The 115343-nt window shown below is 65.1% G+C and carries 102 protein-coding genes, 1 pseudogene and 1 riboswitch (2 of these 104 cut by a window edge); of the genes and pseudogenes, 82 read left to right on the forward strand and 21 right to left on the reverse strand.

Going from position 1 to position 115343, the window contains the following annotated elements; genetic code table 11:
* Together rpoB and rpoC are read left to right on the forward strand one after the other, a co-directional pair.
* A protein-coding gene (gene rpoB / locus RMP10_RS17985) for a DNA-directed RNA polymerase subunit beta (RefSeq protein WP_310571595.1) crosses the window boundary here: on the forward strand, window positions 1–3687 show its 3' portion. It extends 873 nt beyond the left edge of the window; 3687 of the gene's 4560 nt are visible here — the last part of the coding sequence; the start codon falls outside the window, past its left edge; the stop codon is at window positions 3685–3687.
* 2 nt (window positions 3688–3689) lie between these two features.
* Window positions 3690–8021, forward strand: coding sequence for a DNA-directed RNA polymerase subunit beta' (rpoC, locus tag RMP10_RS17990; protein ID WP_310571524.1), 4332 nt, complete (start codon window positions 3690–3692; stop codon window positions 8019–8021).
* A gap of 166 nt (window positions 8022–8187) precedes the next feature.
* On the opposite strand, the gene RMP10_RS17995 is transcribed toward rpoC, so the two are convergent.
* Both RMP10_RS17995 and RMP10_RS18000 read right to left on the reverse strand, forming a co-directional pair.
* On the reverse strand, window positions 8188–8556 hold the full coding sequence (locus RMP10_RS17995; protein ID WP_310571525.1) for a four helix bundle protein: 369 nt from the start codon (window positions 8554–8556) through the stop codon (window positions 8188–8190).
* 174 nt (window positions 8557–8730) lie between these two features.
* Complete coding sequence (locus RMP10_RS18000; protein WP_310571526.1) at window positions 8731–10653, reverse strand: serine/threonine-protein kinase; 1923 nt, start codon at window positions 10651–10653, stop codon at window positions 8731–8733.
* Between the two features lie 173 nt (window positions 10654–10826).
* On the opposite strand from RMP10_RS18000, the gene RMP10_RS18005 reads away from it, so the two are divergent.
* The 34 genes from RMP10_RS18005 to map all read left to right on the forward strand — a co-directional run bounded on the left by RMP10_RS18005 (window position 10827) and on the right by map (window position 36049).
* Window positions 10827–11447, forward strand: a complete 621-nt coding sequence (locus RMP10_RS18005; RefSeq protein WP_310571527.1) for a hypothetical protein — start codon at window positions 10827–10829, stop codon at window positions 11445–11447.
* Between the two features lie 175 nt (window positions 11448–11622).
* A complete protein-coding gene (gene rpsL / locus RMP10_RS18010) occupies window positions 11623–12039 on the forward strand; it encodes a 30S ribosomal protein S12 (RefSeq protein ID WP_171225350.1) in 417 nt (138 codons plus the stop codon).
* On the forward strand, window positions 12036–12506 hold the full coding sequence (rpsG, locus tag RMP10_RS18015) for a 30S ribosomal protein S7 (protein ID WP_309669974.1): 471 nt from the start codon (window positions 12036–12038) through the stop codon (window positions 12504–12506). The genes rpsL and rpsG overlap by 4 nt, the downstream gene beginning before the upstream one ends.
* Window positions 12507–12710: 204 nt before the next feature.
* Window positions 12711–12800: riboswitch (cyclic di-GMP riboswitch) on the forward strand.
* A 37-nt stretch (window positions 12801–12837) separates the two neighbouring features.
* Window positions 12838–13623, forward strand: coding sequence for a hypothetical protein (locus RMP10_RS18020; RefSeq protein ID WP_310571528.1), 786 nt, complete (start codon window positions 12838–12840; stop codon window positions 13621–13623).
* Window positions 13624–13938: 315 nt separating this feature from the next.
* Window positions 13939–15219, forward strand: coding sequence for a hypothetical protein (locus RMP10_RS18025; protein WP_310571529.1), 1281 nt, complete (start codon window positions 13939–13941; stop codon window positions 15217–15219).
* On the forward strand, window positions 15216–16760 hold the full coding sequence (locus tag RMP10_RS18030; RefSeq protein WP_309669971.1) for a glycosyltransferase: 1545 nt from the start codon (window positions 15216–15218) through the stop codon (window positions 16758–16760). The genes RMP10_RS18025 and RMP10_RS18030 overlap by 4 nt, the downstream gene beginning before the upstream one ends.
* A complete protein-coding gene (gene wecB / locus RMP10_RS18035) occupies window positions 16757–17959 on the forward strand; it encodes a UDP-N-acetylglucosamine 2-epimerase (non-hydrolyzing) (RefSeq protein WP_310571530.1) in 1203 nt (400 codons plus the stop codon). The genes RMP10_RS18030 and wecB overlap by 4 nt, the downstream gene beginning before the upstream one ends.
* A 243-nt stretch (window positions 17960–18202) precedes the next feature.
* A complete protein-coding gene (locus RMP10_RS18040) occupies window positions 18203–19069 on the forward strand; it encodes a PEP-CTERM sorting domain-containing protein (RefSeq protein ID WP_310571531.1) in 867 nt (288 codons plus the stop codon).
* Between the two features lie 579 nt (window positions 19070–19648).
* Complete coding sequence (gene fusA, locus RMP10_RS18045; protein WP_310571532.1) at window positions 19649–21769, forward strand: elongation factor G; 2121 nt, start codon at window positions 19649–19651, stop codon at window positions 21767–21769.
* Window positions 21770–21811: 42 nt separating this feature from the next.
* Window positions 21812–23011: an elongation factor Tu gene (gene tuf, locus RMP10_RS18050; protein WP_309671962.1), complete on the forward strand. Its 1200-nt coding sequence runs from the start codon at window positions 21812–21814 to the stop codon at window positions 23009–23011.
* A gap of 79 nt (window positions 23012–23090) precedes the next feature.
* Entirely contained in the window at window positions 23091–23399 is a 309-nt protein-coding gene (rpsJ, locus tag RMP10_RS18055) for a 30S ribosomal protein S10 (RefSeq protein WP_012682361.1), read from the forward strand.
* A 120-nt stretch (window positions 23400–23519) separates the two neighbouring features.
* Complete coding sequence (gene rplC / locus RMP10_RS18060; RefSeq protein WP_171225341.1) at window positions 23520–24203, forward strand: 50S ribosomal protein L3; 684 nt, start codon at window positions 23520–23522, stop codon at window positions 24201–24203.
* Between the two features lie 2 nt (window positions 24204–24205).
* Window positions 24206–24847 (forward strand): 50S ribosomal protein L4, encoded by a 642-nt coding sequence (gene rplD / locus RMP10_RS18065; protein ID WP_309671963.1) that lies wholly within the window; start codon window positions 24206–24208, stop codon window positions 24845–24847.
* A gap of 3 nt (window positions 24848–24850) precedes the next feature.
* Window positions 24851–25138: a 50S ribosomal protein L23 gene (locus tag RMP10_RS18070; RefSeq protein WP_171225339.1), complete on the forward strand. Its 288-nt coding sequence runs from the start codon at window positions 24851–24853 to the stop codon at window positions 25136–25138.
* A 5-nt stretch (window positions 25139–25143) separates the two neighbouring features.
* Window positions 25144–25974 carry a 50S ribosomal protein L2 gene (rplB, locus tag RMP10_RS18075; protein WP_309671964.1) on the forward strand — a complete coding sequence of 277 codons (831 nt, stop codon included), beginning with the start codon at window positions 25144–25146 and terminating at the stop codon, window positions 25972–25974.
* 24 nt (window positions 25975–25998) lie between these two features.
* Window positions 25999–26298, forward strand: coding sequence for a 30S ribosomal protein S19 (rpsS, locus tag RMP10_RS18080; protein ID WP_310571533.1), 300 nt, complete (start codon window positions 25999–26001; stop codon window positions 26296–26298).
* Between the two features lie 3 nt (window positions 26299–26301).
* Window positions 26302–26679, forward strand: a complete 378-nt coding sequence (gene rplV / locus RMP10_RS18085; protein ID WP_171225336.1) for a 50S ribosomal protein L22 — start codon at window positions 26302–26304, stop codon at window positions 26677–26679.
* Window positions 26679–27338 carry a 30S ribosomal protein S3 gene (gene rpsC, locus RMP10_RS18090; RefSeq protein ID WP_171225335.1) on the forward strand — a complete coding sequence of 220 codons (660 nt, stop codon included), beginning with the start codon at window positions 26679–26681 and terminating at the stop codon, window positions 27336–27338. Before rplV ends, rpsC begins: the two co-directional genes overlap by 1 nt.
* A gap of 11 nt (window positions 27339–27349) precedes the next feature.
* On the forward strand, window positions 27350–27772 hold the full coding sequence (gene rplP, locus RMP10_RS18095) for a 50S ribosomal protein L16 (protein WP_171225334.1): 423 nt from the start codon (window positions 27350–27352) through the stop codon (window positions 27770–27772).
* Entirely contained in the window at window positions 27769–27972 is a 204-nt protein-coding gene (rpmC, locus tag RMP10_RS18100) for a 50S ribosomal protein L29 (RefSeq protein WP_309672956.1), read from the forward strand. Before rplP ends, rpmC begins: the two co-directional genes overlap by 4 nt.
* A 14-nt stretch (window positions 27973–27986) precedes the next feature.
* Complete coding sequence (rpsQ, locus tag RMP10_RS18105) at window positions 27987–28283, forward strand: 30S ribosomal protein S17 (protein WP_345785825.1); 297 nt, start codon at window positions 27987–27989, stop codon at window positions 28281–28283.
* Window positions 28284–28296: 13 nt separating this feature from the next.
* Window positions 28297–28665: a 50S ribosomal protein L14 gene (rplN, locus tag RMP10_RS18110; RefSeq protein WP_310571534.1), complete on the forward strand. Its 369-nt coding sequence runs from the start codon at window positions 28297–28299 to the stop codon at window positions 28663–28665.
* An 85-nt stretch (window positions 28666–28750) separates the two neighbouring features.
* Window positions 28751–29071: a 50S ribosomal protein L24 gene (gene rplX, locus RMP10_RS18115; RefSeq protein ID WP_171227626.1), complete on the forward strand. Its 321-nt coding sequence runs from the start codon at window positions 28751–28753 to the stop codon at window positions 29069–29071.
* A gap of 233 nt (window positions 29072–29304) precedes the next feature.
* Window positions 29305–29892, forward strand: a complete 588-nt coding sequence (rplE, locus tag RMP10_RS18120; protein ID WP_309672959.1) for a 50S ribosomal protein L5 — start codon at window positions 29305–29307, stop codon at window positions 29890–29892.
* Between the two features lie 15 nt (window positions 29893–29907).
* Window positions 29908–30213 (forward strand): 30S ribosomal protein S14, encoded by a 306-nt coding sequence (rpsN, locus tag RMP10_RS18125; RefSeq protein ID WP_310571535.1) that lies wholly within the window; start codon window positions 29908–29910, stop codon window positions 30211–30213.
* A gap of 157 nt (window positions 30214–30370) precedes the next feature.
* The gene (rpsH, locus tag RMP10_RS18130) at window positions 30371–30772 is read left to right on the forward strand and encodes a 30S ribosomal protein S8 (RefSeq protein WP_309669631.1); all 402 of its coding nucleotides are present in this window, start codon (window positions 30371–30373) and stop codon (window positions 30770–30772) included.
* Between the two features lie 12 nt (window positions 30773–30784).
* Window positions 30785–31324, forward strand: coding sequence for a 50S ribosomal protein L6 (rplF, locus tag RMP10_RS18135; RefSeq protein ID WP_310571536.1), 540 nt, complete (start codon window positions 30785–30787; stop codon window positions 31322–31324).
* Entirely contained in the window at window positions 31324–31680 is a 357-nt protein-coding gene (gene rplR / locus RMP10_RS18140) for a 50S ribosomal protein L18 (RefSeq protein WP_171225328.1), read from the forward strand. Before rplF ends, rplR begins: the two co-directional genes overlap by 1 nt.
* 2 nt (window positions 31681–31682) lie before the next feature.
* Entirely contained in the window at window positions 31683–32513 is an 831-nt protein-coding gene (gene rpsE / locus RMP10_RS23460) for a 30S ribosomal protein S5 (protein WP_206044683.1), read from the forward strand.
* Window positions 32514–32596: 83 nt separating this feature from the next.
* Complete coding sequence (rpmD, locus tag RMP10_RS18150) at window positions 32597–32767, forward strand: 50S ribosomal protein L30 (protein ID WP_269141406.1); 171 nt, start codon at window positions 32597–32599, stop codon at window positions 32765–32767.
* A gap of 39 nt (window positions 32768–32806) precedes the next feature.
* On the forward strand, window positions 32807–33253 hold the full coding sequence (rplO, locus tag RMP10_RS18155; RefSeq protein ID WP_310571596.1) for a 50S ribosomal protein L15: 447 nt from the start codon (window positions 32807–32809) through the stop codon (window positions 33251–33253).
* 17 nt (window positions 33254–33270) lie between these two features.
* Entirely contained in the window at window positions 33271–34617 is a 1347-nt protein-coding gene (gene secY / locus RMP10_RS18160; RefSeq protein ID WP_309672761.1) for a preprotein translocase subunit SecY, read from the forward strand.
* 8 nt (window positions 34618–34625) lie between these two features.
* Entirely contained in the window at window positions 34626–35267 is a 642-nt protein-coding gene (locus tag RMP10_RS18165; RefSeq protein WP_310571537.1) for an adenylate kinase, read from the forward strand.
* Window positions 35267–36049, forward strand: a complete 783-nt coding sequence (map, locus tag RMP10_RS18170) for a type I methionyl aminopeptidase (RefSeq protein WP_310571538.1) — start codon at window positions 35267–35269, stop codon at window positions 36047–36049. Before RMP10_RS18165 ends, map begins: the two co-directional genes overlap by 1 nt.
* On the opposite strand, the gene RMP10_RS18175 is transcribed toward map, so the two are convergent.
* Genes RMP10_RS18175 through RMP10_RS18185 form a run of 3 tightly spaced genes read right to left on the reverse strand, consistent with a single transcriptional unit; the run spans window position 36050 to window position 38816 of the window.
* Window positions 36050–36445: a hypothetical protein gene (locus tag RMP10_RS18175; protein WP_310571539.1), complete on the reverse strand. Its 396-nt coding sequence runs from the start codon at window positions 36443–36445 to the stop codon at window positions 36050–36052.
* The gene (gene ftcD, locus RMP10_RS18180) at window positions 36442–37971 is read right to left on the reverse strand and encodes a glutamate formimidoyltransferase (protein WP_310571540.1); all 1530 of its coding nucleotides are present in this window, start codon (window positions 37969–37971) and stop codon (window positions 36442–36444) included. Before ftcD ends, RMP10_RS18175 begins: the two co-directional genes overlap by 4 nt.
* Before the next feature lie 2 nt (window positions 37972–37973).
* Entirely contained in the window at window positions 37974–38816 is an 843-nt protein-coding gene (locus RMP10_RS18185) for an inositol monophosphatase family protein (protein WP_310571541.1), read from the reverse strand.
* Window positions 38817–38866: 50 nt separating this feature from the next.
* On the opposite strand from RMP10_RS18185, the gene trpS reads away from it, so the two are divergent.
* From trpS to RMP10_RS18225, 8 genes are all read left to right on the forward strand, one after another.
* Window positions 38867–39874 (forward strand): tryptophan--tRNA ligase, encoded by a 1008-nt coding sequence (trpS, locus tag RMP10_RS18190; protein WP_310571542.1) that lies wholly within the window; start codon window positions 38867–38869, stop codon window positions 39872–39874.
* Window positions 39871–40929, forward strand: a complete 1059-nt coding sequence (locus tag RMP10_RS18195; RefSeq protein WP_310571543.1) for a D-2-hydroxyacid dehydrogenase — start codon at window positions 39871–39873, stop codon at window positions 40927–40929. Before trpS ends, RMP10_RS18195 begins: the two co-directional genes overlap by 4 nt.
* Window positions 40930–40971: 42 nt before the next feature.
* A complete protein-coding gene (locus RMP10_RS18200) occupies window positions 40972–42282 on the forward strand; it encodes a PilT/PilU family type 4a pilus ATPase (protein ID WP_309672769.1) in 1311 nt (436 codons plus the stop codon).
* A gap of 49 nt (window positions 42283–42331) precedes the next feature.
* Window positions 42332–43231 carry a dihydrodipicolinate synthase family protein gene (locus RMP10_RS18205; RefSeq protein WP_310571544.1) on the forward strand — a complete coding sequence of 300 codons (900 nt, stop codon included), beginning with the start codon at window positions 42332–42334 and terminating at the stop codon, window positions 43229–43231.
* Between the two features lie 7 nt (window positions 43232–43238).
* Window positions 43239–43742, forward strand: a complete 504-nt coding sequence (locus tag RMP10_RS18210; protein ID WP_309672771.1) for a DUF456 domain-containing protein — start codon at window positions 43239–43241, stop codon at window positions 43740–43742.
* Window positions 43743–43819: 77 nt separating this feature from the next.
* Window positions 43820–45115 (forward strand): adenylosuccinate synthase, encoded by a 1296-nt coding sequence (locus RMP10_RS18215; protein ID WP_309672772.1) that lies wholly within the window; start codon window positions 43820–43822, stop codon window positions 45113–45115.
* Entirely contained in the window at window positions 45112–46140 is a 1029-nt protein-coding gene (locus RMP10_RS18220) for a YpdA family putative bacillithiol disulfide reductase (RefSeq protein WP_310571545.1), read from the forward strand. Before RMP10_RS18215 ends, RMP10_RS18220 begins: the two co-directional genes overlap by 4 nt.
* 19 nt (window positions 46141–46159) lie before the next feature.
* Window positions 46160–47506, forward strand: a complete 1347-nt coding sequence (locus tag RMP10_RS18225) for a glycine--tRNA ligase (RefSeq protein ID WP_310571546.1) — start codon at window positions 46160–46162, stop codon at window positions 47504–47506.
* Between the two features lie 120 nt (window positions 47507–47626).
* Here the strand turns inward: RMP10_RS18225 and RMP10_RS18230 are convergent, their stop codons facing one another.
* A complete protein-coding gene (locus tag RMP10_RS18230) occupies window positions 47627–48040 on the reverse strand; it encodes a GxxExxY protein (RefSeq protein ID WP_310571547.1) in 414 nt (137 codons plus the stop codon).
* 127 nt (window positions 48041–48167) lie between these two features.
* Here RMP10_RS18230 and RMP10_RS18235 point away from each other — a divergent pair, with 127 nt between their 5' ends.
* Window positions 48168–51356, forward strand: a complete 3189-nt coding sequence (locus RMP10_RS18235) for a glycosyl hydrolase (RefSeq protein WP_310571548.1) — start codon at window positions 48168–48170, stop codon at window positions 51354–51356.
* Window positions 51353–51787, forward strand: coding sequence for a hypothetical protein (locus tag RMP10_RS18240; protein ID WP_310571549.1), 435 nt, complete (start codon window positions 51353–51355; stop codon window positions 51785–51787). The genes RMP10_RS18235 and RMP10_RS18240 overlap by 4 nt, the downstream gene beginning before the upstream one ends.
* Before the next feature lie 7 nt (window positions 51788–51794).
* On the opposite strand, the gene RMP10_RS18245 is transcribed toward RMP10_RS18240, so the two are convergent.
* The 3 genes from RMP10_RS18245 to RMP10_RS18255 all read right to left on the reverse strand — a co-directional run bounded on the left by RMP10_RS18245 (window position 51795) and on the right by RMP10_RS18255 (window position 56216).
* Window positions 51795–52070, reverse strand: a complete 276-nt coding sequence (locus tag RMP10_RS18245; RefSeq protein ID WP_310571550.1) for a hypothetical protein — start codon at window positions 52068–52070, stop codon at window positions 51795–51797.
* Between the two features lie 163 nt (window positions 52071–52233).
* Window positions 52234–55083 (reverse strand): TonB-dependent receptor, encoded by a 2850-nt coding sequence (locus RMP10_RS18250; RefSeq protein ID WP_310571551.1) that lies wholly within the window; start codon window positions 55081–55083, stop codon window positions 52234–52236.
* A 5-nt stretch (window positions 55084–55088) separates the two neighbouring features.
* The gene (locus tag RMP10_RS18255) at window positions 55089–56216 is read right to left on the reverse strand and encodes a phytase (protein ID WP_345785827.1); all 1128 of its coding nucleotides are present in this window, start codon (window positions 56214–56216) and stop codon (window positions 55089–55091) included.
* A 131-nt stretch (window positions 56217–56347) separates the two neighbouring features.
* On the opposite strand from RMP10_RS18255, the gene RMP10_RS18260 reads away from it, so the two are divergent.
* The 16 genes from RMP10_RS18260 (at window position 56348) to RMP10_RS18335 (ending at window position 74050) form a co-directional block, all read left to right on the forward strand.
* Entirely contained in the window at window positions 56348–57058 is a 711-nt protein-coding gene (locus RMP10_RS18260; protein ID WP_309672780.1) for an SDR family oxidoreductase, read from the forward strand.
* A gap of 1 nt (window position 57059) precedes the next feature.
* On the forward strand, window positions 57060–58316 hold the full coding sequence (locus RMP10_RS18265) for a GAF domain-containing protein (RefSeq protein ID WP_310571553.1): 1257 nt from the start codon (window positions 57060–57062) through the stop codon (window positions 58314–58316).
* A 49-nt stretch (window positions 58317–58365) separates the two neighbouring features.
* Window positions 58366–58707, forward strand: a complete 342-nt coding sequence (locus RMP10_RS18270) for a hypothetical protein (RefSeq protein ID WP_310571554.1) — start codon at window positions 58366–58368, stop codon at window positions 58705–58707.
* Window positions 58704–59042: a hypothetical protein gene (locus tag RMP10_RS18275; protein WP_309672783.1), complete on the forward strand. Its 339-nt coding sequence runs from the start codon at window positions 58704–58706 to the stop codon at window positions 59040–59042. Before RMP10_RS18270 ends, RMP10_RS18275 begins: the two co-directional genes overlap by 4 nt.
* A complete protein-coding gene (locus RMP10_RS18280) occupies window positions 59039–60037 on the forward strand; it encodes a MoxR family ATPase (protein ID WP_310571555.1) in 999 nt (332 codons plus the stop codon). The genes RMP10_RS18275 and RMP10_RS18280 overlap by 4 nt, the downstream gene beginning before the upstream one ends.
* 26 nt (window positions 60038–60063) lie before the next feature.
* Window positions 60064–60927, forward strand: a complete 864-nt coding sequence (locus tag RMP10_RS18285) for a DUF58 domain-containing protein (protein ID WP_310571556.1) — start codon at window positions 60064–60066, stop codon at window positions 60925–60927.
* A complete protein-coding gene (locus tag RMP10_RS18290) occupies window positions 60924–62234 on the forward strand; it encodes a BatA domain-containing protein (RefSeq protein ID WP_310571557.1) in 1311 nt (436 codons plus the stop codon). The genes RMP10_RS18285 and RMP10_RS18290 overlap by 4 nt, the downstream gene beginning before the upstream one ends.
* On the forward strand, window positions 62231–64417 hold the full coding sequence (locus tag RMP10_RS18295; protein ID WP_310571558.1) for a DUF4175 family protein: 2187 nt from the start codon (window positions 62231–62233) through the stop codon (window positions 64415–64417). The genes RMP10_RS18290 and RMP10_RS18295 overlap by 4 nt, the downstream gene beginning before the upstream one ends.
* The gene (locus tag RMP10_RS18300) at window positions 64414–65043 is read left to right on the forward strand and encodes a DUF4159 domain-containing protein (protein ID WP_310571559.1); all 630 of its coding nucleotides are present in this window, start codon (window positions 64414–64416) and stop codon (window positions 65041–65043) included. The genes RMP10_RS18295 and RMP10_RS18300 overlap by 4 nt, the downstream gene beginning before the upstream one ends.
* Window positions 65040–66449: a hypothetical protein gene (locus RMP10_RS18305; protein WP_310571560.1), complete on the forward strand. Its 1410-nt coding sequence runs from the start codon at window positions 65040–65042 to the stop codon at window positions 66447–66449. The genes RMP10_RS18300 and RMP10_RS18305 overlap by 4 nt, the downstream gene beginning before the upstream one ends.
* 25 nt (window positions 66450–66474) lie before the next feature.
* The gene (locus RMP10_RS18310; protein ID WP_310571561.1) at window positions 66475–67407 is read left to right on the forward strand and encodes a histone deacetylase; all 933 of its coding nucleotides are present in this window, start codon (window positions 66475–66477) and stop codon (window positions 67405–67407) included.
* Window positions 67408–67437: 30 nt separating this feature from the next.
* On the forward strand, window positions 67438–68463 hold the full coding sequence (corA, locus tag RMP10_RS18315) for a magnesium/cobalt transporter CorA (protein ID WP_309672791.1): 1026 nt from the start codon (window positions 67438–67440) through the stop codon (window positions 68461–68463).
* A 126-nt stretch (window positions 68464–68589) separates the two neighbouring features.
* Window positions 68590–69510 (forward strand): serine/threonine-protein kinase, encoded by a 921-nt coding sequence (locus RMP10_RS18320; protein WP_309672792.1) that lies wholly within the window; start codon window positions 68590–68592, stop codon window positions 69508–69510.
* Between the two features lie 26 nt (window positions 69511–69536).
* Window positions 69537–70559: a dipeptide epimerase gene (locus tag RMP10_RS18325; protein WP_309672793.1), complete on the forward strand. Its 1023-nt coding sequence runs from the start codon at window positions 69537–69539 to the stop codon at window positions 70557–70559.
* A 32-nt stretch (window positions 70560–70591) separates the two neighbouring features.
* Entirely contained in the window at window positions 70592–72841 is a 2250-nt protein-coding gene (gene priA / locus RMP10_RS18330; protein ID WP_310571562.1) for a primosomal protein N', read from the forward strand.
* A 42-nt stretch (window positions 72842–72883) separates the two neighbouring features.
* Window positions 72884–74050 carry an aminotransferase class I/II-fold pyridoxal phosphate-dependent enzyme gene (locus RMP10_RS18335; protein ID WP_310571563.1) on the forward strand — a complete coding sequence of 389 codons (1167 nt, stop codon included), beginning with the start codon at window positions 72884–72886 and terminating at the stop codon, window positions 74048–74050.
* 34 nt (window positions 74051–74084) lie between these two features.
* Here the strand turns inward: RMP10_RS18335 and RMP10_RS18340 are convergent, their stop codons facing one another.
* Window positions 74085–74672 carry a YceI family protein gene (locus RMP10_RS18340; RefSeq protein WP_310571564.1) on the reverse strand — a complete coding sequence of 196 codons (588 nt, stop codon included), beginning with the start codon at window positions 74670–74672 and terminating at the stop codon, window positions 74085–74087.
* A gap of 161 nt (window positions 74673–74833) precedes the next feature.
* Between RMP10_RS18340 and RMP10_RS18345 the strand changes: the two genes are divergently transcribed.
* The 4 genes from RMP10_RS18345 to RMP10_RS18360 are packed head-to-tail and all read left to right on the forward strand — an operon-like array spanning window position 74834 to window position 77957.
* Window positions 74834–75991 carry a hypothetical protein gene (locus RMP10_RS18345; protein WP_310571565.1) on the forward strand — a complete coding sequence of 386 codons (1158 nt, stop codon included), beginning with the start codon at window positions 74834–74836 and terminating at the stop codon, window positions 75989–75991.
* Window positions 75992–75999: 8 nt separating this feature from the next.
* Window positions 76000–76713 carry a hypothetical protein gene (locus RMP10_RS18350; protein ID WP_310571566.1) on the forward strand — a complete coding sequence of 238 codons (714 nt, stop codon included), beginning with the start codon at window positions 76000–76002 and terminating at the stop codon, window positions 76711–76713.
* Window positions 76714–76735: 22 nt separating this feature from the next.
* Window positions 76736–77242 (forward strand): transcriptional repressor, encoded by a 507-nt coding sequence (locus RMP10_RS18355; protein ID WP_310571567.1) that lies wholly within the window; start codon window positions 76736–76738, stop codon window positions 77240–77242.
* Window positions 77232–77957: a cytochrome c biogenesis protein CcdA gene (locus RMP10_RS18360; protein ID WP_171225288.1), complete on the forward strand. Its 726-nt coding sequence runs from the start codon at window positions 77232–77234 to the stop codon at window positions 77955–77957. The genes RMP10_RS18355 and RMP10_RS18360 overlap by 11 nt, the downstream gene beginning before the upstream one ends.
* 19 nt (window positions 77958–77976) lie before the next feature.
* Here RMP10_RS18360 and RMP10_RS18365 read toward each other — a convergent pair whose 3' ends face one another.
* A complete protein-coding gene (locus tag RMP10_RS18365) occupies window positions 77977–79860 on the reverse strand; it encodes an ABC transporter ATP-binding protein (RefSeq protein ID WP_310571568.1) in 1884 nt (627 codons plus the stop codon).
* An 87-nt stretch (window positions 79861–79947) separates the two neighbouring features.
* On the opposite strand from RMP10_RS18365, the gene RMP10_RS18370 reads away from it, so the two are divergent.
* Complete coding sequence (locus tag RMP10_RS18370) at window positions 79948–80799, forward strand: hypothetical protein (RefSeq protein WP_310571569.1); 852 nt, start codon at window positions 79948–79950, stop codon at window positions 80797–80799.
* Window positions 80800–81045: 246 nt separating this feature from the next.
* Here RMP10_RS18370 and ggt read toward each other — a convergent pair whose 3' ends face one another.
* Together ggt and RMP10_RS18380 are read right to left on the reverse strand one after the other, a co-directional pair.
* Window positions 81046–82806: a gamma-glutamyltransferase gene (ggt, locus tag RMP10_RS18375; protein WP_310571570.1), complete on the reverse strand. Its 1761-nt coding sequence runs from the start codon at window positions 82804–82806 to the stop codon at window positions 81046–81048.
* Window positions 82807–82841: 35 nt separating this feature from the next.
* The gene (locus RMP10_RS18380) at window positions 82842–83648 is read right to left on the reverse strand and encodes a hypothetical protein (protein ID WP_310571571.1); all 807 of its coding nucleotides are present in this window, start codon (window positions 83646–83648) and stop codon (window positions 82842–82844) included.
* Between the two features lie 146 nt (window positions 83649–83794).
* Between RMP10_RS18380 and murQ the strand changes: the two genes are divergently transcribed.
* Genes murQ through RMP10_RS18395 form a run of 3 tightly spaced genes read left to right on the forward strand, consistent with a single transcriptional unit; the run spans window position 83795 to window position 87384 of the window.
* Window positions 83795–84718, forward strand: coding sequence for an N-acetylmuramic acid 6-phosphate etherase (gene murQ / locus RMP10_RS18385; RefSeq protein WP_310571572.1), 924 nt, complete (start codon window positions 83795–83797; stop codon window positions 84716–84718).
* Window positions 84715–85896 carry an anhydro-N-acetylmuramic acid kinase gene (locus tag RMP10_RS18390; RefSeq protein WP_310571573.1) on the forward strand — a complete coding sequence of 394 codons (1182 nt, stop codon included), beginning with the start codon at window positions 84715–84717 and terminating at the stop codon, window positions 85894–85896. Before murQ ends, RMP10_RS18390 begins: the two co-directional genes overlap by 4 nt.
* Window positions 85897–85902: 6 nt before the next feature.
* Entirely contained in the window at window positions 85903–87384 is a 1482-nt protein-coding gene (locus tag RMP10_RS18395; RefSeq protein ID WP_310571574.1) for a glycoside hydrolase family 3 N-terminal domain-containing protein, read from the forward strand.
* Between the two features lie 8 nt (window positions 87385–87392).
* Here the strand turns inward: RMP10_RS18395 and RMP10_RS18400 are convergent, their stop codons facing one another.
* Window positions 87393–88529 (reverse strand): protein phosphatase 2C domain-containing protein, encoded by a 1137-nt coding sequence (locus RMP10_RS18400; protein ID WP_309672029.1) that lies wholly within the window; start codon window positions 88527–88529, stop codon window positions 87393–87395.
* A gap of 357 nt (window positions 88530–88886) precedes the next feature.
* On the opposite strand from RMP10_RS18400, the gene RMP10_RS18405 reads away from it, so the two are divergent.
* The 4 genes from RMP10_RS18405 to RMP10_RS18420 all read left to right on the forward strand — a co-directional run bounded on the left by RMP10_RS18405 (window position 88887) and on the right by RMP10_RS18420 (window position 98626).
* The gene (locus RMP10_RS18405) at window positions 88887–90809 is read left to right on the forward strand and encodes an N-acetylmuramoyl-L-alanine amidase (protein WP_310571575.1); all 1923 of its coding nucleotides are present in this window, start codon (window positions 88887–88889) and stop codon (window positions 90807–90809) included.
* Window positions 90806–93823 (forward strand): hypothetical protein, encoded by a 3018-nt coding sequence (locus RMP10_RS18410; protein ID WP_310571576.1) that lies wholly within the window; start codon window positions 90806–90808, stop codon window positions 93821–93823. Before RMP10_RS18405 ends, RMP10_RS18410 begins: the two co-directional genes overlap by 4 nt.
* Before the next feature lie 166 nt (window positions 93824–93989).
* On the forward strand, window positions 93990–94481 hold the full coding sequence (locus RMP10_RS18415) for a gamma carbonic anhydrase family protein (RefSeq protein ID WP_310571577.1): 492 nt from the start codon (window positions 93990–93992) through the stop codon (window positions 94479–94481).
* 470 nt (window positions 94482–94951) lie between these two features.
* Complete coding sequence (locus tag RMP10_RS18420; protein WP_310571578.1) at window positions 94952–98626, forward strand: LAGLIDADG family homing endonuclease; 3675 nt, start codon at window positions 94952–94954, stop codon at window positions 98624–98626.
* Between the two features lie 165 nt (window positions 98627–98791).
* Here RMP10_RS18420 and RMP10_RS23465 read toward each other — a convergent pair.
* Window positions 98792–99022 (reverse strand): annotated as a pseudogene (locus RMP10_RS23465) (hypothetical protein); the annotation flags it as partial.
* A gap of 425 nt (window positions 99023–99447) precedes the next feature.
* On the opposite strand from RMP10_RS23465, the gene RMP10_RS18425 reads away from it, so the two are divergent.
* Complete coding sequence (locus tag RMP10_RS18425) at window positions 99448–100995, forward strand: trypsin-like serine protease (protein ID WP_310571579.1); 1548 nt, start codon at window positions 99448–99450, stop codon at window positions 100993–100995.
* Window positions 100996–101352: 357 nt separating this feature from the next.
* Here the strand turns inward: RMP10_RS18425 and RMP10_RS18430 are convergent, their stop codons facing one another.
* On the reverse strand, window positions 101353–102381 hold the full coding sequence (locus tag RMP10_RS18430; RefSeq protein WP_309670203.1) for a hypothetical protein: 1029 nt from the start codon (window positions 102379–102381) through the stop codon (window positions 101353–101355).
* A gap of 156 nt (window positions 102382–102537) precedes the next feature.
* Here RMP10_RS18430 and RMP10_RS18435 point away from each other — a divergent pair, with 156 nt between their 5' ends.
* The 4 genes from RMP10_RS18435 (at window position 102538) to RMP10_RS18450 (ending at window position 105840) form a co-directional block, all read left to right on the forward strand.
* Window positions 102538–104043 carry an ATP-binding protein gene (locus RMP10_RS18435; protein ID WP_310571580.1) on the forward strand — a complete coding sequence of 502 codons (1506 nt, stop codon included), beginning with the start codon at window positions 102538–102540 and terminating at the stop codon, window positions 104041–104043.
* Window positions 104044–104109: 66 nt separating this feature from the next.
* Complete coding sequence (locus RMP10_RS18440) at window positions 104110–104742, forward strand: hypothetical protein (RefSeq protein ID WP_310571581.1); 633 nt, start codon at window positions 104110–104112, stop codon at window positions 104740–104742.
* Window positions 104743–104758: 16 nt separating this feature from the next.
* Window positions 104759–105316 (forward strand): NADPH-dependent FMN reductase, encoded by a 558-nt coding sequence (locus tag RMP10_RS18445; protein WP_310571582.1) that lies wholly within the window; start codon window positions 104759–104761, stop codon window positions 105314–105316.
* A complete protein-coding gene (locus RMP10_RS18450; protein WP_310571583.1) occupies window positions 105313–105840 on the forward strand; it encodes a DinB family protein in 528 nt (175 codons plus the stop codon). The genes RMP10_RS18445 and RMP10_RS18450 overlap by 4 nt, the downstream gene beginning before the upstream one ends.
* Before the next feature lie 6 nt (window positions 105841–105846).
* On the opposite strand, the gene RMP10_RS18455 is transcribed toward RMP10_RS18450, so the two are convergent.
* Both RMP10_RS18455 and RMP10_RS18460 read right to left on the reverse strand, forming a co-directional pair.
* Window positions 105847–106431: a DUF1415 domain-containing protein gene (locus RMP10_RS18455; RefSeq protein ID WP_310571584.1), complete on the reverse strand. Its 585-nt coding sequence runs from the start codon at window positions 106429–106431 to the stop codon at window positions 105847–105849.
* Window positions 106432–107028, reverse strand: a complete 597-nt coding sequence (locus RMP10_RS18460; RefSeq protein ID WP_310571585.1) for a DUF4142 domain-containing protein — start codon at window positions 107026–107028, stop codon at window positions 106432–106434.
* A gap of 273 nt (window positions 107029–107301) precedes the next feature.
* Between RMP10_RS18460 and RMP10_RS18465 the strand changes: the two genes are divergently transcribed.
* Entirely contained in the window at window positions 107302–107778 is a 477-nt protein-coding gene (locus RMP10_RS18465; protein WP_310571586.1) for a DUF6265 family protein, read from the forward strand.
* A gap of 6 nt (window positions 107779–107784) precedes the next feature.
* Here RMP10_RS18465 and RMP10_RS18470 read toward each other — a convergent pair whose 3' ends face one another.
* The 3 genes from RMP10_RS18470 to RMP10_RS18480 all read right to left on the reverse strand — a co-directional run bounded on the left by RMP10_RS18470 (window position 107785) and on the right by RMP10_RS18480 (window position 112216).
* The gene (locus tag RMP10_RS18470; RefSeq protein WP_310571587.1) at window positions 107785–108066 is read right to left on the reverse strand and encodes a VF530 family protein; all 282 of its coding nucleotides are present in this window, start codon (window positions 108064–108066) and stop codon (window positions 107785–107787) included.
* 422 nt (window positions 108067–108488) lie between these two features.
* A complete protein-coding gene (locus tag RMP10_RS18475) occupies window positions 108489–111623 on the reverse strand; it encodes a serine/threonine-protein kinase (protein ID WP_310571588.1) in 3135 nt (1044 codons plus the stop codon).
* Window positions 111620–112216 carry an ECF-type sigma factor gene (locus tag RMP10_RS18480; protein ID WP_310571589.1) on the reverse strand — a complete coding sequence of 199 codons (597 nt, stop codon included), beginning with the start codon at window positions 112214–112216 and terminating at the stop codon, window positions 111620–111622. Before RMP10_RS18480 ends, RMP10_RS18475 begins: the two co-directional genes overlap by 4 nt.
* A gap of 201 nt (window positions 112217–112417) precedes the next feature.
* On the opposite strand from RMP10_RS18480, the gene RMP10_RS18485 reads away from it, so the two are divergent.
* Together RMP10_RS18485 and RMP10_RS18490 are read left to right on the forward strand one after the other, a co-directional pair.
* The gene (locus RMP10_RS18485) at window positions 112418–113215 is read left to right on the forward strand and encodes a spondin domain-containing protein (RefSeq protein WP_310571590.1); all 798 of its coding nucleotides are present in this window, start codon (window positions 112418–112420) and stop codon (window positions 113213–113215) included.
* A gap of 86 nt (window positions 113216–113301) precedes the next feature.
* Window positions 113302–115343: the 5' portion of an EAL domain-containing protein gene (locus RMP10_RS18490; RefSeq protein ID WP_310571591.1), read on the forward strand. It continues 151 nt past the right edge of the window; the window shows 2042 of its 2193 coding nt (coding positions 1–2042); it begins with the start codon at window positions 113302–113304; its stop codon lies beyond the right edge, outside the window.

Genomic DNA, 115343 nt, shown 5'->3' on the forward strand with positions numbered 1-115343 from the left:
CGCCTCGTGCGGCAGGGTCTCGACAAGGTCAAGGTCTTCGCGTCGTACACGCAGATCGACCTGCGCGACGAACAGGACGCGATCGACCGCGGCGAGCGCGAAGTGCGCCGCACGCTGGCGCGCGACGTCGTCGATGCCGACACCGGTGAGGTCGTGGCCGAAAAGGGCGCGGTTCTCGTCGATGCCGTCATCAAGCGTATTCGCAAGGCCGACCTTACCAAGGTGCAGGTCTTCGTTGCCTCCGGCCGTGCCGAGTCGACGTTGATCAAGAACACCCTGGCGAAGGATCCGACGAAGCACGAGGAGGAAGCGCTCAAGCAGATCTATGCGCTCCTCCGACCGGGCGACGCGCCCAACCGCGAGACGGCCAAGCAGGCGCTCGAGCGTCTGTTCTTCTCGCCCAAGCGCTACGACCTCGGTCGTGTCGGTCGCTACAAGATCAACCAACGTCTGCGTCTCAACACGTCGATGTCGACCACCGTCCTCACGAAGGAAGACTTCGTGGAGATCATGCGCCAGCTCGTGGAACTCCACGAAGGCCGCGGCGATGTGGACGATATCGATCAGCTGGGCAACCGTCGTATCCGCTCGGTGGGTGAGTTGATCGCCAATCAGTTCTCCGTCGGTCTTTCGCGCATGGCGCGACTGGTCAAGGAGCGCATGTCGATCAACACCGATCCCGAGAAGATCTCGCTCGACGATCTCGTGAATGCGCGTACCGTGTCCGCCGTCATTCAGGCGTTCTTCGGCTCGTCGCAGCTCTCGCAGTTCATGGACCAGACCAATCCGCTCGCCGAACTGACGCACAAGCGTCGCTTGTCGGCGCTCGGACCTGGCGGCCTCACGCGCGAGCGTGCCGGCTTCGAAGTGCGAGACGTGCACTACTCGCAGTACGGCCGCATGTGCCCCATCGAAACGCCGGAAGGCCCGAACATCGGCCTGATCACGTCGCTGGCCTGCTACGCCCGCGTGAACGATCTCGGCTTCATCGAGACCCCGTACCGCATCGTGAAGGACAGCCGGGTGACCGGCGAAATCGTGTGGCTCGACGCGAACCGCGAAGAAGACGCGATCATCGCGCAGGCCAATTCGAAGCTCAATCCCGACGGGACGTTCGTCGATGATCTCGTGCTGTCGCGTAAGCGTGGTGACCTCCCGCTCACGCCGCCGGCCGACATCGATTACATGGACGTGGCGCCGGAACAGCTCGTGTCGATCGCCGCCGCGCTCATTCCGTTCCTCGAGCACGACGACGCCAACCGCGCGCTGATGGGCTCGAACATGCAGCGTCAGGCGGTACCGCTCCTGAACCCGCGCACGCCGTTCGTTGGCACTGGCCTCGAAGCGACGGTGGCCGTCGACTCGGGTGCCGTCATCATCGCGCGTCGTCCGGGTATCGTGACCAGCGTGACGGCCGACGAAATCATCGTCGATGCCGGCCTGATCGAGGGCGCGGTCGATTCCGATCGTCCGCTCGCGCGTCTCGGCCATCTCGACCGCTACAAGCTCAAGAAGTACTGGCGCACCAACCAGGACACCGCCATCAACCAGCGCCCGCTCGTGCGTATGGGGAAGACGGTGGCAAAGGGTGAGGTGCTGGCCGACGGTGCCGCCACGGAAATGGGGCAGCTCGCGCTTGGCGCGAACGTCACGGTGGCGTTCATGCCCTGGTACGGCCACAACTTCGAAGACGCCATCGTGCTCTCCGAGCGCCTGGTGAAGTTCGACGTGTTCTCGTCGATTCACATCCAGGAACTCGAACTGCACGTCCGCGACACGAAGCGTGGTCAGGAAGAAATCACGCGCGAAATTCCGAACGTCGCCGAAGAGTCGCTGGTCGACCTCGACGAGCGTGGCATCGTGCGTATCGGTGCTCAGGTGAAGCCAGGTGACATCCTCGTCGGCAAGATTACTCCGAAGGGTGAAACCGAGCTCTCGCCCGAAGAGAAGCTCCTCACCGCGATCTTCGGCGAAAAGGCCAAGGACGTGAAGGACAGCTCGCTCAAGGTGCCGCCCGGTATGGAAGGCGTGGTCATCGACGTGAAGATCTTCTCGCGCGTCGAAGACCAGGTCGTGGAAAAGGATCGTGGTGAGCGCATCGGTGAAGTGCGTCGTCTCGAGGGCGAGGAGAAGATCCGCGTCAACGAAGTGCGCGACATGGAACTGGCCGCGCTGCTGGACGGCGAGACCATCTCGCTGGCCCTCAAGGCCGGCACGGTGGAAGAGGCGATCGCCGCCGGCACCACCCTCACGAAGGACACCCTGAGCGGCTTGCGTTTCGCGACGCTCGACCTCAAGACGTTCCGCGTCGAGAGCAAGAAGGCCAACGATCGCGTGCGCGAAATCATCGATGCCGCGAACGAAGAGAAGGCCCGTATCGAAGAGCGCGCCGAAGAGCGCATCGACCGCATTCTGCAGCCCGATGAGCTCCCGCCTGGCGTGATCCAGCTGGTCAAGGTGTATCTGGCCGAGAAGCGTAAGATCTCGGTCGGCGACAAGATGGCCGGACGTCACGGGAACAAGGGTATCGTGGCCCGCATCGTCCCCGAAGAAGACATGCCGTTTATGCCGAACGGCCGTCCGGTGGACATCGTGCTCAACCCGCTCGGCGTGCCGTCGCGCATGAACGTCGGACAGATTCTCGAAACCCACCTTGGGTGGGCCGCGAAGCTGCTCAACTTCTACGCCAAGACGCCGGTATTCGAAGGCGCGAACGAGCGCGAAATCGGCTTGCTGATGAAGCTCGCTGGTCTCCGCTGGGCGCGTGAAACGCTCGAACTCGGCGCGTCGTCGTTCGACGCCACGCCGCAGGATGTGCGTCACTTGCTGTCCGACATCAAGCCGGATCGTCGTCTGCCGGATAAGGTCGAGTTGCTGGGCGATGCCAACCTGAACGACTTGTCGATGAAGGTCATGTCGGCCGAAACGAAGGCGCTGTTCAGCCGCGTGAAGGAGTTCGTGACGCAGGGTGCCCGCACCGTCGCCGAGCGCGAGCTCGACGGCGTGCGTGCGTCGCTGGCGATCCACCAGACGGCCGAGGGAGAGGCGGATGCCGATCTCAAGGCGGGTATCGCGTCGCTCGAGGCCGAAGCGGCCATGAGCCCGGTGGAGACGCTCCTGCGCATCGGCCAGCCAGCGCTTGCGGCCGTGCTTGCCGGCAAGGATGTCGATGTCGATGCGGCGGGCTCGGAGCTCATCCGCCTGGCGGGCCTCACGCCCACGGGTAAGGTGCGTCTGCGAGACGGTCGTACCGGCGAAACGTTCAACGCGCCGGTCACGGTCGGCGAGATCTACGTGCTGAAGCTCAGCCACCTGGTCGACGACAAGATCCACGCGCGCTCGATCGGACCGTACTCGCTCGTCACGCAGCAGCCGCTGGCGGGTAAGGCGCAGTTCGGTGGACAGCGCTTCGGAGAAATGGAAGTGTGGGCGCTCGAGGCCTATGGCGCGGCGCACACGCTGCAGGAAATCCTCACGGTCAAGTCCGACGACGTGAACGGCCGGAGCCGTGTCTACGAGGCGATTGTGAAGGGTCAGAACCTGCCGGAGCCGGGTATCCCGGAATCGTTCAACGTGCTGGTGAAGGAACTGCAGGCGTTGGGTATCAAGGTCACGCTCGGCGCCAGCGATGGCTCCGGTCATGAGTTGATCGACGCCGGCGGCAACGGTAACGGCGGGGAGGAATAACCATGATCGACTTCCGCAGCTCGCGCGAAGCCCGCGCGTCCGCGTTCGACTATATGTCGGTCCGAATCGCCTCACCCGAGGAGATCCGTGGACCGAAGGACCCGAAGGAGCGCGAACGGCTGGAAATGGCCGGTTTGCGCACCTGGTGGTCGTGGGGCGAAGTCACCAAGCCCGAAACCATCAACTACCGCTCGTTCAAGCCCGAGAAGGACGGCTTGTTCTGCGAGCGCATTTTCGGTCCGGTCAAGGACTGGGAATGCCATTGCGGGAAGTACAAGCGCATCCGCTATCGCGGCGTGATCTGTGACCGCTGCGGCGTGGAAGTCACGCTCAGCAAGGTCCGGCGCGAGCGCATGGGTCATATCGAATTGGCCGTGCCGGTCGCGCACATCTGGTTCTTCAAGACCCTGCCGTCCCCGATGGGCAACCTGCTCGACGTCACCCTCCGTGACCTCGAGAAGGTGATCTACTATTCCAACTACATCGTCATCGATCCGGGCTCGCAGGAAGTGCGTGAGCGCCAGCTGCTCGACGAAGACGAGTACCTGACGCTACGCCAGAAGGCCAAGGCCGACGGCGATGCGGCGTTCCAGTGCGACATCGGTGCGCCGGCCGTGCGTGAATTGCTCAAGCGTCTCGACGTCGATACGACGGCCGAGGAGCTGCGCGCGTCCGTCGTCGGTGAGACGTCGCAGCATCGCAAGAAGCAGATGCTCAAGCGCCTGAAGATCGTCGACGCGTTCCGCACCAGCGGCGAGGGTGGAGAAATCCGCAACCGTCCGGAGTGGATGATCCTCGACGTGATTCCGGTAATCCCGCCCGACCTGCGGCCGCTCGTGCCGCTCGACGGTGGTCGCTTCGCCACGTCCGACCTGAACGATCTGTATCGTCGTGTCATCAACCGTAACAACCGTCTTCAGAAGCTGATCTCGCATCGCGCGCCGGAAGTCATCCTGCGCAACGAAAAGCGTATGCTTCAGGAAGCGGTGGACGCGTTGTTCGACAACGGCCGTCGCTCCAAGGCCATTCGTGGCCGTGGCAAGCGTCCGCTCAAGTCGCTGTCCGACATGCTCAAGGGCAAGCAGGGCCGGTTCCGTCAGAACCTGCTCGGCAAGCGCGTGGACTACTCGGGCCGTTCGGTCATCGTCGTGGGTCCGGAGCTCAAGCTGCACCAGTGCGGCTTGCCCAAGGCCATGGCGCTCGAACTCTTCAAGCCGTTCATCATCCACAAGCTGGTGGAGAGCGGTGAAGCCGAAACCGTGAAGCGCGCCAAGAAGATCGTCGAGCGTGAGAACGCGATGGTCTTCGAAGTGCTCGAAGGCATCATCAAGGATCACCCGGTGCTGCTCAATCGCGCGCCGACGCTCCACCGTCTGGGTATCCAGGCGTTCGAGCCGGTGCTCGTGGAAGGCAAGGCCATTCGTATTCACCCGCTCGTCTGCGCGGCGTTCAACGCCGACTTCGACGGTGACCAGATGGCCGTGCACGTGCCGCTCTCGTTCGAAGCCCAGATCGAGGCGCGCGTGCTCATGCTGTCGTCGAACAACATTTTGAAGCCGTCCGACGGACGCCCCGTGGCCGAGCCCTCACAGGACATCGTGTTGGGTTGCTACGTGGCCACGAAGGCGCCGACAAGCTTCGACAACATCACCATGAAGGACCCGGTCGCGGTGGCCAAGCTTCCGTCGATGACGACCCTCGCCGAAGTGGAACTGGCGATCGCGAACGGCCGCGCTACGTACCAGACGCCGATCCGGTGGCTCGACAAAACCGAAGAGGGCGTGACGTGGATCCCGACGACCACCGGCCGCGTGCTGTTCAACGCGATCGTGCCGAAGGGGCTGCCGTTCCTGAACAAGGACATGAAGAAGAAGGCCCTCGGCGAACTCGTCTTCCAGAGCTACCGGAATGCGGGCCTCGCGGAAACGGTGGCGCTGCTCGATCGCCTGAAGGAGTTCGGTTTCCGCAACGCAACGCGTGGCGGTGTTTCCATCGGTATCGAAGACCTGCACATCCCGAAGGAAAAGGAAACGTTGCTCAAGGAAGCGTCGGAGCGTGTCGAACGCTTCCAGCGCGCCTACGCCACGGGCAACATCACGAACGGTGAGCGCTACAATAAGGTCATCGATACGTGGACGCACGCGAACACGGACGTCGCCGACGCCATGGTCAAGACCATGCGCGAATCGCAGGGTGGCTTCAATCCGGTGTTCATGATGTTCGACTCCGGCTCTCGTGGTTCGCGCGACCAGATCCGTCAGTTGGCTGGTATGCGCGGCCTGATGGCCAAGCCGCAGAAGAAGCTCACGGGTGGTATCGGCGAAATCATCGAAAATCCGATCAAGTCGAACTTCCGTGAAGGCTTGTCGGTGCTCGAGTACTTCTCGTCGACGCACGGAGCCCGTAAGGGTCTGGCCGACACGGCACTCAAGACGGCCGACGCCGGCTATCTCACGCGTCGACTCGTCGACGTGGCGCAGGACATGACGATCCAGGAAGAGGATTGCGGGACGATCCTCGGCCTCGACACGGCGGCGCTGAAGGAAGGCGAGGACGTGATCGAGCCGCTGGCCGAGCGTCTGGTCGGTAACGTGGCGGCCGAGGATATCCTCGACCCCATGGAACGCGATGAGGCGGGACGTCCGCGCATGCTGGCTGAGGCGGGCACGCTGATCTCGGAAGAGACGGCGCAGCTCATCGAAGATTCGGGCATCGAAACGGTGAAGATCCGTTCCGTGCTCACCTGTGAAGCGAAGCGCGGCCTGTGCCGCATGTGCTACGGTCGCAACCTGGCCACCATGCAGATGGTGGATCTGGGCGAAGCGGTCGGCATCATCGCGGCGCAGTCCATCGGCGAGCCGGGTACGCAGCTCACGCTCCGTACCTTCCACGTCGGTGGTACGGCCTCGCGTATCGCCGAGCAGACGATCAAGCGCGTGAAGTACGACGGCGACATCGTCGAGTACGGCGATCGCCTCGTGTACGTCATCAACAAGGACGGAGACAGCATCGTCACGTCGTACGAAGGCGACGTGAACATCAAGTCGGCGAAGGATGGACACGTGCTCGCACGCGTTCAGGTGCCGCTCGGTGCCACGATGCTGGTGCCCAACGGTGGCAAGCTGGTGCGCGATGAAGATCGTCGTGACGCCCGCCTGTTCTCCTGGGACCCGTACACCAACCCGATCATCGCCGACGTCGAGGGAACGATTCGCTTCGTGGATCTCGTCGAAGACGAGTCTTTGTCGGAAGAGCTCGACGAACTGACCGGTTTGCGTCAGCGCGTCGTGATCGAAGACCGCGAGAAGAAGCTCCACCCGCACATCGAGATCTGGCAGTCCAAGGGCGGCAAGGAGAAGCGCGTGCGCGACTTCATTCTGCCCGTGGGCGCCATCATCACGATCGAGGATGGACAGGAAATCACGGCCGGTCTCACGATCGCCAAGGTCAGCCGCGAGGCGTACAAGACGCGCGACATCACGGGTGGTTTGCCGCGAGTCGCCGAACTGTTCGAAGCGCGTCGTCCGAAGGATCCGGCTACGATCTCCGAGATCGACGGCTTCGTCCGCTTCGGCGAAATCAAGCGTGGCAAGCGTGAGGTGTTCGTGCGCCCCGCCAGCATCGAGAACGGTCAGTGGATCGTCGACGAGGCGCAGGCGGAGCAGGTGTACGAAGTGCCGTCGGGCAAGCACTTGCGTGTGCACGAGGGCGACCGCGTGCGCGCCGGTGACCGTATCTCCGAAGGTCCGGTCAACCCGCACGACATTCTGCGCATCAAGGGACCGCGCGCGGTACAGGAGTATCTGCTGAACGAAGTGCAGGAGGTCTATCGCCTGCAGGGCGTGAAGATCAACGACAAGCATATTGGCGTGATCGTCAAGCAGATGTTGCAGAAGGTGCGTATTGTGGAGTCCGGCGATACGGAGATGCTCGAAGGCGAGCATGTCGATCGCGCCGCGTTCCGCCTGGGCAACGATGCGGCCAAGAAGGCGAAGATCCGTCCGGCAACGGCGGAACCGCTCCTCCTCGGCATCACGAAGGCCTCGCTCACCACGCAGTCGTTCGTGTCGGCGGCTTCCTTCCAGGAAACCACGCGCGTCCTCACCGACGCGGCCATTCGTGGCTCGCGCGACGACTTGCTCGGTCTCAAGGAGAACATCATCATCGGTCACCTCATCCCTGCCGGTACGGGTATGTACCGTTACCAGGAAGTGGATGTGGAATCGGATGCGCTCCCCGAGCCGGAACCGCTGCCGGAAGCCCTGGAGCCGAACTTCGAAGCGTTGCTGCCGGCATTCGAGCCGAGCGCGTTTACGATGCCGGATCTGGAGTAGTCGCTGAGTACTGATACAGAAAAGGGCGGTCCCGCATGGGGCCGCCCTTTTCGTTCCTGATCCCTAAAAAGCCCAGTATTCAGTGCTGAGTGGTCTGAATTCAGGCGCCAGACTGGGTATAGTGGTCAGAGTTCAGCAACGGCAGTGCACAGTGTTGAGCGGTTGTCTAGCCGATACGCCGCAGGCGTTTGCGCAGGCCGTAGAGCATCATTCGGATTCCACAGCACTCATCGAGGAGTGGGTCGATCTCGGCGTCGAATAGTGCCAGCGCTTGCGCGAGGAGCATCTGCTGCTCGACTTCATTGGCGGACCCAATGGCGTGACCTACGAATTGCGCGAACTCGGCCCGGGTATCCTTGCCCGCGCCTTCACCAACGTTGAGCGCGATGGAGAGTGAGGCGCGGAGCATCTGGTTGCGCAGCCCCGGGGAGGTTCGGCCGATAAGACGCTCCCTCCGTTCGACCGCGCGATGCAGGTCAACGGCGAACGCGCGCGCCCGCGCAAGCACCACGAGGTTATTCGGGTTGTTCGGCATGGAGCGAGGATATGCCACCCGCCGCCAAGTGCGTGACCCTTCGTACGCACCCGACACCATCCCCACGCACCACCAAACCCGCTCGGTACTGTGGACTGTCGTTGCTGAACTCCGAACACTATACCCAGTCTGAAGCTCGAACTCAGACCACTCAGCACTGAGTACTGAGGCAGTTCAGTCCAGCGGCCCGCGCGTCCGTCTCAGTCGACTCACCTTCGCCGTGTCCAGCCACGCATTCACTTGCGTCGCCGCGACCGGAAAGGCCTTCCGTGGATCCGCCGCCGACGCCATGGCTTCCGACATGCGCGTGAAGCGTCCATCGCGCACATCGGTGAAAATCGTGAGCACAACCACCGAGTCCCCGCGCGTACTGACCATGCCGCTTACGACGTAGTCGGCTCGTAATCCCCAGCCCACGCTCATGCGGTCGGGCGGCATGTTGCGCGTGGCGCGGTCGGTGAGTTCGTCGGAAACCACGTCGTACTTGTCGGTGGGCAGCGCGGCCCGCACCTGGTGCGCGACCTCCCGCGTGATACCCGTGAACTCGCGTTTGCCGGTCGCGTTGGAGTAATTCGTCACGACGACGCGCACCCGCCCGTCGGAGGGCGGCGCCATCATTGGCGTCAGCGTCATCGGCGCGCGTGGCACGTCGATGCGCGCCGACTGCGGCAGGCGCATCATGGCGCTGTCCATGTGCAGCAGCGCGCGCGCGAGCGAGTCGGCGAAGATGCGCCCCACTTCGGCCATCAGCAGCTCGCGGTCCACCGAGGTCGTCACGCCGTTCGCGCTGCGCACGAAGATGCGTGTTTTGGATTTCGGTGCGGACATGCCGGGAATGTCGACGGTCGGCGCCTGGGTGGCCGTTGCGGTGGCACTGCGCTGTACGGTCGCGGCGGCGGCCTGTCGCTTGGTGACGGCGGCGGCGATCGCCAGCGATTCCGCGCGCGTGAGCACCACGGCCACCGGCATCGGGTTCGCGCCGTCACTCAGGTCGCGGTACACGGTGTCCACGCGAGCCGCTCCCGTTTCCGGCGGCGCCACCGACATCGTGCGCGCGCGATCCCCGCCGGGGCCGGCATCGCGCGCGTCGGGCATCGAATCGGCGGCCGCAAGCGCCGCGTCGCGCTGCGCGCGTTGAATGCGCTGAGCGGCCACGTAAGAGCCCACCGCGATCACGATTCCGCCGACCAGCATCGCCGCGCGCGCCCCGGTCCGAGAGCGCGTACGGCGTATGGGCAGGGCCGGGCCGCTCGACATCGGCGGCAACGCTTCGAGCTCGGCGAGGAGCGCCCGCGCCGATGCCGGCCGCTTGTTGGCGTCCTTCTCGAGACACTGCATGATGAGCCGCGAGAGCGGCTCGGGAATGTCGGCGTAGGAGAGGTGCGGTGCCGCCGGCATCTGGGTGAGCTGGGCCGCCAGGGTCGCTTGTGGCGAGCTCCCCGAGAACGGCGAACTGCCGGTGAGCAGTTCGTACGCCAGCAAGCCGACGCCGTAAATGTCGACGCGGTGATCCGCTGCCGGATCGGCCGCCAATTGCTCTGGGGCCATGTAGGCCGGCGTCCCGATCGCCATGCCGGTACTGGTGCCGCCGTGTACGGGAATCGACGCGCTCAGCGCCTTCGCCACTCCGAAGTCCGTGACCAGCGCGTGCATCCCCGTCGTCAGGATGTTGTCGGGCTTGATGTCCCGATGCACCACCCCACGCTCGTGCGCGTAGGCCAGCGCGTCGACCACGTCGTGCAGGATGCGTACGACATCGCGCGGTGCGAGACGCTTCGCCTTGTTCAACGTGCCGCGTAGGGATTCGCCTTCGATGTACGGCATCGAGAACCACAACAACCCGTCGTCGTCGCCGGCGGCGAGCAACGGCACGATATGCGGATGCTGCAGTTGCGCCGCTAGCTGAATCTCGCGGCGGAAGCGCTCCACGTTCACACCGGCCGCCAGCTCGGGCGGCAGCACCTTCACCACCACGCGGCGCTGCAGGGCGCGTTCCGTGGCCACAAAGACACGGGACATGCCGGCGCCGCCGAGTTCCCGTTCGATCAGGAACTCGCCGTCGAGGGCGCGTTGGAGTCGGGCTTGGAAGTCGCTCACGGCATACTCACGGAAAACCAATGGTCCGGTGTGGTCACTGCGCGTCACCCTCCAGTCTACCACCGGAGGTGACTCGGGACCTGATTCGCGCACCTTCCTACCCTCAGGTACGTTTCCCCGGTCCCGCTGTTAAGACACCCGCAGGAGCCGGCAGCGATGCCGCGGAGTTCCCAATGCGTACGTCCAAACGTCTGCTGGCGATTCACCGCTATGCCCGGCGTCGTGCCCCCGTGGTGCTGTCCGCGATCGTCTTGCTCACCGCGGTGACGGGCTGCGCGAGCACGTCCGCCAGCAAGAGCGGGGACTTCGGCACCGGCAGCGTGCAGACGGCGATTATTCAGAACGCGCAGGGCGCCGCGACCGGGATCAACATGGTCTCGACCACGGAGGTCAATAGCGCGCTGATCAACGCGCCCGTCGAGAAAGCCTGGGCGGCACTGCAGGAAGCCTACGCCACGCTCACGATTCCCGTCACCGAGTTGAACCAGCAGACGCGGACCATCGGAAACAACACCTTTCGGGTCCGGCGCCGCATCGGCGATGTGCCGACGATGCGGGCGCTGGATTGCGGTGGCGACTCGGGGATGCCTAACGCCGAGACGTATCAGCTGCTGCTGACGGTCAAGTCTCGGATCATCCCGAACGACGCCGGCGGCAGCGTCGTCCAGACCACCCTCGAGGGAACGGGGAAGAACGCCACCACGGCGGCCAGCAGCGATGTCCGCTGCTCGTCGATGGGCGCCCTCGAAAAGAAGATCGCCGACCTGGTCAAAGCCAAAGTCGCGGCCAAGTAGGCGGCTCGGCCTGCCGAAGCTTGCCACCCCCGGTTGACCCACCCGCCGACCCGGACTAAGCTTAGGGTTCTGTTCCGTGCCGCCGTGGCCTCCTGTACCTCTGGCTGCGGCGATCCACGTAGATGTCGGAGTTCGAACACCCGGTCGGTCAGGCCGTCCGGGCAACCATACTAGAATGCCTACGATCAATCAGCTGGTCCGCCGCGCCCGTAAGGACGTGGTGGAGAAGTCCAAGGCGCCCGCGCTGAAGAGCAATCCGTTCAAGCGTGGCGTGTGCACGCGCGTCTACACCACGACGCCCAAGAAGCCCAACTCGGCGCTGCGCAAGGTTGCGCGTGTTCGTCTCACGAACCAGCTCGAGGTGACGGCCTACATCCCCGGCGAAGGACACAACCTGCAGGAGCACTCGATCGTGCTCGTGCGTGGTGGTCGTGTCAAGGACCTTCCCGGCGTGCGTTACCACATCGTTCGCGGCACGCTTGACGCATCGGGCGTCAACGGCCGTAATCAGAGCCGTTCGAAGTACGGCACCAAGCGCCCCAAGAAGGGCGCCGCGGCTGCTGCAGCCGCCAAGGGAGGTAAGAAGAAGTGAGCCGCCGCAAAAGCGCAGTAAAGCGCACCGTACTTCCTGACGCTCGCTACGACAGCCAGACCGTCTCGAAGTTCATCAATAACCTGATGATTCAGGGCAAGAAGTCCACCGCCGAAGGCATCTTCTACGGCGCGATGGACATCGTGGAAGCCAAGACCAGCCAGCCGGGTGTGGGCGTGTTCAAGCAGGCGTTGAACAACCTCAAGCCGGTGGTCGAAGTGAAGAGCCGTCGCGTCGGCGGTGCCACGTACCAGGTGCCGGTCGAGGTCCGTCAGGATCGTCGCTCCGCCCTCGCCATGCGCTGGCTCATCGGGTATTCGCGCGACCGCAACGAGAAGTCGATGGCCGAGAAGCTGGCTGCCGAAGTGCTCGCTGCAAGCCGTGGCGAAGGCAATGCGATCAAGAAGAAGGAAGACACGCATCGCATGGCTGAAGCCAACAAGGCGTTCGCGCACTATCGCTGGTAGCAACGCAGCGATTGGCTGTTGGACCAAGGTCGGGTCACACAGCCGGCACGATTATTTCAACTGCCTCGGGATATCCCGGGGCAGTTGTCGTTTCGGTGCTGGCATCGTCACAGTTTCGGCCTCGTTGTTTTACTGACGGCATGAAGCGTTGCCCGCCTGAAGTGACCGCGTCAACTTGATGTGGTGCGCTGCCTCACTACCGAGGTCGCGAAACGGCAAACCCGACGGAAGTCGGGGACGCAAAGCTTCGGGGCTTACACGTGGTCCGCCACGTCAGCCGGCCGAGTTACCGAACGAACCCGCTCGCGGAGTTGCAGTGCTCAATCGCGCGATGTCGCACTCCCGACTCATGGCCCTCTCTGGGGCGATGCTATTGCTGGCATCCTGCCGGTCGGCCAACCCGACCACGGCGCTGGATCCCAACGGTGGCAGTCGGGTGTCTCTGGATGCGATGGTCTCCGGACCATCGATGCGTAACGACGCGGCGTCGCAGCTGGCCGTGCTCCGCTACGCGAATCGCCTTCCCCGGATCGACTTCCCGACCGTCCGCCCGGAGTGCCTGACGCAAGGCGAAAACTTCGGGGCGTGGACCGTGCGCTTCGACGGATACGGCTGTGTGGCCGTGGACGGCGAAGGACGGCAAGCGTCGCTCGCGATGGGCCCCAGGGCGGCGCAGAAGGACTACATGACCCACGCGCCGATGGTACTCGGTCCGCAGTACGGCAGCCGCCTGGTGATGCATACCCGCCTCGAGACGACGGCACAGCTGCGCAACGGCACCCCGAACCCCTGGGAAGTCGGGTGGGTCATCTGGCAGTACACCGACGATCAGCGCTTCTACTACTTCATTCCGAAGCCCAACGGCTGGGAACTGGGTAAGCGCGATCCCGCGTACCCGGGCGGTCAGCGATTCCTGGGCTCAGGCTCGGAGCAGACCTTCCCGATCGGCCGGACCTACGACGTCACGATCGTTCAGGTCGATGCCGCGATTGCGGTGTTCGTCGATGGCCACGAAATCGTCCGGCTCCGCGACCAGGAGAGCCCGTATCGGAAGGGGCGCATCGGCATCTATGCCGAAGATGCGACGGTCAAGGTGCACTCGGTGCGGGCGCTCTAGCCCGCGCCTCGCCGCCGCTTCGGTTGCCAGATGATGGCCCTATCACTTATGCGGCATCGTGTGGCATGGCCTGAAGGCGAGCTGAGACCAGGAATCCGCTTGCGGTGACCTTACCCGCGTTTGTGACGTCTATCGCAGAACGTCACACCGCTGGTATTGTCATGCACTCAACATCCCGTGAACCGGCGGACCCAGCCTGGGGTCGCCAGATCCGACTGCTAGGATTCGGTTCACGGGGGATCTCTGTCCCCAGTTCCATTGCCGCTCTTCTCCGCATCTCCGGAGCCGTCGCGCCGCCGCGTTCGGGCATCGAGAGTGACCGTTCTGGTCGCGCTCGTCTGTCTGGCTGCGGCGTCGGCTCGCGCTCAGGGTACTCCTGCCGAGCGCTACAACGCCGCCATGAACGTGGGCTACGCGGCGAAGACGCGCGGTGATACCGCGGCCGCCCGATTGAGTTTCGAGCAGGCGCTCGCGGCCGACACGAGTCAGGCCATCCCTCGTATCGAACTCGGGTACCTCGCGCTCGCTGGCGGTGATCGACCGCGCGCCGCGGACTTCCTGCGACAAGGCGTCGATCGTGATCCGTCGCGCCCCGAAGTTCATCGCCAGTTGGGATACGTGCTGATCAGTCTCAAGCGCACGCGCGAAGCCATCACGGCGTTCGAAGGCATCGCGAAGACCACCAGCGGGCTCACGCCGGTCGATCATCTGGCGCTGGGCTATCTGTATGACGATGTCGGTCGTGAGAAGAGCGCACTCGCCGCATTCAAGGCGGCGTCGCTGGCCGACGACACCATCGTTTCGCTGCCCGCGCAGCGCGCGTTGCGCGTGAAGCAGGGACCTGGCACGTCGTACTTTTCCGAAGGTTATCTCGCGCCGTTCTACCAGACGCGATTCAAGAACACGATCGCCACCGGCTTCACGCGCCTCGGTATCGAGAGCGGCAGTTCCTGGGGGCAGGCGGCGTACACATCGCTGCGCGTGACGCGCGATTCGAAATCATCGGGCGGACTTCAGTCGCGCGTGCTCAGCGACAATGCCGCGATTCTCGCCGGTGGTGTGCGCGTACGCCCGGCGCGCGGCCCGATCTGGTTGTACGCTGAAGTGGGCAGTGCCCGCTCGTTGTTATCGGGTGCGGAGAATAGTTGGACGCGCGACATTCGCGCCGGTGCGTATGTGATCCTCGCGCACGAACTCCAGCTTCGCGACGGCTCCAACGTGCGCCTGCTGACCGACCTCTCGGGTGACGTGAGCTGGTACGAGCGCTTCGACAAGAACGTGATCGGCTACATGCAATTGCGTGAAGGATTCCGCGTCGGCTCACTCGCCACCAAGGCCGTCGATTTCTTCGCGCGCGGGTGGGTGGGGTACGACAGTCGCGCCGACTTCTTCAATCGCGCGGCGGAAATCGGTGGCGGCGTGGCGCTGCGGCCGGGACACGGTTTCGTGTTCCTCGCCGAAGGCATCGCCGGCCGCTACATCATGGAACCCCCGGCGAGTACCAACCGGCGGTATCAGGACTGGCGCTTCACGGCGGTCTATGGGTGGCGCACGCTCAAGCCGTTGCATGACCCGACGACGGGAGACCGCAAGTGACGAATTATGAAATGGCGATCGCGATCATCGCGGTGTTCTATGTGATCTTCGCGCTCGACGACCTGTTCTTCGATATCGTGTACTGGCTCGGCCGCATGTTCAACTGGTGGGAGCGGCCGGTCGTCACCACCAAGGAGCTGAAGGACGTCAGCGAGTGGCGCATTGCGATCGTCACGCCGGCCTGGAAGGAGCAGGATGTGATCGCGCGCATGTTGATGTACAACCTGCCGCGCATCGACTATCAGCGCTACGACTATTGGATCGGCACGTACAAAAACGATCCGGATACGCGCCGCGAAGTCGACAAGGTGCGTTCGGTCTATCCGAACGTGCGCAAGGTAGTCACTGAAAACGACGGGCCGACGTCGAAGGCCGATTGCGTGAACGCCGTGCTCGCGGCGATCGCCGAGCACGAAGAGCGGGCCGGTCTTCGCTACGATCTCATCATTTTCCACGACGTCGAGGACCTGATTCATCCGCAGGAACTGCGGCTGCTCAACTGGTACTTCCGTGGCGAGGGTGCGGACTTCGTACAGCTGCCGGTGCTGTCCACGCCGCCGTACTGGTACGACTTCGTGGCCGGCACATACATCGACGAATTCGCCGAGCAGTACACGAAGAACATGTTCGTGCGCGAGAAGGTGTGGGGGTTCGTGCCGTCGGCCGGTGTGGCCACGTGCGTGCGCCGCAGCGTGATCGACCAGCTGATGGAAGAACGGAACGGCGTGCCGTTCGCCACCAACTCGCTTACCGAAGACTACGATCTCGGCCTCGGACTGACGGTGCAGGGGCGCCCGACGCGCTATCTGCATCAGTATGTGAGGTCGAGTGAGGAGCCGAGCGCGCCCGAGGAGCTGGTGGCCACATGGGCGCCGTTCCCGCAAACGTTCAAGACGGCCGTGCGTCAGCGTACCCGCTGGATGGCCGGTATCGTGTTCCAGGGGTGGGAACACTGGGGATGGCCCACGGGACTCAACTGGATTCTCGCGCACGATCGCCGCGGCCCGTTGGGGTATCTCGTGGTGCTCGCGGGCTACGTCCTGGTCGTGTACTACGCCGGGTATCAGTGGATCAAGACCTTCAGCCGGCCGGAGCTGCCCGATCTCGTGCAGAACCCGTGGTTCCAGTGGCTCTTCTGGATCGGCTTCCTGTTCATGCTGAATCGGTTGCTGCAGCGCGCGCTGGCGACCGGTCGCCTGTACGGATTCTGGCAGGCCATGCTGGCGATCTTCCGGACCCCGTTCAGCAACATCGTGAATCTCGTGGCGACGATGCGCGCGGCGCTGCAATACACGCGCTCCCGGCGCACTGGCATTCCGATGAGCTGGGACAAGACCGAGCATTCCCTGCCGCCGCAGGTTGGTGCGCAGATGCGACTGGGTGAGCGCCTGATCGAGGAGCGCAAGCTCACCACGCAGCAGCTGGTGTTGGCGCTCAAGCAGCAGCGCGAGCATGGCGGTCAGCTGGGCGCTATTCTGGTAAATCAAGGTGTCGTCTCGCGTGACGACATCGAGATCATCGTCAAGACTACGAAATCATGAGCACCTCGCGCTGGCTGACTCCGATGCGTGGCGGAATGCGCGCGATCGAACCCAACGAACCGCCTCACGTCCTGGCGGTCGTGGGTACACGCCCCGAGGTGATCAAGATGGCGCCGGTGGTGCGGGCGATCCGCGAACGCGGGCGCGTGCGTGTCACGCTGGTGTCCACGGGTCAGCATCGCGAGTTGCTCACGCGCGCCTTCGACGATGTGGGCATTCAGCCCGATATCGCGCTCACGCTCATGACGACGAACCAGACGCCAAGCGAGTTCGTGTCACGGTGCATCACGGCGCTGGACGAGGTGATGGTGCAGTCGAAGGCGAGTGTGGTGTTGGTGCAGGGCGACACCAGCAGTGCGATTGCCGGCGCAATGGCGGCGACGTGGCGGTCGATTCCGGTGGGTCATGTCGAAGCGGGGCTGCGGTCGTTCAACTTCCAGGAGCCGTTCCCCGAGGAATTCCATCGTCGTGTGGTGGGCGTGGCCTCGCAGTGGCATTTCACGCCGACGGCGGAAAGCCGCGACAACCTGCTCCGCGAAGGCGTGCCGATGCACCGCATCTTCGTCACGGGCAACACGATCGTCGACGCGGTGCGGCAGATGGATCTGTCGCATCCGTACGAGAATCCGGCGCTGGCTGCGCTGGGCGACGGACGCGTGGCCCTCGTCACGGCGCACCGTCGGGAGAATCACGGGGCCGCGATGCGCGACGTGGCTCGGGCGGTGCGCCGTCTGATCGACGCCGTCCCCGATCTGCAGGTGGTATTTCCGCTGCATCCGAATCCGAATGTGCGCGGCACCTTCATCGAAATGCTGGGCACGACGCCACGCGTCCTGCTGACGGAGCCGCTGGCGTATCGGGACCTGTTGAAGCTGATGCACCGCAGCACGCTGATTCTGTCCGACTCGGGCGGTTTGCAGGAGGAGGCGCCGTCGATGGGTCGCCCTATCCTGATCCTGCGGGAGCGAACGGAGCGTCCGGAGGTGGTGCAGGTGGGCGCGGGCATTTTGGTGGGCACCGACCCGGATCTGATCGTGAAAGAGGCGCTGAGCATCCTGTGCGATCCCGTGGTCTATCAGCGCATGGTGTCGGGGCCGAACCCCTTTGGCGACGGTCGGGCCGGTCAGCACATCTCGGAGATCCTGGAGTCGGCGCTGATCGAAGAGCACGACACGTCGCCGGTGGAGATGGTGATCTAGGGACGAATAGTTGAGGTCGCTGCGGACAGTGTTGTGGCGGAGTGGCAGCAGCGAGGGGTTTGTTGTAGTGTTCTTGCCACATCCGTCACCAATCTGCGCGCGTAACATTTCCGCAGAGGGGCGCAAAGGCGGGCGTTCAGGCCGAAAAAGGCCTGTGTATGGTAGAGTCCGCCTAGTGGCACGCCTTATGCTCCAGTCTGGTGCAGGAAGAAGTCGTACTCGTCCCGCTTTTGAGAGTGTCCCATGCGCGTTCTTGAGACCATCCGCCGCTCCCTGCTCCCCACGCTCGCCGTGGGAACGTTGCTCGTGAGCGCGCCGCTGTCGGCGCAGCCGATCACGCCGGTCACGTTTGAACAGCTCGGCTACAACAGCCCGGTGAACCCGAATTTTGTCGCCGGCAGCCAGACGAACAGCAACAACTACAACTGCAACTGGAACGGCCAGACGATTCAGAATGGCTTCTCCGGTTTCAGCTGGAAGGGATTCGGCGCGCTCGACCTGCAGGACTATCTGTATTCAGATGGACAACAGGGATACGGCCGCTGCTTCGTGAATGGCCGTCAAGGCTCGCTGTACCAGATCGATCAGAACAACCAGATCCTCACGGGCTACCAGCAGAAGTACTCGTCCTACCAGTCGCACCTGACGCAGGTCGTGGCGGTGTCGGGGGCGTCGGGACCGAACGGGGCGGGTTTCTCGAGTTCGTCCCTGTTCGAGCTCAAGTCGATGCAGCTCGGTGGCGGGTGGGGCAACGTGGCCAATCTTCGCGTGACGGGCCTGAACAACGGCAACGAGGTGTGGTCGCAGGATTTCAACTTTCTGGGTATCGGCGGTGACTTTTCGACGATGATGGCGAAGCTCGGCCTGATCAACGAAGTCCGCTTCAACGCGACGTACTCGCAGCAGCTCGGCACGCTCGACCCGTATGGGTCAGTCGACGAACTGCGCGGCTACGGAAACAAGGAGATGAATCTCGACCCCTACCGCACCTTCTGGATTGACAACATCAACATCCAGACGTCGACGGTGCCGGAGCCGGGTACGTGGGCGCTTATGGCCACCGGCCTCGCCGGTCTGGCCTTCGCGGCCCGCCGTCGCTGGAAGCGCTGAGAGCCGTCGTTCAAGCTGACCTCGCGCGCCGCTCGGCACTTCCGAGCGGCGCGCGGTGCGTGTAAGGCTGGGTATGACGCCGGAGCGGGATAAGTGTCGCCCACACCAGTATTTCCGTGGTTCGACGCGGGTTGACATCCCCGCCAGCGTCCACCATGTTAGGTGTCTGTCGCGGAACGCCCTCAACAGGCGCCCTCGGCAGACTGCAAGACCGCACCACTTTTCTCGGCGATCTGCGGCCGAGAGCCCTATGGGCCACCTCTCGAGGTGGGGGCGTGAAGCGAAGGACGCGAAAGATTGCGGCCCGGGACTGAGCGCACGCTGTACCGGCTTCGGCGTCTGAGACGTTTCGAGGCTCCCGAAAAGCAACGCAGCCAATTTAACGTCGGTCACGGAGTCAGCTGTTCTCTGTAGCCGGCGCGCCTGGGTCCCCACTCGCGCACCAGCGGCGAGCACACCCGGCGGCAGCGGATGGATACCGGTCTCGCGCAAAGGCGAGGCGACAGGTCCAGCCGTTTTTTTGCTGGTCCACTTTTCGTCAAAGATTGGCGCCGCGTAAGCGAGCCGCCGCCGAAAACTATGCCGCGTACGACCCCGCTCGAGCACTATCGCAACATCGGCATCATGGCCCACATCGATGCCGGTAAGACCACGACCACTGAGCGCATCCTCTATTACACGGGGAAGTCGCACAAGATTGGTGAAGTCCATGACGGCGCCGCCACGATGGACTGGATGGAGCAGGAACAGGAGCGCGGCATCACGATCACGTCGGCCGCGACGACCTGCTTCTGGCAGCGCCATGGGCAGAGCGATACGAAGGGCGACGGTCCTGAGTATCGCATCAACATCATCGACACGCCGGGCCACGTGGACTTCACCGTCGAAGTGCAGCGCTCGCTGCGCGTGCTCGACGGCGCCGTCACGCTCCTCGACTCCGTCGCCGGCGTAGAGCCGCAGACGGAAACGGTATGGCGCCAGGCCGACGGTTACGCCGTGCCGCGCATGATCTTCGCGAACAAGATGGATCGCGTCGGTGCCAATTTCGAACGTTGCGTGGCGATGATCCACGACCGGTTGTCCAAGAGCGCCCAGCCGCTCCAGCTGCCAGTGGGTTCAGGCGAGCTGTTCACCGGTCACCTCGATGTCATCGAACGCAAGCAGTACATCTTCGACGAGCAGACGCTCGGCAAGACGTTCACCGTCACTGATATCCCGGCCGAGTTCCATGACGCCGTGGAAGAAGCCCGTCACAAGCTGATCGACACGGTGGTCGAGTACGACGAAGCGCTGATGGAGAAGTACCTCGCCGGTGAAGAGCTGTCCGTTGCCGAGATCCGCAAGGCGATCCGCATCGCGACGTGCGCTGGCAAGTTCATCCCGATCCTGTGCGGCGCCTCGTTCAAGAACAAGGGTGTGCAGGCGCTGCTCGATGCCGTGATCGACTACTTGCCGGCGCCGCTCGACGTGCCCGCCATCAAGGGGCATCTGCCGCACCAGGACGAAACGTTCGTCGAGTGCCCGGTCACGGACGACGCGCCGTTTGCCGGCCTCGCCTTCAAGATTGCCACCGACCCGTTCGTCGGCAAGCTGACGTTCTTCCGTTGCTACTCGGGCGTGCTCACCTCCGGCTCGTACGTCTACAACAGCACGAAGGACAAGCGCGAGCGTGTCGGTCGTCTGCTGCAGATGCACGCCAACAAGCGTGAAGAAATCCCCGAAGTGCGTTGCGGCGACATCGCCGCCGCGATCGGCCTGAAGGACACGCGTACCGGCGACACCATGTGCACGGAAGACGCGCCGATCATCCTCGAAGCGATGAAGTTCCCGGCCCCCGTCATCGACGTCGCGATCGAGCCGAAGACGAAGGCGGACCAGGACAAGTTGGCGATCGCCCTGCAGAAGCTGGCTGAAGAAGATCCGACGTTCCGCGTGCGCTCCGACCCGGAAACGGGTCAGACGATCATCGCCGGCATGGGTGAGCTGCACCTCGAGATCATCGTCGACCGTATGCAGCGCGAGTTCAAGGTCGATGCGAACGTGGGTCGCCCGCAGGTGGCCTACCGCGAAACGATCAAGAAGCGCGTCGAAAAGATCGAAGGCAAGTTCATCCGTCAGTCGGGTGGTAAGGGTCAGTACGGCCATGTGGTCATCAACATGGAGCCGAGCGAGCCTGGTCAGGGCTTCGTGTTCGAAGACAAGGTCGTTGGTGGTGTGATTCCTCGTGAATTCATCGGCCCGACCGAAGCGGGTATCAAGGAAGCGCTGGATACGGGTGTCCTCGCGGGCTACCCGGTGGTGGACATCAAGGTGCAGCTGGTGTACGGCTCGTACCACGATGTCGACTCGTCCGAAATGGCGTTCAAAATCGCTGGCTCGATGGCATTCAAGGAAGCGGCGCGTCTCGCGAATCCGTGTCTCCTTGAGCCGGTGATGAAGGTCGAGGTCGTGTGCCCGGAAGCGTACATGGGCGACGTCCTCGGTGACCTGTCCTCGCGTCGCGGCAAGATCGGCGGCATGACGCAGCGCGGCGAGGCGCAGGTGATCTCGGCGAGTGTCCCACTTTCCGAGATGTTCGGTTACTCGACCAAGCTGCGCAGCATGTCGCAGGGGCGAGCGGTCTACTCGATGGAGTTCGCACTCTACGAGGAAGTGCCGAAGTCGAAGGCCGAAGAGATCATCAGCAAGGTGAAGGCGTAAGCCTCACCCACTCATTCACTACCCAATTACAAGAACCGAACCATGGGCAAGGCAAAGTTCGAGCGGAACAAGCCGCACGTGAACGTGGGAACGATCGGCCACGTCGACCACGGCAAGACGACGACGACGGCTGCTCTCACGAAGATCTCGGCGGAAACCTACGGCACGAAGTACATCCCGTATGACGAAGTCGCCAAGGCGTCCGAGTCGCAGGGCCGTCGCGACTCCACGAAGATCATGACCATCGCCACGTCGCACGTCGAGTACGAGACGGTGAACCGTCACTACGCGCACGTCGACTGTCCGGGCCACGCCGACTACGTGAAGAACATGATCACGGGTGCGGCGCAGATGGACGGCGCGATCCTGGTCGTGTCCGCCGTTGACGGTCCGATGCCGCAGACGCGCGAGCATATTCTCCTGGCTCGCCAGGTGAACGTGCCTTCGGTGTTGGTGTTCCTGAACAAGTGCGACCTCGTCGAAGACGAAGAGCTTCTCGACCTCGTCGAGCTCGAAGTCCGGGAGCTGCTCTCGAAGTACAACTATCCCGGTGACGACGCCCCGGTGATTCGTGGCTCGGCCATCAACGCGATCAACGGCGACCCGAAGTGGGTGGCCGAGTTCATGAAGCTGTTCGAGGCGCTGGACAACTACATCCCGCAGCCGATGCGTGAAGTGGACAAGCCGTTCCTCCTCCCGGTCGAAGACGTGTTCTCGATCACGGGTCGTGGTACGGTGGCGACGGGACGTATCGAGCGCGGCATCGTGAAGGTCGGCGAAGAAGTGCAGGTCGTCGGCTACAACAGCGAGCGCAAGACGATCGTCACCGGCGTCGAAATGTTCCGCAAGCTGCTGGACGAAGGACAGGCCGGTGACAACGTCGGTCTCCTCCTCCGCGGCATCGACAAGAAGGAAATCGAGCGCGGTATGGTGTTGGCCAAGCCGAACTCGATCAAGCCGCACACGAAGTTCCTGGCCGAGGTGTACGTCCTCACGAAGGAAGAGGGTGGCCGCCACACGCCGTTCTTCAAGGGTTACCGTCCGCAGTTCTACTTCCGCACGACGGACGTGACGGGCACCATCGAGCTTCCCGAAGGGATGGAGATGGTGATGCCGGGCGACAACATCCAGATGACGATCGAGTTGATCATCCCGATCGCGATGGAAGAGGCGATTCGCTTCGCCATCCGTGAGGGTGGTCGTACGGTCGGCGCCGGCGTCGTCACCAAGATCCTCGCCTAATCAGAACCATCGGGTAGGCAGTGGCCGGTTCGTATGAATCGGCCACTGTGTACCGGGTGATTCTCTACCAGGAATTCAGATGGCTGGCCGCATTCGTATTCGCCTCAAGGCTTTTGACCACGCCGTGATCGACCAGGCGTCGGCCGATATCGTTCGCACCGCTGAAAAGACGGGCGCCTCGGTGTCGGGACCGATTCCTCTTCCCACGAAGACGCAGCGTTGGACGGTGCTTCGCTCGCCGCACGTGGACAAGAAGTCGCGCGAGCAGTTTGAACTGAAGACGCACAAGCGCGTGATCGACATTCTCGATTCACGTGCTGGTACGGTAGACGCGCTGACGAAGCTCGATCTCCCGGCTGGTGTCGACGTCGAAATCAAGGTCGAGTAGGAGCAGGAGCAGGTGGCAGGTGCAGGGTGAGTACAGAGGGCATCGCATAGGGCGTTGTCCTCCTCAGTCCAACGGTGTGGATCGCCTGATCCCCCGCGACTCGTACGGAGTAGACTTTTCATGATCGGCATTATCGGCAAGAAGCTGGGGATGACCCAGCTGTTTAACGAGCAGGGGCAGCAAGTGCCCTGCACCGTGGTGGAGGCCACGCCCAATCCCGTCGTGAAGGTGATGACGCAGGAGAAGGCGGGGTTTGCCGCGGTGGAGCTCGGATACGGCGCGCAGAAGCTCGCGCGAGAGAATAAGAAGGGTGAGCGCACGCCGCGCGGACGTCGCGCGACGCAGGCGGAAGTCGGACATGCGAAGAAGGCCGGGCTTGACGCCCCGCCGACCGTACTCCGCAGCTTCCGTCTCGACGACGCCCCGGGCAAGAACGCCGAGGCTCCGACGTACACGGTGGGCGATACGATCACGGTCGGTATCTTCGCGCCTGGCGAAAAGGTCAAGGTCGAAGGCACGTCGAAGGGCCGTGGATTCCAGGGCGTCGTGAAGCGTTATGGCTTCCACGGCGGACCGAACACGCACGGAAACACCAAGCACCGCAAGCCCGGCTCGATCGGCGCGGGCACGGATCCGTCGCGCGTTATCAAGGGCAAGAAGATGCCGGGCCAGTACGGCAACGTCCGTCACACGGCCATCGGTATTCGCATCGAGAAGATCGATGCTGAGCGCAACCTCATTTATCTGCGCGGCAGCGTGGCGGGGCCGACGAACGGCATCGTCTTCGTGCGGAAGCAGAGCTGATCATGACCACGGAAACTCAGACCTTTCAGGCGCCTGTCTTCTCGGCGCAGGGCAAGCAGGGCGGTACCCGCCAGCTGCCCGAAGGCATGTTCGACGGCACGGTCAATGTGCCGGTCATGCACCAGGCGGTGAAGGCGTTCCTCGCCAACCGTCGCCAGGGCACGGCCAAGACCAAGACGCGCGGTGAAGTCACCGGCGGTAACCAGAAGCCGTGGAAACAGAAGGGCACGGGTCGGGCTCGTCAGGGCTCCATTCGCGCACCGAACTGGCCGGGCGGTGGTACGGTGTTCGGTCCGATCCCGCGCAAGTACACGCAGATCGTGCCGAAGCAGGTTCGTGCCTTGGCGCGCAAGAGCGCGCTGAATGCGCGGGCCCGCGAGAACGCGGTCATGCTGGTGGACGCGCTCAACTTCAGCGCGCCCAAGACGAAGTCGGTGCTCAGCTTGTTCGAGTCGCTTGGCGTGGCCGGGAAGAAGGTGCTGCTCCTCACGGACGGCGTGAAGCCGAACGTGTACTTGAGCGCCCGCAACGTGGCGCACGCCCACGTGATGCCGTTCAGCGATGTGAACACCTATCACATCCTGTGGTCGGACGTCGTCGTGATCGAGTCGTCGGCACTTACCCAGACTTCGGCGGAGGCGTAACCGATGGCGACTATTCATCGCACCATCATGCGCCCGATCATCACGGAACGCAGCTCGGCTGCGTACCAGGATCGTGGCGAGTACACGTTCGAAGTGGCGCCCGACGCCAATAAGTATTCCATCAAGGCGGCCGTCGAGCAGCTGTTCGGCGTGAAGGTGACTGGTGTCTGGACGTCGAATGCGCGTGGCAAGTCGCGTCGCGTCGGCCAGTCGATCGGTCGCCGTCCACATACCAAGAAGGCGATTGTGAAGCTGCGTGACGGCGACACCATCGCGATCTTCGAGGGCTGATTCGCATGGGTATTCGTCAGTTCAAGCCGGTCAGCAAGGGTTCACGCTTCCGCTCGGTGTCGGATTTCGCCGAGATCACGCGTTCGACGCCCGAGAAGTCGCTGGTCGAGCCTCTCAAGAAGTCGGGTGGCCGCGACAATCACGGTCACATCTCCATGCGTCGCATCGGCGGTGGACACAAGCGGATGTACCGCCTCATCGATTTCAAGCGCAACAAGCACGGCATGCCGGCGGTTGTGAAGGAAATCGAGTACGATCCGAATCGCTCGGCGCGCATCGCGCTGGTCGAGTACACGGACGGCGAGAAGCGCTACATCCTGCACCCGAAGGGACTCAAGCAGGGTGACACGATCGTGGCGGGCCCGGGAAGCGATTTCCGTGTCGGCAACGCGATGCCCCTGAAGGAAGTGCCGCTCGGTACGCAGGTGCACAATATCGAGCTCAAGATCGGCAAGGGCGGCCAGATGGCGCGCTCGGCCGGCGCCTTCGCCCAGGTCGTGGCGAAGGAAGGCGAGTATGTGACGCTCCGTATGGGCAGCACCGAAATGCGCCTGGTGCACGGCAACTGCACCGCGACGATCGGCGAAGTCGGCAACTCGGAGCATGAGCTGCAGTCGCACGGCAAGGCGGGTAAGAGCCGCTGGCTGGGCAAGCGTCCGAAGGTCCGTGGTGAAGTGATGAACCCGGTGGATCACCCGCACGGTGGACGTACGCGTGGCGGCCGGAACGTGGTCAGCCCGTGGGGCAAGCCCGAGGGCGTCAAGACGCGCAATAAGAAGAAGGCTTCAACGCGTCTCATCGTGCGCGGCCGCAAGCGCGGCCGGGCGACGCAGTAACCGCCAGGCGAATCGAGAACCTATATGTCCAGAAGCATTAAGAAGGGTCCGTTCGTCGCTGAGCGCCTCGAAGCTAAGGTGATCGCCATGAACGGCCGCAGCGAGAAGAAGGTGGTCAAGACGTGGTCTCGGGCGAGCACGATTCTCCCGGAGTTCGTCGGCCACACGTTCGCGGTGCACAACGGGAACAAGTTCATCCCGGTGTACGTGACGGAAAACATGGTCGGTCATAAGCTCGGTGAATTCTCGCCGACGCGTCTGTTCCGCGGTCACGCGGGACAGAAGACCGACGCCAAGAAGCCCGCTGGCAAGGGAGGCAAGTAATCCATGGCCAAGGCTTTGAAGACCGGCACTGAAGCGCGCGCGATTCAGCGCACGGCGCGTCAGTCTCCGTACAAGATGCGGCTGGTGATCGACCAGATCCGCGGTCAGCGTGTGAACGACGCGTTGGCGATTCTCAAGTTCTCGAAGAAGGGTGCGGCCAAGCAGATCGAGAAGACGCTGGCCAGCGCCGTTGCGAACGCAGAGCAGGCAGCCCGTGCTGCCAACACGTCGCTGGATGTCGACGCGCTGGTGATCACGAAGGCTATCGTGAACGAGGGTCCGAAGCTGAAGCGTTGGATGCCGGCGGCCATGGGTCGTGCGACGCCAATTGCCAAGCGGACGAGCCACATCGAGATCATCGTGGCGGAGGCGGTGCGCTAATGGGACAAAAGACTAATCCGATCGGGTTCCGCCTCGGTGTCACGAAGAACTGGCGCTCGACCTGGTACGCGAAGAAAGAGATGCCGGCGCTGCTCAAGGAAGACGCGCTGCTCCGCAAGTACCTGAAGGCTCGTCTCGAGAATGCGGCCATTTCGGACGTGACGATCGAGCGCAAGCCGGGCAAGGTCGTGGTCACGATTCACACCGGTCGTCCGGGCGTGGTGATCGGCAAGAAGGGCGCGGAAGTCGACAAGCTGCGTGATGAGCTCGCACAGCTCACGGGCAAGGAAGTCGGCATCAACGTCGAAGAGATCAAGCGTCCGGAAGTCGAGGCGCAGCTGGTGGCCGACAACATTGCGGCGCAGCTCTCTCAGCGTATCTCGTTCCGTCGCGCGATGAAGCGCGCGGTGCAGAGCGCGATGCGGATGGGCGCCCTTGGTATCAAGGTGAAGGCCGGTGGCCGTCTTGGCGGTGCCGAAATCGCGCGAACGGAAGGGTACATGGAAGGCCGGGTGCCCCTTCATACACTGCGCGCCGACATCGATTACGCCACGAGCACGGCGAAGACCACGTACGGCACCATCGGTGTCAAGGTGTGGATCTTCAAGGGTGAGATCGTGGAAGATCGTCGCGGCAAGACCTACTCGACCGGCAACTGAGGAACTAAGAGATGCTGAGTCCGAAGCGGGTCAAGTTCCGCAAGATGTTCAAGGGCCGCATGACTGGGCTCGCGCACCGTGGATCGGAGGTGTCGTTCGGCACCTTTGGTTTGCAGGCGCTGGAGCCGGCATGGGTCACGAGCCGTCAGATCGAAGCGTGCCGCGTCGCGATGACGCGTCACATCAAGCGTGGCGGTAAGGTGTGGATCCGGATTTTCCCGGACAAGCCGATCACGAAGAAGCCGGCCGAAACGCGCATGGGTAAGGGCAAGGGATCGCCCGAAATGTGGGTGGCGGTGGTGAAGCCGGGCCGAGTGATGTTCGAGATCGAAGGCGTGACGCGGGAACTTGCCGAAACGGCAATGGGCCTGGCCGCCGCGAAGCTCGGCGTGAAGACCAAGTTTGTTGCCCGTGAGGAGGCGGTGACCGAATGAAGAGTGAAGAGATCCGCGCGCTCGCGGAAAACGACCTGGTGGCCCGTATCGCCGAACTTGAGGAGGAGCGTTTCCGCCTCAAGTTCCGGAGCGGCACCGAAGCGCTGGAAGAGCCGCTGCGGTTGCGCAGCATCCGCAGGGACATTGCGCGCCTCAAGACGGTGCAGCGCGAGCGTCAGCTCGCGACCCGTGGCCGCTAACCGGAATCCGATCGATGGCTGAGATGAACAACGCGAGCGCCACGCAGCATGGCGCCTCCGACCGGACCGCGCGCAAGGTGCGTACGGGCCTGGTGGTGAGCGATAAGATGGACAAGACGGTGGTGGTGCGCATCGACCGACGGATGCCCCACCCCCAGTATGGCAAGATGGTGACACGGACGCGGAAGCTGAAAGCGCACGACGAGGAGAACTCGGCGAAGCTTGGCGACTTGGTCCGTATCATGGAGACCCGGCCCTTGTCGAAGGACAAGCGGTGGCGCGTGGTCGAGATCGTCGAACGCGCGCGTTAAGGGGAACTAAACCATGATTCAGCAGGAATCGGTCGTAAAGGTGGCGGACAACAGTGGCGCCAAGCGTGCCCTGGTGATCCGTGTGCTGGGCGGCACGCGCCGTCGCTATGCGGGCCTGGGTGACCGGGTCATCGTCGCGGTAAAGGATGCGCTCCCGAACGGCGCCGTGAAGAAGTCCGACGTGGCCAAGGCCGTGGTGGTGCGCACGGTCAAGGAAACGCGTCGCAAGGACGGCAGCTACATCCGTTTCGATGAGAATGCGGTCGTCATCATCAACGACAACGGGGAGCCCAAGGCGACCCGTATCTTCGGTCCCGTGGCGCGTGAACTGCGCGAGAAGCGGTACATGAAGATTGTGTCGCTGGCGCCTGAGGTGCTCTGAGATGCGTAAGAACGTGTACTACAAGACGGACCGTGGACAGCGCCTCGGCGCTGGCCGCCACGCGCTGAAGGCGTCGCGTGAGGTCATCCACGTCACGAAGGGTGATACCGTCCGCATCATGCGCGGCGACGACAAGGGGAAGGAAGGGAAGGTCCTTCAGGTGTACCCCAAGACGGGCCGTATCAAGGTGGAAGGCATCAACATCGTGAAGAAGCACCGCAAGGCGCGTACAGCGGAAGAGACGAGCGGCATCATCGAGATGGCCGCGCCCTTCCACGCGTCGAACGCGATGTTGCTCGATTCGAAGACCGGCAAGCCGACGCGCACGAAGAAGCGCATCGACACCGACGGTACGAAGGAGCGCGTCGGCGTCAAGAGCGGTGAAGTCATTCCCCGCGCGCGCTGACCGGAGCATAGCATATGGCGACCAAGGAAAAGGCCGGCGGAAAGGCCGGCGCGAAGGCAGGTGGTAAGGCAGCTGGCAAGGGCGCCGCGAAGGGCGGAGCCGGAGCCAAGGGTGGCGGCGCGGCCGCGAAGGGGAAGGGCGGGAAGGCGGGCAAGGCTGGTCAGCCGCGTCAGGCCATCGACTTCACCAAGCGCGACCACGCGGGTGCGGGCTTGCCGGTAGCGGCGCCGCGTCTGCAGGCCCATTACGTGAACGTCGTCCGCGCGGCCCTGGCCACGCAGTTCGGCTTCACGAACGGACATCAGATTCCGTCGCTGTCGAAGATCGTGGTGAACTGCGGTGTCGGTGAAGCCGTGAAGCAGCCGAAGCTGCTCGACGTGGTCGTCGAGGAGTTGGCGCTGATCACGGGTCAGAAGCCGGTGCGTCGCAAGGCGAAGAAGTCGATCTCGAACTTCGGCCTGCGTGAAGGCCAGGAGATCGGCGCGTCGGTGACGCTCCGTGGCGCGAAGATGTGGGAGTTCCTCGACCGGTTCGTGACGGTCTCTGTCCCGCGTATCCGCGACTTCCGCGGCCTCGGCACGAAGTCGTTCGACGGTCGTGGCAACTACACGATCGGCATCAAGGAGCAGATGATCTTCCCGGAGATCAACTACGACATGGTGGAGCAGATCCACGGCATGGACATCACGTTCGTGACGACGGCCGAGAAGGATGCGCACGCAATGGCGCTCCTGCATCAGCTGGGCATGCCGTTCCGCGGCGACGACAAGCCGGTCATTCCCAAGGTGGCGCAGCCGGCGGCCTCCGCGGCCGCCGCCTAATCCGGACACAACGACATGGCAAAGACGAGTAAGCTGGCCCGCAACGCGCAGCGCAAGGAATTGGTGTCTCGATACGCCACCAAGCGCGCTGCCCTCAAGGCCATCATCCAGAATCCGAAGAGCACCGGCGAAGAGAAGCTGGCCGCCGTGAACGCGCTGCATAAGCTGCCGCGTGATTCATCGGCCACCCGCGTGCGCAACCGCTGCAACATGAGCGGCCGCCCGCGTGCGTTTCTCCGCCACTTCGGCCTCAGCCGCATCGCGCTCCGTGACATGGCCCTGAACGGCCTCATTCCCGGCGTCCGCAAGGCGAGCTGGTAGCAGGATCCGATCGGTCGCAGGTACAGACTTCACGTGGTGAGTTGTGGCTGAGCCTCAACCCACTACCTTGAAAGGCTGCACCTGTCACTGATTTTTCTATTCACTTCCTACAGGTCCCCGGCGCGGCCGGCGGATACCCTAGGAGAACTCAGAGAGCATGAGCCTCAACGACCCTATTGCCGACATGCTGACGCGCATTCGCAACGCGTGTGCGTCCAAGCACCGCCGCGTCGACATGCCGTTGTCAAAGATGAAGATCGAGATCGCGCGGATCTTGAAGGAGAGCAACTTCATCCAGGATTACCGCACCGTCGAGAACGAAGACGGGAAGCCGTTGCTTCGGGTGATCCTCAAGTACGCGCACGGCGGACAGTCGGTGATCCGACAGACGAAGCGCGTGTCCACGCCCGGCCTTCGCAAATACGTTGGTGCGCAGGAGATCCCGCGAGTCCGTAACGGCCTCGGCATGGCGATCCTCAGCACGTCGAAGGGCATCATGTCCGACCGTGAAGCGCGCTCCTCGAATACCGGGGGCGAGCTGCTCGCCTTCGTCTGGTAAGGAGACGCAACGATGTCACGTATCGGCAAGCGCCCCATCCCGGTTCCGGCCGGGGTCACGGTGGCGATCGACGGGTCAAAGATCAGTGTGAAGGGTCCGAAGGGTGAGCTTTCCCGTGTGCTCCCCGCGGACATGATCATTTCGCACGAGGGCAGTGAACTGCTCGTGAAGCGTCCGACCGATGAAGAGCGCCACAAGGCGCTGCATGGTCTGACGCGCACGCTCGTGGCGAACATGGTGGAAGGGGTGACGACGGGCTTCAAGAAGGTCCTCGAGATCACCGGTGTCGGCTACAAGGCCGAGATCAAGCCGTACGGCGCGCTCTTGTCGCTCGGCTACTCGCACCAGATCGAGTACAAGGCGCCGGAAGGCGTGAAGATCACCGCCACGACGCCGACGCTCGTCGTCATCGAAGGCGCGAGCAAGGAGCTTGTCGGACAGAGTGCCGCCGAGATTCGCAGCTTCCGCAAGCCCGAGCCATACAAGGGCAAGGGCGTGAAGTATCAGGGTGAAGTCATCCGGCGTAAGGCCGGTAAGGCGGGAGGCAAGTAATGGCCAAGATCGCGATCCCGCGTACGAACGCAGAGCGGCGTAAGCGCCGTCACCTGCGCGTGCGCAAGGCAGTGAGCGGGTCCGCGGAGCGTCCGCGTCTCGTGGTGTTCCGTTCGCTGAAGCACATCTACGCCCAGATCGTGGACGACGTCACGCAGCGCACGCTGATGACCGTTGGCGACGAAGGGATGAACGGCACGAAGTCGGAGCGTGCACTCGCCGTCGGCAAGCAGGTTGCTGAGAAGGCGAAGGCGGCCGGCATTGCGAAGGTCGTCTTCGACCGTGCCGGTTACCAGTATCACGGCCGCGTGAAGGCCGTGGCAGATGGCGCCCGAGAGGGCGGCCTGGAGTTCTGATCATGGCTAACGCAGCAGGAACCGGTGGCGCGCCTGGTGGCAGCGCCCGCAGTGGTGGTGGACCTGGCGGTCGTGGCCGTGGTGGCCCGGGCGGCGGTCGTGGTGGGCCGGGCGGCGGTCGTGGCGGCCCTGGTGGCGGTCGCGGCGGTCCTGGTGGTGGCGCTCCGGGTGGCCGTGGCCGTGGCCCCGGTGGCGAAGGTGGACCGGGCGCGGGCCGTGATGGCCGTGGCCGCGATGGTGGCCGTGGTCCGTCGCAGGAACGCGAGCAGAGCGATCTCGTAGAAAACGTGATCGCGATCAACCGCGTCGCGAAGGTCGTGAAGGGTGGTCGTCGGTTCTCGTTCAACGCGCTGGTCGCGGTGGGCGACGGGCAGGGCAAGGTCGGCTTTGCCACCGGTAAGGCGAACGAAGTGTCGGAAGCGGTCCGTAAGGCCGTGGAAGCCGCCCGTCGCAAGATGGTGCAGATTCCGCTCACGGGCTCGACGATCCCGCACGAAGTGGTCGGCAAGCATGGCGCCGGGAAGGTGCTCATGAAGCCCGCCGCGCCGGGTGCTGGTGTGATTGCTGGTGGTGCCGTGCGCGCCGTGCTCGAGTGCGCCGGTATCCACGACATTCTCACGAAGTCGCTGGGTTCCACCAATCCGCACAACATGGTGCTGGCGGCGCTCGACGGCCTGACGCACCTGATCACGGTCGAACAGGCCGCCAAGGAACGTGGTGTCGACGTGTCGGCGATCGGGTACCGGTCGCGCGCCAAGTCGCGCACTGAGACGCATGATGCTCGCAAGGCCGCCGTGGTTGGCGCCTCGCCTAACGCCGCGGAGGTGGCATAATGCCCCGTACGTTTGTATGGCATCCGTCGAAGGGTCCGGCGAAGACCCCGAAGCTCGAAGCACCGGGAACCGGCAAGCTTCATATCAAGCAGGTCCGCAGCGCGATCGGCCATTCGTGGCGGATGCGTCGGACGCTTGAAGCGCTCGGCCTTCGTCATCATCAGGCCAGCGTCGTGCAGCAGGATTCCGCCTCGCTGCGCGGCCAGCTCAAGCAGGTTCGTCACCTCGTGTTGGTGACGGCGGTGGAGGAGTAACACATGGCTTCCAATTCAGGCGCCGAAGGCGTCGAGAAGATCGGCCTGCACAACCTGCAGCCGGCGCCGGGTTCGCACCGCGGCCGTCGTCGCGTGGGTCGCGGTCCGGGCTCCGGCCTGGGCAAGACGTCCGGTAAGGGTCACAAGGGCTCCATGGCGCGGTCCGGCCATGGCGGTCCTGGTGGCGGCAAGCCGCACTTCGAAGGCGGCCAGATGCCGATCACACGTCGTATCCCGAAGCGCGGTTTCACGAATCCGTTCCGTGAGGAGGCGCAGGTCGTGCGCCTCGACTCGCTGACCGGCGTCGCCGGGGACGAAGTGACGGTGGAGACGCTCGTCGCGGCTGGGCTCATTCGTTCGGGCCATGGCCCGGCGAAGCTGCTCAACAACGGTGAAGTGCCCCGCGCGTTCACGGTACGCGGCGTGAAGATCAGCGCCGGTGCCAAGGTGAAGATCGAAGCGGCCGGTGGCCGCATCGACGGCTGACGGAGATAACCCAGCGCATGGCGCAGCAACCCAATCCGGCGGCGCAAGCCGTCTCCAACATCTATCGGACGCCTGAGCTCTGGCAGAAGATCACCTTCACGTTCCTGTGTATGGTGATCTATCGAATCGGAGCGCACATCACGGCACCCGGTATCGATGTCCAGGCGCTGACCGACTACTTCACCCGCCAGCAGGGCGGTGGCCTTCTGGGCCTCTACGACATGTTCGTGGGTGGTGGTCTTTCCCGCGCGACCGTGTTCGCGCTCGGCATCATGCCCTACATCTCGGCGAGTATCTTCGTCCAGATCGCCGGGGCCGTGTTGCCGAACGTGGACAAGATGCAGAAGGATGAAGAAGGCCGGAAAAAGCTGACGCAGTACACGCGTTACCTCACGGTCGTGCTGGCGCTGATTCAGGCCTACGGGTTTGCGCTGTTCACCGCGTCGCTTCCGGCCGCGGTGTCGCGTCCGGGGCCGTGGTTCACGGTGCAGATGATGCTCTTCCTCACCACGGGCGCGATCTTCGTCATGTGGCTGGGTGAGCAGATCACGGAACGTGGTCTGGGCAACGGGGCGTCGCTGATCATTTTCTTCTCGATCGTCGAACGCATGTGGCCGTCGATCTTCCAGTCGTTCAACTTCGTGACGACGGGCGCCTTGCCGGTGCTCTCGCTCGTGGTGCTGGCGATTCTGATGGTCGGCGTCGTGGCCGGTGTGGTGGCGATCACGGTGGCGGCGCGTCGCGTCCTCATTCAGATCCCGCAGCGCACCATGGCGCGTGGACGGCAGCGTGAAGCGGCCCGGAATTTCATCCCGCTCCGTATCAACACGGCGGGCGTGATGCCGATCATCTTCGCGCAGTCGGTGATCGTGATTCCTGGGGCGATCGCGCAGTTCAGCGGCAACGCCAAGGCTCAGGAAATTGCGGAAATGTTCAATCCGCAGGGACCGAATCCGTGGTTGTACTTTGTGCTCTCCGCCGTGCTGATCCTGCTGTTCACGTACTTCTACACGTCCATCATTTTCAATCCGGTGGATCTGGCGGAGAACCTGAAGAAGCAGGGCGGCTTCGTGCCTGGCATCAAGCCTGGCGCCAAGACGGCTGAATACATCGAGCAGGTGGTGGAGCGGATCACGCTCCCCGGCGCGATCTTCCTCACGGTCATTGCGCTGATGCCGATCGTCATCGCGCGCTTGATCAACGTGCCGTTCGCGTTTGGCGGAACGTCGCTGCTGATCGTGGTTGGTGTGGCGCTGGATACGATGGCGCAGATGCAGCAGCACCTGCTGCTCCGCAAGTATGACGGCTTTATGAAGAAGGGGCGCGTGCGCTTCCGCGGCCGTCAGGCGACTCAGGGCTTCTAAGGAAGATCATGATCATTGTCCTGCTTGGACCGCCGGGTGCGGGCAAGGGGACTCAAGGCGAGCGGCTTGCCGCTCGCCTTGACGTTCCTAAGATCGCCACCGGCGATGTACTCCGCGCCGCGGTACGTGACGGCACTCCGCTCGGGCTCGAAGCGAAGGCTGCCATGGATCGCGGCGATCTGGTCCCCGATGAAGTGATCATGGGGATCATGAAGGAAGCACTGGCGTCCCCAACGGCAGCCAAGGGAGCGATCCTCGACGGCGTGGTACGTACCACGCCGCAGGCTGATGGTGTCGCCGCCATGCTTTCGGATCTCGGCCGAAAGGTCGATGCGGTGTTGCTGTTCGATATCGCGGAAGACGAATTAGTGCGCCGCCTGAGCGGACGGACCACCTGCGACGTGTGTCAGCGACCGTTTTTCGGGCGCGAGCCCGGTGAAACGTGCGAAGCGGACGGAAAGGTCGGTACACTCGTACGCCGCAAGGATGACGAGCCGGACGCGGTGCGGAAGCGGCTGCAGGTTTATCGCGATCAGACCTCTCCGGTAATCAACTGGTACGAGGAGCATGGCCCCCGGGTCGTGCGCATCGACGCCATCGGATCACTCGAGGAAGTCGAGGCTCGCGCCCTGCACGTGCTCGAGTACTAATGGCGATCGGCGGATCGGCTCCTGCCACGTTGCTCAAGTCACCGCGCGAGATCGAGATCATGGCGCGGGGTGGCGCGCTGCTGTACGCCACGCTGCAGCACATGAAAGCCCACGTTCGACCCGGCATCAGCACGGGTGAGTTGGACACGCTGTGCGAGGCGTTCATCCGCTCGCACGCCGGTGCCGAGCCGGCCTTTAAGGGACTCTACGGATTCCCGGGCAGTGCCTGCATCTCGATCAACGAGGAAATCGTGCACGGCATCCCGTCGCGAAAGCGCGTGCTGACCGATGGCGACATCGTGAAGCTCGATTTCGGCGTCAAGCTCGACGGCATGTATACCGACTCCGCCATTACGGTGCCGGTCGGGGCCATCGACGAGCAGACACAGCGCCTGCTGGACGTCACCAAGCGGTCGCTCGATGCCGGCATCGCGGCGGCCACGCCCGAGAACCACGTGGGCGACATTGGTGCCGCGGTGCAGGCGGTAGTGGAGGCGGCCGGATTCTCCGTGGTGCGTGAACTCGTGGGGCATGGGGTCGGGTTCTCGCCGCACGAAGAGTTGCAGATCCCGAACTACGGCAAGCCGAAGCGCGGAAAAAAGCTCAGCGTGGGGCTCACGATCGCCATCGAGCCGATGGTCAACGTGGGAACGGCCAAGACCAAAACGCTCAGCGATAAGTGGACGGTGGTGACGGCCGACGCCAAGCGCTCGGCGCACTTCGAACACACCGTGGCGATCACCGAGCACGGGCCGCGCATTCTGACGCAGCCGCTCGGCTAGCTATCGCTTTCTGGCCAGCGGAACCGTGAGTGTCTTGTCGGAACCGCAGTCGATGATCGCCGTCCGCTCCGCGTTGTCGTAGCCGGGTAGCGAGATGGAAAGCCGGTAGCTGCCCGGACGTAGTTCGAAGGTGGTGCCGAGGATGGCATTCACCCGTACCGTGGAGCGCTCGGTTTCGCTTTCGAGGCGAACGAGCGCTTCTGTCGTTTCTGACACGGCGGGCTGCAGCGATAGCATGAGCCGGAGTTTGCCCACGCCATTGACGGTGGCACAGGCCGACGCGGTGGGCGACGACGCCGTGGCGGAGGCGCCCGCCGGTGTTCGAGGCTTCACATGTGCACATGCGGCGACGGACAGCACCGCCCCCACCAGCACAGCAAACCGCCACGTGGTCATACTGGTACCATGGCGCGCTCGGCTGCGGCTTCCGCCACGCGCGCGTGTACCGAGGCCGCATCGAGACAGGCGCGGGCCTCGGAGGCGAGCTGCGCACCCGTTGGCGTACCTTGCTCATCCAACGACGCCACGTTGATGCGCACGTTGAGCACCGCGCCCTTGCACGCCGCTTCAGCCATCAGCGCCGCAACGCAGGCATCGGTCACGGCGTTGCTGTTCCCCAACTCCGCGACGGTGGCCGCGATGGACGCGACCCTCACGGCGAGATGCGCTGTTTCAAGCGGCACGCGCGACGCGAACACCAGCGCGTCGCGGATCGCGTCGGCGCGCGCCACGGTGTGCTCCGGTTCCTTCGACATCGTGTACGCCGTGCGCACGCGCTCGTACGCATCGGCATCGCGCTGCACCAGCTCCGAGAGTTGGCGGCGCAGCGTGTAGGCGTCGATGGTCAGCTGCTTCATCTGGTCTTCGACGGCGGCGTACTTCTTCTTGCCGATCGTGAGGCCAGCCACCATTTGCGCAAGCGCCGCACCCAGGGCGCCGACATGCGCGGCCACACTCCCGCCCCCCGGCGTGGGCGACGCGTCGGCGATGCGCGCCATGAAGGTCTCAACCGACTCGCCGCCAGCGATGACCTCGCGCACTTTCGTTTCCAGCAGCATGGCCTTGGAGAAGCCGCGCAGCTGCACGTGTCGCGCGCCCGCTTCGAGCAGTACGCGCTCGGGAACCAGACCGACAATCTCGCTCCACGTTGGCGAGACGCCGTGCGCGGCCGCTTCGGTCTTCACGATCTCGAACACGCGATGCAGCGGCGTCTTCTCGGTGTCGACCAGATTCATCGAGACCTGCGCCTGCCCGTCGACCTCCATGCCGAGGCCCTTCACATAGCGCAGGCCGCCCGACGACCCGCGGATCGCCTTCGCGACTTCCTTGGCCACGGGAAGATTCTTTGCGTCGCCGAGATAGACGTTGTAGGCCACCAGAAAGGGACGGGCGCCGATTGCCGTGGCGCCGGCCGTTGGATGGAGTTCGTTCGGCCCGAAGTCGGGCGTTCGCGCGGGATTGGTGCGGATGTCCTCACGCAGCCCTTCGAATTCACCGCGACGCACATCGGCGAGATTCTCGCGAGCAGGCGTACTCGCCGCGCGTTCGTACAGATAGACCGGAATGCCCAACTCTGTCGCCGCGCGTGCCCCGAGCTCTCGGGCGAGGGCGACGCAGTGCTCCATGGTCGTGCCTTCGAGCGGAATGAACGGCACGACGTCGGTGGCCCCGATGCGCGGATGCTCGCCCTGATGCGCGGTGAGATCGATGCGCTCCTTCGCGACCCGCATCGCGGCGAAGGCTGCCGGGACGGCTGCCTCGAGCGATGCGATGAAGGTGATCACCGTGCGGTGATGCGACGGATCGCTGGACACGTCGAGCACGTGTGCGCCGGGGGTGCCCGCGATGGCGTCGCGAATAGCGGCGATCACCGCGGGGTCGCGACCTTCAGAGAAGTTGGGAACGCATTCGACGAGAGACACGATCAGGTGGGGTCGGGGGCGGAAACGGCGGTGGTGCCTTCACCTTCGTTGAGCATGCCAAGGAACCAGTCGTGAAGAATACCGTTGCTGGCCACGATTGGCCCACCCGTGAGCGGCGCGTGGCGTCCCTCGAGGTCGGTGACGCGGCCTCCGGCTTCGCGCACCAGCAGGACGCCGGCCGCCAGGTCCCACGGGTTCAGAAAGAGCTCCCAGAATCCATCGAAGCGTCCGCGGGCCACATCGGAGAGGTCGAGCGCCGCCGAGCCGGCGCGGCGCACCCCGGAGATGATCGGCATGAGGCGCCGCAGCTGACGCAGGTAGAGGTCGGCCTGCGAGACATCCTTGAACGGGATGCCGGTGCCGATGAGGGCGCGGGCAGGCGTCACTGTCGTAGACACCCTCAATCGACGGCTATCCAGGAAGGCCCCGTCTCCGGCGGTTGCATGCAGGACGCCACCGCGAGCCACATCGTGCACGATACCGGCCTGCGGCGCCCCATCGAGCGCGATGCAAATCGAGACGCCGTAATTCGGGAAGCCGTGCAGGAAGTTCGTGGTGCCATCGAGGGGATCGACGATTGCGACCAGTCCCTCATCGGGGCGCGCGTCGGCGCTTAACTCTTCGCCCACGATCCGGATGCCGGGAATACGCGCCGTGAGCATGTCGCGAATGCGCTCCTCGGCCCCGACATCGACCCGGCTCACGAAGTCCGTTGCGCTCTTTTCCTCCCAGGCCAAGGTGCGGTGCGACATCGCCTCGTGCGTGATGAAGCGCGCGGCCGTGTCGGCGGCGGCGATGGCGGCGTCGCGCCATTCCTGGCGCTTCGGGTGTGCGGAGGAGGTCATTCGGCGCGAGGTGCGTTGCTGGAGAAAATCACGGTGGGTACGTTTGAAGGATGGCACGCATCTTCAGCGGCATCCAGCCTTCGGGCGAACTCCACATCGGCAATTATCTCGGTGCCGTCAAGAATTGGGTCCAACTACAGGAGACCCATCCTGGCGCGCTGTTCTGTGTCGTCGATTATCACGCTATCACCGGCGCCTACGATCCGGCCGTGCTGCGCGCGCGGCGCTGGGGTATGGCGAAGTCGCTGCTGGCGGCCGGCATCGATCCTGCCAAGGCGGCGCTGTTCATGCAGAGCGACGTGCCAGAGCACACCGAGCTCTCGTGGATCTTCACGACGCTGACGCCGCTGGGCGATCTCGAGAGGCAGACGCAGTTCAAGGACAAGTCGTCGAAGGTGGAGAGTATTCCTGCCGGCTTGCTCATGTATCCCGTGCTGCAGAGTGCGGACATCCTGCTGTATCGCGCCGATTCCGTGCCCGTCGGTGAAGATCAGATCCAGCATCTCGAGCTGGCGCGTGATACCGCGCGGAAGTGGAATGCGAAGTTCGGGCAGGAGTACTTTCCCGAGCCGAAGCCGCTGCTCACGCCGACGCGCCGTATCATGGGGCTCGACGGGCAGTCGAAGATGTCGAAGTCGCTGGGCAACACGATCGGCCTGATGGAAACCGACGATGAGATCTGGGCGAAGCTGCGTCCGGCGATGACCGATCCGCAGCGCGTGCGCAAAACCGATGTCGGGCGCCCGGAAGTGTGCAACATCTTCCAGCTGCACAAGGCGTTCAGCAGTGCGGAGACGGTGGCGCAGGTCGATGTGCAGTGCCGCACCGCCGGATGGGGGTGCATGGATTGCAAGAAGGTGTTGCAGGAAGGCATGGTGCAGGAGCTCACGCCGATCCGTCGTCGTGCCGAAGCGCTGGACGCCGAGCCGCAGCGCGTGCTCGATGCGATGGCCGCTGGCGCCGAGACGGCGCGCGGCATCGCGCGCGAAACCATGCGCGAGGTGCGCGGCTACATGGGCCTTGACGCGGTCACGATTCCCGCCGCCGCCACCTCGTGACAGGGCACGCCGGCCACCGCCGGTTGGTGGTGGACCTGCAGAGTACGTCGCCGCATATGCGGGTGCCGCAGTGGGCGGCCGAACGCGTCACGGCGGCGGCGCCGGCTGGGTGGGAGGTGGTGCACATCGCCTCGCCGTCGAAGTCGATCGGCAGCGGCAGCAATATGGCCAGCGTCGAGACACTGGCGGCGACCGCGAAGGCCGAGGGTTACTTCGGCTACGGTGTGCCCTCGGGGTTGCTGCAATCCGCCCCGCAGCTGCGCTGGGTGCATAGCGCCGCGGCGGGCGTCGGCGCGTCGGTCACGCCGGAGCTGCGCGCCAGTGGCGTCGTCTTTACGAACAGCGCGGGCGTGTACGGCGAGCCCATGGCGGATACCGTGCTGGCGGGGGTGCTGCATTTCGTGCGCGGCCTGGACTTCGCGGTACGGCAACAAGCCGCGTCCACGTGGAATCAGTTGCCGTTCATTCACCGCGTCGGCGGCGACCGCGCCGACGTGCGTGAGCTGGCGGAGTTACGCGTGTTGATCGTGGGGGCGGGCGGCATCGGCACGGCGGTGGCCCGTCGGTTTTCGGCGTTGGGGTGCCGCTGCGTGGGGATCCGGCGCCGGCCTGAACTCGGCGCGCCGGAGGGCTTTTCGCGGATCGTGGGACCGAATGCGCTCGACACGGAGCTGCCGACCGCCGATGTCCTGGTGCTGGCGGCGCCCCTGACCGGCGGGAGCGCGGCCTTGTTGGACGCCCGTCGGCTCGCGTTGCTCCCCGCCGGGGCAATCGTCGTCAACGTAGCGCGGGGCGCGCTGGTTGCCGACGAGGCGCTGCTGGATGCGTTGAACCGGAATCATGTTCGTGGCGCGGTGTTGGATGTGTTCAACACGGAGCCGCTACCGGTCGACAATCCTTACTGGCAGCATCCGCAGGTGCTGGTGACCCCTCATGTGTCGGGCGTCTCGCCGCAACATTGGCGGCGGGTGCTCGAGCTGTTCGAAGACAACTGGCGGCGTTGGCAGGCGGGCACACCGCTGCGCAACGTCGTGGACCTCGATGCGGGCTATTGATCGGGGGCCGCACACTTTCCGACGGATTTCAACGCAGGCATCGTGGCGATCGAGCGAATCATCAAGGCGGCAGTCGAACGCGGTGCGTCCGACGTGCACATCAAGGCGGGGGACGTGGTGCGTGCGCGCATCGACGGCCGCCTCGTGGTGCTGACGAAGCAGGCGCTCACCGCCGAGCAGACGCGCGCGATTGCGTTGCATTTCATGATGTCGGATGCCGAACGCGCCACGATCGATACGCTGAAGGACCATGACTGCTCGTGGCATTCGCCGGGCGTCGGACGGTTCCGTGTGAACATCATGCGGCAGCGGGCCGCGCATTCCATCGTGATGCGCGTGATCCCCGAGGACGTGCCGACGTTTCAGTCGCTCAGGCTCCCGCCGGTACTCGACCGGATCGCGCACACCGAGCGCGGCATGGTACTGGTGACCGGCGTGACCGGTTCCGGCAAATCGAGCACGATGGCCGCGTTGGTCAATGCGATCAATGCGTCATACGAGAAACACATTCTCACGCTCGAAAATCCGATCGAGTTCATCCACGCCGACCTGAGAAGCTCGGTCACGCAGCGTGAAGTGGGCATCGATACCGAGAGTTTCCGCATGGGACTGCGGGCGGCACTGCGCCAGGATCCCGATGTGATCCTGATCGGTGAAATGCGCGACCCGGAAACGATCGATACCGCGATGAAGGCGGCCGAGACCGGTCACCTGCTGATCTCGACGCTGCACACGCCCGATGCGCAGAGCACGATCATGCGTATCGTGGCGATGTTCCCGCCCGATGAGCAGACGGTGGTGCGCATGCGTCTCGCCGAATCGTTGCATGCGGTGGTGTCGCAGCGTCTGCTGCCCCGCGCGAACGGTCAGGGACGCGTCTTGGCCTGTGAGGTGATGATCGTGACGTCGACGATCCGCGATCTGATCGCCGAAGGCAACATCGTCGAGATCCGCGACTACATCGCCGATGGCGCGCAGTACGGCATGCGCACGTTCGATCAGCATCTCACGGAGCTGGTGAACGGCAACGAAGTGACGTTCGAGGTGGCGAAGGCGGCGGCGACCAACCCGGCCGACTTCGAACTGAGTTTCCGCATGGGCAAGAATCGGCAGTCACCTCCCTCGGGCGTGCGTGGGATTGCGTCGCGGCCTACCGGGAGCACGAAGTCGGTGACGCAGGGCGTGGGGACGATCGCCACGCCAAGTGGTCTCGGGGTGAATCCGCTGGGCACCGGTCCGACGATGCCGCCGATCGCGACGAGTCCGAGTGGTCATTCGGCGGTATCGAGTCCGAATCCGCTCGGGAACGACGCCGTGTTCGGCAGCGGTTTCGAGAGTCTCTTCGGGAGCTGATCCCGCACGCCGGGAAACGGGAGCGCGGGCACCGGATTAGATTTTCCGAATGCCGAACACTCCCCTTGGTGGGCTCATGGTGCCCGCCGCGTCCTGCTTTACCGCGACCGGTGATCTCGACCGCGCCGCGTTCCAATCGAACATCGATGCGTATGTCGGCCATGGCGTCGATGGCGTGCTCATCGCCGGTTCGAGCGGCGAATCCGCCCTCCTGGATGACGACGATCGTCGCCAGTTGCTCGTGTGGGCGCGCGAGCGTCTGTCCGACGACAAGTGGCTGTTGGCCGGTGTCGGCAGCGAGAGCACGCGACAGACGATTTCGCGCACGCACGACGCGAAGGCCGCCGGCGCTTCGGCGGCGCTGGTGATCTCACCGCACTACTTTCTGAAGCGGATGACGGAGCCGGCGTTGCTGGCGCATTTCCGTGCGGTCGCCGACGCGAGTCCGTTGCCGGTGCTGCTGTACAACATGCCGGCGTATGCGCATCTGGTGCTGAGTCCGGCGTTCGTCCATGAGATGGCCCAGCACGAGAACGTGATCGGCATGAAGGACAGCGCGGGCAATATTCCGGTCTTCACGCAGTATCTCGAATCGCAGGGACCGAATTTCCGCGTGCTGACCGGCAGCGGCGCCACGGTGGTCCCCGCGTTGGCGGCGGGTGCATCGGGGGCGATTCTGGCGATCGCGCTGTACGCCGGTCCGCTGGTCCGTGAGATGGTCAATGCCTTCCGCGCGGGTGATGTGGACGGCGCGACGGCGCTGCAGGCGCGTCTGGCGCCGCTGGCGACGGACATTGCCGGTGCGATGGGCCCGGCCGGTATCAAGGCGGCACTGGATCTGGTGGGACTGCATGGCGGACCGCCGCGCAGTCCGCTGCTGGCCGCGAACGCCGACGAAGTCGCCATCGTGCGGGCGCGTCTCGAAACAGCGGGGCTGCTGTCAGCGTAGGTCGGCTATGCTTTCGCTGATACTCCTTGGCGCGGCCCTCGCGGGTGGTGTGATCCTGATTCCGTTCGGATTGCCCGGCTTATGGGTGATGCTGGGCGCGGCACTCCTGCACTGGGTGCTGGTGCCGCTGGGCGGCATCGGCGTGTGGACGATGGCCGGTGCGGGTGCTCTGGTCGTGGCGGCGGAGGTGCTCGAGTTCACCATATCGGCCCGCTACACCCGGAAGTACGGCGGCTCGCGCCGGGCCTCGTGGGGAGCGGTCATCGGCGGCCTGGTGGGGGCCCTGGTGGGCATTCCGGTGCCCGTGGTGGGTTCGCTCATTGGCGCATTCGCCGGCGCCTTCCTGGGGGCACTGGTGGCCGAGCTCTCAGTGGCGCGCGCGGCGCGCGGCGCGCCGGTACGGGTGGCCACGGGGGCGTTGGTGGGTCGAGTGGTCGCTGCGGCCGCGAAAGTGGGAATCGGCGTCGTGGTTGCCGTCTGGGTCATGGCGGCAGCGGTGGTCGGAAACTAGATTCCCTCAACGCCTCGCGGGTTGTCCGCGGGGCGTTTTTTGTGCGCGGCCCCGAGCCGCCGGAGCCAGGGATTCGCATGTTCGATTCGACGACACGTACGGTGGTGGTAGTGGGTGCCCAGTGGGGCGACGAGGGGAAGGGCAAGCTGGTGGACGTCCTCGCCGAGAAGGCCGATTGGGTCGTGCGCTATCAGGGCGGTGCGAATGCCGGTCACACGGTGCATATCGGCGACAAGTCGTTCGTGTTGCACCAGATCCCGAGCGGCATTTTGCACCCGGGGGTGCGGTGTGCGATCGGCAATGGCGTCGTCATGGATCCGGAGACGCTGTTCACGGAAGTCGACGAGCTGATTGCCGACGGCGTGGACGTGGAGGGGCGGCTGTACGTCAGCGAGCGGGCCCATCTCGTGATGCCGTACCACAAGCTCGTGGACAAAGCGAGCGCGGCCAGCAAGGCGATCGGCACGACCGGTCGCGGCATCGGTCCTGCCTATGAAGACAAGGTGGCGCGCCGCGGTGTGCGCGTGCTCGACCTGCGGAATCCGGGCCGACTGCGCGAGCTGGTCACGGCGGGCGTGGAGCGGGCAAATGCGCAGCTCGAACGTTCGGGCTCCGAGTTGCGCGCGTCGGTCGATGAGACGATCGCCGCGCTCGATGCGCTGACGCCGCGCTTGCTCGGCCTGGCCGACGACGTGGGCCTGTGCGTGCACCGCGCAATCAAGAGCGGAGCGGCGGTTTTGCTGGAAGGCGCGCAGGGTTCGATGCTCGACATTGATCATGGCACGTATCCGTTCGTGACGTCGAGCAACACGACGGTGGGTGGCGCGGCTACGGGCGTCGGCATTTCGCCGATGTCGTTGCAGTGCGCGCTTGGCGTGGTGAAGGCGTATACGACGCGCGTGGGACATGGTCCGCTGCCGACGGAGTTTGCCGAGCCGCTGCAAACACAGGTCCGCACGCTTGGTCATGAGTTCGGCGCCACCACGGGCCGTGCCCGTCGTTGCGGCTGGTTCGATGGTGTCGTGGTGCGCTACGCGGCGCGCGTGAACGGTCTCACGGCGCTGGCCATCACCAAGCTCGACGTGCTGGACACGCTCGACGAGTTGTTGGTGTGCACGGGCTATCGCATCAACGGTGAGGTGCACACGGAATTCCCGGCCGATCTCCAGTTGCTGGAGCACGCCGAGCCGGTGTACGAGACGATGCCGGGGTGGCACCAGTCCACGCAGGATGCGCGGAAGCTGGAAGACCTGCCGGCCGCGGCGCGTGCTTATCTCGATCGTCTCGAGCAGCTGTGCGAGACGCCGATCGCGTATGTGAGCGTCGGTACCCGTCGCGACCAGATCATTGGAGTTCACGCGGTCGTCGCATGAACGCGGCGGCAGCGACGACGTTCGTGGATGTGGCGATCGTGGGGGCCGGGCCGTGCGGTCTGGCCGCCGCCATCGGGGCGATTCGCGGTGGGCTCTCGGTGGCGGTGTTCGACCGCGGTTGCCTCGTGAACGGCATCGCGAGCTATCCGACGTACATGACGTTCTTCAGCACGGCCGAACGCATCGCCATCGGCGGGGTGCCGTTTCTGGTGGCGACCGACAAGCCGACGCGTCGTGATGCGCTGGCGTACTACCGCGGCGTGGCGTCGATGTACGACGTGCCGGTGCGGCAGTACGAAACGGTGGAATCGATGCGCCCGGTGCGTCTCGACCCGCCGGCCGGTGAACCGGTGCCTACCCGCGCGGCGCAGTGGCTGCTGCGCAGCGTGAAGCGCAGCGGCGAGGTGATGGAAACGGCGGCCCATGCGGTGATCATCGCGACCGGCTATTTCGGTCGTCCGAATCTCCTGCAGGTGTCGGGCGAGTCGTTGCCGCACGTGCGTCACGGCTACGTGGAAGGTCACTCGGCGTGGCGCGAGCCAGTCGTGATCGTGGGCGGCGGCAATTCCGCGGTGGACGCTGCGCTCGACATGTACCGGGCCGGCGCGCACGTCACGATCGTGCACGTGGGGGCGACGCTCGATAACGGGGTGAAGCCGTGGGTGCGTCCGGAAATCGAGGCGCGTATTCACGAGGGCAGCATCCAGGCGCACTATGAGAGCCGCGTGGTGGCGATCGAGCCCGACGTGGTGGTGGTGGCGGGGCCAGATGGCGAGGTGCGCATTCCGGCCACGCAGGTGTACACGATGACGGGGTATCTGCCGGAAACGGGATTGCTGGAGGCGGTGGGTGTGCCCATCGAACCGGGCAGCGGCATCCCGCAGCACAACCCGCTCACGATGGCCACGCCGGTGGCGGGTGTCTACCTTGCGGGAGTGATCGCCTCCGGGCTTTCGGCGAATCGTATCTTCATCGAGAACGGCCGCGATCACGGTGACACGATCGTGCGGCATATCCTTTCCTGACTTCAACTCTTCGGTTCCGATGGCTTCCCAACCCGACGTGATGGACAAGCTGGTGTCGCTGTGCAAGCGCCGCGGCTTCATCTTCCAGTCCTCCGAGATCTACGGCGGCACGGGCTCGGTGTGGGACTACGGTCCGCTCGGTGTCGAACTCAAGAAGAACATCAAGGATCGCTGGTGGAACGCGATGGTGCGCTCGCGCGACGACATCGAAGGGCTCGATGCGGCGATCCTGATGCATCCGCGCACGTGGGAAGCGAGCGGGCACGTGGCCGGTTTCGTCGACCCGCTGGTGGACTGCAAGACGTGCAAGGGTCGATTCCGCGCCGACAAGCTGGAAGACGCGCGCTGCCCGCAGAAGCCGAGCAAGCAGCCCGGCCAGCACGATGCCTGTCAACTCACGGAAGCGCGCAATTTCAACTTGATGTTCAAGACGTACATGGGCGCGCTCGAGGAGAGCGCGAGCATTGTCTATCTGCGTCCGGAAACGGCGCAGGGCATCTTCGTGAATTTCCTGAACGTGCAGCAGAGCATGCGCCAGAAAGTGCCGTTCGGCATCGCGCAGATCGGCAAGGCGTTCCGGAACGAGATCACGCCGGGCAACTTCATTTTCCGCACGCGCGAGTTCGAGCAGATGGAGATGCAGTTCTTCGTCGAGCCGGGCACGGACATGGAGTGGTTCGAGCAGTGGAAGCAGCTCCGCATGGAGTGGCACCTGGCGCTCGGCCTCTCGCCGGAGCGTCTCAAGTTCCATCAGCACGGCGCCGGCGAACTCGCGCACTACGCGCGCGCGGCGTTCGACGTGACGTTCGACTTCGGTGGTACGCTCGGCTTTCAGGAAATTGAAGGCGTGCACAACCGCGGCGATTTCGATCTCTCGCAGCACCAGCAGTTCTCGAGTAAGAAACTGGAGTACTACGACCAGCTGAACAACAAGCGTTTCGTGCCGTACGTGATCGAAACGTCGGTCGGCGCGGATCGCGTCACGCTGGCGGCGCTGGTGAATGCGTACCGTGAAGAGTCGGTCGAAGGCGAAGACGAAGGCCGCGTGGTGCTGGGGCTCCATCCGTCGATCGCGCCGATCAAGGCGGCGATCTTCCCGCTCACGAAGAAGGACGGCCAGCCGGAAATGGCGAAGCAGATCATGAACGACCTGCGCATGGCGTTCCCGATGGACTACGACGAGTCGGGGTCGATCGGCAAGCGCTACCGCCGTCAGGACGAAGTCGGCACGCCGTTCTGCATCACGGTCGATGGGCAGAGCACGACCGATCAGACGGTCACCGTGCGTGACCGCGACACGCTGGCGCAGGATCGCGTGGACGTGAGCCAGCTCAAGGGATACCTGGCGGCGAAGCTGGTGGGGTAGTTGGCTCGGCTGGCGGTGTGCGTGCGGCGCGATCGGAGGAACTGATCACACAGAGACAAGGAGAAAAGGAGACAAGGAGTTCTCTTTTTCTCCTTGTCTCTTTTTCTCTGTGTGATCGGTTCAGCGAGGCACGTTGACGCGCTCATCACCATCGAGATAGCCATTCATGATCCGCTGCACGCCGTCGATTAGGCGGTCGCCTCCGAAATTGATGAGTAGGCCGACTGGCAGCTGCATGAGCCGCAGATAGGTCAGCAATTGTCGCTGGTGAATGGGCGCCGGGCGTTCGGTGCATTTGAGCTCGACGGGCACGCGGCCTTCTATCAGGAGGTCGAGCCTGAAGCCGAATGCGATTTTCGTCCCTTTGTACTCGAATGGGATGACCTGCTGTCGCTGTACTCGGAGACCTCGTCGCGTGAGTTCGGCGGCCAAGACCTCCTCGTAGGCCGACTCGAAGAGGCCGGGGCCGAGGTCGGCGTGGATGTGGATCGAGGCGTCGATGATGTCGGCGGTGATCTGATTGATGGGGGGCATGCCGGAGCATGCGCCGAGGCCGTCATCGTCCTGTCAGCGAGTTGCCATCCCACGACGTAGCCTGCAACGTAGGGGTGCCGTCCGCACGCGGGCGGCCCTGCAGTGCTCAGCCCTCTCTTTCCCGACCATGCTGCCACTTCGACCTTTCCTGTTTCTCACGGCGCTGTCCGTTCCGGCGGTGCTGACGCAACCGCCGGTCAAACCGGCGACCGCGACGTCCCGCGTGGCGCCACTGGCACCACTGGCGCCGGTCACGTTGGACTCCACGCTGCTCAAGTCGTTCCGGTGGCGCAACATCGGTCCGGATCGCGGCGGCCGGTCGATTGCCGCCAGCGGGGTGGTGGGGCGCAAGAATGAGGCGTACTTCGGCGCGACCGGTGGCGGGCTCTGGAAAACCACCGATGGAGGTGAGAACTGGGCGCCGGTGACCGACGGCCAGATCACCAGCGCCTCCGTGGGCGCGGTGGCCGTCAGCGAGAGCAGTCCCGACGTCGTGTACATCGGTATGGGTGAGTCGGCGATTCGCGGCAACATCATGCCTGGCGACGGCATCTACAAGAGCACCGACGCCGGCAAGACGTGGGCGCACATGGGCTTCAAGACGGTGGACGCGATCTCCAAGATCCGCATCCACCCCACGAACCCCGACATCGTGTACGCGGCCGTGTTCGGCAAGTACAGCGTGCCGAGCGCGGAGCGCGGCGTGTTCAAGAGCACCGACGGCGGCAAGTCGTGGCGCAAAGTGCTGTTCCGCGATGACAAGTCGGGCGCGATCGATATCGCCCTCGACCGCAACAACCCGAGCGTGATGTACGCGGCGATGTGGGAAGCGTACCGCAAGGAGTATCAGATGTCGTCGGGTGGTCCGGGTTCCGGCCTGTTCAAGAGCACCGACGGTGGCGAGACCTGGACCGAGATTACGCGCAACAAGGGACTGCCCGCCGGTCTGGTGGGACGTATTGGCGTGGCGCTCACCGCCGCGAATTCGAACCGGGTGTACGCGCTGATCGAGAATGACAACGGTGGACTGTTCAAGAGCGATGACGCGGGCGCGACGTGGACGCTGGTGAACAGCGACCGCAACATCCGGCAGCGCGCGTTCTACTACACGCATCTATTCGCCGATCACAAGAATGCCGACGTCGTGTACGCGCAGAACACGTCGCTATTCCGTTCGCCCGACGCGGGCAAGACGCTCACAAGCATCGGCAACGGCACGCACGGCGACCACCACGACCTGTGGATTGATCCGGCGGATCCGACGCACTTGGTGGGCGCGAATGACGGCGGCGGTGCCGTGACCACGAACACCGGTATCAAGTGGTCTGAACAGGACTTCCCGACCGCGCAGTGGTACCACGTCATCACCACCAAGCACATCCCGTATCACGTGTGTGGTTCGCAGCAGGACAACAGCACGCTCTGCACGCCCTCGCAGTGGAACTTCGGCCGGTCCAACGGCGCGCAGCAGGCGGCGGGCGGCATGGCGGTGTCGTATCAGGTGGGTGGTGGTGAGCCCGGCTACATCGCGGCGGATCCGCTCGATCCCGACATCTTCTATGCCGGCACGAACAATGGCGGCTACGTCGACAAGTTCAACAAGAAGACCGGCCTGTCGCGCGAAGTGAATCCGTATCCCTGGTTCTATTCGGGTGAGCCGTCGAAGGACATCAAGGAACGCTGGCAGTGGACATTCCCCATCCTGTATTCGCCGCTCAATCCGAAGATGCTCTTCGTCTCGTCGCAGCGGCTGTGGCGCACGCTCGATGGGGGGCGTACGTGGAAGGTGCTGAGCGGCGACCTGACGCGTCATGCGCCCGAAACGCAGGAGAAGTCGGGCGGTCCGATCACCGGCGATATGAACGGCCCCGAAGTGTATGGTGTGATTTTTTCCGTCGGGCCGAGCAAGAAGGACGTGAATGTGATCTGGACCGGTTCCGATGACGGTCTTGTGCACGTGACGCGCAATGGCGGTCTCTCGTGGACCAACGTGACGCCGAAGGACATGCCGGACTTTGGGCGCGTCTCGCAGATCGACGCGTCGGCGTTCGACGCGGGCACGATGTACATGTCGGTACGCCGTCCACTGCTGAACGATCGCGCGCCGTACATCTTTCGCACGACCGACTTCGGCAAGACGTGGACGAAGATCGTGAAGGGCCTTGGCGCTGAGGACTACGTGCACGCGGTGCGCGAAGATCCGGCCCGCAAGGGGCTTCTCTATGCCGCCACGCAGCACGGCGTCTATATCTCGTACGACGACGGCGCGAACTGGCAGAGCCTCAAGCTCAACATGCCCGACACGCCAATCGCCGATCTCGTGGTGGAAGCGAATGATCTCGTGATCGCGACGCACGGTCGTGGATTCTGGGTGCTCGACAACGTGGCGCCGCTGCGTCAGGCCACGCCGGCCGTCCTCGCAGCCGACGCCCATCTGTTCGCGCCGCCGGTCGGCATCCGCTCCAGCGCCGGCGTGCCGATGAGCTGGGTGTTCAAGTCGGCGCCCAAGCGCGCGACCTTATCGGTGCTCGACTCCACCGGCGCCGTACTGCGTGAATTCACCGGCGACACCGCGACCGCGGCGTCGGCCGGTGGTGCGGGTCGTCGTCGTGGCACCTCGTCGTCGTTCCCGCTCACGGCCGGACTGTCGCGCTTCACGTACGACATGCGCGCCACGGGCATCGAAAGCTTTCCCGGCATGATTCTCTGGGGCGCAGGCACCGCTGGGCCGGCGCTGCCGCCGGGTCGCTATACGGTGCGTCTGACGGCCGATGGCAAGACGCTGACGGCGCCGATGACGATTCAGCGCAGCCCGCTGTTGCCGGAAGTCACGAACGCCGATCTGCGCGCGCAGTACGCGTTCGGCAAGCAGGTGCGCGACAAGACGAACGAAGCGCAGAAGGCCGTGATCGAGATTCGTCGCGTGAAGGAGCAGTTGGACGACCGCCTCAAGCGCAGTCAGGATGCCGCGCTCGCGGCGAAGGGCGGTACGCTCAAGACCAACGCGTCGGCCGTGGAAGAGCAGGTGTATCAGGTGAAGAACCAGAGTGGACAGGACCCGCTCAACTTTCCGATCCGCGTGAACAACCGCCTGGCGAATCTCCTGTCCATGTCGGAGCGTGGTGACGGCCCCCCGGGCACGTACATGCCGGAGATCCTCAGCATCCTCACGAAGGAACTCGGCGGCTATACCACGAAACTCGAGACCGTGTGGAAGGTCGATCTGTCCGCGGTGAACGCGGAGTTGAAGCGGCTCAACTTGCCGTTGCTCGATCCCAAGTGCACGGTCGTGGCCGGATGCACTGCCACCCCATGAAGACTCGCGTCATCATCACGGTGCTCAGCGCAGTCGCGCTGAGCACCGGCTGTGGTCCGAGTGTGCGAACGCGCGTGGCGAACGCGATGCAGGGATGCCTCGCCGTTCGCAATCCGGCGTTCGTGCGCGGCGAGGGCGAGCGGGCGCTGTCGATTCCGCTGCCGCCAGCGGTCGATTCGCTGGCGAGCGGCACGGCGTACACGTTCGGGTTGATTGTGTATCAGGAAACCGCCGATCAAGCGACGACGCAGGCCGAAGTCACGTGCGCCCTCGAGCTGGGATCGCGCTACGAAAGCGAAGACACGCGCGACTGGCTCAACTACTTCTCGCGCCATCCCAATGCGCCGGTCGCGAATTTGGCGACGCGGTTGCTGGATGGGCAGCTCCGGCAGATCGGCGCGGCGCCTCAAACGCGTGCCGCGCCGAAGTAGGGCGTGATTACGGCTTGCGCTTGTCCCTCACGGCCCGCTTCACGTCACGACGTTCCTGCTTCACGTCACGCTTGTCGGCGCGGATCTCGCGCGTCTCCTGTTTCACGGCGCGGCGGTCGCCGACCTTCGCGGCCTGCCGACGATCGCGCTGATCTCCGTTGAGTTCGTGCTTGGCCTTCCGCAGTTCCCTCGCTTCCTGCTTGACGGTCTGTGCGGACGCGGTCGATGCCACGGCGAAGGGCAGCGCGGCGAGCAGTGCGGTGAGATAGATCGATCGACGCATGAGACACTCTCCTGGTGCGCGGCAACACGGCGCCGATCCCTCGATCATCAGCCGTATCGCGACGGGTTCATCAAGGAAGACGGGCCCCGGTCGGCGATGTTAAGCCGGCGCGGGGCCCGTCGATTTTCACTCAATAGAACATTGGCACTGCCGCACGTTGACGTCAGCGCTCGATGCGCATCCCCACCATGCCCCACGGCTTGTAGAACTCGTAGCTCGGATCGTCGCCGCCACCACCGCGGTTGAGGCGATCGCCAACCGTCGCGCGCAGCGGCGTATTGGACAGGTTGATCGCTTCGGCGAAAAGCTTGATGCCGGTGCGAATCTGATAGGAGCCCGACGCATCCCACTGCAGCCGCTCACGGGTGCGGGTATCTCCATCAGGCGTGATCGCGTTGAGCGTGGACAGGAACTCGCCGGAGTAGTTCGCACCGACGCGTAGCGATACGGGACCGCGATCGAAAAACACCCCGAGGTTGCCGGCATTGCCGGTCTGTCCTGGCAGCGGCGTATCGACACCGGTACGTCCGCGACCCGGGATTTCGGCAACCGACTTCGTGTAGGTGTAGTTCGCGTTCAGTCCGAGACCGGCGAGCATGCCTGGCAGGAACGTGAGGTTTTGCTGCCAAGCCACTTCGAAGCCATACAGTTTCGCCGTGGGGCCATTCACCGGCTGAAGCACCTGCGTCGCATCGGGACCGAGCGCTTCATCGGTGCGACGTGCGCGGGCGGTGGGGAAGATGAAGTTCTTGAGGTCTTTGTAAAACGCGCCGGCCGACATGAAGCCGACTGAGCGGAAGTAGCGCTCGACCATGAGGTCGTACGCCAGCGCCGTCGTGGCCTTGAGCGCGGGGTTGCCGATCGTGGCTGTTTGCTGGCCGGCCTGCACATTCACATACGGCGTCATGTCCTGGAACTGCGGGCGCACCAGCGCAGTGGTCACGGCCGCCTTCACGTTCGTGTAGTCGTCAATGCGATACGTGGCGTTGATCGACGGGAACACGTTGACGTAGTTGCTCGTGCCGGTGGTGTCTGCGATGGGGCGGGACAGGGCGGTGCCGGCGGCGTTGAGCGACACGATCTTCGCCGTATTCTCCACGCGTGTGGCTTCGACACGAACGCCGGGGATAAGGCGCAGTGCGCCAGCATCGAGCGTGGCCATGAGGTACCCGGCGTAGACGTCTTCACCCACCGCGAACGTCCCACCGGCCGACGTGGTGGCCGAGGTGAGGGCATTGGCGGTGAACGCCGTCGGATTGGCCTTGATGAAATCGGCCATGCGGGTCGGATCGAAGGTGCGTCCGAACTGGTAATCGCCGCCAAAGATCGTGCGGCCGGTCGTCTCGGCCGTGAGGGCGCTCATGAGCGTCGCCGCAGTGGCACCCGACGCGTTCGCACCGAGCGCATTCGTATACGTGGCGTTCACCAGCGAGTTGTCGCGTTCCTTGAGTCGCGCCGACAGGCCGCCTTTCAGCGTGCCGGTGACGCCGCCGAACGACACTGGCATCGAGGCATTCAGCTTGGCGCTGATGTCGCTGTCCTTGGTGTCGCGCACTTCGCGCACGAAACTGTTGAAGCCGAAACGCGACGGATCATCGAACGCTCCGACGGACACGTTCGCGCGCGGGCGATTGGCATCGGCGAAATTGTAGCCGAGCGTCATGCCGCTTTGCCGGAACGACATCGTGAGCACGTCCGGACGGCTTTCGGAGGCGCGCGACGTGCCGACGGCCCAGTCGAGCGACTTGCCGTCCTTCGCGAAATGCTCACCGCCGACCTGCGCCGTGAGAATATCCTGGATGACCTCGCGCAGGCGGATATCGCGGTCGAACTGCGATCCGGTCGTGATGCCGGAGTCGGGTGTCACCTGCGTCCAGCGGGAGCCGCCGCCGCCGCGGAAACGGAAACGGGCACGGGCGCGGACTTCATCGTCGGAAAAACGATTGAACGTGCTGCGCACGAACAGCTTGCTGTTGTTGGCCAGCAGGTAGTCGAGCGTACCGTTGAGACCGGCGCGGAGGCGGTTCACCTGCGGATAGTCACGCAGCTCGAAGAGATTCGGCGCGTCGAGCGAGGTCAGCGACGGCGCAATGCCGCAGTTGCGCGTCTGCGAGCACCAGTCGCCTTCGATGTTCTGCGACGCGCGCTCGTTCTTGTAGTACGTACCGCCGACCGTGGCGCCGAACTTCTGCGACGCGCCGAACCGCTTACCGGCGTTGGCACCGACATTCACCAGCGCCCCGCCGCCAAGCTGGTTGGCGCCGCCGGCGAAGGTGGCGTTCAGCAGCGGCTGGTTGGCGCGCGCGGTGCGGGTGACGATGTTCACGTTGCCGCCGATGGCGTCGGCATCCATGTCCGGCGTGAGCGTCTTGGAGATCTGAATCTGCGCCGCCTGGTCGGAGGGCACGATGTCCATCGGCAGCTGGCGGCTGTTCTGCTCGGGGGAGCTGATTCGAAGGCCATTGAGCGACATCGAGTTGAGATCGGCATTCGTGCCGCGGATCTGCACGAAGCGACCTTCACCCTGGTCGCGCAGGACGGCTACACCCGGCACGCGGGCGAGCGCTTCGGCCATGTTGGGGTCGGGGAGACGGCCCACCAGTTCGTTGTCGATCACACTCGAGATCGTGGAAGCGGTGCGTTGCTGGTTGAGCGCCGAGGCCTGTCCGGCCACCTGTCCTTTGACTTCGATCGCGGAGAGCGTCGTCATGGCGGCGGCCATCTTCACGTCGAGCGTGGCGGTGGCGCCCGCCGTTACAGTGACCGTCTTGGTGACGGCCTGAAAGCCGATGTAGCGAAACGTCAGCGATCGCGCCCCGGTGGGCACATTCACCGCGCGATAGGTGCCGTTCTGGGACGCGGCGCGAATCGCGGTGCCTTCGACGGTCACCAGCACACCGGAGAGCGGACGTCCATTCGGGTCGGTGACGGAGCCGGTCACCACACCCTGCGCGCCGAGCGGAGCCGCCGCGAGCAGCAGGCCGGCGGCAAGACAGCGAAGCGAAAAGTGCATCGAGATCATCGGTTGAGAGGAAGGCGCTTGCGCACGTCGCGCCAGTCGTAGAGGTGGAACGTCTTGTCGGTCGACATCATCACGAGCAGTCCTTCGGGAAAAGCCGGCGAGAGCGCGTGCGCCGTCACGTCGAGGCCGTCGGTTTCCTGGGCGGCGACGGGGATCGTGGCCAGCACCACATGCGTATGCGGCGCGCCCGTGCTGCCTTCGCGCGCAAACAGTTGCAGGCGATGACCCTGTTGATCGGAGACCACGAGGTAACCGGTGGAGTCGCTGGTGGGGTACACGGCGATGCCTTCGTGATCGCTCACGAAGCCGGTGGTACCGAACAGTGCGAGTTCCTTGGCCGCGTCAGCGCGATCGGGATCGGCGTAGTACTTCCGAATGCCCACGGTCTCGTCGCTGTAGTACACGAAGCCGAGATGCTGATCGACGGCGATGGCCTCGATTTCCTTCTTGCCGCTGTAGGCGCCGAAGGTCCGGACGCGGGTCGCCGTGAGTGTGCCGTTGCCGGCATCGGCGAGGCGGTACTGCCAGAGGTACCCTTCACTCGGGCCGCTCTTGCCACCGACTATGGCGAACACCGCTCCGTCGCCCGGGCGACGGTACATCGCGATGCCCATCGGCGCGCGGGTCGCATCGCCGTCAAACACCTTGATGCCGCCACCATCGATGGGTGTCATGTCTGGCAGCCGGAACATGCGCAGCGACATCGTGCCGCGTTCGGCGGTCACGGCAACGTCGATACGCTTTCCACCAAGCGAAACGCCGGTGATGATGTCGACGTTGTTCGGTCGCTTCAGGGGACGACGCGTACGGGTGCTGTCGATGCGCCCATCGAGCGTGAAGACATAGAGTCCGCCGGTGCTGTCGCCCTTGTCGGTGCCGACAATGAGGGAGCGGGATGGATTCAGCGTATCGATCCAGATGGCCGGGTCATCCGAGTCGTTCAGCACGGCCGAGGTCACGACGACGGGCCGGAGTGTGTCAGTCGTCGCTGCGACGGACGTGGTGCTTGGCGTTGCTCGTGGAGCGTCACCCGAACGACAGGCGCTCAGCAGGAGGCTGAGGACTGCGCAGGCTGTCAGCGAGGAGGATTGCACAGATGTGGACCTAGGGGCTGCTGTCGGCACAATGCCGGCAGACTCAGCGCGAAAAGCTCCGTCGATCGTGTGACCAACCCGCGACGGTTCTGTCACGGTTGTGTATCCTCGACCTACTCCAACTGGCTTTCCTCGAAGCGGCATGCGCATAGCTTTCCCGGATGACTTCTTCCGCCAATTCCCGTCCTGTCGCGCTGATTACGGGCGCCTCGCGTGGCATCGGGCACGCGATCGCGCTCCGGCTCGCACCGAAGCACGACCTGATTCTCGTTGCGCGCGACGAGTCGCTGTTGACCGCCGTCGCCAGCGAGTGCACGGTGCTCGGCGCTGCCGTGCAGTGCATCACGGCCGACGTGCAGAACGCACTGGTCACGGCGCAACGGCTGACGGGACTCCGCGTCGATGTCCTGGTGAACAATGCCGGCGTGGCGGTGATGAAGCCGTTCCTCGAGATGACCGCTGAGGAGTGGCATCGCCAAGTCGACGTCAACGTGAACGCGCTCTACCACGTGACGCGCGCCGTCCTCCCCGGTATGGTGGCGCGTGGTCACGGTCACGTTTGCATTATCGGCAGCACGGCAGGGCGCAACACCTTCGTCGGCGGCACCTGCTACACGGGCACCAAGCACTTCGTGATGGGCTTCGCGGAATCGTTGATGCTGGAGGTACGCGATGCCGGTGTCGGCGTATCGGTGATCACGCCCGGTTCGGTCGATACCGATCTGTTTCCGGTCGGCACGAATCGCACCTGGATGCTCGAACCGAAGAACGTCGCCGATGCGGTGGGCTTTGCCATCGAGGCGCCTCCACACATGCTCGTGCATCGGCTCGAGGTTCGACCGCTCTCGCCGAAGCGCCCTCGGGCCTCCTGAGGTGAGCGACGCGCGCGAACTGTTGGCGGTGCGCGAGATCGCGCACGCCTTCCTGCTGGCCGATCGTCCGAGTGATGTGCAGCAGTTCGCTCTCGATCGGGTCACACCGATCCTCGGTGCCGCGTTTTCACTGGTGATGGAACTCGGCGACGATGGAGAGCTGCTGCGGCCGGTGGCGCAGCACGAGTGGCCGTCGAAGCACCGGCATTGGATCGGCGCGCTGCGCGTACGCGTCGGTGACGGACCCAGTGGGGTGGCGGTGGCCGAACGACGACTGGTGGAGGTGGCCGATCTTTTCGCCGATGCCTCGCTTGGCGCGTGGCACGAAGTGGCGGAGGAGCTCGGCTTCCGGTCGATTATCGCGGCGCCAATGGAGACGGCGGACGGGCCGATCGGGGCCATCGCGTTCTACTTCGCCGACGCCACGCATGTGCGAGACGAGCAGCGGGCGTTGGTGCGGGTGGTGGCTGATCAGTTGGCGGCGGCCACGGACAAGTCGCGACGTACCGACGCGCTTCGACGCGCAAACGCGGCGCTGGCCGAAGCCAACGCGCAGCTCGAGCGACAGGCGGCGGTGTGGAACAGCGCCGTGCGGGCGCGCGATCAGATCGTGCATGACGTGGTGTCGGCGCTGCTCACGCTGGCGGCTCCGGGTGACACCGCCGACGCGTCGATGCGCTTGGCGGCGGTCCATGCGCTGGCCGTTGCGGCTCGCGACTACGACGTGGTCACTCACGACGACTTTTCCGCGGCCGCCGCCGACGTGGACCCGCGTGAGCCACTGCTTTCTGCGGTGGCGACCTGGCGTGTCCGGGCCCCGATGGTGCCCATTCACGTGGACGAACCCACGGTGCTCCTGCCCACGATCCGTGGCGACCTGCATTGGCTGTCCCGTCTTCTGGAACTTGTGGTCGGGCTGGCGGTACGGTCGGCGTGTATCGAGGGTGGGACGGTGAATACCGGGGTTCGGCTGGGTCGAGGCTTCATTGCCCTTCAGGTCGGGTGGCGCGATGCCTCGTCGGACGGGGGCGCAGATCAACCTCTCTCAGTGCCTTCACGTATACTTCAAGAGATGCCGCGCCGTCCGGCGCACGACCCGTTTGCGGGCGTGCGGGGGGCGGTGACGGCGCTCGATCAGCCGCTGGCCACCGTCCTGGCCGGACGCCTTGGCGGTCAGATGCGCGTCGAGCAATCGGCCAGTGGGTCAGACGACGAGGGCGGGTGGACGTTGATCTTCCCGGTCGAAGCGGATCTCTGACACACGGCGGTCGTCCCTCCCGTTCTCCCGTTCACTCCGGATCGCCCGTATGCACCAGCAGTCGAATCGCCAATTGCAGGAACGTCTCACCACGCTGCCGATCGCGGACGTCATCGCGATGGCCGCGCGATTCTTTACGCGCCGCAGCGGCGTCTACGCGACGTTTATCGAGAAGCAGGGCCCTTCGCACCTCGTCCTGCGAGGGCAGGGCGGCGAAGAGCTGGTGATCGCGGCGCGCGTGACCGATGCCGGCACGTCGGTGTCCGGGTCGACGTACATGTTCGATCAGCAGGTGGCCCGATTTCTCGACTCGCTGCCGGCGGCGCCCGCGTTGTCACAAGCTGCGCCGGACGCGCCTGCTATCGCGGCACTGCCGGAAGGCGTGGCATGACGGTCAGTACCACGCAGTTTGTGAATTCGCTGCGCGTGCGGCCGGAGATTGTGCGTCTCGCGAGTGATCAGGCCCCCGTATTGTGGACGGTACGCGTGCAGGCGGCCGACGTGTGGGATGCGGTGCGCGTTGAAGCATCGCCGGAAACGCGCGTGCGCGACGTGAAGCAGGCCGCGATGGCGCTGCTGCTGCCCGACGTCGATCAGATCGACAGTTTCATGGTGAAGTTGCATGGTGCGGAAGTGACGAACGAGTCGCAGTCGCTGCAGTCGGCGGGGGCGCGCGACGCGTCGACGCTGTTCGTGACGGGACGCCGTCGTCGGCCGGTTCGGTGAGCGAGCGATCTCCTGAGTCGTTGATCGCGGCGGTCCAACGGCTGCGTGGTGAGATTGCGAAGCGCATCGTCGGGCAGGATGCGGTGGTGGATGAGATTCTGATGGCGCTGGTGGCCGGCGGGCACGCCTTGCTGGTGGGCGTCCCCGGTCTCGCGAAGACGCTGATGATCAAATCGTTGTCCGACGCGATGCAGCTCGAGTTCCGTCGCATTCAGTTCACGCCCGACCTCGTGCCAAGTGACATCACCGGCACGGAGATTCTCGAGGAGAGTGGCGGTGGTGCACGAGCGTTCCGCTTCGTGCACGGTCCGGTGTTCGCGAATATCGTGCTGGCCGACGAGATCAATCGCGCGCCGCCGCGTACGCAAGCCGCGCTGCTGGAGGCGATGCAGGAACACAGCGTGACCGCCGCCGGCAAAACGATGAAGCTGCCCGAGCCGTTCTTCGTGCTGGCCACGCAGAATCCGATCGAACAGGAGGGCACGTATCCGCTGCCCGAAGCGCAGCTGGATCGCTTCCTGTTCGACATCCGTGTGGGCTACCCCACCGAAGCCGACGAGATTTCGATTCTGCGCACGACCACGGGAAAGCGCGGTGCGCCCATCGAAGCCGTGTTCTCGGCGGACGACGCGTTGGCCCTGCAGCGCGTCGTGCGCGAGTTGCCCTGCAGCGAGTTGGTGCTCACCTACGCGGCCAAGCTCGTGCGCGCCACGCGGCCGCAAGAGGCCTCGGCGCCGAACATCGTGCGACAGTACGTGCGATGGGGCGCCGGACCGCGCGCGGGACAGGCGTTGATTCTCGGGGCGAAGGCGTGTGCGTTGCTGGCTGGTCGCGCGGCCGTGTCGCCGGCGGATATCCGGCGCGTCGCGATGCCGGTGCTGCGGCATCGCATTCTGCCGAATTTCGCGGCCGAGGCGGATGGCGTGTCGGCGGAACCGATCATCGAGGCGCTGTTGTCGCACGTGGCAGCGCCAGGCAGCGCGCTGCCGGCCTGATCGCGCGGGATAGAGGCACCCCACCGATGAGCGCGGATTACGGGCCGCTGCTCGATGCGCTGCGCGGCGTACGCTGGCCGGCCCGCCGTGCCGTGGCTGCGGCGCCGTCGGGCGCGCATCGTTCGCGCCAGCGCGGAACGGCGGGTGAGTTCACGGAGTATCGCCTGTATCGACAGGGCGATGATCCGCGCGCGCTCGACTGGAAGTTGCTGGCGCGCAGCGATCGCGCTTTCGTGCGGTTGAGTGATGACCGCGCGTTGCTGCCCACCTGGATCGTGCTCGACGGGAGTGCCAGCATGGACTTCCCCGAAGGAGCGGGGATGAGCAAGTGGCGGATGGCGTGTGCCGTCGCGGTGGGACTTGCGGCCGTGGCGCACGCATCGGGTGATCCGGTGGGCGTGCTGGCGCTCCACGCCGACGGCGTGTTGCGCATGCCGCCGCGTACACGACGCGGCACGGTGCGCGAGATCGCGCGATCGCTGGATGCGGTGCGGGCTGGCGGCACCAGTGCGCTGGCGGCCGCGCTCATGCAGATCCCCGTGACGGCACGCTGCGTCCTCGTGACCGACTGCCTCGGCGATCATGACGCCACGGTCAAGAACGCGTCGGTGCTGGCGGCCGGCGGTGCGACGCTGGAGTGCCTGCACGTCGTGGCGCGCGAGGAGCTCACGCTCCCTGCCGGGATCTTCCGCGCCCAGGATCCGGAGGATGCCACCGTCTGGCGCGTCACGAGCCCCGATGTGCAGCGTGGCTACTCGGCGCGGTTCAACGCATTCCGCGCGCAGGTGCGTGATCAGTGGCGCGCGCTTGGCGCGGGCTACACGGAAGTGCCGACTGACGTGGCGCCAGCGCGTGCCGTCCGTGCGGTCGTCGCGGGGCTGGCGCTGTGATCGGGTTCGCCGCTCCCTGGATTTTCGGCGTTGCGCTGGCCGCGGCACTAACGATCACGGCCCTGCACTTTCTGTCCGCGCGACAGCCGCGCGTGCTATTGCTGCCGACGGCGCGGTTCGTTCCTAAGCGCGATGCGCGCGCGGTCGCGCGACAGGCCAAGCCCAGTGACGTGCTGCTGTTGCTGTTGCGCGTGATTGCGCTGCTCGCGGCCGGTTCGGCGCTGGCCGGTGCGCGGTGCGGTGCGCAAAGCGCGCGCACGTCGCAGCTGATCGTGATCGATGCGGCGTGGCGCGCCGACTCGCTGGCGCTGCTGTCGCGTGCGATGAGTGCGGCGGCGGTGGAGAGCGTGGCCGCGCTCGAACCGCCGGTCGTGCTGTGGGTGAACGGCGTATCGAACGATCCTGGTGTGGCGATCGCGGCGGCGATCCGTGAATCGGCGAGTCAGGCACATGCCGATCCGTCGTTGGCGGCGCTCTCCCTCACCGTCGTGATGCCGGAGTTGGTGCGTTCGCGGCGTGGGTGGGATGCCTGGCGCAACCAGTGGCCGGCGCGCATTCGCGTGGTGCGTCCCGTGCACGCCGGCGCGACCGATACCAGTGCAATGGCGGGGGCCGCCTTCGGACGCGTGCGGGTTGTGAGCGCCGCGACGACCGTGGGTACGGATGTCGTCGCCGCGGCGTATGCATCGCGTGGTGTCAGCGCCACGCGCACGCCCGGGGCGGATGAGGACGATGTGGTCGTGCGTCGTGAGACGACGGATGACGCGACGAACGCGCGTGTCACGGTCCTCTGGCCGGTGAGTGGCGTGCCGGCGGGGTGGCCTGCGGCATTGCCAGCGGACTCCGTGGGCGCCGTCGTCGCTACCGGTGTGGCGCTGGTCGCCCCATGGGTGCGTACCGCATTGCCGCCGGCGTTGTCGGACAGCGTCCGTGCGATTGCGTGGTGGAGTGACGGGGTGGCGGCCGCTGTCGAGCGGACGCGCGGGACGTCATGCGTGCGCGAGGTGGCGATCGCGGTGGCGCCGGCGAGCGATCTTCTGCTCTCCCCGACGGCGGATGGTGTGTTGCGGGCGCTGCGAGCCCCGTGTGGAGGGATCGGCGTGCCCGCGCCGAAGGAGTCTGCGGGTACGTCGGGCGTGGCGGCAGCGACCATGCAGGCATCGGCGAGTCGATTCCGTGCGCTCAACGTGACCGCGCGCACCACGCAGCCGGCCTGGCTGGCAACGGCGCTGCTCGTGATGGCCTTCGTGGCGTTGCTGGCCGAACACGTGGTTCGGCGCGAAGCGGCAGGCGCCGCGGCATCATGAGCGATACGACGCTGCTATCGGTCGTCCACAGTGTGCGGCGTGCGCTGACACGAATGGTGTACGTGCGGGCCACGTTGCTTGCCCTCAGCGTGGCGCTGTCGGCGTGGCTGGTGGCCGACGGCGTCGAGCTGGCACGAGGCGGCATACCCCTCGGTACGAGTCGCAGTGCGGCCATCGCGTTCGTCATCGCGTTGGGTGTCACGCTTATCGGGAGCTGGATGCTGGCCGCACGTCGCACCCGGGGCATCACCGACATTCGCGCGGCCTTGTGGCTCGAAGAACGTGGCGCCGACGTGGGGACCGCGAGCTTTGCGTTGGTGACGTTGGTCGAGACGCTGATCGGGCGACGGTCGTCGGATGCCGATGCATCGCCCGCCAGCATGTCAGCACGGGAGAGCTTGGAGAATCCCCTGCTCCAGGCGTCGGCACACGAAGTGCTTGCGCGCACGAATGTGCCGCGCGCGCTGCGGCGCACGGCGAAAAATCAATTGCTAGGCCCGGCGCTGTTTGCGGGCGGCGCGCTCACGGTGCTGGTGCTCGGTGCGTTGGCCCGCTCGTCGGGGAGCGGTACGGCCAACTTGCTGCTGCGGGCCGTCGCCGGCGACCGGGCCATGGCGACGCCTATGCTACCGCTTGGTGCGTGGACCGTGCGCGTCGATGCGCCCGCGTACACGCGTCGCGCTCCGCAACAGTTCGGCGACATACAGAATGTGGCGGTGGTGAGTGGAAGCACGGTGCTGCTGCGCGGCACCGGCCCGGTGCCGGAGCAGGTGATCGAGCGCCTCGTAGGTGAAGCGGCCGATACGCTCGCGACCGCGCGTCGCCAGCGGGCGTTGTCGCCCATCGCGACTGGTGACGGCTGGAACGTGCGCACGGTGGCCACCGATGGACCCGTCACGATTCAGCTCAACCGTGGCGGTCGTTCGCGTTTGCTGGTGGTGGAAGGACGCGCTGATTCGATCCCGATCGTGTCGCTGGTGCAGCCGGCTCGCGACAGCGTGTTCCGCACGCCGCAGGGGTCGCTGACCCTCGTCGCGTCGGTGCGCGACGACATCGGCCTGGTCAATGCGCGCTTCGAACTCATCGTGAGCTCGGGCGACGGCGAACGCTTTACGGCGCGCACCCTGCAGATGGGTACCCGCAGCTATGCCGGCGATCGAGTCGGCACGATCCGCGCGACGATGGACATCGCCGCCCTCAAGCTGGTCGCGGGCGACATCGTGCACCTGCGGGCGATTGCGCGCGATGCGCATCCCGCATCGAATCGCGAGTTCGGCAGCAGCGAGACGCGCTCGTTCCGTATTGCCCGCGCGGCCGAGTACGACTCGGTGGCCGTCGAACCCGCGCCGCCGCCCGAGGTGGACAAGTCGCTGCTCAGTCAACGCATGCTGTTGATGCTCACCGAGAAGCTCGAGAAGCAGCGGCCTTCGTTGGAACGTAAGTCGCTCATGAGCGAGTCGACGAAGATCGCGCGCGATCAGGCGCGACTGCGTCAGGCGGTCGGTGACGTCGTGTTTCAGCGCTTGAGCGGCGACGTGAGTGGCGAGCACGCGCACACCGCGGGCGACGGGCATGATCACGGCGTCGAGCAGCAGCAGGGCAAACTCGCGTTGACCGGCAGCAATGCCGGCGGCGTGCTCGAGGAGGGCGACGACTCGCCGGTCATCGCGATCAACCAACCGCTGCTGGAAGCGTACAACGCGATGTGGGACGCCGGGCGAGCGCTCGAGCAGGGTGAGCCCAAGGCGGCGATCCCGCATATGCGGCTCGCGTTGGCTGCCATCGAACGGGCGCGTTCCGCGGAGCGGCTGTATCTGCGTGGCAAGCCACCCACGGTGATCATCGACATCGCGAAAGTGCGTCTTGCCGGAAAGGACACGGGCGTCACCAATCTCCGGCGATCGCGCGAAGCGCTGCCGCCGCGCGAGGCGCGCCGTGCGGTGCGTCTGGTCGCTGCCGCGCAGCTGGTGCTGACCGATGCGTCGGCTGCCCGTGATTCGCTTGCGGTTCTGCGCGTCGAGGCGCTTGGCGATTCGCCAGCGTTTGCGGCCGCGGTCGGGGCGGTGCTCGAGGTACTCGGCCGCGAAGGCGACGTCACCGAGGCCTTCATCCGCGCGCGTCGCGTGCTGGGCGGCGTCGTTCGCACCGAGGCCGGTACGTGGTCACGCGGCGTACCACGGTGAGCCACCCGTCCGCCCTCGAGCCGTTCGCGTTCGCGACGGCGCAGTACGAATCGGGCGACTGGGATTCGGCGCCCATGTTACCAGCCAATGTGATCGACTCGATCGCGCGCTACACGTCGCTCCCGGTTCGCCCGCAGGGCGTGACGGTGCCGCTGTCGTCCGAGGCCGTGTTCGCCTATCCGCTGCTCTTTCTGACCGGCCACCTGCCGGTGCGCTTCACCACCCGCGAGGCGGATGTACTGCGCAAGTATCTCGTGCGCGGCGGCTTGCTGTTCGTGGACGATCACAACCACGACGTGGACGGCGCCTTCCACAAAACGGTGCGCGAAGAGATCCGTCGCGTGGCGGGGCCGCTGGTGCCGTTACCGAATACGCACGAGCTCTATCGCAGTTTCTTCGTGTTCGAGAACGGACCGCCCACCACCTCGCACGAGATGAACGGGTGGGGCGACAATCTCGTGCACGAGCAGCTCGATGCGGTGCTGCGTAATGGCCGCATTTCCGTGCTGTACAGCAGCAAGGACTACAGCTCCGAGTGGAGCTTTCATCCCGACAACAAACGGTTTCTCTCGGTCGACAACACGAAGTTCGCGGTGAATCTCGTGGCCTACGCCCTGACCCGATGACGCCGAACGTACCGAATCCGGTCCGATCGCTCCTCGAGCGGGCGCTGCGCACGACGGCGTTGCTGGCGTTGGCCGTGGCGATGTACCTCGCCAGCCGGCCGTCGGGACCGTTGCGTTGGCAGGACACGGTGCGGCAGTGGTCGGTCGCCGACGTCACGGATAGCAACGCGACCGCGCTCACCACGACTGTCGTGCGTGACGTCATCGCGGCCGCGGGCGACACGCAGCCGCGACGCGTCACGGTGGCCTTGCCGGCGGTGCCTGGCCCACGCGCGCGTGCGTTGCTAGGCGCCGTCGGTGGGGCCGATATCGCACTGCGCTGGATCGATCGGACACAGGCGTCGGGACTCGCCCTGTCGGCGACGCTGGTGGCTGGCCCGTCGGGCGCGGTCGACGTGCGCGTGGCTGGTGCGACCAATGCGTCGTTGCCGTTGGTGCTTCGTGACCTCGGCGGCATGCTGGATTCCATCCCGAACACGCGGCGGGCCGGGTGGCGGCTGGCCAGCGTGTCGTCGCCACTGCGCGCGCTGACCGGTGCGTCGGAAGCTCGCGTGACGGCTCGGCAGTCGGCGCCGACGCGACGGGTGATGGTGATGGCCCAGCCGGGATGGGAGTCGAAGTTTGTTGTCGCCGCGCTGGAAGAAGCGGGGTGGCAGGTGGACGGCAGCTATCGCCTTTCACCGCGCGCCGCGATCACGGTTGGTGCGCCGGCGCGTCTGGACACGGCGCGTTACGCGGTAGTGGTATTACTCGACAGCATGTCGGTCGACGCGACCGGCATCGCGCGCTTCGTGCAGCAGGGCGGCGGACTCGTGCTGGGTGGAGACGCCATACGTATTCCGGCGTTGACGTCGATCAGCCCCGTGCGCGCGACGTCGACCCGCGGTGCGGTGGCCGGCGCCCTGCTGACGAGTGCCCCGCGGCGGGGGCTCGAGGCCTGGGAACTGGTGGCGACTCGTGGCGCCTCAGTGGTGCGGTCCGATCCATCGGATCACGGGCACGCGGATCCCGTCCTGGTCGCGCAACGGGTGGGCGCCGGACGCGTGGTGGCCAGTGCCTATCGAAACAGCTGGCGCTGGCGCATGGAGGGCACCGATGACGGCGCCGCCGAGCATCGCGCGTGGTGGGGCGGCGTATTGGCCCTGGCGGCCGGTGTGCCGGCCGTTGCTGGCGATACCCTGGCTGATGCCTATCCGGGCGAGGCGGCGCCCTTCGCCGACCTTGTGGCGCGGCTCGGCGGGCCGGTGGCGGCCGACCGTGCCGTTGCGCCGAACCGGGCGACTGCCCGATCGGCGTTCGATACCCTGATGGATCGCCTGCGCGCGGCGCCCGGCCTACTGTTCATGGTGATCGCGTTGGCGCTGCTGGGCGAATGGGCTTCGCGGCGTTTGCGCGGCAATCGATGAGACTTCTTCCGTCCGGATACATGGCATGAAGCAGCAGGTCGCGTTTCTCTCGCACTCCGATTGCGGTCGCCACGACACGGGGTGGGAGCACCCCGAGCACGTGGGACGCCTGCGCGCCATCCCGCGCGCGTTGCGCTACGATCAGGCGTTGTTCGAGGCGCTGCAGCATCACGAGGGGCGACACGCCACCGAAGACGAGATCGCCCTGGCGCACGATCGTGGTTATATCGCGAAAGTGCGCGAGCTGGCGCAGTCGGGCGGTGGCCGTCTCGATCCCGACACGGTGGTGAGCGAAGGATCGTGGGACGCCGCGACCGCCGGCACCGGTTGTGTGCTGGACGGGGTCGACATGGCGTTCGATGGTCGTGCGCCGCGCAGCTTTTCCGCCGTGCGTCCCCCCGGGCATCACGCCCTGCGCGATCGCGCGATGGGATTCTGTCTGTTTGGCAATGTGGCGGTCGCCGCCCACTACGCGCTGGCCACGAAGGCCTGCCGGCGCGTGTTGATCGTGGATTGGGACGTGCATCACGGGAACGGTACGCAGGCGTTGGTGGAGCACGAGTCGCGCATCCACTTCGTGTCGATGCATCAGTGGCCGTGGTACCCTGGCACCGGCGCCGCCGACGACCGTGGCCCGCACGGCACCGTGTGGAACGTGCCGATGGCGCCGTCCCTGCCGTCGTCGCAGTACGTGGAGGCGTTGCTGCGCGCGGTCGATGCGGCGGCGGACGGATTCACCCCCGATCTGATTCTGCTGAGCGCCGGCTTCGACTGTCTCGAGGGCGACCCGCTGGGGGCCTTCACGCTGACGCTGAACGATATCGACGCGCTCACCCGAGCGCTCGTGGAACGCGCCGAACGCTGGTGCGGCGGTCGGCTGGTGAGCGCCATGGAAGGCGGGTACGCCCCGGATCCAGTGGCGCAGGCCGTACTCGTGCACTTGGCGGCGCTGGCCTGACGGCCTGCTGGTCACCATGATTCCGACATCATGACTACCGTCCCCGATGCCCTCGTCTCGATCGACCCGCCGCACGATCCGCCGCCGCGCACCATTTACCGGTCGCTGTCGGGTGAGGACGTCATCGATTGTCATCCCCGCGACATCGCCCAGTTGCTGGCTGATGGTGGGCCCATGTGGGTCGACATCGATTCGTCGGTGCGCTCGCAGCATGCGATGCTGGAGAAGGTCTTCCGCTTTCATCCGCTCGCGATCGAGGACACCCTCAATCCGAATTCCCGCGTCAAGCTCGAGGAGTACGAGGGGTTCCTGTTCGTCATCATCCGCGGCGTGGCGCTCGCCGCCGACACCGACGATCCGTATGACCTCGAAACGAAAGAGCTGTACTGCTTTCTCGGACCGCACTACCTCGTCACCGTGCACGCCGGTCCGATGGTGTCGATCGATCGCGTGTCGGAACAGCTGCGCCGGTCGCCGGATCTGCTGGCACGAGGCGTGGAACGCGCGCTGCACGCGATTCTCGATGACACGATCGACAGCTTTTTCCCCATCATGCAGCAGATCGACGAGTTCATCGACGGGCTCGAAGAGCGGGTCTTCGTAGACTTCGATGAAACGGCCTTGCGTGACCTGTTTCACGTGAAGCGGCTGGTGCTGTCGCTGCGACGCTATCTGCAACCGTCACGCGAAGTCATGAATGTGCTGACGAATCGGCCGAGCACGTTGTTGACGCCCGACGTGCAGATCTATTTCCGGGACATCTACGATCACGTGCTGCGCATCAACGATGCGCTCGATACGTATCGCGATCTGCTCAGCAGCACGATGGACGCGTATCTCACACAGGTGTCGAATCGTCTGGGAGCGACGACCAAAGCGTTGTCGGTCGTGGCGACGATGTCGCTGCCCTTCGTGGTCGTGAGTGGCATGTGGGGTATGAATTTCTCGACGATTCCGCTGTCGGGATGGCCACACGGGTTCTGGGTGCTGCTGGTCGTACAACTCGGGTTGGGCGGCCTGCTACTTTTCTACCTGCGGCGCCGTCGACTGCTCTGACCCGCCCGTTCGTCCGTTCGATCCCCACTCTCCCTTCTTCCTCGCCAGATGTTCTGCCCTGAATGCGGGACCTGGAACCGGGCCGCGGCCGCGCGCTGTACGCGCTGTGGCGTGCCGCTCCCGGACGTGTCGGCTCCGCCGATCGACATCCCCGACGAAGAGTTGCGCGAACTGCGCGTGGCCACGGGCAATCGCTACACGGTGGTGAAGCGGCTGGGGAGCGGCGGCATGGCGCACGTGTATCTGGCGAAGCATGCGGTGCTGGCCCGGCCGCTGGTCATCAAGGTGTTGCACCGTACGCTGGCGCAGGAGCCGGAGATGCGCGAGCGCTTTCGACGGGAAGCCGAAGCGGCGGCGCGCCTGATTCATCCGTTCATCTGCGCGATCGCCGACATGGGCACGGCGGGCGACATCGAGTATCTCGCGATGCCGTACTACGCCGGCGGCTCGTTGGCCGATATGCTGTCGCGCCGCAAGACCATGTCGGCCAGCTCGGCGGCCTCCATCGCGGTGCAGGTTGCCTGCGCGCTCGACTACGCCCATCGACATGGCGTGGTGCATCGCGACATCAAGCCCGACAACATCCTGTTCGACGAGGACGGCAATGTCGCCCTCACCGACTTCGGGATCGCGACGGCACGGTTCCATGGCCGCCTCACCGCCAGCGGCCGCGCCATGGGCACGCCGCACTACATGTCGCCCGAACAGGCGATGGGCAAGCTCGTGGACGGCCGCAGCGACTTGTATGCCGTCGGTCTGCTGTTGTACGAGATGCTCCTGGGACATCCGCCCTTCGACGGCGAAGACTCGTACGCCGTGGGGTACAAGCATGTGCACGAGGCGCCGGTGGCTCCCGATCAGGTCGATACGCGCATCCCGGCCGAACTGAGCGCGATCACGATGAAGTGCCTCTCCAAGCAAGCGGTCGATCGGTACGATCGCGGTTTCGAGCTGGCCGATGCGCTCATCGCGTTTCTGGGTCAGGCTCCGGGGGCCGAGCTGCGCGCGGCCCGCTCATCACGTCCGTCGGGACTCACCCCGTTCTGATCTCCTCCACCACGACGGCCCGTTCCATGCAATTGCACGCGGAAATTCTCACGGTCCACACGACGCACCCGTTCATCATCGCGCGCGGTGGTTTCAGCGAGTATCGCGTGGTCTGGGTGCGACTGCGGGACGCTGACGGCGCGGAAGGGTGGGGCGAAGCGGCACCGAGTCGCTTCTACGGCGAAACAGCGGATAGCGTGATGACGGCCATGGCGCAGTTTGCACCGGTGCTGGAACACGCCAATAGCTGGTCGATCGACGCCATCGAGCGTGAACTCGAGAAAACGCTGCGCTGGAATGCCGCGGCGCGCTGTGCGATCAGTTCGGCGCTCCATGATCTGGCGGCCAAACGGCTCGGCGTGCCGCTCTGGAAGATGTGGGGGCTCGACGCGACCGCGGCGCCGCGTTCCACGTTCACGATCGGCATTGCTCCCGACGCCGAGACGCTGCGCGCACGCGTGCGCGATGCGGCGGCATATCCGATTCTCAAGATCAAGCTGGGCTCGAGCTGGGACCGCGAGGTGTTGCGCATCGTTCGCGAAGAGGCGCCGCACGCCACGCTGCGCGTGGACGCCAACGCCGCATGGACGCCCAAGCAGGCTCTCGCCATGCTGCAGCCGCTCTCCGATGTAGGCGTGGACCTGCTGGAGCAGCCGCTTGCCCCGCACGATATCGCCGGACTTCGCTTCGTGCGTGAGCGTTCGCCGATTCCGGTCGTGGCCGACGAGTCGTGCATCGTAGCGACCGACATTCCGAAGCTGGTCGGCGCAGTCGACGGCATCAACATCAAGCTCGCCAAGTGCGGCTCGTTGCGCGAAGCGATGCGCATGATCGCCGTGGCGCGGGCACATGGCATGCGCGTGATGTGTGGTTGCATGATCGAAACCACGCTCGGGATCGCGGCGGCCGCGCACTTCTCGCCGCTGCTCGACGACGCCGATCTCGACGGCGCGGCGTTGCTCGCCGACGATCCATTCACCGGCCCGTCGATTCCGAACGGACAGGTCACCCTCAGCGACGCGCCGGGACTCGGCGTGCAGCGCCGCTGACCGACGCTGAGGGCGCGTCTCGCTGCATTGAAGTGGCGCTGGCGGCGCCGCTCTTTCGCACGTTCACGTATCGTGTACCTGATGGCATCGCGGTGCCGATAGCGCCCGGCACCCGCGTGCTGGTCTCGTTTCGCAATCGCCCGGAAATCGGGATCTGTCTGGGTGCCACGGCACCGCCAGAAGGGATCGTGCTCAAGCCGATTCACGCGGTGGTCGACGATGTGCCGTCGCTGCCGGCGTCGCTGCTACAGACAGGGAAGTGGATTGCCGATTGGTATGCCGCACCGCTCGGGCTGACGCTGCGCTCCATGCTGCCTACGGCACTGACATCGGCCAAGGCGCCGGCGCCGGCCTCACGCACGCAGCGCATGGTGCGCATCGTCGCGGATTTGCCGTCGCTCTTGCAGCGCGAACAGACGTTTGCCCGCGCCAAGCAGCAGCGCGTCGTGTACGACCTGCTGGAAGCACAGGGCGGCGCGGCGCCACTGGAGTCGTTGCGCATTCAGGCCCACTGCAGCGCCGGCGTGTTCACGGCGATGGCGAAGCGCGGTCTCGTGGAAATTCGCGACGAAGTGCAGCAGCGCGATCCGTTTGCCGATCGCGCCGGGACGCTGCCGCCGCCCAATCCGAGTGAGGCGCAGAAGGAGGCGGTGCGCGCCATCCTTGCCGGCGATCCGGGTCAGGTGTTTCTGCTGCACGGGGTCACCGGCAGCGGCAAAACGCTGGTGTACATCGAAGTGCTGCGCGCCGTGCTGCAGCAGCGCGACAAGACGGCGATCGTACTCGTGCCCGAGATCGCGCTGACGTCGCAGACGGTCGACCGCTTCCGGGGCGCGTTCGGCGACGACGTGGCGGTGTTGCACTCCGGCTTGAGTGACGGGGAACGGCTCGATGCGTGGCAATCGTTGCGCCGCGGCGAGCGGCGCATTGCCGTCGGGGCGCGCTCGGCGCTGTTCGCGCCACTCGAGCGCGTTGGTGTCGTGATCGTCGATGAGGAACACGAGAGCAGCTACAAGCAATCGGAGACGCCGCGCTATCATGCGCGCGAGGCCGCCATCGTGCGCGCGCGGGTGGAGGGCGCCGTAGTGGTGCTGGGCAGCGCCACGCCGAGCCTGGAAACGTGGGAGCGCGCCGATCGAGGCCAGGCCATTCGGCTTACGCTGCCCGACCGCGCTGCCGGAGCGCAACTGCCGCCGGTGACCGTGGTCGATATGCGCGTGGAGCTCAAGCAGGCGGTGAAGGAGCGCAATCCCAATGCACCGTTCGACGAAACGCTGGGCGTGTTCAGCAAGTCGTTGCTGGTGGCGCTGGAGCAGCGCCTGGTGCGCGGGGAGCAAAGCCTGCTGTTGTTGAACCGACGCGGCTACTCGAGTTTCATGCAGTGCAATGCCTGCGGTGACGTGCCGGTGTGTCCGCATTGCAGTATCTCGCTGACCTATCATCGGGTGCCCGAGATGCTCGTGTGTCACTACTGCCAGCATCAGCAGCCGGTGCCGGCGGTATGTGCGCAGTGTTCGGCCGACACGATGCGGCGTCGCGGCTTGGGAACGCAGCAGGTGGAGCGCGTGCTCTCCGAGCGTTTCCCCGAGGCGCGAATCGCGCGAATGGATGTCGATACCACCAGCGGCAAGTGGGCACACACGCAGATTCTCGATCGCGTAGGACGCGGTGAGGTCGACATTCTGCTGGGCACGCAGATGATCGCGAAAGGGCTCGACTTTCCCAACGTCACGCTGGTCGGTGTGGTGGATGCGGATACCGGACTCAATCTTCCCGACTTCCGCGCAGCTGAACGGACCTTTCAGTTGGTCAGTCAGGTGGCGGGACGCGCGGGACGCGGGCCCAAGGGTGGTGACGTGATCATTCAGACACGCATGCCGAACAGCCACGCGATCCGTCATGCGATTACGCACGACGTGACGGGTTTCGTGCGTGAGGAATTGGGGGCGCGTCGGATGCCGGCGTATCCGCCGTTTGTGAGCATCGCCAACGTGACCGTGAGCGGCATCGATCAGGCGGCGACGGCGGCGACGGCGGTGGCCGCGGCCAACTGGGTGCAGCGACTGGTCGACCGTCAGGGGCTTCGCGATCTCGTGTTCGTCGGGCCGGCCCCGTGTCCCATCGATCGGATCAAGGACCGCTGGCGCTGGCATTTTCTGCTCAAGTCGTCGCAGCCGAGGCTGATGACGCGGGTGGCGCGTTACATCGCCGAGCGCTGTCCGGTGCCGAAGCTGCACGAGCTGCGGCTCACCGTCGACCGCGATCCGGTGTCGCTGCTGTAGGCTGCTGCTGTAGGCCGCCCCGTCCCCCGTTTACTTTCCGGTATGTCGCTCAATAGCCTCGCGGCGATTCCGCCGTACGTCTTCTACGAACTCGATGCGCGTCGCAATCGGCAGCGCGCCGCCGGGAAGCCTTTGATCGATGTCGGCATCGGCAGCCCCGACGGGCCGATCCCTGATGTCGTGATCGAGGCGATGCAGCGCACGGCTGCCGATCGCTCGCTCAGCGGCTATCCGTATTTTCGCGCGCACCCCGCGTATACGGCCGCCGTCTCGACGTATCTGAACGCGCGCTTCGATGTGAAGGTCGATCCGGTTGCCGAGTTGTTGGCGTTGGCCGGGTCCAAAGAAGGCATTGCCGAGTTGATTCTGTCGCACACGAATCCCGGTGACGTCGTGCTGGTGCCCGAGGTGTACTACCCGGTGTACGCGCGGGCCACCCTGCTGGCGGGTGCGGTGCCGGTGTTCGTGCCCTTCCTGCCCGATGGTCGACTCGATCTTGACGCGGTGGCGCCGGTCGATCTGGCGCGGGCGCGCGTGCTGATCGTGAATTATCCCGGCAACCCCACGACATCGACCATCACGCTCACTGACTACGCGCACTTGGTGTCGTTCGCCGAACGGCATGCGCTGTTGCTGATCAGCGATCTGGCCTACAGCGAGTTGTCATTCGACGGGTATCGGGTGCCGAGCGTGCTACAGGTGCCGGGCGCGTCGCGCGTGGCGGTCGAGATGCACACCTGTAGTAAAAGCTTCAACATGGCCGGTGTGCGCATTGCGTTCGTGGCCGGCAAGCGCGAGGCGATCGCGCGGCTTGATGCGTACCGCTCCAACATCGGCTATGGCGTGAGCACCATGGCGCAGATGGCCGGTGCGGCGGCGTTCACCCACCACGAGGCGATCGTGCCGCCGATCGTGGCGGAGTACCGCGCGCGTCGCGATGCACTGGTGGCCGCGATGCAGGCGGGGGGATGGGATGTGCAGGCCCCGCAGGCCACGATGTATCTCTGGCTCCCTGTGCCGGTCGGCTTTGACGACTGGGGCTGGGTGGACGCCTTGATGGACGGCCCCGGTGTGGTCGTGACGCCGGGCATCGCCTTCGGTGACGCGGGGCGAGGACGCTTCCGCGTGTCACTGGTGCAGCCAGCCGACGTGCTCACGAAAGCGGCCGCCGCGATCACGTCGATCGCAGCGGCCGTACCGTCGTCCTGAGTGACACCGCAGGATCGCGGCGTGTGGTCCGAAGTTACTTGGCCGCGGCGGGCTTGGGCTCGCTGATGGCCATGTCCCACTGCACCTGCACTTCGTTCTCGATCGGGTTGACTGCCGAGTCGAACGCGACGCCGTAGTCCTTGCGGTTGATGGCGAACTGGCCGCGGAAGCGGCCGGCGCCCTTCTCGTAGAACACCGCCGTCGCCGGCACGACGATACGCTTGGTCACGCCACGGATCGTGAGATCGCCGGCGATGTCGAGCTTGCCCTCAGACACCTTGGTCACGCTGACCGACTTGAAGGTGATCGTCGGGAACTTGGCGACGTCGAAGAAGTCCGGGCTGCGCAGGTGATTGTCGCGCATGTCGACGCGGGTGTTCAGGCTGGTCGCGTCGATGGAGATGGAGACCGTCGAGGCCGACCAGTTCGTCGCGTCCAGCTTGACGTCGGCGTCCCACTTGCCGAAAAAGCCGTGGGCGCTGAGGAGGCGCGAGTCGGCGATGAAGTTGATTTGGCTATGGTTCTTGTCGATGACGTGCGGCTTGACGTCGGCGAACGGGCGGGCCGCCATCAGGACGGGCACGAGCATCGCGCCGGCGAGGAAACGGGAGGACTTGGTCATGTGTCATCTCGTGGGGTTGAGAAGAAGCAGCGAGTCGTTGTGTATACTGTGTTTGTCTGGGCAATAGTATAGTAATAAGATAAATACTCCACGGGAGAAGGCAAGGAGCGAATGCGGATTTCCGCTTGTTCGGGGGTGCTGCGCCCGGTGATGTTTCACACGTGACCCGCTTCCGCCCGCCTGCATTCGACGACGCGCCGCTCTCATCGGCGCCCGACGCCCGTTTTGTGCCCGCGCCGGCGAACGGGGTACTGCCCGACGGCTTCTTCTCGACCACGAATCTTCCGACCTACGTGCGACTCGGTGGGGTCTGGCGCTTGCCGCTCGAGCCGCGCATGGACTCGGGCATCGTGCTTGGCACGGACGGGCTACTGCGGATTCGCGAAGGCCGGCGCGTCGCCAAGGGCGACCTGGTAGTGGTCGGCGAAGCGGAGAACGGGAGCGAAGGCGTGTACGTGCATCTGCACGCATTCGTCGAACCGGACGACAGCAGCGAGTTCCGCTTCATGACCAGTGAAGTGTCGCGCGAAAAGCCGATCGACTATCGCCAGATGGCGCTGCTGTTGCTCGACCAGCGCGACGCCGGTGGCTACGTCACGTGGGTGGCGGGCCCGGCACTCGTGCACTCGCGGGCGCGCACCGACATGACCTGGTTCGTGGAGCAGGGTTTCGTGCAGGTGTTACTGGCGGGGAATGCCGTCGCCGTGCATGACATCGAAGCGTCGATGTTCGGCACGACCCTTGGCATGACCGGTACGGGGCAGGCGAGTACCGGTGGACACGGGCTGCATATGCGTGCGATCAACGCCGTGCGCGGCGCGGGCTCGATCGCGAACGCGGTGGAGCAGGGCATCGTGAAGGACGGCATCATGCACGCGCTGGTGACGCGCGGCGTCCCCTTCGTGCTCTGCGGCTCGATTCGTGACGACGGGCCGCTGCCCGACGTGATCACCGATGCCGTCGAGGCGCAGGACGCGATGCGCGCCCACGCGACGAAGGCGACGATGGCGGTAATGATCGCGACCGCGCTGCACGCGATCGCTACCGGCAACATGCTGCCGTCGTTCACGATGGACCGCGACGGCATATTGCACGAGCTGCCGACGATCTGTGTGGACTCGTCGGAGTTCGTCGTGAGCAAGCTCAAGGACCGCGGGACGCGGCAGGCGTTCGGTGTGGTCACCAATGCGCAGGACTTTCTGCACATCCTGCGACTGTTCATCGAGCGCGAGCAGGACGCACGCGAGCGCAATCCGACTAACCGTGATCACGCGTCGCGTGCCGGCAAGTCGCCTTATCCGTTCCTTCCGATCACCTGATTCACCTGATGACCCTTCCCATCGATACGACTGTTCCAGACGACGACACACCGCAGGCGGAGGCGGCCGACGCGCCCGATCGTGCCGACGCGCCGGTGTCCGAGATTACGGAGCGATTCCTCAAGGTGGTGATCGCACACGTGCCGCTCGACCGCATCGAGGAATTGCACCTCTTCTCGCCACTGCGGCAGGGTGGCGTGGAGACGGGTATCGCGGTGATCGCGGCGCGTGTGCCGGTGGTGGTGGTCGCGCCGTTGGCGGCCCCGGAGCTGCCGTTCGAAGCGGTCGTCGTGGAGGAGGAATCGGTAGCCGAAACCGAAGCCGAAACCGAAGCCGATGCTGATGCCGAAGCCGATGCTGAAGACACGCATCGCGACGCCGATCACGCGCTCGACACCGAGGTCATCGCCGAGCATACGGCCGACGAGGAGCTCGACGAGGCCGAGGTACTGGCCGATGCCGACGACGCGGCCGTCATCGAGACCACGCCAGTGCCGCGTATCCGGCATACGGTGTACACGGCACGCTATCGTCTCGTGCAGAAAGGACCGGAGCGCGGCAAGTGGGAAGCCGACGTCGTGGCGGAAGCCGAAGCGCCGCTCATCACGGTGGATCTCGTGGTGCGCGGCGTGCAACGGCGCGCGGGTGAGGAGTCGGAGATCGTGCGCTACTCGGCACCCCAGCTGGCGCGCGCACTTCGCGTGCCGTACCCCGCGGCCTGATTCACACCGCGAGCGACTTCGAATGAGCGATTCGCACGATGCGACGACGAGTGCGGCGGCCATCGCGGCCGACCGCGACGCGTTCCGTGTCTTTCTGCGCGACCACAATCTGCCGGCCACGGCGCAGCGGCTGGCGATCGCCGATGTGGTGTTGGGCACCGACCGGCACCTGTCGGCCGAGGACGTGGCGCGCGAGCTGCGCGCCCACGGCGCAACGGCCGGTACGGCGACCGTGTACCGCACGCTCGAAGTGCTGGTGCGCAGCGGACTGGTGGTCGAGCGCGACTTCGGTGAAGGCTTCAAGCGCTACGAGGCGTCGCGCGGCATTCCGCACCACGAGCATCTGTTGTGCACGGTGTGCGGTAAGGTCACGGAGTTTCGTGATGAACGATTGGAACGTATGACGACGCTTCTAGCCGAAGCGCACGATTTCTCTCGCCAGCGTCACCGGCTTGTGATTTACGGTCTGTGCGGCACCTGCCGTCGCGGACTTCCCTCCAGCTCTCCGAGTGCGCGTCGTGGCTCCTGATTCTCTGACGGTACTGGTTGCGTTCACCGCGGGACTACTGAGCTTCCTCAGTCCGTGTGTGCTTCCGCTTGTGCCGAGTTACATCACGTTCATCACGGGTATGGGACTCGACGATGTGTCGCGTTCCCGGCGGGCAGCGCTCACGCACGCTGTGTTGTTCGTGATCGGCTTCTCGTTCATCTTCGTGGCGCTCGGCGCCGGCGCCACGGCGTTCGGCCAGTTGATGCTGGCCTACCGGGTCTGGATCGCGCGCGTGGGTGGTGCGCTGATGGTGCTAATGGGGCTCTGGATGATCGGCGTGTTGAACATCGGTGCGTTGCAGCAGGAGCGCCGCGTACACTTGAGCGACAAACCGATCGGCTTCCTCGGCACGATTCTGGTCGGCATCGCCTTCGGCGCGGGGTGGACGCCGTGCCTCGGTCCGACGCTGGGCGCCATCCTGTTGTTGGCAGCGAACGAGTCGCAGCTGGCCAAGGGCGTCACGCTCCTGTCGTTCTATTCGCTGGGGCTGGCTGTTCCATTCCTCCTGAGCGCGCTCGCGCTCGAGCATTTCCTCGGATTCTTCCAGAAGTTCAAGAAGAATCTCGGGCTCGTGAATCGTATCGCCGGCGTGCTGCTGATCCTGGTCGGTGTGCTGATGTTCACGGGGTGGTTCGAGCGTCTGGCGGCCATTCTGCAGCCGCTGACGCCGGCGTTCCTGGTGGAGCGTCTCTAGCCGACACGGGTCTTGACGCTCACGCGGCTTCGATCGCTTCGAGAAGTTGCTGCCGCTGCAACAGCTGCGTGTAGCGGCCGCCGAGTCGAACGAGTGCTTCGTGTGTTCCCTGCTCGACGATGCGGCCGTCGTCGAGCACGAGAATATGATCGGCGTCGCGGACGGCACTCACGCGATGTGACGTGATCAAGGCGGTGCGACCCTGCAGGGCAGTGCGCAGCTCATGGAGAATCGCGGCTTCCGTCTGGGTATCGACGGCGGACAGGGCATCGTCGAGCAGGACCACGCGCGGACTACGCGCGAGCGCACGCGCCAACGCGGTCCGCTGTTTCTGTCCGCCCGACAGGTTGATGCCGCGCTCGCCGAGTCGCGTGTCGAAGCCACTGGGGAGTCCGGCAATCGTCTCACGCAGCTGTGCGATGCCGGTGGCCTGTACCAATCGGTCGCGATTTGGCGCTTCAAGACCGTAGCCGATATTCTCGCCCACGGTTTCGCTGAAGAGCAGCGCCTCCTGCGGCACGTAGCCTAATTCCGCGCGTAGCGCACCGATCGGCAGCTCGCGAATGTCGACGCCGTCGAGCAGCACCTGTCCTTCCTGCGGATCGAAGAAGCGCGGAATGAGATCCATCAGCGCGCTCTTGCCCGAGCCGGTCGCTCCAACGATCGCCAGCGTGCCGCCGGCGGGAATGCGGAACGAGATATCGCGCAGAATCCAGCGCGACTCGGCCGGTGCTGCGCCGTCCGGGGTCTGCTCGTAGTTGGCATCGCGCGCGGCGCCGTCTTCGCTCACAATGACCGGGCGTGGATACCGGAACGACACGTGGCGGAACTCTACCGTGCGTCCGCCCTGCTGAACATCAATGCCACCCACTGCGAGCGGGAGGCTCGCGGTGCCGGTGTCTTGTACCGACAGCGGCTCCGCGTCGAGCAGCTCCAGCACGCGGGTCATGGACGCGGCGGCGCGCTGAAAGAGATTCGTGGTCCAGCCCAGTGCGATGAGTGGCCACGTGAGTTGCGCGAGATAAATGCCGAACGCGACGTACCCGCCGACAGTGACGTCTCCTTGAATGAGGAGGCGTCCGCCGACCCCAATGGTGATTGCGCTGCCCAGGCCAGCAAGCAGGCCGAATCCCGGGTTCATGAGGCCGTTCAGCTTCGCGAGCCGAATGTTGGCGGTGAGGTACCTGTCGCCGAGCGTCACGAAGCGCGCAGTTTCGGCCCGCTCCTGTCGGTAGGCCCGCACCACGCGCACGCCCGAGAGGTTTTCCTGCGCGCGTGTGGTGAGCTGGCTGAACTGCGATTGCACGGCCTCGAAGCGGTCATGCACGAGGCGACCGAGGCGCAGCATGAGCACGGGCAGGCCGATCATGGGGAGCAGCGCGACGGCTGTGAGCAGCGGGCTGATTCGCACCATCATGATCATCGCGAACAGGCCACCGAAGATGGTGTTGACGAGGTACATCACGGCGGGCCCGGCGGCCATGCGGACGGCGCCAAGGTCGTTGGTGAGGCGCGCCATGAGATCTCCGGTTCGCCAGCGGGCGTACCAGTTGGCGTCGAGGGTGCTGAGGCGCGCGAAGATGTCGTGGCGCAGATCGGTCTCGATGCGGCGACTGATCCCATTGAGGAGCAGCCGCATGCTGAAGCGTAGCACGCCACTTGCAACTGCCGTGATCAGCATCACACCGCCGAGGCGGAGCACGGTGCCCAGCTCAGCGCCGGCGCGGATGTGGTCCACTCCACGTTGCAACAGGGACGGAATAACGCTGGCCAGGAACGCGGCCACGACGACAGATCCGAGCCCGCACGCAACTTGCCACCGGTACGGGTGGTAGTAGGGGAGCAGGCGTCGCAGGGCGCGCCGCGCTGGCATCGGCGGCAATTGACGTTTATTTCCGTTCATCTTACTCCGAATGTCGCACGGCGACGCGTTTCACCTATCTTCATCTCCGCGGGCGTGTCCCGCGTCCCTTTTCTCAGGAGTTTCTGTATGCGTCAATATATTCGTTCGTCACGTCCCACGATGATCCTGGCCGCGTTCTCGCTGGCCGCGCTCGCCGCCTGCGGTGAGAAGGCGGCCGACAACGCGTCGCTGAACGCTGATAGCACGCTGGGTCGCGATTTGGCGATGGCGACGGATTCGGCGCAGCCGAAGCTCGAGGACGTTCCGGTCACCCCGCCGCCGGCGCCCGTCGCCGCGCCGACGTCGACCCCGAAGCCAGCCCCGAGACCGGTCGCTCCTCGCCCTCGTCCAACCACGCCGAAGCCGTCAACGCCTGCCGCCACGCCGGCACCGACCGCCGTTACGGGTGTCGTGGCTTCGGGTACGTCGTTCCGCTTCGCGACGAACAACAAAGTGTGCAGCAACACGGTGACGGTCGGTGAAAAGTTCACCGCGTCGCTGGAGCAGTCGGTCACCGCCACCAACGGCGTGGTGATTCCGGAAGGTGCGACGGGCACGTTCGAAGTGACCGAAGCGAAGACGGCGAAGAACTCGAATGATCAGACCTCGCTCACGGTAAAGCTGCTGTCGGTCACGTACGGCGGCCGTACGTATCCGCTGGACGCAACGGTGCAGTCGGCGTCGGCTGAACGTGTGCGTAGTGCGACGAAGGGCACGGATGCGAAGAAGGTGGCCGGTGGCGCGATCATCGGCGCGATCGCGGGCCAGATCATCGGCAAGAATACGAAGGGCACGGTGATTGGTGCAGCCGCTGGCGCGGCGGCCGGCACGGCGGCGGCCGCGGCCACGGCGAACTTCGACACGTGCATCAACGCCGGTGCGGCCATCAGCGCGACGCTGGATGCGCCGGTTACAGTGCGTCCGAACGCAACGCCGTAATATCAACAACTAGCAGCGCTAAGAATCAACGGCGCTAAAAGTGAACGGCGTTAAAAATCGAACGCGCTAGGAATAAACTGCGCTGAAAGCACAACCGCATCGGAAAGAGAGCCCCGTGACCACTGGTCACGGGGCTCTTTTTTCATCCGATGCCGTTCACGCTGTTCGCGCTGCTTATTCTTGGCGCCGTTCACTTTTAGCGCCGTTCACTTTTAGCGCCGTTGATTCTTAGCGCCCTTCATCAGTTCAGTACCCGACCGCTCCTCCACTCCGCCTCGGCTCCGGTACGCCTTCCCATCCGTTCTTCACGCGCATGATCGCGTTGATGTTCACGAGCGCGCGCAGCTTCCGCATGGAGTAGCCCATCTTTGTGAGCGAGTCGAGCACGGCCGGGCGGATACCGCCGTCCTCGTAGGTGAGGGAATCGGGCAGCGCCTGATGGTGCACCCGTGGTGCACGCATCGCGTCGGCGAGCGACATGTGATGGTCGATCACATTCAGGATCACTTGCGTGGTGCCGGTGATGATCGTGGGACCGCCAGCGGCACCAACTACCAGGAACACGCGCCCCGACTTGTCGAGAACGATCGTGGGCGACATCGCGCTCAGCATGCGCTTGCCGGGCTGGATGGCGTTCGCTTCGCCCTGCACCAGGCCGTACATATTCGCCGTACCCGGCTGCACGGCGAAGTCATCCATCTCGTCGTTCAGCATGAAGCCGGCGCCCCGCACCCACACGGCCGAACCCCACGAGTTGTTCAGCGTAGTCGTGGTCGACACCGCGTTCCCGTTCTTGTCGACGACGGCGTAGTGCGTTGTGTGTTCGGGTTCGCGTGCCGGCTGCTGCATCATCGGCTCGAGCGCCTTCGTGCTGGTCGCGCGCGTGTCGTTGATCGTGGAGGCCAGCGTCTTCGCATACGCTTTGCTGGTGAGCTGCTCCATCGGCACCTTCACGAACGCCGGATCGCCGAGCTTGCTGTTGCGATCGATGAACGCGCGCTGAAAGGCACTGCCGACCAGGTGGAACCAGCGCGTGCTGCCGTACGCCGGTACCATGCTGTACTGCTCGAGAATATTGAGCGCCTCCGTCATCGTGACGCCGCCCGACGACGAGGGCGGCATCGCGAGCAGGCGATAGCCGCGATACGTGCTCGCGATCGCGGTACGCGACACCGGCGTGTAGGCCTTGAGATCGGCGCGCGTGATGATGCCGCCACCGCGCTTCTGCTCGGCCACCAGCGAGTCGGCGATCCAGCCCTCGTAAAACGCCTTGGAGCCGTTGTCGGCGATCGCCTGCAGGGTGCGCGCGAGATCGGGCTGCACCAACCGTGCACCGGCGGGGAGCGCCTTGCCGTTCGGGAAGTACGGCGTGACCGGGCTGTTGCGCGAGACCGTGGTCGCGGCGCGAGACATCGACCCCGCCAGCGCGGTGTCGATCACGAACCCCTCACGCGCGAGTGCAATGGCCGGTTGCATGACTCGCGACAACGACATCGTGCCGAACGTCTCGAGCAGCATGCTGAGCCCGGCCACGGCACCCGGTACGCCACTCGCGAGATGCCCTTCGATGCTGCGGTCGGTGACTTTCCCGTTCGCATCGAGGTACATATTGCGCGTCGCGGCCAGCGGCGCGACTTCGCGATAGTCGATCGCCGCCGTGCGTCCGTCGGCCATGTGCACGATGGAGTATCCGCCGCCACCGATATTGCCCGCCTCCGGCCACGTCACCGCCAAGGCGAAGCCGAGGGCGACCGCTGCATCGACGGCATTGCCGCCGGCCTTCATGATCTCGGCGGCTGCGGCGCTTGCCTCGGGACTGTTGCTGACCGCGATCGCGTGCGGGGCGAACGTGGACGATGCACCCGCGGAGAGACGCCATCCGTCGGGGAATCGCGCGGCTTCACGCGCTGGTTCGGCGCTGGAGGTGGCGGCCGGGGTGGCGCTCTGCGCGCACGCACCCAACACGGAGATCGACAGCGACAGAACGAGCGCCTTGGAAGCAGTCATGCACGATTGGTGAAGAGGGTGTTGGGGAACGGACGTCAGCGGTGTGAACCGAATCCGAAACGCAGCGACGCGCGCGTCGTGCGCACGCGCCAGGTGCGACCAGTGCCGTCAGGGAGATCGGACTTGGCGTGCCAGCCCATACCGAACTCCTGCACGAGTGCGATGTGCAGATTGCTCGAGAGGCCGTAACCGAACCCGGCGCCCAGCGTGCCGGAAAGGTCGAACTGTCCCTTCTTGGGGCCGAGGGCGGCGCCGGTGACGCCGCTGCTGTCGGCGCGCACGCGCATGTCGCGGAACCCCGTGACGCCGCCGGCCGCTTCGAACAGCGTGTGAAACCCGCTACTGCCGCCGCTGCGGAATTGTCCCATGAGCGTCCACAGCTGCGTCTGCGCATCGCAGCCGGTGGCGCACTGCGCCGGCAACTCGGGAGACGTGGGCGGCTTCGCCGCGGTGTACGTGAGCGGTGACAGCGTCAAATCGACCACACCGTAGCCGGCCGACACGCCGATGGTGGTGGCTTCGTCGAGCGCCTTCTCGAGCGTCCCGCGCATCTGCCAGAGCGGATCGCTGCCGAACTTCCATGTGGAGCGCGTTGCGCCGTCACTGATGTCGTTCAGGATCATGGCGGCCACGCCACCGGAGAACCACCAGCCGGCATCGGGCGGCCGTGCGGCCGGTCGTCCGCGGATCTGTGCCGTGAGTGTGGTGGCGCACAGGCACGTCGCGATGGCCGCAGCGCTGAGTGCGGAGGCGAACCGACGCCGACCGTTGCGCCGACTGTCGGCATGGAAGGCGGGATGTAGCGCCGCACGTCTCGGTGACGCGGGTTGCGATTCGCGCATGGCGACTCCTAAGTTTGACGAGAGTGACGCCGGCGAGATCGCACCGTCGCTCGTGCTGCCAATACCGTCGGCAGCATCCACTGGAACATACCCCGCGCCGCGAGCACAAGACAGCCGATCGCGTGGTGTCCCCTGAACCCGCTCCCGTGCCCGCACCGACACACGATTCACGTGTTACGGAACGTCGCAATCCGCGCACCGTCGACATCGACCTCGCGTCGCCCCTCGCGATCGTGGATCTCATCAACGCGGAAGACCAAGGAGTGGCCGCCGCCGTGGCCTCGCAGCGCGAGCCGATTGCCGAGTCGATCGCACTGATCGAAGCCGCGTTTCGCAGCGGCCGCCGTCTGCTGTATGTCGGCGCGGGCACTTCGGGACGGCTCGGCGTGCTCGATGCCAGCGAATGTCCTCCCACGTTCGGTACCGACCCGGCGATGGTGGTCGGCATCATCGCCGGTGGTGACCGTGCGCTGCGCAATCCGATCGAAGGCGCTGAGGACGATCCGCTGGCCGGCGCCGCGGCCATGGACGCGCACGCCGTTCAGGCCGGTGATGTGGTGTGTGGCATCGCCGCTTCGGGCACAACGCCGTTCGTGCGTGGTGCGCTGACGCGTGCCCGTGAACTCGGGGCCCGCACGCTGCTGATTGCGTGCACGGAGCCACCCGACGCGATGCGTGCGGTGGCGGATATCTGCATGTTGCCGGTGGTCGGACCTGAGGCGCTCACGGGCTCAACGCGACTCAAGGCAGGCACCGCCACCAAGCTCGTGTGCAACATGCTGACCACCGGTGCGATGGTACGCATCGGCAAGAGCTATGGCAATCTCATGGTGGATCTGCGCGCCACCAACGTGAAACTGCAGGACCGCGCCGAGCGCATCGTCATGGAGGTCACCGAATTGCCGCGCGACGACGCGCGTACGCTGCTCGCGCGCGCCGATGGTCGCGTGAAGCTGGCGTTGGTGATGCATGCGCTGCACGTCGATGCGGAAACCGCGCGGCGTCGTCTCGAGGAAGGGCAGGGCCTGGTGCGACGCGTGGTGCCGAACGCCCCGCCGCCGGTGTTATGACGTTGCGCGATATTGTCGGCGATGAGGGGCGCATTCTCGTCGGGCTGATGTCGGGCACGTCGCTCGACGGCATCAGCGCCGCCGTGGCCCGCTTTCACGACCTCTCGAACGGTCGCGTGCACTGTGACCTGCTGGGATTCACGCACCGCGCGTATCACCGTGAGGAACGCGCACGGCTCGAGCAGGCGATGCAGCAGGGGAGCGCGCGCGAGTACTGTCGCGTGCAGGCCGATGTCGGTGATTGGATGGCCGATGCAGCGCTCGCCGCGATGGCCGATGCCGGCGTGACGGCGCGCGATGTTGCGGCAGTGGCATCACACGGACAGACGCTCTGGCATGAGCCCGGTCATAGCACCTGGCAAGTGGGCGATGCGGCGCGCATTGCCGAGCGTACCGGCTGTGATGTGGTGTCGGACTTTCGTTCGCGTGACGTGGCTGCGGGCGGACAGGGCGCTCCGCTCGTCACGATCGCCGACTGCATGTTGTTCGCGCATCACACGCGGTGGCGCGCGCTGCAGAACATCGGCGGCATTGGCAACGTGACGGTGGTTCCGCCCGCGAATACGCACGAGCACGGCGGCATGCAATCGGTGCGCGCGTTCGATACCGGCCCCGGTGTGGTGATCATCGATGCGACGGTGCGGGCGCTGTACGACGGTATGGCGTATGACCGCGATGGCCTGATCGCGGCCAGCGGTCAGGTGGTCGAGTCCGTCGTGCTGGCGGCACTGCGGCATCCGTACTTCAGCGATGCGCCACCCAAGAGCACCGGGCGCGAGCTCTTTTCGCGGGCGTACGTCGGGCAATTTATCGACGACTGCCGGGCGGCGGGGGCGGCACCGGCCGACATCGTGGCGACCGCGACCGCGCTCACGGCGCGCGCACTGGCCGACCAGTATGGCCGCTTCATCCCTGAGCCCGTTGAGGACGTGGTGCTTTCCGGGGGTGGTGCCCACAATCCGACGCTCGTCCGTATGATCGAAGCCGCCGTGGCCCATGAAAACGGGCCACAGGTGTGTACCTTTGACGGATTGTATTTCGATGGAGAGGCGAAGGAGGCGGTGGCGTTTGCACTGCTGGGCTATCTCCATATTTCGGGCCGCGCCGGCAATGTGCCCAGCGCAACGGGAGCGCGAGGTCCGCGTCCCCTCGGTTCGCTCACTCCAGCCGTCCGTTAGTCGCTCATGAGCGAACCGTCCCGTCGTGAACTTGCGCAGTTGCTCATCCCCGTTCTCCGTTGGTCGCCGTCCGGCGGCTTTGCCGACACGCGCCCGCTTATCGAGCAGTCGCTCGCCCTTGGCGTCGGTGGCTTCCAGCTCGTCGGTGGTGAGCAGGATGGTGTGCGGGCGCTCGCCAAGGAGCTGCAGCTCAAGTCGCGTCATCCGCTGCTGATTGCGGCCGATCTGGAACGGGGGGCCGGGCAGCAGTTCGCCGGCGCCACCGGCCTGCCGCCGCTGGCGGCCATCACATCGCTCGACGACATCGAAGCGTTGCGTCGCGCCGCGCGGCTCACGGCCCGCGAAGCGCGCACGATGGGCGTGAACTGGAATCTCTCGCCGGTGTGCGATCTCGATCTGCTGCTCGAGAACCCGATCATCGGCACGCGCGCGATGGGCACCGATGCACGAAAGGTCGCGCAGCTCGTGACCGCGTGGATCGAAGCCTGTCAGGCGGAAGGCGTGCTGGCCTGCGCGAAGCATTTCCCCGGCATGGGCCGCGTCACGCGTGATCCCAATCTCGAGCTGCCCGTCGTCGAGACGCCGGCCGATCAGCTCAAGGAGCAGGATCTCCAGCCATTCCGGGCGGCTATCGCTGGCGGAGTGGCCAGTGTGATGACGTCGCATGTCGTGTATCCCGCGCTCGATTCGAGTCGTGTGCCGGCCACGCTGTCGCGCGAGATTCTGCAGTGGCTGCTCCGGCAGCAGCTCAAGTACGACAATCTCATCGTGGCCGACGCGATGACGTTGGCGGCCGTGGTGGAAGGACGCACGGCGGCGGAAGCGGCCGTGCTCGCCGTGCGCGGTGGTTGCGACGTCCTCATGGCACCCGGTGATCTCGAGGACGCGCTCAGCGCACTCGAGCGCGCGTACGACGACGGCACCCTCGAGCCGGAGCGTGTCAAGCATTCCGTGCGTCGCCGCCTCAAGTGGGCGCAGTGGGCGTCGCCGCCGAACGACTGGCGTCGGCCGAGTGGCGCCGACACGGCGTGGGGTGCACTGCTCGCCGACAAGGTTATTCGCGTGGAGCATGGCCCGTTGCCGCCAGTCGGCACGATCACGGAAATGGGCATCGTCGACGACGATCACCAGGCCGATGGTCCGTCGGTGGAGCGCACGGGTATCGCCGAAGCGATGCGACTGGGTGGCAACGACGCGCGACTGGTCGATGCGCCCACGCCGGCCAGCGGTGGTCCGTTCGTAATCGCGCTGTTCGCCGATTTCGTCGCTGGGAAAGGGCGGACCACGCTATTGCCAGAGACAGTGGCGCAGGTGCATGCGCTCGTGGCGCAGGCCGAAGCGCTGCAGCGCACGGTGATTCTCATTGGTCTCGGCGATCCACGCTGGGTCACGCAGCTCGGCATGACACACCCCACCGTACTGGCGTGGGGCGGAGATCGCGTGATGCAGCAGGCGGCGGGACGCGGACTGCTGCGCAACAAGAAGTAGCGCGCCGCTTATCCGAAGAGTGCGAACAAAAACCAGATGACGGCGATGAGCGCGATGAGGCCGAGCACCATGAACACTGGCTGCACCGCCCGTCGTCGTTCTTCGACCACCGGTTCGGGCGCTCCGAGTAGCGCGTGATCTTCGGCCGTTCGCGCGCGTTCGAACTCCTCGTCGAGTATGGCGCGTGATGGGACAGGCGTCCCGAACTTCGGTGTCGGATCACTCTTGAGCGTGGCTTTCGCCTCGCGCGTCGCTGGCGACGGCTCGCGTGCGTCGTCGTTGAGCGTGCCGGCGAGTGCAAACGTGTTATAGCCGAACGAATCGCCGTTGCTGGCGGCACTCAGCGCATCACCATCGAATCGTGCCGCGATGACCGTGATGTTGTCCGGTCCACCCAGCTGATTGGCGCGGTCAATCAGCCGTTTGCAGATCGATCGCACGTCCTGCTCTTCGTTCGACGTGCGCGCGATCTCGGCGGCGCGCACCAGACCCGACAGGCCATCACTGCAGAGTATCAGCGTATCGCCCCGTCGGACCTGTTGATGCGTCAGGTCGATCGTGACGTGCGCTTCGGGGCCAAGCGCCTGGAGAATGATGTTGCGGCGCTCGCTGACCTCGGCTTCTTCGGCGGTGAGCTCGCCGGCTTCCACCAGTCGCTGCATGAGCGACTGATCCTTGGTGAGCTGCTGAACGTCGCCGTCGCGCACCATGTATGCGCGGCTGTCGCCGACCTGTACCAGAAAGAGCTGATCGCCCAACAAGCCGGCAATCGTGGCGGTGGTGCCCATGCCGCGATGCTCGGGGTTTTCCCGGGCGTGCTGGTGGATGCGCGCATTGGCCAGCACGGTGGCATCGCGGAGCGCTTCGGCAAACGCCGACGGCGAAGGGTCCGCGGCCTTCCAGGTGTGTTTCAGCGCATCGAGCACCAGGCTGCCAGCCATGCTGCTGGCGAGCTCGCCTGAGGCGGCGCCCCCCATGCCGTCGGCCACGAGAAACAGCAGCCCGTGGGGATCGGCCGTGATTTCGTGGTAGCCGAAGGCGAAATCGAGTGGCGTCCCCGTTTCGAGGTCAGCAACGAGGAACGTGTCCTCGTTGTGCTCCCGAGTACGTCCCACGTCGGTGAGCGCGAAGACACGAGTGACCACGCGGTGGTCACTCGGCAATCGTTCAGTATGTGAGGCGGGAACGGTCACAGCGTCATGGAGCAGGCCGGTGCGCACAGGGGGACAAATGTCCGTACGGACGGGAACGCCGGGAGTTACATCCCGGTATCCCTTTCCAACACTCGTGGATCTGGGTCGGCGTCGACCCCGTTTCCGGAGGCTGATCCGTAGACGGTAATAAAATGGGGTTCGTTTCACCGGTGGGTCAAATCGTTCGGACAAATTTGACCGATTCGCCCCTCGGCCGGCGCGTTCGGGCCCAGTTTATCCTGAAACGTCCACCGCAAACGGCCGATTTGCGGCTGGACGCCTGTCTCTACGTCCGTCAGCTTCGACTGGATGACGAACTACCCCGGACCGATGCAAAAGCCCAGCTCGCTCGTGCTAATCGGCGCCGTGCTCATGGTGAGCGCCTGCGCCCGTCCGACGACCGTCGTGTTGCCACCCACGCCGATCGTCGCTCCGCCGGCGATCGTGTCGGGGATGCCTGCCGTGCCCGCCGTTCGCGGTGCGCCGATCGACGTACGCGTACGCTACCCGGCCGAGAACCAGCTGCTTACGAGCCGGGACTCCAATTTCGTGCTCGGCAGCCTCGGCACCGGCGACGCGTCGCTTACGATCAACGGGCAGGCGGTTCCGGTGGCGCCGAACGGGGCGTTCCTGGCGTGGCTGGTCAATCCGCCGACCGGTGCGCTGCGGTACGATATGGTGGTGGCGCGGGCCGCCGACACGGTGCGACGCACGGTCAAAGTGCGGCTGCCGGTGCGCACGCCGTTGCCTGGTACGGGCAAGCTGCGCGTGGACAGTGGCTCGGTGTTGCCGGTACGTGGGGTGTGGGCGAAGCGCGATGACTACCTGCGGGTCAGCCTGCGCGCGCCGGCCAATGCGATCGTGTTGGTGCAGGGCAGCGACAGCGTGGTGCGGCCATTGGTACGCGGCAACGGACTGACCGCTGTACCGGGCGTCGCCTCAGGCGATGCGAATGGCGACGACATGGCGTCGGTGTTCTCTACCGAACTCGCCGCGCGATTGCTGACCGACAGCGCCCGTGCGCCGCGGCTAATCGCGATTCGCGGCAGCGACACGGTGCGGCTAACGGTGCCAATCGTGCGCGCGCTGCCCACGGACGCGCGCGTGTTGGCGATGCTGCGCAGTACCTCGACGATCGGGAGTGATACGGATCGCGTCGTGAACGCACGCACCATCGTAGACGGCACGTACAAGTGGATGCTGTTGAACGGGACGATCGTGGAAGTGACCGGACGGCAACAGGGGTATACGCGCATCCGCCTCGATGGCACGCTCGACGTCTGGGTGGATAGCAACGACCTCGTCATGCTTCCCGAAGGCACCGCGCTGCCGCGACGCGTGACCGGTGGATTTCGCGTGACGCCGAGCGCCGAGTGGGTCGATGTCGCCATCTCCACCGGTGATCGCCCGGCGCACTTGGTGGAGCCGGATGGCCGCACGCTGGTGCTCACGCTGTATGGCGTGCAGGCCAATCCCGAGATCTCGCCGATCTTCGGCAACGATACACTCGTGCGCCGCATCAGCTGGGATCAGGTCACGAGTGATCGGGTGCGTATCACCTTCACGCTGTCGCAGCCCGTGTTCGGCTGGCAGTCGATTTGGGATGAGAGCCGCCGTCAGTTCGTATTGCGCGTGCGCCGTCCACCGCTGATCGATGCCGCGAATCCGCTGCGCGGCCTCACGATCGCCGTCGATCCCGGTCATCCGCCCGCTGGTGCGACCGGGCCGACCGGACTCTATGAGGGCGACGCCGTGTTTCCGGTGGGTGAGCAGGTCGCTGCCCTGCTGCGGGCGCGCGGCGCGACCGTCGTGATGACGCGGACCTCGCTGGCCCCCGTCGGACTGACGGAGCGCGGCGTCACGGCCCGTCGGGCCAACGCGCATGCGTTCATCTCGGTGCACTTGAACGCGCTGCCCGACGGTGTGAATCCGTTCACGGCCAACGGGACCAGCACGCTCTTCTATCATCAGCACAGTGAGGCGCTCGCCCGTCCGGTGCAGGAGGAACTCATGAAGCGATTCGGGCTGCGCGACCTTGGCGTACACTACCAGAATCTCGCTGTGGCCCGACCCACGTGGTATCCGTCGGCGCTCGCGGAAGGACTGTTTCTCATGCTGCCCGAGCAGGAAGCCGCCATGCGCGATGCGGGCTTTCAACGGAAGTATGCCGAAGGGCTGGTGGTGGGGCTCGAGCGATACTTCCGGATGTTCGCGCCAGTGTTGCAGCCGTGACGCGCACGATGTTCCGCCCGGCACTACGCACAACGATGCTGTTGGGCATGCTCCTCACGAGCGCGCCCGTGGTAAACGCGCAAGTCGATCCGCGCGGCGCGATGCGTACCATCGCGATGCCGCATTTTCGGGTGCACTTCCGTCCTGATCAGGAAGCGATGGCACGCCGGGCCGCCTTTCTGGCCGAGTCGGCCTACGCGCAGCTGTCGCGCGAGTTGGCACCGCCTTCGGGGCCGGTGGATCTGCTCATTGCCGACAACGTGGACGCCAGCAACGGCTATGCGCAGGTGTTTCCCACGAATCGTGTCGTGATCTACGCCGTGCCGCCGATCGCGCTGCGCGAGTTGCGCTTCCATGACGAATGGCTGCGCATGGTGATCACGCACGAGATGGCGCACATCTTTCATATTGATCGGGCGCGTGGAGCGTGGGCCGTGGGGCGCGCCGTGTTCGGACGGAATCCGATGTTCTTTCCCAACGCGTTCACGCCAAGCTGGGTCAAGGAAGGGTTGGCGGTGCATTACGAATCGAAGCTCACTGGCACTGGACGAGCGGTGAGCACCGACTTCCCGATGATCGCGCGGGTTGCCGTGCGCGATGCTTTTGTGCCGGGGCCGCAGCGATGGAGCTTGTCCACGTCGCAGTTTCCTGGCGGACAGACGGCGTATGCCTGGGGATCGCTGTTGATGCATCGGGCAGCGGCGCAACGTGATGGAAGCCTGCGTCGCTACGTGGACATCACCGCGGCGAACGTGGTGCCATTTCTGCTGAGCAGGAACAGTCGCGCCGCGTTCGGCGTGACCTTCGATAGTCTGTTCGTGCACATGACCGATTCGCTGCGGCGGGTGACGTCGATGTTGCCCGGCGACAGCGTGTGGCACACCGTGAGCGCGAACGGCTGGTACGCGGCCGCTCCGCGATGGATCGGGAACGACACGCTGGCGTGGAGCGCCAGCAACGGCCGTGACGTGTCGGGGCTGTACGTCGCTTCGATTGGCGTGAACAGCGGAGCGCAGCCACTGAGGCTGGCGTGGCGCAACACGCTCGATGTGAACGCGCCGATTCCTGGTGACGACAACGGCGCGATGGTGTTCGCGCAGTCGGAACGCATGGACCCGTATGTCGTGCGCTCGGATCTCTATCGTTCACGCGGCGCCGATCGCGGTGGTGAGACGCGGTTGACCAAAGGCGCGCGGCTGGCGCAGCCGGATGTGCGCGCTGACGGCAGCATCGTGGCGGTGCAGCTCGGCGCGGATCGCACGCGATTGGTGCGCGTCAGTGCCACGGGCGAGAGTATCGTGCCGATCACGCCCGACGTGGCCTCGGAACGATGGGCCGAGCCGCGTTGGTCGCCCGACGGACAACGCATCGTCGCGGCGCAGCTGCTTCCCACCGGAGAGCAGCGCATCGTCGTGATGGATGTAACCGGCGATCTCCAGCTCGTGGTCGCCGGGGCCCGCGGTGTGTTCGCGAGTCCCAGCTTCACGCCTGATGGCAAGCGCCTGGTATGGGTGAGCGATCGTAGCGGACGTTCGCAACTGGAAACCGCTCCGATCGCCGCGGTCGGCGCGCCAATCGACACCATGCGCTGGCGCGTGGAGCGAGACGACGTGCGGGTCGTGTCGTCGGTCAGCAGCGGGGTGTTCGATCCTTCCGTGTCGCCTGATGGCGCGCGTGTCGCCGCGCTCTTCTATCGTGCCGACGGCTATCACGTATCCTGGGCGCCGCTCGACACCGTCGGCGCGATCGCGCAATCGGCGTGGTATCCGGCGAAGAACACGGCCGACTTGTCGGTGCCGAACATGGCCGAGCTGGGTGGTCGTACAGAGTCGGCGGTGGTCACGGGCTACTCGCCGCTGCGTCAGTTGGTGCCGCGTTACTGGATGCCGTTGATCGGCGAAGGGCGCAATGGCGGCGCGACGTACGGTGCGTCCACCAGTGGCGTCGACATTCTGGGACGGCATGCCTGGACGGCCAATGCGTTGGTGCAGCCGCAGCTGCGCGAGACGGATGCGTTCGCGTCGTATCGATACGCTGGTCTTGGGATCCAGTTGCTGGATGTGTCGGCGCAGCAGGCGTGGGATGGCACCTTTCGCGCGGTGAGCGACTCGGGAGCCACGCTGGGCTTCATCGCGCGTCGTCGCCGATTCGTGACCGGCTCGAGCACGTGGCGCGTGCCGCGCGTGCGGCGCTCGGTGAGTGCCACCCTCGGCGCGCAGTACGAGATGCGCGATTTCACGAGCGATGTGGACTCGGCACTCGGTGCGCCGAACTCGCTGTTGCGCACGGGTACGCGCTACGGCTCCTTCTTCGCCAGCAGCAGTGTGAGTACGGCGCGGCTGGGCGCGCGCGGCATCTCGGTAGAGGAAGGGTTCACGCTGAGCGGCAGCACGGCGTATCGCTGGCGCGAAGACGATGCGCTCGGCTCGGGAGCCTGGCGTTCGATCGTAGGGGCGCGACACTTCCTACCGCTCAACCTCCCAGGCTTCTCGCGTCATGTGATCGCCACGCGTGCCACGATCGGAGTAGCGCAACAGACGTCGACAACTGAGTTCAGCGTGGGCGGTACGAGTGGTCAGTCGGCCGAGCTGCTGCCGGGCGTGGTGGTGGGCGATCCGTCGCGTACCTTTTCGCTGCGCGGTGTCGCACCGGGCACGCAGCGTGGCATTCGGGCGCTGGCCGGCGGCGTAGAGTATCGCGCGCCGTTGGTGTTGTTCAAGCGGTTGCCGAGCCCGTTCACGCTGTTCGTGGATCGCATGTCGGTCACGCTGTTCAGCGACGCGGCTCGGGCGTGGTGTCCGCGCGCGTTGGCGCAATCGGAGAATGTGGTGTGCGAGCGACCGGGTGAGCGCGACGGTTGGTTGGCATCGGCGGGTGCGGAGTTGGTGGTGGACCTGGCGGTGCAGTACGACACGCCGTATCGCATGCGCCTCGGCGCCGCGGCCCCGTATGTGGCGCCGCGTGATGTGTCGCGGCGCGGGACGATCTACGTGACGTTAGGTGGGTACTTCTGATCTTGAGCCTTCGGTGTGCTGGCGGTGTGCTGGCGGATCGTGGGATGCCGGTGGATGGCTCTGTGGTTCACGCGAAGGGCGCGGAGGGCCGCGAAGGGCGCGAAGCACTGCACACAGCGCGCTGTTGGAACTCCATACCCCGTACTCCATACCCCATACTGTTTTTATGTCAGGATTCTGGATTCATGATTCGGCTGTCGTTGTGGGTGATGTGGTGTTGGGCGACGATGTAAGCATTTGGCCGACCGCCGTGATTCGCGGCGACGTCGAGCGCATCGTGATCGGGGCGCGCAGCAACGTGCAGGATGGCGCGGTGATTCATGCCGATCCGGGGAAGCCGACGATCGTAGGGGAGGACTGTGTGATCGGGCACCGGGCGGTGGTGCATGGCACCATCCTCGAGGACGGCGTGCTGGTGGGCATGGGGGCGATTCTGCTGAACAATGTGCGGGTGGGGCGGGGGAGCATCATCGCGGCCGGCGCGGTGGTCACGGAGGGGACGCAGGTGCCACCGGGGTCACTGGTGGTCGGCGTGCCGGGGAAGGTGGTGCGGCAGTTGAGTGCCGAGCAGCAGGCGGGGACGCTGGACAATGCGGCGCGGTATGTGGCGCTCAAGGAAGTGCACCGGAGCGGGTCACTGGCGCGGCGCACATCGTGAGAGCGGGCAATTGCCTGCTTTCGGTGTGTCTGCAAGCAAGCGCGCTCTGGCGAGCGGTGTACGAATGTGATTGAAGTGCTGGCGCGCATGTCGGCGTACTGTGCTGATGCTGCCGCTGCCGGTCTGAGCAGGCGCTTCGTAACCGGTTTTAAGCCAATGCTTTACGCGATGCTGTCGGCACTGTCGAGACAGCTGGGCCGGGATGAAACGGCTGTGTCCGCTCTACCGTGACAGCTGCGGTGCTCACAAAAGCTGGCCTCGGTGGAGAACTTTCGACGCGTCGCACATCCGTGATGTGACTTGTACAACGCGTTCACGGGGAACGACTTACACCGCTACTTGTGCGGCCTCACGAACGGAGGCACCATACCCGCCCACTCGGCCCCCCGCCAAGTTCTCGAGGACGCACTTGAGAACGTCGAGTATCGGTCATTTTGCCCCGCCCCACGCCAACTGCAGGAGCCTCACGAATGCCCTTCTCCGCCACGCCACCGGAAGGACTGGTAACGCTGTCCGCGAACGCTCGGACCGTGCTCGACAAGCGCTACCTGGTCAAGGACAAGTCCGGTAAGTCGGTGGAGAAGCCGGAGGACATGTTCTGGCGCGTGGCGACGGTGGTGGCCGAGGCCGATCGCCGGTACGGAGCCAGCGATGGGGCAGTGCAGGCGGTGGCGGAAGAGTTCTACTTCCTGATGACGCAACGTCGGTTCGAGCCGAACTCGCCGACGCTCATGAACGCCGGCCGTCCGTTGGGCCAGCTCTCCGCCTGTTTCGTGCTGCCGGTGGATGACGCGCTCAGCAACGGCCAGAGCGGCATCTATGACACGCTGCGCAGCATGGCGCTGATCCATCAGTCGGGCGGCGGTACGGGCTTCTCCTTCTCGCGGCTGCGAGCCAAGGGCGCGATGGTGCGGAGCACGACCGGCGTGGCGTCGGGGCCGATTTCGTTCATGGAGCTGTACGACGCCAGCACGGACGCGGTGAAGCAGGGCGGCACCCGTCGTGGTGCGAACATGGGCATTTTGCGAGTCGATCATCCCGACGTGCTCGATTTCATCGCGAGCAAGGAAGACCTTACCAAGATCACGAACTTCAACATCTCGGTGGGCATCACCACCAAGTTCATGGACGCGGTGAAGGTTGACGGCAGCTACGACCTGCTCGATCCGAGCACCGGTCAGGTTACCGGTCAGGCCCGCGCGCGCGATGTGTGGGACAAAATGATCCTCGGCGCGTGGCGCACCGGTGAGCCGGGCGTGTTCTTCATCGACGAAGCGAACCGGTACAACCCGGTGCCGCACTTGGGTGCGTATGAAGCGACGAACCCGTGCGTTACGGGCGATACGCTTGTGGCCACCAGCAACGGCCTGGTAGCGATCGCGTCGTTGGCCGAGCACGAGGAGGCCATGCCTGTCACGCTTGATGCGCGCTTCAGCGCCGGTCGTGTCGGACCCGCCGGTGTGCCGTTCGCGAGTGGGGTGAAGCCCGTGTTCCGCGTGGTTACGCGCGAGGGCTACGAGATTCGCGTGACCGCCGATCATCGGTTCATGACGGCGCGTGGTTGGGTGGAGGCGCAGTCGCTGACCGAAGGCGATGCCCTGCACGTTCAGAATGTGAAGGGCGGGTTCGGCACCACGGGCACGTCGGAAGAGGGGCGCGTGCTCGGGTGGCTCATCGCCGACGGCCACATCACTGGAGATTCCGGCCACGGTGCCGTGTTGGGTTTCTGGGGCGACGACCGCGAGGTCGCCGCCTCGTTTTCGCACGATGTGAACGAGATGCTCGGCACGAGCGGACGCGCACCGGTTGGCGTCGTTGACATCCCGTCGCGCGAGATGGCGACCGTGAGCAGCACCCGGCTGCGGGCGATGGTGGCTGAGCGATTTGGCGTGACCGCCGAGTCGAAGCTCGATCGCGTGCCGGCGGCGGTGTTGGCTGGTACGGAAACGATGCAGCAGGGTTTTCTGCAGGCACTGTTCACCGCCGATGGACACGTGAGCGGCACGCCGGAAAAGGGCGTGTCAGTGCGGCTGACGTCGATTTCTATGTCACTGCTGCAGGATGTGCAGCGCATGCTGCTCAACTTCGGCATCGCGTCGCGCATCTATCGCGATCGTCATCCCGCGCGCACGGTGACCATCAAGGGGGCTGACGTGTCGTGCCAGGCCGATCACGATCTGGTGATTGCCCGTGACAACGTGTTGCGCTTCGCCGAAGAGATCGGCTTCCTGACGCGCGCCAAGAGCAACGCGCTGATTTCGCGCGTGGCGAGCTACGGCGCGCGTGGACCGTACCGCGAGTCGTTCACGGCTCGATTCGAGCGCATGGAGGCAGCGGGCGAGGAGATGGTGTACGACCTCACCGAGCCGCTCACCCATTCGTTTATTGGCAACGGTTTCGTGGTACACAACTGCGGCGAGCAGCCGCTGTTGGCGTACGACGTGTGCAATCTGGGCTCGGTGAACGTCGGCTACTACGTGAACAACGGCGAAGTCGATTGGGAAGCGATGCGTCGCGACATCGCGCTCAGCACGCACTTCCTCGACAACATCATTGACGTCAACAAGTATCCGCTGCCGGAAATCGACTCGCTGTCCAAGCGCATTCGTCGTATCGGCCTTGGCGTGATGGGCTTTGCCGACATGCTCGTGCGCCTGGGCATTCCGTATGACAGTGCGGAAGGCGTGGAGATGGGCCGCAAGGTTATGGAGTTCCTGGATGTCGAGGGCAAGAAGGAGAGCGAGCGTCTGGCCAAGGAGCGTGGCGCATTCCCCGAATGGGCGCGCTCCATCTTCGGCCCCGACGAAACGTGCGCGCGCGACGAAAACGACGAGCGCATTCGCCCCATGCAGCTGCTGCGCAATTGCAACGTGACGACGGTGGCACCCACCGGCACGATCTCCATTATCGCCGGTTGCTCCAGCGGACTCGAGCCGTTGTTCGCGGTGGCGTTCATGCGCAATCAGGCGGGCGTGATGATGCCCGATGTGAACGAAGATTTCGTGGCGATCGCCAAGACCGAAGGCTGGTACAGCGATGAACTCATGGAGCGCATCGCGAAAACGGGCACCGTGAAGCATGCCGACGTGCCGGCCAAGTGGCAGGCGGTGTTCAACACGGCGAACAACATCGCGCCGGTGTATCACATCCAAATGCAGGCGGCGTTCCAGCAGCATTGCGACTCGGCCATCTCCAAGACCACCAACTTCGGTTACGCCGCCACGCAGGATGACGTGCGCGCGATCTACGAGATGGCGTACGACATGAAGTGCAAGGGTGTCACCGTGTACCGTGATGGCTCGCGCGACAACCAGGTGCTCAGCACCGGTGCCACGCAGGACGCCGCCGCCAAGCGCGACGATGCCAAGGCCGCCGGCGCCCCGGAAGCGCCGAAGGCCGATAAGGCTGTCGCCGATGCGGCGGTGGCACTCAAGCGCGAGTTGGGCGAGCTGCAGGGCACGATGGCCGAGTTGCAGAACGAACTCGATCGCACGAAGAAGGCGCTGTTCAGCGCCGAGGCGGAGAACGCGAGCCGTCGTGGCAAGCGCTCGCGCCCCGAAGTCATGCGCGGCACCACCATTCGCAAAGAAACGCCGCTCGGTGTGATGTTCGTGAACATCACCGAAGACGAGAAGGGACAGCCGTTCGAAGTGTTCCTCAACCTCGGCAAGGCCGGCGGATCGGCCATGGCCGACGCCGAAGCGATCGGACGTTTGATCTCCCTGGCGCTGCGCAGCGGCATCTCGCTGCAGGAAATCCATCGTCAGCTGCGCGGCATCTCGAGCGATCGCGCGGTGGGCCTCGGACCGAACAAGGTGCTCTCGCTGCCCGATGCGGTCGGTATCGCGCTGGAACAGTGGTGGCGTGACAAGCAGGGCGTGCAGACGGACCTGCTGGCTGGTGGCGCGGTTGCGGGAATGCCGACGCCGGTGAGTTCGATGATGCCGCCGATGCCCACGCCGGCGGCCGGGGTGCCGATCACGCGTCCGCCGATGAGCAAAAGCGCCGAGCAGATGCAGCCGATTGAGTTCGGCTCAGGACACGGTGAAGTGTTCATGGGTACGTGCCCGGACTGCGGAAGTCAGCTCGAGTTCGCGGAAGGGTGCGTGAAGTGCCACGTGTGCGGGTTTAGTGAGTGCGGGTGAACCTGCGCTGAGGGTTGGGACGTAGAAGCGTTTTGACGGGCTGGGATTAAGTCTCTTGAAGCCCTGATTTGAAAGAAAGATGCCGCCGCGCTCCGGAGTCGGCGGCGTCTGTCTTTGGGGAACGGCGCGCGTTGGAATGCCATGTACTGGCGTGGTGCGGATCTGTCACCAGCCGCTTTCACCGCAGATGGCGCGGCTACAGGGGATCGTGGAAGTGGTCCCCTGGCGATCGGCTGCGCCGTCTACCTCGTAACGTCGACCGCTGTCGTGCTGCATTCCGTGAGAAGAAAGTATCAGACAGATGCGACGCGACACCACGTCGATCACGAACGCGGCATACACAAAACTGCGCCACGTCGCCACGTACGTGAAGTCGACGACCCACAGCTGATAGGGGCCACGCTAACCAGCGCCTGCTCGAACACGCTGCGGAACCAGCCGGCCGAATCTCGAAGCAAAGCCTCGTTCAACTTTCTGTCCAACGAGCTGTCGACCCGTCTTCCGCAATGTCACAGACGGATAAATTCGGCGCAAAGTCTCCTTTATGAGAGGGCCGTCATCACGTCACGGATGACGGCCTCCACTCGCAACGCCAGCACAACGACTTGCAACGCTGAGGCACTGTGCGCGACGCGAAGGTCGTCCACCTTGGTCGTCGCCTAAGGCACTCCGCCCGGATCGGCAGGCTTGGGGACGACGCCACGCCGCCGTAGACGCGTATCCATCGATCACGAGACGCTCGCATGCGCTTTCACACTTCTCGCGCCGCTCTCCGCGCGTTGCCATCTCCATCAGCAACAGGGCCGCGGCGGCGCGCCGTCGTGCTGGCGTTGCTCCTCACCGGCCTGGCCGGCTGCCAGAGCGACGACCTGGTGCGGGCACCGGAGACTGCCCTCGCGCCGGCGCCACGCGCGCGTCCCATCATCAATGGGACGGAAGTCACGGCCACGTCGTTCACCAACACGTGGAGCTTCGTGGCCACTCTGGCACGGCCCGCTGTTGGCGGCGGGTACCAGACGTTCTGCACTGCATCCGTCATTGCACCGCGGTGGGTGCTCACCGCCGCGCACTGCGTGAAGGGCTTGAGCGCCACCGACGTGTTGGTCGCGGTCGGCGATCGCGACCTTCAGGGCAGCGGGATCAGATACAAGGCCGTGAAGACAGTGCTCGTCCCATCGTTCTACCGAGAAACGGACCTCTTCGCCGACATGGCCGCGCTGGAGCTCGTGGAAGACGCCAACGTCCCTCGGGCCCCCTTCTCGGACGACGGCGTCTCGCCCAACATGCCATTGCGAGTAGCCGGCTTCGGCCTCACGGAGAACGGCACGTTGTCCACGCTGCTGCGCACCACCTCGATCGCCGCCTCGGGCCCCTCTAGCGTTTTTTCGGCGTTTCTGGCCATCGGCACGGGCACCGGGACGTGTAGCGGCGACAGTGGTGGACCGGCCATCAATGATGCCGGTGAGCTCGTCGGGCTGGTGAGCTTCGGCCCCGGCGGCTGTCGCGAGTCCTCGTATCTTTCGGGTTTCACCTACGTGAACTACGCACGGCAGTGGCTCAAGGTCGCCGCACCCACCGCCGTTGACCGCACGGCCCCAAACGTGGACGTGACGTTGGATTCCGACATCGTCAACCTGCGGAACGCGGTGAGCGTCCGCGCAGCCGTAAGCGACGACGTAGAGTTTGACGAAGACGTCGACTTCGCGCACAACGGCGCGATTGGCAGCGTTGAGGCATCGATCGACAATGGTGTCACTTGGGTTCCCATGGCACCGACCGACGGATCGTTTGGAAGCGCCGAGGAGTCCGCCACGGTGCAGCTCTTTGCGCCGGCAGTGGGCAACCACACGGTCTGTGTGCGCGCAACGGACGTCGCGCGGAACGTCAGCACCTCGAAGTGCACTGCGCTCACCGCCTACGATCCTGAAGCCGCCGGCTTCGTCGTCGGGAACGGCACCTTCCACGCACCGCCCGGTTCTTTTCCCTTTCAGTCCACGGTTGCGGACGATGTGGACTTTCAGTTCATGGCGGCGTACAAGAAGGGTCAGACGACACCCACGGGCAAGACCTTGCTGCAATTCCGCACACGGCAATGGCGCCTCGAGAGCGCGAACTACGAGTACCTGCTCGTGACGGGCTCGAATCGCGCACAGTTCCGCGGTAGCGGCGTCATGAAAATCACCTATGGCGCCGACCCCGCAGACTTTGAGCTTTATCCGGTGAAGTTTCAGATCTGGGCATCGGCCGACAACCAAACCGTCAGGGTTCGAATCTGGGAACCAGCTGGCAACGAACGTACGTACTTCGACTCGTCCGACCAACCGTTGAGAACAGGCCGCATCGTCGTGCACACGGCGCGGAATAAATAGCGCCTGCTCACACGTATGGAGCCGACTGTACTGTTGTGCATTCGGCTCCCGCGTGACGGGCAAGCGCACGAGAATGCCGAACACGTTCGCTATGTGGGCGACGAAGAAAGGACACGATAGATGGGCACACGACGTCGCACCACTGGTACGCGACCACGTCCTCGGAAACCGGCGCTCACCGATCTTGAATCAACGGGGCGCAGGCGGTCTCCAGCTCGGTGTTTAAACTTTCGCCCAGCTGTCACGTTCACACCTCGTCCCGACGGCTGAGTTTTGCGCTGTGAGTACGCCGCCGGATTCCGTAAGGAGTCCGGCGGCGTCTCATTTTGCGGCGAAACGCGTCTGGCTCGTGCGGTGCTACAACGCCGTCACCCACGCCTCCCACGCACTCCGCGTCGCGCCAAGATCGCGTCCGCCGTTGAGTCGCACGAGCAGGGCGTGCGCGTCGGTCGCCACTCCCGGCGCCTCGGAGCCCAAGTGGTCGAGCAGCCAATTGGCGTTGTCGTGAAGCAGCGCCGAGGCGAGCGTTGGATCGATCTGCGTCCGCACCAACACGTGGAATACCTCGCCGATCGCTGACACGTTCGTGCCGGCGAGCAGTGCACGCAGGTCGTCGACGGCCGGCGTCCAATCGACGGTGCGCGTCGGCATGGCACGCATCGCGTCGGAGGCGGTGGTACGGACGGCCTCGTGTGGATCGCGCAGCGCATGCGCCAGTGCATGCCACGTGGAGTCGTGCGCGCCGAAGTTGCTCAGCACAACGGCGGCGCTCATGCGATTCACCCAGAATCCGTCATGCTGCACGGCCCGCATCGCCCGTCGACGCGCCGTGTCGCCTTGCTGCGTGCGCAAAAAGGCGGTGAGTCGGTTCGCGTCGTCCACCGCCGTGGGCGCCTTGCTCCGCTTCGCAAAATCGGTAGCCATCAACACGCGTGTCGCGCTGTCCCCATGCTGCAACCAATTCATGAAACGCCCCATCCAGACACCGCCGGCGGTGTCGGTGATGGGCACGATCAGCGGCGCATAATCGGGACGAAGCGACTGGAAGCTGTCGACGGGAACGGTGTTCCAGCGGACGCGAGCGCGCTCTTGCGGCTCCACGAGTTTTATCAGGAGAAACTCGGCGCCCGGTGGGCCGAATCCCTCGTAGGTCATGACCAGGGCGTCGGCGAAGCCAAGCTTTTCGCGCAGCGTTGCCATGCAGGCGGCGTCGTGGAGATCCTGGCCTGGCACGTAATGGCGAATGGAGTCGCGCAGCATCGGTAACGTCCAATGCTTCAGTCCCATCACCTCGACCCGGGCCTTGGGCGCGTCGTATCGCGCCTGGGCCGAGAGGTTCGTGGGGGCGACGGCCAAGAAGAACCACAGGGCAATAGAGAATCGCATGCGCTCACTCGGAAAAGGGACGAGCGAGAATATAGCGCCGTGAACTTGCACGGGTGCCCACCTCCCTCCCTATCTCACCCCGTGCACCGCGCGTAGCTTGCGGATGAGCCTCGATCATCGGTTCGTCCCTCTGTCCGCGTCGCCGCCAGCCCCTTCGTGAATCCGGATGTAAACGCGTCCCTCTACGATAGCGCGGCGCAGGTGCGGTGGATTCTCCACCTCGCGTGCGCGGCCACGTTTATGGTCGTGATGACGCTGCTGGCCAACCGACTGCGGCGCCCGATCATGCAGACGCTCTCTGTCGTCTGGGGTTTGCAGACGCTCGTCGCGGTCAACCTCTTCTGCTACTTCTACTGGCGTGACCTGTTCGCCGACTACGCGAGCGTGCGCTTTTTGGGCATGCTTGCGCTGCACGTGTCGCACTTCGTCATGGCGCCGCTGCTGCGGCACACGCGACAGCTCGTGTCTCAGGGCGAGACCGCCGCGGCGCCATCCTCGCGCACGCTGACCCGCTGGGCCGCGCTCGGGCTGCTCACCACGGTGCTCGATCAGACCGCCAAACACTATTTCCCCGCCGCCGAAACCGCGCTCACGTTCGTGGTGTCGCGTCTCGTGAGTGCGTTCCCGTATGCGTACGCGCTCTGGCCAACAGGCGCTAATGCGTTGGGTACGCTGACTCCTTCGCGCGAATCGGGCTTCACGTGGCGCGCGCTGCACGTGGCCCTGTTCGCGCGCGTGGCCGCGCTGGCGATCGACCTCGTGGTGAGGGTCGCACCGTGGTCGATTGAAACGGCGGCGATGCTCACGGCCGTGGTGGTCGCGGTAAACTTGATCGCCCTCGTGCTGTTCGGGACGCTGCTGCTGTTCGTAGCCCTCGAGCATGAACGCGCGGTCAGTGTGCGCCAAAGCGCGGAGCTGTATGCGGCCAAGCTGCGCGAGTCGCACTCACGGCGGTTGGAGAGCCTGGGTGGTCTGGCGGGCGGCGTGGCGCACGACTTCAACAACATTCTCACGGTCGTTGTAAGCGCTGCCGACGCGGCCCGTGAGGTCGCCAGTTCACCGGCACTGCTCCAGGCTGAACTCGACGCCATCAGTGAGGCCGGTCGTCAAGGCACGGCGCTTACCCGGCAACTGCTCGACTTCGCGCGGCACAAGCCAATGAGCGTGGAGCAGTTCGATTCCACCGTCGTCTTGCAACGCATGCGGCCGATCTGCGAACGTGTCCTCACCGCCGCGCGCCGCCTCGAGTTGCAGGTCGCCGCGGTGCCGGCGCTAACCATGGACGTGTCGCAGTTCGAGCAGGTCGTCCTCAATCTCGTGGTCAATGCGCGCGATGCGATCGAGTCCACCGGCTCGGTCACGATCGCATTAAGCGCGGAGACGGTCACTCGGGCCAGCGCGACGGCAACGAATCTGGCAGCCGGCTCCTACGTCCGCCTCGCCGTACGTGATAGCGGGTGTGGAATCCCCGCCGACGTGCTGCCAAGGATCTTTGATCCGTTCGTCACCACCAAGGAAGCGCGCGGTGGCACCGGCCTCGGGCTCGCCACCGTGCAGCGCGTGGCGCGCGAGAACGGCGGCGATGTGTTCGTCGAGAGTACGCTCGGCGTTGGCACGACGATCGAGGTGTGGCTGTCGGCGACGCCGCCATCCGGAGCCTGACGATCGCTGTTCCGCGAGATAATTTGTCGAGTCCTCATGAATTGTCTTCCTCTTGCCGGAGCCACGATGCGACGTCTTGTCACTCTTGCCGGTGCGGTCCTGTTGAGCACCGTCCCTACCTCCGCCGCTCGCGCACAGACAGCGCCGTCCGATTCCACCGGGTTTCGAGCGGGGCAGTGGGGTGCGGAGTTCACGCTTGGCACGGGGAGTGGCGCCGCGAGCGGTGTTGGTGCCTTGCGCTTTTTCTCTGATCGTCGCGCGCTGTTGCTCGATGTGAACGGACGGCTCACGCGCGCATCCGGTGACGCGTGGCTCAGAAGCGACGAGTCGTCGCTGCATGTGCGGATCGGTCCGCGCTGGTATCGACCGGTGAAAGGGCGCGTGTTGCAATACGTCTCGCTCGGTGTGATCGCGTCACACGATCGCCGCGAGATTCCCGTGTTCTCGAGTTCGCTGGATCCGATGACGCGATCCACGACGAAGTCGTTCGGCGCCGGCACCTTCGGGGAGGTGGGTGGCAGTTGGATGGTGACGCCGCAGCTCAGACTGGGTGCCTCGTGGCAAGGCGTGGTTCAGTACGCGCGCCAGACGCAGGACGCTCGCAATCTCGGGGGAGCGATCGTCGTGCCCGCCTCACGATCGAACGTCTGGAACGCATCGTTTGGTAGCCTCGCGCTGCGCGCGGGCGTGTTCTTCTAGCACGGAATCGAGCACGATGCGCATCCTCGCCATCTCCGGCAGCCTCCGCGCGCGGTCGAGCAATACCGAGTTGCTGCGCGCGGCGGCCCTGGTTTCGCCCACGGAGTTTGCGGTTGAGCTGTACGCTGAACTCGGCGCACTGCCGCACTTCAATCCGGACCTCGACCAGGAAGGCGCGGTTGCTCCCGACAGTGTGGCCCGCTTACGCGCGCAGGTGGGCGCCGCCGATGCGGTGTTGATCTCGAGTCCGGAGTACGCACACGGCGTGCCCGGATCGCTCAAGAATGCACTCGACTGGCTGGTGAGTGCGCCGGAGATGTATCACAAGCCGATGGGAGTACTGACGGCGTCCGGCGCTTCAGCGCACGGGCCTGCGGCCCTCGAGGAGATCCTGCGCACCATGTCGACACAGGTGATGCCGGCGGCCAGCCGCGTGGTCGCGTTGAACGGCAGGCGTCTTGATGCGACACAGATTCTGGAGGATACGGCACTGGCCGAGGTGCTCCGCGACGTGCTGGAGGCGCTGCGTGTGGCCGTGACATCACCGACTGCACTTGAGAGCACATCGCCATGAATGCACCGATGAACCCAGCCGACGTCTACGCGTACCTGGTTCGCACACGACGCGACCTGTGGGCCGCGCTCGAACAGGTGCCCGACGACGTGCTCTCGCGCCCGATGCTCGACGGCGAGCGGTTTCACAGCATCAAGGATCTGGTCTTTCATGTGGCGGCCGTCGAAGACGGATGGCTGCACGAGGATATCCGTCGTCTGCCACCGGTGCTCGACACGTTTCCAGCATTGGCGGCGACGACCGGAGGACCTGAGTACGCGCACTTCGCCCTGCGCGACCTCCTCGACTACTGGCAGGCGGTGGAGGCCAGTACACACGGCTATCTCACGACGCTCAACACCGAGGAGCTGACGCGCGTAGTGACCGTGCACGACGCGCCCGATGAGCGCTACACGGTGAGCGGTCTGTTCAACCACGTGATGTTTCACGAGATGCGTCACACGGCGCAGATCTGCATGCTGTTGCGTATGCAGGGCGTTGCGCCACCATCACTCGATCTGTTGTTCTACCTGCCGAGGATGTAGCGCGCGTTACTCAGCGCTCTGGGGAAGCGTTGGACTCTCGAGTTCCAACTCGGCCCATCCCGCCGCGCCAAGGCGACGCATCGTCTCGAGGTTCCGCCGGTAGATGTTGTGCGCGTCGGGGTACACGGCGATCGCCCGACTGACGCTGGCTTCACGCAACAGCTGCAACATGGGATACGGCGAGCGATTGGTGAAGTTCGTGATGTCGTGTATCGACGTGCCGGCGAATTGATAGGCGGGGTGAAAGCTCGCGATTTGCACCACGCCTCGCAGTCCCAAGGCGGCTACGGCATCATTGGCCACGGTGAGAAAGTCATTGAAGTCGAGAAAATCATTGAGCACCATCGGGTGGATGAGCAGCGTGGTCTCCACCACGCTGGCATCCGCCTGCGACAACGCACGCAACTCGGTGTCGAGCGCGTCGCGCAGTTCCCCTGTAGTCTTCGCCAGGCTGACCGTAATGCGGATCTGGTCTTTGAGATAGACCGCGTTCGCAAACGGACAGAGCTTCAGGCCGATCACCGCCCGTTCCAGCCAGGAACGAGTGGCGTCGGACGCCACCGTGCGAAGATCCACCGGGGAAGAACTCACTTACATCGCGCTCATCTTCTTCTGCAACTCGAGCGCACGATCGAGATGCTTCTGAAGCACCGGCGCCGCCGTGCTGATGAGATCCTTCAGCTCCTGATTCTGCGCGATCCCGAGGGCCTTCGTGGCCGTCTCGAGCACAGCCTGGTGGTACGTCACTTCGTAGTCGATGTATGCCTTATCCCACGCCGCACCCTTGGCGGTGGACTCGAGCAGCGACATCTCCTGCGCGGCCATCGTCTCGCTCTGATCGCCAGCGGGCGCCATCGGCGTCACCGAGAGCTTCTTGGCGAGGTCGAGTCCGGCAGTCCGGAGGCCATGATGCTCACCGACCATCATCTTGCCGAAGTCCTGCACGTCCTTGCTGGTGGCCTTGGTCTGCGCCAGGGCGCCGCGGGCACTGTCGGACGCGCTCGCCTGATCGAGGATGTACACGATGTTCGGATCGGTGAGCGGTGCCGCTTCGGCCGGGGCCATGGCGGTGGTGTCCGATGTCATCGCCGTGGAATCGGCCATGGTATTCTCGCTCTTCTTTTCGCCACAGGCGGCGACGAAGGCCAGCGTAGACAGCAGGAGGGTGGCGCGGGTGATTAACGACATAGGCTCGATTCCTTGGTGTTCGGTGAGGGCATTCCGCTCCGTGCTGGAACGGCAATCCGAAGGCCAGACTCAGCCGTAAGCGACGCAGTCAGCCCGTGTATCGAGTCCATGCGTTGCAAACCTCGATCCAGCGCAGCAGGGGCGACATTGGAACGCGCATCACCAAAGCGGTACACGAAACACTCTGCAAGATACTTGAGCGCGGTGCGTGAAAGCGGCGATGCTTCACCGGTCGCGCGTTCCCGCTTCCTTCTGGCTGGAGTATGTCGTCCCATGTCGCTTCACATGCGAGTCATCGCCAGTACGGTCTTCTTCCTGGCTGCACCGCTCGAGCAGCCACCCACGGTCGACGTCGCGCGCCTCGGCTGGATGGCCGGATGCTGGGAGCAGCGTTCGGGAGCCACCATCACGCATGAAACGTGGATGGCACCGGCGGGGGGAGCGATGGTGGGTATGAGTCGCACCGTGGGCGGTGCGGCGATGCGGGCGTGGGAAGCGCTGCGCATCGTGACCGACAGTGGACGGCTCGCATACGTGGCGCAGCCCAACGGGCGGGCGCCCACGGCATTTCCGGCGGTGCTGACATCGGATACCCTGGCGATATTCGAGAATCCGGCGCACGACTTTCCGCAGCGAATCGCCTACCACCGGGTGTCCGCCGATTCCATCGTGGCGCGAATCTCGGCCGTGCGCGAGGGCAAGACGCGCGGCATGGACATTCGCATGAAGCGGGTGAGCTGCGGCGGGTAGTGGTCGCTACTCGTTTGCCGGTGCCGTTGGCGTGTCGACCATCTCGGGCGTCCTCGGTGTCTTCCGCGGATGCGCGGCCGAGTGCAGGTACAGCGATTCCACTTTGGCGCGCGCCCACGGGGTCTTGCGCAGGAACTTGAGCGAGGAGTTCACGCTCGGGTCGTGCGTGAAGCACCGGATGTCGATGCGATCGCCCAGACCGTCCCAGCCGTAGCGCTCGACGAGATGCTCGACCATCGCCTTCAGGGTCGTGCCGTGCAGGGGATCGACGGGGCGCGGCTCAGTCATCTGCTCGGGCGGCGTGTTGCAGGTAGCGGTCGCATAGATCCGAAATCTAGTGGACGTGACGTGGCCAGATGGCGGGAGGGACCATCAATGGCCGCCGCCGGTCGGGGGTCTCTCGGTCGGCGCCAAGGCTCTGCAGCGTATGCCCGGTCGATCGCGCCCCCCAACCGGAACTCCGTCTACGCGCCCATTCGTGACGCTCGGTTTGCGTCGCCTGCGTCGCCAGCACGGCGAACACCCAAAGGCGCCATTCGCGCGGGCCACGGAGGTGGCGGTCGCACTCGCCGTCACGGTGAGTCTCGCGATTGTGGCGTCTCCGTTGCACGCGCAGGATAGTGCGCGTTTTTCCAGCCTGCGGGCACTGCGCCGTCGCTCCGATGTCGAGATTCCCGAGGGGCGCCCTTCCTGCGCCGAATCGGTGCCCGTTAACGGAGGCCGGTGGCTGTCAGTGCGAGAAAGGGTGCGTTCATCAAGCCCGGCCCGTCACGCAGTGAGCGGTACCAGCGGCGCGCTTCGTCGCGTTGCCCCATTGCACGCAGCGCCTCGGCGTGCGCGAAACGATCAATCTGCTGTCCCAAGGCAGGCACGTTCGCGCGGATACTCGCGGGGATGTCGACCATGCTGCGTTCGAACGCCGCGATGGCTGCGCGTTCATTCCGTCGGCGGCGGGACAAATGTCCTTGCAACGCGTACGATAGCGGAACGGATAGGCGGTTCACCGGCACCATGCCGGTGAGTTGTTGCTGCGCTTGCATCAGCCGGGTGGTGTCGTCAAGGCGAGCGCTCAGGAGGCCGCCGAGGTAGACGCGGAGCGCGCGGTGTTCGGCCGTCGTGAGCCCGTGCAGGTCCGGCGCGACGGATGACACGGAGCGTTCCAAGGATCCCCGAATGGCCTCAAGCGTGTCGGCGTTCATACGCAGCGAGGGGCCCGCATACAGGAGCGCTCGATGGCGCAGTGTCGCGTCGGGGTCGAGGAGTGCGGCGTCGCGCCAGTGTTGCCCGGCAGCCGTGAATCTGGATGCCGCGATGTCCAAGGTGGCCAACGCGAGGAGACCCTCGAGCTGCAAGGCGGGATCGGCCTTGTTCGCAGCCAGCGTCGTTGCAAAGCTGGCCGCCGCTTGGAGATCGCTCGGTTCGGTACCGGCACGCCGGAGCGCGAGTTGCGCGCCGGCGGGATCGTCGATGTTGCGGCGGACGCCTCGCACGCGACGGTCATGCAAAGCCAGATAGGTCGCCCGTACGCCCGGCTGCTCACCCGCGCTATTGGGGCGAAAGTACATCTGGAACAGCGTATCGAGTTCGCCCAGCCGGTCGCCGCGGGCCGCGAGTTCCATCAGGTACACGGTGACCTCACGGTTTTGTGGGTCGAGGGTCATAACTCGCCGGAAGGCGTCGGTCGCCTCCGTGGCGGGTCGCCCCATGTACTGCACCTGATCGAAGCGCGCCTCTCCCAGCAGCATCCAGGCATCGACGTCGTTCGGATAATCGGCGACGATCTTTTGCAGCTGTCGCTCGGCGTCCACAGGGCTCCCCACTCGGAGTGCAAAATAGGCGCGAATCAACTGCTGAAGTCGTACCGGTAGCGTCGGTGCGAGCGCGAAGGCGCGAGCGGTGGCGCGGGCGTTCACGGAGTCGACGTCACTCCAGCGTGCGGCGCGAGCCAGTCGATACCAGGCCAGCGCAAAGAGCGAGTCGTCGGCGACCGATTGCGAGAAAAACGCCATCGCTGCCGCAGGTCGCGCATCACGAAGCTCCCGTTCGCCGTCGATGTAGGCGCGCAGTGCACGCTTCGACGTGGTCATCGCCGCCGCCATCCCTGCGAGCGTATCGCCGGGTGCGCGCAGTTCTGTCGCGACGAGTTGGCGGACCAGCGCTTCCGCACCGAGCAGCAGGCCGTCGGCATCGCTCACCGTCACCTGCGCCCGCGCCACGTCCTTTCCGTCGGCGTAATGCAGGGTCGCGCGCATGGTAAGTGACGCGCCTGCCTGGACGACGCTGCCGGTCACATACCGCTGCGCACCAACGCGAAGCGCCAACGCGCGCGCCGTGGACGAGTCCATCGTCGTTGAGGGGAGCTGACCTGCTGCCCCAAGAATGGCGTTCGGGTCTACCCCGCGAAGCAGCCCGGTGGCATCGAGTGCGGGGGTGAGCACATCCACCATGCCTTCGCGAAGATACGCGAGCTCGTTGCCGCCGCGAACGGCAAACGGGAGTACGGCGATACTGGGCAGCGGCGCCGAGCTGCGGACAACTTGCAGGGGCGCCGTGATCAGCGGATCGGATGGCGATCGCAGGAAGAACGCGATGGTGGCTACCGCTCCCACGACACCCGCCAGCAGGCCCCAACGACGAACCGGGCGACTCCTCTCCTGCGCCAGCGCAGGCGCCGCCTGGGAGTTGGCGGGATGTGCACTGGAAACGTCAGCGACCTTGGTGGCCAGGAATCGTTGCACGAGTGCATCGCCGTTGTGCGGTCGACGCGCTGCCGATTTCTGCAACATCTCGAGCACCAATGCCACGACGCCTTCCGGAATCTCGACGCCGTCCGCTCGCGCGAAGGGCGCCGGATCCCGTTCGAGAATATCGTGCAACAATGCCGCCTGCGTCGATGCGACAAAGGGGCGACGACCGGTCAGCATCTCATAGTAGACCACGCCAAGCGCCCAGATGTCGGCCGGCGCATCCGGTGTCTCACCCCGCAGCAGTTCGGGTGCCATATAGGGCAGGGTGCCCGCCAAAGGGCTTTCTTCGGTCGTATCGAGTTCAGCCCCGGTCCCGCCCCGAACCGCGACGCCGAAGTCGAGGATTTTCGCAATACCCTGCTCGGCGAATCCGATGTTGGCCGGCTTGATATCGCGGTGCACCAGCTGAGCGCGATGTGCACAGGCCAGTCCGCGCGCGATCTGCTCGGCAATCGCGTTCGCTTCGTGGACCGGCAGTGCGCCCGCACGAAGGCGATCGCGCAAGGTCCCGGCACCGCAGTAACCCATCACCAAACACAGGCCACCGTTGGGCGCGTCCTCGATCGCGTACATCGGGCAGACATGCGGATCGTCGAGCGACGACGCCGCCTGTGCCTCGCGAACGAGACGCTGGCGTGCGGACGAATCGCCGAAGAGCGCTGACGACAGGAACTTCAGGGCCACATCGCGGTTGAGCCGATGATCGCGGCCGCGATAGACGACGCCCATGCCGCCGGCGCCCAGTGGAGCGAGGACCTCGAAGTGACGGATTCGGGTGCCGGTCACGAGCGGGACCGCGGCGACGTCGGCGTAATGTGCCGGGATCGATACTTCACGTTCGCGGATATCCACCTCGGCGGCGGCGGCGGCGAAGACGGCAGGCGAGAGGACGTCGTCGGCGAGCCCACGCAGGAATTCCGGCGCCCGATCCGCGGCGGACATCAGCGCCGAAAGTTCAGCATGCAGCGCGGCATCGCCGGCGCACACCTGCTCCAGGTATACGTCACGCGAGTGCAGGGGCTGAGCGCTCACGTCGTCGAAGAGGAGGGCGAGCCGTTCCCACGGGACGGATGACACGCTCGGGGGATGATCGGTCACGGCGTACTCGCATGCTGTTGCAGCTCGCGGCAGAGCCACGCTTGCGCCAGCGCCCAGTCTCGTTTCACGGTGGCCTCAGAGATTCCCAACGCGATGGCTGTATCCGGAATGGATAGCCCGCCAAAGAAACGGCATTCCACGACGTCGCACGCACGCGGATGCAGCGTGTGGAGTTGCCGCAAGGCGTGCTCGAGATCCCAGAGTCGGTCGATCGAGGATTCATGGGCCGGTGCGGAGACCACGCGTTGTGCCTGTTGGTCGTCGAGCGCGACGGGCACGCTGCCGCTTCCCCGCTTGTCGGCGCGCCGTCGCCTTGCGTAGTTGCTGAGAATCTGCCGCGTAGCCTGCGCCGCAACCGCGTAAAAGTGCGCTCGATTCTGCACGCTGAGCGCGGTCGCGGCGTTGAGCCGGAGATAGACCTCGTGCACCAGCGCCGTGGTGTTGAGGGTGTCCTCGAGCGATGGCTGACGCTGACGTCGCGCGACCGAGCGCAACTCGTCGTACACCAGCGAGAACAGCTGGCTCCCCGCCGCGGCATGCCCCTGCGCCCACTCGCGCAGCAGGCTTGTCACCGTATTGTCCGCGTTTGACACGTCCGTCACCAGATCCCCACAGAGAGAGCGCCAGAGAAGGGTTGACCCGCGCGCGATGCACCGCAAGTCCCAGCGGGGGTCGCCGATCGGAAGGCCCCCGAAAGGCCAATGAGCCGGTTTTTCGCGATATCGGGTGATAGGGAGAGGAGGAGTGCGCCCCGTCGCTCTTCCGTACCCATTCCACTTCAGGAGTCGCACGTCATGACACGACTGTCTCGCGTTGTTCGATTGGTGGCCGCCACCGCGGTGGCCTTGGTCGCCACCAGCACCGCTCAGGCACAGCAACGCATCGTGACGGCCACCGTCACGAATCTGGCCCCCCGCAACAGCATCAGCTTCGCGCCGCTGCACGTGGGCTTCCATCGGGGGATCTTCGACTCATTCAATATTGGCCAGGCGCCTGGTGCGGGGATCATCTCGGTCGCGGAGGGCGGCTCCGGTACGCAGTGGCAGGCGGATTTCGCGGCGGCAGATCCCACGGCGACGCGGGGGACGATTGGTGGGTTGCTGCAGCCCGGCGGGACCGCAAGCCTCGATTTCATGGTGAACACCGGACTCAATCCGTTTTTCAGCTTTGCCTCGATGGTGGTGCCGAGCAACGACTTCTTCATCGGCAACGACAGTCCAATCCGACTGTTTGATGCCACCGGAAATCTGCTGATCAACTCGATCTTCCAGACGACGAGCCAAATTTGGGACGCGGGATCGGAAATCTTTGATCCGGCGGCGGCGGCGTTCGTTGGCAATAACGACTTGCGTACTCCGCAGGGGTCCGTCGTGGCATTCAATTTCGCGGAACTCGAGGGCTTCAACGGACTGACCACGGGCGCCGGATATGAATTCCAAAGCCAGTTAGCGGCGGGACAGAATGTGTATCGCATCGACTTTACGTCACGTCCAGTGACCACCGTGCCGGAACCCAGTACGCTGGTGCTGTTGACGTGCGGACTGGCGGGACTGGCGTGGGTCGCCCGTCGGGGTACTCGTCGGGGGGCGTGAATGCGTCGCCGCGGGGGCTGGTGCGGATCGCCTCCATATCGGCGCAAAGATTCAGTGTGCCGTGTTGTCGACCGATACCACCAGCGGTGACCATTCTCTGGCTCCGCGCCCGCGTCGCGCGCCCTGGTACGTTGGCGTGGGGAGCAGCGTTCGCGCTCTCCCTCGTCGGCGTGCTCGCGTTGTGGGCCAGCCTCGAGATCGGACGAGATCGACGCGATATGCGGGACGAGGCACGGCTGCTGGGCGCGTCCTGGGATTCACTCTTCTTCGCCCTCGAGCAGGACTTTTCGAGGCTCATTGAGCGCGCGCCACAGACCTGCGATGCGGAGACCATTCGGCGCATCGTCAGTGTCAGCTTCACCAGTGAGGTCGCACGAGCCTACTTTCTGCGCCCGACGGCGGCGACGTCGTGGTGCGGTCCGCTGGGAGTGCGCCGCCACACGACGCTCCCACCACTCCCCGGCGATGGAGAAGCGCTGCTCTATGTCGAGCCGTCGATTCGGTCCCTTGGGCTTCGGACCATCTCGACCCGCGGCGCGTCGGCGCTTGTCGCGGAATTGGACCCGAACGTATTGGCGCGCTTGTCAATGCAGGCGTCCGGGAATTCGAGTCGATGGGATCGGTATCTGATCGTTGGACGAGCCGACCCCGTCCCCTGGATGAATGCACCCCAGGCGGATGAACGCGGGCGGACGCTCTGGCAGCGCGGCTCCGTGTCGCCAACCTATCGCGTTCGACTGATTCAATCGGTCAGCACGGCGCATGTCCTGTCGCGGCTGAAGGACAGCGCGGTGCTTCTCCTGCCGTTGGTGGGGGTGCTCACGCTCGCGCTGATGGGATGGCTCCAGAGTCGATATCGTGATCGCGCGAACCCGCAGCGTCGGTTGGAGATCGCCCTGCGGAAGCGGCGATTCGAACCTTTTGTGCAACCGATCGTCTCGGTGCAGAGCGGGCGATGCGTCGGTGGTGAGGTGCTGATGCGGTGGCGGCATCCGGCCCGCGGACTTCTTTCGCCTCAGGAGTTTATTGGACTGGCCGAGGAGTCTCGGCTCATCGTGCCGATGTCCAACATGGTCATGGCGAAAGCACGCGACCGACTCGCCCCCATCATCGCGGCGCATCGCGAGATGTATTTCTCGTTCAACATTACGCCGGCGCAACTACGCGCTCCCGACTTCGACCAGACACTCGAGCGCATATTTGATGCAAGCTCACTCCCGCGTCACCATGTGCTGCTTGAGGTGACGGAGCGAGAGGTGATCGACGCGGGATCTGAAGCGGCGCTGCGCAGGCTCCGTGCCGCCGGCTACAAGCTGGCACTTGATGATTTCGGGACCGGCCAGAGTAGCCTGGCATCGATCGACCGTTTGCCGGTTGACCGATTGAAGATCGATCGGGAGTTCGTGCGACATGTGGATGGCGCTACGACCGAGCGACCTGTCCTGGACACGATTATCTCACTCGCGCACACTCTGCAGATTCCGTTGATCGCGGAAGGTGTTGAGACGGACGTACAATGGGACTATCTGGCGGCGCGCGGTGTGCAGTATGTCCAAGGATACCTGATTGCACGCCCGATGGCGATCGAAGAGTTCAACGCGTGGCTCGACGCGTATCACGCCGACCTGCCCGAGCAGACGACCGTTAGGATGCTGACGCCACGGCGATCGGCGCGAATCGGGGATGGCGTTCCAGTGTTGGCTGCGCCATTCGATGATGCCGTCCCGTCCTTCGATACTGATCGACTCATCGACGAGATGCGGGGGCTTGCTGGCATTGACGTGCGGGACCGGCGGCATCGACTGCGCAGCTACCCACAGTGTTTTGTCTCGGCTGATGCGGTGACATGGATCGCGACGCGCTTGTCCGTGTCACGGGCCGTGGCCGTGCGCATCGGAGAGCGATTGACGGCGCTGGGCCGCATTGAGCACGTGGTGTCTGAGCACGACTTTGCCGACGCATATCTCTTCTTTCGTTTCGTCGTATCCGTCTACGATGTTGAGAAACCTCCGTTGGATGTCCTGCCGGATCTTGAGGCGGTCGCGCGCCGGCTCCGCGCCCCCGATGGTATCGCCGTCGGTGCACGCCGCCGGCATCTTCTCTGGTACGATGCAAGCTTTTCCGGTCG

This window comes from Gemmatimonas sp. (assembly GCF_031426495.1).
Lineage (GTDB): Bacteria > Gemmatimonadota > Gemmatimonadetes > Gemmatimonadales > Gemmatimonadaceae > Gemmatimonas.

Bases quoted from the DNA above. Each gene is read 5' to 3' on its own strand.
- RMP10_RS18440 (WP_310571581.1), top strand. From the start codon at position 104,110: ATGCGACGTCTTGTCACTCTTGCCGGTGCGGTCCTGTTGAGCACCGTC.
- RMP10_RS18295 (WP_310571558.1), top strand. From the start codon at position 62,231: ATGAGCGATACGACGCTGCTATCGGTCGTCCACAGTGTGCGGCGTGCG.
- RMP10_RS18335 (WP_310571563.1), top strand. From the start codon at position 72,884: ATGTCGCTCAATAGCCTCGCGGCGATTCCGCCGTACGTCTTCTACGAA.
- RMP10_RS18235 (WP_310571548.1), top strand. From the start codon at position 48,168: ATGCTGCCACTTCGACCTTTCCTGTTTCTCACGGCGCTGTCCGTTCCG.
- RMP10_RS18220 (WP_310571545.1), top strand. From the start codon at position 45,112: ATGAACGCGGCGGCAGCGACGACGTTCGTGGATGTGGCGATCGTGGGG.
- rpsJ (WP_012682361.1), top strand. From the start codon at position 23,091: ATGGCTGGCCGCATTCGTATTCGCCTCAAGGCTTTTGACCACGCCGTG.
- corA (WP_309672791.1), top strand. From the start codon at position 67,438: ATGACTACCGTCCCCGATGCCCTCGTCTCGATCGACCCGCCGCACGAT.
- RMP10_RS18340 (WP_310571564.1), bottom strand. From the start codon at position 74,672: ATGACCAAGTCCTCCCGTTTCCTCGCCGGCGCGATGCTCGTGCCCGTC.
- RMP10_RS18210 (WP_309672771.1), top strand. From the start codon at position 43,239: ATGCTTTCGCTGATACTCCTTGGCGCGGCCCTCGCGGGTGGTGTGATC.
- RMP10_RS18350 (WP_310571566.1), top strand. From the start codon at position 76,000: ATGACCCTTCCCATCGATACGACTGTTCCAGACGACGACACACCGCAG.
- RMP10_RS18370 (WP_310571569.1), top strand. From the start codon at position 79,948: ATGCGTCAATATATTCGTTCGTCACGTCCCACGATGATCCTGGCCGCG.
- rpoC (WP_310571524.1), top strand. From the start codon at position 3,690: ATGATCGACTTCCGCAGCTCGCGCGAAGCCCGCGCGTCCGCGTTCGAC.
- RMP10_RS18230 (WP_310571547.1), bottom strand. From the start codon at position 48,040: ATGCCCCCCATCAATCAGATCACCGCCGACATCATCGACGCCTCGATC.
- wecB (WP_310571530.1), top strand. From the start codon at position 16,757: ATGAGCACCTCGCGCTGGCTGACTCCGATGCGTGGCGGAATGCGCGCG.
- RMP10_RS18175 (WP_310571539.1), bottom strand. From the start codon at position 36,445: ATGACCACGTGGCGGTTTGCTGTGCTGGTGGGGGCGGTGCTGTCCGTC.
- RMP10_RS18430 (WP_309670203.1), bottom strand. From the start codon at position 102,381: ATGCGATTCTCTATTGCCCTGTGGTTCTTCTTGGCCGTCGCCCCCACG.
- rpsC (WP_171225335.1), top strand. From the start codon at position 26,679: ATGGGACAAAAGACTAATCCGATCGGGTTCCGCCTCGGTGTCACGAAG.
- rplC (WP_171225341.1), top strand. From the start codon at position 23,520: ATGATCGGCATTATCGGCAAGAAGCTGGGGATGACCCAGCTGTTTAAC.
- RMP10_RS18225 (WP_310571546.1), top strand. From the start codon at position 46,160: ATGGCTTCCCAACCCGACGTGATGGACAAGCTGGTGTCGCTGTGCAAG.
- RMP10_RS18205 (WP_310571544.1), top strand. From the start codon at position 42,332: ATGCCGAACACTCCCCTTGGTGGGCTCATGGTGCCCGCCGCGTCCTGC.
- RMP10_RS18250 (WP_310571551.1), bottom strand. From the start codon at position 55,083: ATGCACTTTTCGCTTCGCTGTCTTGCCGCCGGCCTGCTGCTCGCGGCG.
- RMP10_RS18405 (WP_310571575.1), top strand. From the start codon at position 88,887: ATGACGAACTACCCCGGACCGATGCAAAAGCCCAGCTCGCTCGTGCTA.
- rplR (WP_171225328.1), top strand. From the start codon at position 31,324: ATGGCCAAGATCGCGATCCCGCGTACGAACGCAGAGCGGCGTAAGCGC.
- RMP10_RS18355 (WP_310571567.1), top strand. From the start codon at position 76,736: ATGAGCGATTCGCACGATGCGACGACGAGTGCGGCGGCCATCGCGGCC.
- RMP10_RS18325 (WP_309672793.1), top strand. From the start codon at position 69,537: ATGCAATTGCACGCGGAAATTCTCACGGTCCACACGACGCACCCGTTC.
- RMP10_RS18390 (WP_310571573.1), top strand. From the start codon at position 84,715: ATGACGTTGCGCGATATTGTCGGCGATGAGGGGCGCATTCTCGTCGGG.
- rpsS (WP_310571533.1), top strand. From the start codon at position 25,999: ATGTCCAGAAGCATTAAGAAGGGTCCGTTCGTCGCTGAGCGCCTCGAA.
- RMP10_RS18185 (WP_310571541.1), bottom strand. From the start codon at position 38,816: ATGACCTCCTCCGCACACCCGAAGCGCCAGGAATGGCGCGACGCCGCC.
- RMP10_RS18070 (WP_171225339.1), top strand. From the start codon at position 24,851: ATGGCGACTATTCATCGCACCATCATGCGCCCGATCATCACGGAACGC.
- RMP10_RS18245 (WP_310571550.1), bottom strand. From the start codon at position 52,070: ATGCGTCGATCGATCTATCTCACCGCACTGCTCGCCGCGCTGCCCTTC.
- RMP10_RS18305 (WP_310571560.1), top strand. From the start codon at position 65,040: ATGACGCCGAACGTACCGAATCCGGTCCGATCGCTCCTCGAGCGGGCG.
- rplN (WP_310571534.1), top strand. From the start codon at position 28,297: ATGATTCAGCAGGAATCGGTCGTAAAGGTGGCGGACAACAGTGGCGCC.
- RMP10_RS18310 (WP_310571561.1), top strand. From the start codon at position 66,475: ATGAAGCAGCAGGTCGCGTTTCTCTCGCACTCCGATTGCGGTCGCCAC.
- trpS (WP_310571542.1), top strand. From the start codon at position 38,867: ATGGCACGCATCTTCAGCGGCATCCAGCCTTCGGGCGAACTCCACATC.
- RMP10_RS18380 (WP_310571571.1), bottom strand. From the start codon at position 83,648: ATGCGCGAATCGCAACCCGCGTCACCGAGACGTGCGGCGCTACATCCC.
- rplB (WP_309671964.1), top strand. From the start codon at position 25,144: ATGGGTATTCGTCAGTTCAAGCCGGTCAGCAAGGGTTCACGCTTCCGC.
- RMP10_RS18285 (WP_310571556.1), top strand. From the start codon at position 60,064: ATGAGCGCGGATTACGGGCCGCTGCTCGATGCGCTGCGCGGCGTACGC.
- RMP10_RS18485 (WP_310571590.1), top strand. From the start codon at position 112,418: ATGACACGACTGTCTCGCGTTGTTCGATTGGTGGCCGCCACCGCGGTG.
- RMP10_RS18365 (WP_310571568.1), bottom strand. From the start codon at position 79,860: ATGAACGGAAATAAACGTCAATTGCCGCCGATGCCAGCGCGGCGCGCC.
- RMP10_RS18445 (WP_310571582.1), top strand. From the start codon at position 104,759: ATGCGCATCCTCGCCATCTCCGGCAGCCTCCGCGCGCGGTCGAGCAAT.
- RMP10_RS18275 (WP_309672783.1), top strand. From the start codon at position 58,704: ATGACGGTCAGTACCACGCAGTTTGTGAATTCGCTGCGCGTGCGGCCG.
- RMP10_RS18260 (WP_309672780.1), top strand. From the start codon at position 56,348: ATGACTTCTTCCGCCAATTCCCGTCCTGTCGCGCTGATTACGGGCGCC.
- rplD (WP_309671963.1), top strand. From the start codon at position 24,206: ATGACCACGGAAACTCAGACCTTTCAGGCGCCTGTCTTCTCGGCGCAG.
- rpsE (WP_206044683.1), top strand. From the start codon at position 31,683: ATGGCTAACGCAGCAGGAACCGGTGGCGCGCCTGGTGGCAGCGCCCGC.
- RMP10_RS18420 (WP_310571578.1), top strand. From the start codon at position 94,952: ATGCCCTTCTCCGCCACGCCACCGGAAGGACTGGTAACGCTGTCCGCG.
- rpsL (WP_171225350.1), top strand. From the start codon at position 11,623: ATGCCTACGATCAATCAGCTGGTCCGCCGCGCCCGTAAGGACGTGGTG.
- RMP10_RS17995 (WP_310571525.1), bottom strand. From the start codon at position 8,556: ATGCCGAACAACCCGAATAACCTCGTGGTGCTTGCGCGGGCGCGCGCG.
- RMP10_RS18450 (WP_310571583.1), top strand. From the start codon at position 105,313: ATGAATGCACCGATGAACCCAGCCGACGTCTACGCGTACCTGGTTCGC.
- rplV (WP_171225336.1), top strand. From the start codon at position 26,302: ATGGCCAAGGCTTTGAAGACCGGCACTGAAGCGCGCGCGATTCAGCGC.
- fusA (WP_310571532.1), top strand. From the start codon at position 19,649: ATGCCGCGTACGACCCCGCTCGAGCACTATCGCAACATCGGCATCATG.
- RMP10_RS18395 (WP_310571574.1), top strand. From the start codon at position 85,903: ATGAGCGAACCGTCCCGTCGTGAACTTGCGCAGTTGCTCATCCCCGTT.
- secY (WP_309672761.1), top strand. From the start codon at position 33,271: ATGGCGCAGCAACCCAATCCGGCGGCGCAAGCCGTCTCCAACATCTAT.
- RMP10_RS18465 (WP_310571586.1), top strand. From the start codon at position 107,302: ATGTCGCTTCACATGCGAGTCATCGCCAGTACGGTCTTCTTCCTGGCT.
- RMP10_RS18460 (WP_310571585.1), bottom strand. From the start codon at position 107,028: ATGTCGTTAATCACCCGCGCCACCCTCCTGCTGTCTACGCTGGCCTTC.
- rpsN (WP_310571535.1), top strand. From the start codon at position 29,908: ATGGCAAAGACGAGTAAGCTGGCCCGCAACGCGCAGCGCAAGGAATTG.
- RMP10_RS18270 (WP_310571554.1), top strand. From the start codon at position 58,366: ATGCACCAGCAGTCGAATCGCCAATTGCAGGAACGTCTCACCACGCTG.
- RMP10_RS18005 (WP_310571527.1), top strand. From the start codon at position 10,827: ATGCGTACGTCCAAACGTCTGCTGGCGATTCACCGCTATGCCCGGCGT.
- RMP10_RS18215 (WP_309672772.1), top strand. From the start codon at position 43,820: ATGTTCGATTCGACGACACGTACGGTGGTGGTAGTGGGTGCCCAGTGG.
- RMP10_RS18040 (WP_310571531.1), top strand. From the start codon at position 18,203: ATGCGCGTTCTTGAGACCATCCGCCGCTCCCTGCTCCCCACGCTCGCC.
- RMP10_RS18415 (WP_310571577.1), top strand. From the start codon at position 93,990: ATGTCAGGATTCTGGATTCATGATTCGGCTGTCGTTGTGGGTGATGTG.
- rpsH (WP_309669631.1), top strand. From the start codon at position 30,371: ATGAGCCTCAACGACCCTATTGCCGACATGCTGACGCGCATTCGCAAC.
- map (WP_310571538.1), top strand. From the start codon at position 35,267: ATGGCGATCGGCGGATCGGCTCCTGCCACGTTGCTCAAGTCACCGCGC.
- RMP10_RS18165 (WP_310571537.1), top strand. From the start codon at position 34,626: ATGATCATTGTCCTGCTTGGACCGCCGGGTGCGGGCAAGGGGACTCAA.
- RMP10_RS18020 (WP_310571528.1), top strand. From the start codon at position 12,838: ATGTCGCACTCCCGACTCATGGCCCTCTCTGGGGCGATGCTATTGCTG.
- rplP (WP_171225334.1), top strand. From the start codon at position 27,350: ATGCTGAGTCCGAAGCGGGTCAAGTTCCGCAAGATGTTCAAGGGCCGC.
- ggt (WP_310571570.1), bottom strand. From the start codon at position 82,806: ATGACTGCTTCCAAGGCGCTCGTTCTGTCGCTGTCGATCTCCGTGTTG.
- rpmC (WP_309672956.1), top strand. From the start codon at position 27,769: ATGAAGAGTGAAGAGATCCGCGCGCTCGCGGAAAACGACCTGGTGGCC.
- RMP10_RS18240 (WP_310571549.1), top strand. From the start codon at position 51,353: ATGAAGACTCGCGTCATCATCACGGTGCTCAGCGCAGTCGCGCTGAGC.
- tuf (WP_309671962.1), top strand. From the start codon at position 21,812: ATGGGCAAGGCAAAGTTCGAGCGGAACAAGCCGCACGTGAACGTGGGA.
- rpsQ (WP_345785825.1), top strand. From the start codon at position 27,987: ATGGCTGAGATGAACAACGCGAGCGCCACGCAGCATGGCGCCTCCGAC.
- RMP10_RS18470 (WP_310571587.1), bottom strand. From the start codon at position 108,066: ATGACTGAGCCGCGCCCCGTCGATCCCCTGCACGGCACGACCCTGAAG.
- rplF (WP_310571536.1), top strand. From the start codon at position 30,785: ATGTCACGTATCGGCAAGCGCCCCATCCCGGTTCCGGCCGGGGTCACG.